Origin of the sequence: Streptomyces sp. 1331.2 (genome assembly GCF_900199205.1) — a bacterium.
In the GTDB taxonomy this organism is placed as follows: domain Bacteria; phylum Actinomycetota; class Actinomycetes; order Streptomycetales; family Streptomycetaceae; genus Kitasatospora.
This window is the reverse complement of sequence record NZ_OBMJ01000001.1, coordinates 2,865,060-2,980,024: the sequence shown is the minus strand read 5'-3', so window position 1 is coordinate 2,980,024 and position 114,965 is coordinate 2,865,060. Positions and strand designations below refer to the sequence as shown.

The following is a 114,965-nucleotide window of genomic DNA, read 5'->3' as shown; positions in this document are numbered from 1 at the left end:
CTGGGCGGCGGCTCGACCGAGTTCGTCCGCGGGACGGTCGACGTGGAGGCGGCGCGCTCGGTGGACATCGGCTGCGTGCGGCTGACCGAGCGGCACTTCGGCGGTGCCGAACTGCCGTCCGCGGAGCAGATCGCCGAGGCGCGGGCGCACGTGCGGGCCGAGCTGGACAAGGCCGAGGAGGTCGTGCCGCTGACCGGCGCGGCCACCCTGGTGGGCCTGGCCGGGACGGTCACCACGGTGTCCGCGATCGCCCAGGGCCTGCCGGGCTACGACTCGGCGGCGATCCACCACTCGCGGCTCAGCCGGGAGCAGGTCGCCGGGATCGCCGCCGAGCTGCTGGCCGCGACCCACGCCGAGCGCGCGGCCATCCCGTCGATGCACCCGGGCCGGGTGGACGTGATCGCGGCCGGCGCGCTGGAGCTGCTGGAGATCATGGAGCGGACGGGCGCCGCCGAGGTGGTCGTGAGCGAGCACGACATCCTGGACGGGATCGCCTGGGGTATTGCCCCCTGACGCTCCGCACGGCTTACCGGACCGGCCCCGGCACCCCTTCCGGGGAGCCGGGGCCGGGGCGCGCCCGGGCGCGTGCGGAAAAGTTCGTGAATTTCTTCACATGGCGATCGAGCCATTCGCCGCACCGGCCCGCCCGCTACGTCCGAATTGTGGGACCGAAGGCCCTCCCCTGACAGGGCCCACTGGATCGCAGGTCAGGGCTCGCCTGAGGTTTGAAAATCGAAATCATCTGCGGGAACCCGGGCCCTGTACGGATCGTTGCTGCTCAGCAGGGTGGTGCTCCGGCGCACGTTCGCGAGGGGGTGCACAGGGGTGTGAGCAGGCACCCGGGGGCCGGATTTGTGGCCGCGCAGTGTAGCACGGGGTGTCCATGAGCTTGTGACCGGGCTCACGAAGGCTGCTCCGGACGGTGCTGGATACTTTCCGATATGAGCACCACGGAGCGTCCTCGCATCCTCATTGTCGGCGGTGGTTACGTCGGCCTGTATGCCGCGATGCGCATCCTCAAGAAGATGCGTTACGGCGAAGCGACCGTCACGGTCGTCGACCCGCGGTCGTACATGACGTACCTGCCCTTCCTCCCCGAGGCGGCCGGCGGCAACGTCGCGCCCCGCAACCTCGTCGCGCCGCTGCGCAGCGCCCTCAAGCAGGCGGAGGTGCTGACCGGGTCCGTCACCGGCATCGACCACGCCCGCAAGGTCGCCACCATCCAGCCGGCGGCCGGCGACAGCTACGAGCTGCCCTTCGAGTACCTGGTCGTCGCGACCGGCTCGGTCTCCCGCACCTTCCCGATCCCGGGTCTGGCGGAGAACGGCATCGGCATGAAGACGGTCGAGGAGGCCATCGGCCTCCGCAACCACGTCATGGCCCAGCTCGACAAGGCCGAGTCCACCGCGGACGAGGAGGTCCGCCGCAAGGCCCTGACCTTCGTCGTCATCGGCGGTGGCTTCGCCGGCATCGAGACGATCGCCGAGATCGAGGACATGGCCCGCGACGCGGCCAAGCTGTACAAGACCGTCAGCCGCGACGACATGCGCTTCGTCGTGGTCGAGGCCGCCAACCGCATCCTCCCCGAGATGGGCCCGGACCTCGGTCTGTGGACCAAGGAGAAGCTGGAGGAGCGCAACATCGAGGTCTACATCGAGACCTCCATGGACTCCTGCGTCGACGGCCACGTCATGCTGAAGAACGGCCTGGAGATGGACGCCTCCACCATCGTGTGGACGGCCGGCGTGAAGCCGAACCCGGTGCTGTCCGAGTTCGGTCTGCCGCTGGGCCCGCGCGGCCACGTCGACACCGCGCCGACCCTCCAGGTCCAGGGCTTCGACTACGTCTGGGCCGCCGGCGACAACGCCCAGGTCCCGGACCTCGCCGCCGGCGAGGGCGCCTGGTGCCCGCCGAACGCGCAGCACGCCTGCCGTCAGGCCGTCGTCCTCGGCGACAACGTGATCTCCGGCATGCGGGGCTTCCCGCAGAAGGAGTACAAGCACAAGAACCTCGGTGCGGTGGCCGGTCTCGGCCTGCACAAGGGCGTCGCGATCCTCTTCGGCAAGTACAAGCTGAAGGGCCGTCCGGCCTGGTGGTTCCACCGCCTGTACCACGGCGCGATGGTCCCGACCTTCAACCGCAAGGTCCGGGTCTTCACCGACTGGACGCTCGCGATGTTCCTCAAGCGCGAGATGGTCGGCCTCGCCCAGATGGAGAAGCCGCAGCTGCCGATCCAGGAGGTCACTCCGCCCACCAAGCCCGTCGAGGCCGTCAAGCCGGCCGCCGACAAGGAACTCGCGAGCAAGTAAGCGACTGAGACCCCGGTGTGGGAGCGCCGGGGTATGAGTCGGAGGCCCTCCGCCCGGCAGCGTTGCCGGACCACGACCTCCGTGGTGCTCAGCCGGCCGTGCGACCGGGCGGAGTACAGCAGTAGAAGAGCCCCTGCCGGAACTCCGGCAGGGGCTCTCTCTGTGCCCGGGGCTCAGTCGGTCTTGATGCTCGACAGGATGTCCAGCCTGGACGCCCGGCGGGCCGGCCAGAGCGCGGCCACCAGGCCGACCACCCCGGCCAGGGCCAGGAACAGCGCCAGCTGGCCGTACGGCACCACGGTGGTCAGACCGGCCAGGCTGGACTTCAGGGTGCCGTTGATCGCCCAGGCGATGAAGCAGCCCAGCAGCAGGCCGATGCCGGCGCCGAACAGCGAGATCACCACGGACTCCAGACGGACCATCCGCTTGATGCCCCGGCGGTCCAGGCCGATCGCCCGCAGCATCCCGATCTCGCGCTTGCGCTCGAAGACCGACATCGCCAGCGTGTTGATCACGCCGAGGATCGCGACCAGCACGGACATCGCCAGCAGGCCGTACATCAGGTTCAGGATGAAGGTGATGGACTGGCTGAAGTCGTCGCGGACTTCCTGCTTGGACTTGACCTCGATCACCGGGTTGGCGCCGGTGGCGTCCTTGAGCGACTGCTTGAGCGCGCCGGTGGCGCCGTCCTTGCCCTTGACCAGGACGTCGGAGACGTACGGCTTGGGGTCGTGCTTGGCGATCTCGGAGTTGGCCAGGACGACCGGGCCGAGCATGCCGCCCTTCTCGTACACGCCGCCGACGGTCAGCTGACCGGTGGACTCGTCCGGGAAGGACACGGTCATCGTCGAGCCGGTGGTGACGTTGAACTTCTTGGCGACGTCCTGGTCCACCAGCAGCTGGCCCTTGCCGAGTGCGGAGGTGGAGCCGCTGGTCAGCTTGACCTCGGCGAGCTGGTCGAAGGAGTCCGCGTTCAGACCGCTGATCGCCTTGCTGGTGCCGTTGAGCTCCCAGTAGGCGGAGGTCAGCGGCGAGGAGGCGACCACCCCGGGGGCCTTGGCGATCTGCGCGGCCACCTGGTCGGACAGGTTCATGCTGTTGGCGGCCGACACGATGTAGTCGGCCTTCATCGAGCTGGTGACGGCCTTGTCGATCGCGCCGCCGACCGAGGCGCCCAGCACGGTCAGGCCGCTGACCAGGGTCAGGCCGATGGTGAGCGCGGCGGCGGTGGAAGCGGTGCGGCGCGGGTTGCGGACGGCGTTCTGCTGGGCGAGCTTGCCCGGGGTGCCGGCCAGCTTGCGCAGCACCGGGCCGACCAGGGCGATGACCGGGCGGGAGAGCAGCGGCAGCAGGACGAACACGCCGATCAGGGTCAGGAAGGCCCCGAGCGCGACCGGCATCCGGCCGCTGCCGTCGCCGGTGGAGGCGCCGAAGCCGATCAGCGCCAGACCGCCGGCGGCGAGCAGCGAACCGATCGTGTTGCGGACCACCAGGCTCTTCTGGCTGGTCGGCTGGTCACCGCTGCTCATCGCGGCCACCGGGGCGATCCGCGAGGCGCGCATGGCCGGCAGCAGGGCCGACAGCACCGTCACCAGGACGCCGACCGTGAGGGTCACGACGACGGTGGCCGGCTCGATCACCAGCGAGCTCTGCGGCATGTTCTCGTTCAGCGTGCGCATGAGGGACTGCATCCCGGCACCGATCCCGATGCCGGCGAGCAGGCCGGCCACCGCGGAGACGGCGCCGATCGCCAGCGCCTCGACCAGGACGGAACGGGTGACCTGCTTGCGGCTGGCCCCGATCGCCCGCAGCAGCGCGAGCTCCTTGGTGCGCTGGGCGACCAGCATGGTGAAGGTGTTGGCGATGATGAAGATGCCGACGAAGAGCGAGATGCCGGCGAACGCGAGCAGCACGGTGCGCAGGGTGTCGGTGCCCTTGGCGATCATGTCCTGCTCGTCGGCCTTCAGCTTGGTGCCGGTCTCGACGTCGAACTGGTGGCCCGACGGCACCTTGGGCTCGGCCTGGGCGAGCAGCGCGTCGTCGGTGGTGCCGGGCTTGGCGGTGAGCACGATGCTGCTGTAGCGGCCCGGCTCCAGCAGCAGATGCTGGGCGGTGGCCTTGTCGAACAGGGTGAGCGTGCCGCCGGTGCTCACCACCGGGTCGTCGGTGGTGAAGATGCCGGTGAGCTTCGCCTCGACCACCGGGCCGTTGGCGGCGACCCGGACGGTGTCGCCGACCTTGTAGCCCGCCTTGTCGGCGGTCCTGCGGTCGAGGGCGATCTCCTTGGCGTTCGTCGGGCCCTGGCCCTCGGCCATCGGGTAGCGCGGGTCCTTGCCGTCCTGGCCCGGGGCGAAGTTGGCCCCCTTCGCGGCCCAGAACTCGCCTATCAGGTTGCCGCCCCGGTCGGCGACACCGGTGAAGCCGCCGACCACGCCGCGCGCGTTGGCGGTGCCCGGGAGGGCGGCCAGCTGCTGGACGGTGGCGTCGGTGAGCGCGGCGGAGCCGCTCTCGCTCTTCTGCTTGGCGCTGGCGCCGGAGCCGGCCGCGCGGTCGACCACCTGGACCGAGACGTCCGAGTAGCTCTTGGAGTTGCTGTCCCGCATGGCCTTGCCGAAGGTGTCGGAGAAGACCATGGTGCCCGCCACGAAGGCGGTGCCGAGCATGACGGCGAGCGCCGTCATCAGCAGTCGGCCCTTGTGGGCCAGCACGTTGCGCAGTGCGGTGCGGTACATGGGGTGTCCTGTGGTTCGCGGAGGGGCGGCTGGGTGCTGTCGCCGGGTCAGCTGGTGCGGCCCTTGGCGTCGAAGCGGCGCATGCGGTCCAGGACGGTGTCGGCGGTGGGGGTGTGGAGTTCGTCGACGATGCGGCCGTCGGCGAGGAAGACGACGCGGTCGGCGTAGGAGGCGGCGACGGGGTCGTGGGTGACCATGACGACGGTCTGGCCGAGTTCGCGCACGGAGTTGCGCAGGAAGGAGAGGATCTCGGCGCCGGAGCGGGAGTCGAGGTTGCCGGTGGGTTCGTCGGCGAAGACGATGTCGGGCTTGCCGGCGAGGGCGCGGGCGCAGGCGACGCGTTGCTGCTGGCCGCCGGAGAGCTGGGAGGGGCGGTGGCTGAGGCGGCCGGAGAGGCCGACGGTGTCGACGACGCGGTCGAGCCAGGCCTGGTCGACCTTGCGGCCGGCGATGTCCATGGGGAGGGTGATGTTCTCCAGGGCGGTCAGGGTGGGGAGCAGGTTGAAGGCCTGGAAGACGAAGCCGATGTGGTCGCGGCGCAGTTGGGTGAGCTGCTTGTCCTTGAGGCCGACGAGTTCGGTGTCGCCGATGGTGGAGGAGCCGGAGCTGACGGTGTCGAGGCCGGCCATGCAGTGCATGAGGGTGGACTTGCCGGAGCCGGAGGGGCCCATGATGGCGGTGAACTCGCCCTGGGGGAAGGCCACGCTGACGTTGTCGAGGGCGACGACGCGGGTCTCCCCCTCCCCGTAGACCTTGTTCAGGCCGGTGGCGCGGGCGGCCGCCCGGCCGGTGCGGACGGCGGTTGCGGTCGACGTGGTCACGGGGAGCTCCTTGTGCTGGCGATCGGGGTACCTCCATGCTCCGCGACGTGATCATGCTCCGGCGTCGCTCCGCCGGACGGTTGTCGGACCACCGCTGGGTGTAGGAGCCGGGCGGGCCCTCCTCCTGCGGTATGACGGGAACCCCGAGGGGCGACCGGTTTCCGGTCGATGGCCTGAACCACTATGCTTCGTGGCCGAATCCCGAACAGTTCGTCAGATAGCAAGGAAACATGACAACTTCCGGGGCTGGGAACATGCGAAAGGGTGATCCTGGCGACTAGGCTCAGGGTGGTTTCGCGAGAGGCCCGGATGGTGGAACGCAGACACGGGCAGCTTAAAACTGCTTGGCCGCGAGGCCGTGCCGGTTCGAGTCCGGCTCCGGGCACCGGTTGGACCGGCGGGGGCGCCGACGGGCGTCCCCGCCGGGTGTCGTTCACCGGATCCTCCTCGCGGCGTATCCCGGAATTTTTGCCAAGCCATTACCCTTGTGCGTTGGGCGGTGCAGTGCCGCCACGGAGGGAATGTGCAATGAGAAGCAGCAACCCGGTCTTCTCGCGGGAGGGGTCCTTCACCCGCGACTCCGGCTACGCGGGGTTCGGCAACAACGCGCAGGCCGGGAGCCCGTACGGCGCCAACCCGTACGGCGCCAACCCCTACGCGGGGACGCAGTACGCCCAGCAGCCTTCCGCGCAGGGCCCGCTGAGCGACGAGCAGCTGTACGAGCTGTACAACGGGCCGTCGGCCGGCCCCGGGGCCACCGGGCGGATGACGCTCGACGACGTGGTCGCCCGCACCGCCATGACGCTGCTGACCCTCGTCGCCGCAGGCGCGGTGGCCTGGTTCACGCTGCCGTTCAAGAACTTCGGCTTCGCGATCGCCGCCTCACTGATCGCCCTGGTCGTCGGCCTGGTCATCCAGTTCAGGGTGAAGGTCAGCCCGGCGCTGATCCTGGTCTACGCGGCCCTGGAGGGCGTCGTCCTCGGCGCCTGGTCGCACTACCTCAACACCGTCTTCCCGGGCATCGCGATCCAGGCCGTGCTCGGCACGGCGGCGGTCTTCGGTGCGACGCTGTTCGTCTACAAGAGCGGTCGGCTCCGGGTCACTCCCCGGTTCACGCGGATCGGCTCCGCGATCGGCCTCGGCTTCGCCGTCCTGCTGCTGGTCAACTCGATCGCCTGGTGGTTCGGCGGGGGCGTCAACACCTGGTCCGGCCCGGTGGGCATCGGCGTCGGCCTGATCGGCATCGCCATCGGCGCGTTCTACCTCACGCTGGACTTCAACGAGATCGAGCAGGCCATCGCCGGGGGCGCCGCCCAGCAGGAGGCCTGGCGGGCCGCCTTCGGGCTCACCTTCTCGCTGGTCTGGATCTACTGGGAGATGCTGCGCCTGATCGCGAGCCTGCGCGGCGACGACTGATCCGACGTCCCGCCGTGAGCACTGCCGCCGGGCCCCGGAGCGACCTGCTCCGGGGCCTGGCGGCTCTTCGCCTAGGCTCGCTGCCATGCATGACGTACAGCCCCTGATCGAAGCCGTCGACGCCCTGGCGGACCGTTTCCGCTCGCTGCCGCAGAGCAAGTTGCTGGGCTCCGTGCCCGGCTACGGGTCGCGGGCGGCGGCCGCGCTGGAGCTGGCCCGGCGGCTGGCCGCGCTGGCGCTGGCGGCGGAGGGCGGGCCGGCGCGGGAGTTCCCGGACGCCGGGGCCTTCGCGGTGGGGGACCAACTGGCCGTCGCCGGGCACGAGCTGGCGGCCGGGCTCGCGGCGCTGCCCGAGGGCGCGCAGGTGTCGCTGCCGGGCGGGCCCGCGGGTGTCGCCGAGGTGCTGGCGGGCGCGGTGGCGGCGGTGCGGGAGACGGCGGCGCTCTGCGCCTGAGGCGCCCTGGGGCCGGACGCGCCGAAGGCCGGCCGGGTCGGTAACCCCTTGACCCGGTCGGCCTTCGGTGGAGCGGTGGTGAGTCGGCGTCAGATGCTGGCGACGACCCGGTCGGCGAGCACGTAGACGGCGTCCTCGTCGGTGGAGAAGGTCAGCGAGTACGAGCCGGAGAAGCGCGAGCCGCCGAGCAGTCGGACGTGCTCACCGGCACGGACCGCGTCGATCAGCCGGTAGGCGGCCTCCCGGTCGCCCGGGGCCACGCAGAGCGTGGTGCCGTCGGCGAAGGCGTACACGTCCAGGGTGCCCAGCGGGCCCGGGCGGACGTCGATCAGGGCGACGGCCTCCTCGGCGAGCGTGGCCAGCCGGGTGTCGGTCCACTCGCGGGACGGCGCCTGGCTGGGCACGAAGTCGGGGTGCGAGGGGTGGCGGCGCGGGTCGGGCGCGACGACCGGGGCCTCCTCGACGGCCGCCTCGGCGTCCAGCAGTCCGGCCTCCAGGCCGGTGGCCAGCAGGTCGGCCTCGCGGCGGGCGCGGGCGTCCTTCGTGGTCTCGCCCACCGGGTGGCCGGGACGCAGCGGCGCGCCGCCGTCGGTGCCGGGCTCGGCCGGGCCGGCGCCGTCCTCGTTGATCAGGTCCTCCAGCGCGGAGCGCAGCGCCTCGCCGAACTCCGGGTCCATCGTCCCGGCGTTGTCGGCGGCGTCCTGCGGGCCGGTGGGGCGGGGGAAGAAGAGCGGCCACTCGTCGGTGCCGGAGAACGCCCCGGTGTAGGGGGAGTCGAACAGCGGCGCGTCCTCGGCCGCGCGGGCCTCCTGCTCGGCCCAGAACGCCCGGGCCTCGGTGATCTCCCGCTCGCGGTCGGCGGCGAGCGCCTCGGTGACGGCCCGGCGTATCGCGGCCTCGTCCACGGACGTGGGCACGGCCCTGGCGGCAGCCTGGGCGTCCAGCCGACGGGAGATGCCCCGCAGGCGGAGCAGCACGGCGGCCGACACGGCGATCAGGATCAGTAGCAGGATGGTGTAGACGGCGCTCACGGAACGTACTCCTAGCGAGGAGCGGAACGGGGTTACCTCTCCACACTGCCGCATGCGGGGGTGTTGCCGCAGTGGCGAATGTCCAATTCATCCCGGACTTTCGCTCTTGTCCCCAAATTGTTAGGTAACACCGTTCTACGCAGTGGAGTTGATCCGCTCCGCAGTGTCGATTTCCGAGCCGGAAACGAACGAAAAGAGGGCCGGATCGACCTCGCGGTGTGATCCGGCCCTCAATCACGCAGTGTCACTCCAAATGGGTGGTCCAGACCCTTCGGAGACTGCGGGGGCGAGCGGTCGAGCAGACGGGCGGATCAGCTGAGGCGCTCGATGACCATCGCCATGCCCTGGCCGCCGCCGACGCACATGGTCTCCAGGCCGAACTGCTTGTCGTGCCACTGCAGGGAGTTGATCAGCGTGGTGGTGATCCGCGCGCCGGTCATGCCGAAGGGGTGGCCGACCGCGATGGCGCCGCCGTTGACGTTCAGCTTGTCCAGGTCGATGCCGAGGTCGCGGTAGGAGGGGATCACCTGGGCCGCGAAGGCCTCGTTGATCTCGACCAGGTCGATGTCGTCGATGGTCAGGCCGGCCCGCTTGAGCGCCTGCTTGGAGGCCTCGACCGGGCCGTAGCCCATGATCTCGGGGGAGAGCGCGCTGACGCCGGTGGAGACCACCCGGGCGAGCGGGGTGATGCCGAGCTCGCGGGCCTTGGTGTCCGACATGATGACCAGCGCGGCCGCACCGTCGTTCAGCGGGCAGCAGTTACCGGCGGTCACCGTGCCGTCCGGGCGGAACACCGGCTTCAGGCCCGAGACGCCCTCCACGGTGACGCCTGCGCGCGGGCCGTCGTCCTTGCTGACCACGGTGCCGTCCGGGAGCGTCACCGGGGTGATCTCGCGCTCCCAGAAGCCGGCCTTGATGGCAGCCTCGGCGAGATTCTGCGAGCGGACGCCGAACTCGTCCTGCTCGGCGCGGGTGATGCCCTTGAGCGCGGCCAGGTTCTCGGCGGTCTGGCCCATCGCGATGTAGGCGTCCGGGACCAGCCCGTCCTCGCGCGGGTCGTGCCACTCGCCGCCACCCTCTTCGGCGCGCTTGGCGGTGCGGGCCTGGGCCTCGTCGAAGAGCGGGTTCATGGTGCCCGGCATGCCGTCCGAGGTGCCGTGGATGCTGCGCGAGACGGTCTCCACACCGGCCGAGATGAAGACGTCGCCCTCGCCGGCCTTGATCGCGTGCAGCGCCATCCGCGTGGTCTGCAGCGAGGAGGAGCAGTAGCGGGTGATGGTGGCGCCGGGCAGGTAGTCCATGCCCATCTGGACGGCCACGATGCGGGCGAGGTTGTGGCCCTGCTCGCCGCCAGGCAGGCCGCAGCCCAGCATCAGGTCGTCGATCTCGCGCGGGTCGAGCTGCGGCACCTTGGCCAGGGCGGCCTGGATGATGTGGGCGGTCAGGTCGTCCGGGCGGACGTCCTTGAGCGAGCCCTTGAAGGCCCGGCCGATCGGCGAACGGGCGGCGCTGACGATGACGGCTTCGGGCATGACGGGCTCCTCGCTGGGTGACGGCGGACCTGACGTCCGGGAGGAAAGTTACCGCCTGGTAGGTCAGGCGTCACCCGCACCAGCGTGTGAGCTGGCCGACGTATTCCCGGTGGTCGGCGGGGCCTCCTGGACGGGGTGCAGCCGGGCCCCGGCGGCCCCGCCCGAGCCGGGCAGACCGATCCGCAGGCGCCGGCGCAGCAGCGCCCAGCGGTTGCCCGCGCCCTCCGCCTCCACCGCCGCGACCTCGGTGCCCTCCCGGCCGGCCGCCGCCGCGGCGGCCACCGCGACCGGCAGCACCGTCTCGCCCGGGACGGGGGCGCTCGGACGCTCCTCCTCGGGCCACAGGCCGAGCGCGGCACAGACCGAGGGCAGTACCGCCATCGAGGCGGTCGCGTAGCCCTGGGCGGAGGGGTGGTAGCGGTCGGCGGCGAACATCTCCGGGCGGGCGGCGAACTCCGGGCCCAGCAGCGAGCCGAGCGAGACCGTCCGGCCGCCCGCCTCCACCACGGCGATGGTCTGCGCGGCGGCCAGCTGCCGGCTCAGCCGGCGGGCCACCCAGCGCAGCGGCGGGCGCACCGGCTTGATCGTGCCGAGGTCCGGGCAGGTGCCGACGACCACCTGGCAGCCGTTGGCGCGCAGCGCGGCAACGGCCTCGCCGAGCTGGCGGACGGCCAGCTGGGCCGGGCTGTGCCGGGTCACGTCATTGGCCCCGATCATGATCACGGCGATGTCCGGGTGGTGCGGCAGCGCCTGCTCCAGCTGGCCGGAGAGGTCGGCGGAGCGGCCGCCGGAGCGGGCCACGTTGACCAGCCGGACGGGGCGCTCGGCCACCGAGGCCAGGCCGGCGGCGAGCAGGGCGCCCGGGGTTTCGCGCGCCCGCGCCACGCCCAGCCCGGCGCCGGTGGAGTCGCCGAGGACGGCCAGGACGAGCGGCGGCGGGTCCGCGGCGCGGTCGGCGAAGGCCTCGCCGTAGGTGCCGTCGGCCTTGGGCGGGACCGTCTCCAGGGCGCCGATGGCCTGGATGGCGAGCTTGCTCTCGGTCAGCAGCAGGCCCACCAGGCCCACGCCGAGGAGGCCGAGCCCGCCGCCGCCGTACGCCGCCGCGGTGGCGATCCGCCGGGCCACCCGGGCCCGCGAGGTCTGTGCGCCTGGCATCCGGCACCCCCTTCCCGTCCTCCTGCTGCCCCTCCCGGGGGCGTACACCCCTCCTACCCGCGCGGAGGGCGGGAGTACCTGCGGGAGTGGGCCATTGGGGGCGGGGGCGGGCCGTGGCACGGGGCTGAGGTGGGTTGTTGGCGGAGACGGACAGCGGGAGCGCTGGGGTGCGTGGCACGGCCTAGGCTTTGCAGTACCGAAAGCACTCGCATGCCCATAGACCGGGAGGACCCCCGTGCGGTACCACAACTCGATCATCGACCTGGTCGGCAATACGCCGCTCGTCAAGCTGAACAAGGTCACCGAGGGCATCAGCGCGACAGTGCTGGCGAAGGTCGAGTACTTCAACCCCGGCGGCTCGGTGAAGGACCGCATCGCGATGCGCATGATCGAGGCCGCCGAGGCCTCGGGCGCCCTCAAGCCGGGCGGCACCATCGTCGAGCCGACCTCCGGCAACACCGGTGTCGGCCTGGCGATCGTGGCCCAGCAGAAGGGCTACAAGTGCATCTTCGTCTGTCCTGACAAGGTCTCGACCGACAAGATCAACACCCTGCGCGCGTACGGCGCCGAGGTGGTCGTCTGCCCGACCGCCGTCGCCCCGGAGCACCCGGACTCGTACTACAACGTCTCCGACCGACTCGTCCGGGAGACCCCGAACGCCTGGAAGCCGGACCAGTACTCCAACCCGGACAACCCGGCCTCGCACTACTACTCCACCGGCCCGGAGCTGTGGGAGCAGACCGACGGCAAGATCACCCACTTCGTGGCGGGCGTCGGCACCGGCGGCACCATCTCCGGCACCGGCAACTACCTGAAGGAGGTCTCCGGCGGCAAGGTCAAGGTGATCGGCGCCGACCCGGAGGGCTCGGTCTACTCGGGCGGCACCGGCCGGCCGTACCTGGTCGAGGGCGTCGGCGAGGACTTCTGGCCGACCGCGTACGACCGTGGCGTCGCGGACGGGATCGTCGCCGTCTCCGACAAGGACTCGTTCCAGATGACCCGCCGCCTGGCCAAGGAGGAGGGCCTGCTGGTCGGCGGTTCCTGCGGCATGGCCGTAGTGGCCGCGCTGGAGGTCGCCAAGGAGCTCGGGCCGGACGACGTCGTGGTCGTGCTGCTGCCGGACGGCGGCCGCGGCTACCTGTCGAAGATCTTCAACGACGACTGGATGGCCGACTACGGCTTCCTGCCCTCGGCCACCGACGAGGCGCACATCGGCGAGGTGCTGGCCCGCAAGGAGTCCATCGAGCAGGGCGGCGTCCCGCAGTTCGTCCACATGCACCCGAACGAGACGGTCGCCGAGGCGGTCCGGGTGCTGCGCGAGTACGGCGTCTCGCAGATGCCGGTGGTCTCCCCCGGCGCCGGGCACCCGGACATCATGGCCGGCGAGGTGATCGGCTCGGTGGTGGAGAAGCTGCTGCTGGAGGGCATCTTCGCCAAGGAGATCGAGCTGACCGACACGCTGGACAAGGTGATGTCCAAGCCGCTGCCGGTGGTCGGCTCGGGCGAGACCGTGACCAACCTGATGACCGTGCTGGAGAAGGCCGACGCGGCCGTCGTACTGGTCGAGGGCAAGCCGCAGGGCATCGTCACCCGCCAGGACCTGCTGGGCTACCTGACCGGTCGCGCCGCGCACTGACGCACGGTCACCTTCAGCCGCCCGTGGTCGGATCCGGAGGATTCGTCCACGGGCGAAGTGGTACACCGGCGTCACCTGCCCGCAGCACGGGCTTAACACGGCTCCGGCATGGTTGTGGTCAACGGCAGGACGCCGAACGAGGCGACGGCAACCGTCCGGGAGCGGCTCCCCGGGCGAGCGCAGTCGGCTCGGGACACATCGGGTGGCCCTGACCCGGCCGCTGTGTCCTCCCTCCGCGGGGGGCGCCGTCGTCCCGCCCCTGTCCGGCTCCGGCCGGTCGACAGGGTGCGGCGGCTCCCGCGGCCGCACTGCGCCGTACGGCGCGTCCCCGTGGCTCCCGGGTGGGGGAGCCCAGGCGGGGAAACGGTGGGGCCGGTCCTTCTTCGAGGGGCCGGCCCCACCGGTGCGTCCGCCCGTCCGTTCGTTCGCGGCCCGCGCGTTTCCCGTACGCTCGCACGCATGACCAGCATTGAAACGACCGAACAGGACGCCCCGCGCTACGTCCGGGTCAAGATCGAGCTCATCGCGGAGATCACCGACGAGGGGGCGCTGAAGGCGGCCGCCCTGCAGGCGGTGTCCGACGACGAGTACCTCGACGACGAGGAGCGCGCCCAGTCCGTCGAGGCCATCGAGGTGGACCCGTCGGGTTCGCTCGCCCACTTCATCGACCCCGTCGCGCTGCTCGGCGACGTGCCCGGTGTGGAGCTCGCCTCGGCGACCTGGGAGTCGGCGCAGACCGAGTTCGACCCCGAGAGCGAGGAGTGGGACGAGTACGCGGTGGAGGAGTCCGCCGAGTGACGGCAGTGTGCCGCCAGGGCTCGTGAACGCCCGGTCTGCCAGCGGCAGGCCGGGCGTTTTGTCCCTGTTCGGCAGGAAGTTGGGTCATCTCATACGATCGCCTACCCTTCGGTGGTGGAACCGTGAACGGGCGGATTGCGTTTCTGTATCCGTAAATGCCCGGGATGATCAGCAGGGAGACGCGACGTGACGGCACGGGACGGTCAGGGGCGAGCGGCCGGGGGAAGTTGGAGCCGACGCGGTGTCCTCGCAGGACTGATCGGGGCCCCGGTCCTGCTGCTGGCGGCCTGCAACGACAACAGCGACAGCGGCAGCGGGAACGGCGGCGGATCCGGCGGCAGCGCGAGCGGCGCTCCCGGCTCCGGCGGCAGCAGCGCCCCCAGGACCTCGGCCGCCGTCATCACCGTCACCCCCGCCGACGGGGCCGCCGCCGCCAGCTTCAGCGACCCGGTCAAGGTCACCGTCAGCAACGGCACCCTGAGCAGCGTCAAGGTCGTCGACTCCACCGGCAAGGAGCTGGCCGGCCAGCTCTCCGCCGACAACACCGGCTGGACCTCGGCCGCCGCGCCGGCCAGCGGTACCAAGTACACCGTCACCGCCGTCGCCGTCGACAAGGACAAGCTGGAGGCGGACTCCAACGCCGTCTTCACCACGGCGACCCCGGCCAACACCTTCGTTGGCTACTTCACCCCCGAGGACGGCTCGACGGTCGGCGTCGGCATGCCCGTCTCGATCAACTTCAGCAAGCCGATCACCGACAAGAAGGCCGTCCAGCAGGCGATCACCGTGATAGCCGAGCCGGGCGTCGAGATCGTCGGGCACTGGTTCTCCAGCACCCGCCTCGACTTCCGGCCGCAGGAGTACTGGGCCAAGGGCACCGTCGTCACCCTCAAGCTCCGGCTCAAGGACGTCGAGGGCGCCAAGGGCGTGTACGGCACCCAGTCCAAGGACGTCCGGTTCACCGTCGGCCGGGCCCAGACCAGCGTCGCCGACCTCGCCACCAAGAAGCTCACCGTCACCACCGACGGCCAGGTCAGCGCGGTCTACAAGATCTCCGGCGGCTCCCCCGAGCACACCACCTGGGGCGGCAAGATGGTCATCTCCGAGCAGTACACGCAGACCCGGATGAACTCGCAGACCGTCAACCTGGGCAGCGAGTACGACATCGCCGACGTGCCGCACGCCCAGCGCCTCACCACCTCGGGCACCTTCATCCACGGCAACTACTGGTCCTCGGCGTCGATCTTCGGCGGCCAGAACACCAGCCACGGCTGCGTCGGCCTGCAGGACGCCAAGGGGGCGCAGGACAGCAGCACGGACGGCTACAAGTTCTACAAGTCCTCGATGGTCGGCGACGTCGTCGAGGTCGTGAACTCCGGTGACAAGACGGTCGCCCCGGACAACGGCCTGAACGGCTGGAACATGAGCTGGGCCGACTGGAAGGCCGGCAGCGCCGTCTGACCGTCCGGGGCCGGGCGGGCGGTAGGGCCGCGCCGCCCGGCCCCGAGGCCGCGGCTCAGCGCTTCGCGTAGTCCGCGAAGCCCTGCCAGTCGATGACGACGCAGCGCTCGTCGCCGAGGATCCAGGCATCGTGCCCGGGCGGGCAGACCATGTAGTCGCCGGGGCCGAACTCGGACTCCTGGCCGTCGTCCATGACGATCTTCATCCGGCCGGAGACCACGTACCCCCGGTGGGCGGCCTGGCAGCTGTCGGTCTTGGCGATCGGCTTCACGTGCTTGGACCACTGCCAGCCCGGCTCGAACACCGCCCTGCCGACCGGGCCGGAGTCCACGTCGACCAGGCGCAGTTCTCCCTTGCCCTCCTCGAACGGGCGGACTTCCTCAGGATCGTCGAAGCTCTTGCGGACGAGACCGGACATGGCGCTCTCTCCTCTCCCCGGAGGGAGGGCGGCCCGGCCGCCGGTAGGGGCCGGGCCGCTCCTGCTGGCCCTTCCAGTCTGCGCCCGGGCCCGGGAGCGGTCACCTCGGGTCGCCGGCCGGGCGGGCGGCTCGGGGCGCCGGCGCCCGCGTCAGCCCTGGGTGCGGGCGACGCCGATCGGGCAGGAGGCGCCCGTCCCACCGAGACCGCAGTAGCCGTTGGGGTTCTTGGCCTCCGACAGGTACTGCTGGTGGTACGGCTCGGCCGGGTAGAACGGGCCGGCCGGGGCAATCTCAGTGGTGATCGGGCCGTAACCGAGCGCGGTCAGGGCCGGCTGGAAGGCCTCCCGGGAGACCGCCGCCGCCTCCGCCTGGGCGGCGGAGTGGGTGTAGACGGCGGAGCGGTACTGGGTGCCCACGTCGTTGCCCTGGCGGTTGCCCTGGGTCGGGTCGTGCGCCTCCCAGAACGTCTTCAGCAGGCGCTCGTAGGAGACCACCGCCGGGTCGTACACCACCCGGACCGCCTCGGTGTGCCCGGTCAGCCCGCTGCACACCTCCTCGTACGTCGGGTTCGGGGTGTAGCCGCCCTGGTAGCCGACCAGCGTCGTCCAGACGCCGGGCAGGCGCCAGAACGTCCGCTCGGCGCCCCAGAAGCAGCCCAGCCCGAAGTCGGCCACCTCCAGGCCCTCCGGGTAGGGGCCGAGCAGCGGGTGCCCGAGGACGGTGTGCGGCGCACGCAGGTCGAAGCCGGCGGCCTCCCGGCCGGGCAGCGCCTGGTCGGCGGGAACGAGCGAGGTCTTGTGGCGGTTGAACAGCACGGCCTGCTCCAGCTGGTCGGGAAACGTGGCGCAGTGTGCAACGCGAACGGCCGCCCGCGGATTCCGGCGCCGCCCGTCCCCTTGGGGAGGGGTACGGCGCACCGGTCTCCGTGCGCCCGCACCCCCGCTCCCACCTGCGGGTTCGTCGTGAGTTCCGATTCGGGAGGGCTACCCGGCGTTCGGCCACTAGGCTCGGACCCATGACCGAGCACCAGCTTCCCCAGGGCTTCGAGACCCTCGCCATCCACGCGGGTCAGGAAGCAGACCCCCAGACCGGGGCCGTCGTCACGCCGATCTACCAGGTGTCCACCTACAAGCAGGACGGGGTGGGCGGCCTGCGGGGCGGCTACGAGTACAGCCGCAGCGCCAACCCGACCCGCACCGCGCTGGAGGAGTGCCTCGCGGCGCTCGAAGGCGGTGCCCGCGGCCTCGCCTTCGCCTCCGGCCTGGCGGCCGAGGACACCCTGCTGCGCACCATCCTCAAGCCGGGCGACCACATCGTGATCCCCAACGACGCCTACGGCGGCACCTTCCGGCTCTTCGCCAAGGTGCTGACCCGCTGGGGCGTCGAGTTCTCCGTGGCCAACACCCAGGACCTGGCCACCGTCCGCGCGGCGCTGCGCCCCAACACCCGCGCGGTGTGGGTGGAGACGCCGTCCAACCCGCTGCTGGGCATCACCGACCTCGCCGCGCTGGCCGAGATCGCGCACGGCGCCGGCGCGCTGCTGGTGGTCGACAACACCTTCGCCAGCCCGTACCTGCAGCAGCCGATCGCGCTCGGCGCGGACGCGGTCGTGCACTCCACCACCAAGTACATGGGCGGCCACTCGGACGTGGTCGGCGGTGCGCTGGTGCTGGCCGACGCGGCCCTCGGCGAGGAGGTCACGTACCACCAGAACGCGATGGGCGCCGTCTCCGGCCCGTTCGACGCCTGGCTGGTGCTGCGCGGCATCAAGACGCTGGGCGTCCGGATGGACCGGCACAGCGCCAACGCGGAGAAGATCGCCGAGCTGCTGGCGAGCCACCCCAAGGTCAGCGAGGTGCTCTACCCGGGCCTGCCCGAGCACCCCGGCCACGACATCGCCGCCAAGCAGATGAAGGCCTTCGGCGGCATGGTCTCCTTCCGGGTCGCGGGCGGCGAGGAGGCGGCCGTCGAGGTCTGCAACCGCACGCAGCTGTTCACCCTCGGTGAGTCGCTCGGCGGCGTCGAGTCGCTGATCGAGCACCCGGGCCGGATGACCCACGCCTCGGCGGCGGGCTCCCCGCTGGAGGTGCCGGCCGACCTGGTGCGCGTCTCGGTCGGCATCGAGTCGATCGACGACCTGCTGGCCGACCTCAAGCAGGCGCTGGGCTAGGGTCCGTCAGACCCTGAGGCTGTTCACTGCCCCTGCTGGTCCGCGGTGTACGACTCCATCGCGTGGTTGAAGCGGGCCAGCAGGGCGCAGAACGCGCGCTGCTCCTCCGGGGGCCAGTCGGCGACCAGGCGGCGGGTCAACTCGGCCCGGCCGTCGCGGACTTCGTCCAGCCGGCCGGCCCCGCGCGAGGTGAGGGCGAGCCGTACGGCGCGCCGGTCGGCCGGGTCCTGCACCCGGCCGACCAGCCCGGCCGCGACCAGCGGCGCGACCTGGCGGGTCACCGTGGAGGAGTCCACCCCCAGGGACTCGGCCAGTGCCTTGACGTTGGCGGGCCCGTGCCGCTCCAGCCGGTCGAGCAGCAGGTAGGCGGCCCGGTCCAGCGCCCCGACCCCACCGCCGGAGGTCCGGACCTGTTCCATGCGGCGGGCGAACACCGCGAGCTGGTACTGGAGTTGGGTGTGCACGGGGTCGGTGCGGTCGGTGGCCTGGGGCGAGGTCGTCGTCATCGCGGCTCACGATCGTCGTGCGGTGAGGGAGGCTCAGAAGCAGCAGCGTACGCGGGCACGGCGGACCCGGGAACAGGCCCGGCGTCCCGGATTGTCGGCCTGCGGCCCGGGGACGGGCCCTCTACCCTGGCGGCATGCACAACTGGCCGATCACCCTCGACGACGTCCGCGGCGCCCAGAAGATGCTCGCCGGGATCGCCCGGGTGACCCCGATGGAGGGCAGTCGGCACCTCTCCGGGCTGATCGGCGCGCCGGTGCACCTGAAGTGCGAGAACCTGCAGCGCACCGGCTCCTTCAAACTGCGCGGGGCGTACGTGCGGATCGCGGGACTCTCGCCGGTGCAACGGGCCGGCGGGGTGGTGGCGGCGAGCGCCGGGAACCACGCCCAGGGCGTGGCGCTGGCGGCCTCACTGCTGGGGGTGCGCTCGACCGTGTTCATGCCGGTCGCCGCGCCGCTGCCGAAGGTCGCGGCCACCCGCGAGTACGGCGCCGACGTACGGCTGCACGGCGCCACCGTGGACGAGGCGCTGCAGGCCGCGCAGCGCTACTCGGACGCGACCGGCGCGGTGTTCATCCACCCCTTCGACCACTGGGACGTGGTCACCGGGCAGGCGACCGTCGGGCTGGAGATCCTGGAGCAGTGCCCCGAGGTGCGCACCATCCTGGTCGGGGTGGGCGGCGGCGGGCTGCTGGCCGGGATCGCGGCGGCGGTGAAGCCGCTGCGGCCGGACGTACGGGTGATCGGGGTGCAGGCGGCCTCGGCGGCCGCGTACCCGCCCTCGCTGGCGGCCGGGCGGCCGGTGTCGCTGGAGCACTTCGCGACCATGGCCGACGGGATCATGGTCGGGCGCCCGGGGGACATCCCCTTCGAGGTGGTCAACACGCTGGCGGACGGCATCCGTACGGTCTCCGAGGACGCGCTGTCGCGGGCGCTGCTGCTCGGCCTGGAGCGGCTGAAGCTGGTGGTGGAGCCGGCCGGGGCGGCCCCGATCGCGGCGCTGCTGGAGCAGCCGGACTCCTTCGAGGGCCCGGTGGTGGCGGTGCTGTCCGGCGGGAACATCGACCCGCAGCTGATGCAGCGGGTGCTGCGGCACGGGCTGGCGGCGGCCGGGCGCTACCTGTCGCTGCGGGTGCGGCTGGCGGACAAGCCGGGCTCGCTGGCGGACCTGCTGGGCGTGCTGACCAGGCTGGACGCCAACGTGCTGGACGTGGCGCACGTGCGGATCGATCCGCGGTTGGGGCTGACCGAGGTCGAGGTGGACCTGCACCTGGAGACCAAGGGGCCGGAGCACTGCGCGGCGGTGGTCGGGGAGCTGCGGGACGCGGGGTACGTGGTCTCCGAGTAGGCGTCGGGGGAGTGGATCAGTCCTTGGGGAGTGGGCCTGCAGCCCTTGACGCGATATATCGCGTGCTGGGAGACTCGCGATACATCGCGTTCGAGTCCCGCGGGTCGAGAATCGAGTCGCCCGTGCGCCCGAAACCGGGGCAGAGTGGGACAGATCGCTCCACACGTCCGAGGAGATGAGGCAGGCCATGGCGCCAGCCATCCAAGCCGAGAACCTGGTGAAGACCTTCGGCGACGTACGAGCCCTGGACGGCGTCAGCCTCGACGTCCCCGAGGGCACGGTGCTCGGGCTGCTCGGCCCGAACGGCGCGGGGAAGACCACCACCGTGCGGGTCCTCACCACCCTGCTCCGACCCGACTCCGGCCACGCGGTGGTCGCCGGGGTCGACGTGCTCAAGAACCCCAACCAGGTCCGCAGCCTGATCGGCCTGTCCGGCCAGTACGCGGCGGTCGACGAGTACCTGACCGGCTTCGAGAACCTCACGATGGTCGGCGAGCTCTACCAGATGAGCAGCCGCGACGCGAAGGCGCGCGCGCTGGAACTGCTGGAGTGGTTCAACCTCAGCGACGCCAAGGACCGCACCGCCAAGACCTACTCCGGCGGCATGCGCCGCCGCCTGGACCTCGCCGCGGCGCTGGTCGTCCGGCCGCCGGTGATGTTCCTGGACGAGCCGACCACGGGCCTCGACCCGCGCAACCGGCTCGCGCTCTGGGAGGTCATCGAGACCCTCGTGGAGCAGGGCACCACGCTGCTGCTCACCACCCAGTACCTGGAGGAGGCCGACCGGCTCGCCCACGACATCGCCGTGGTCGACCAAGGCCGGGTCATCGCGCGCGGCACCGCCGACCAGCTCAAGGCGCAGATCGGCGGCGAGCGGATCGAGGTCGTGGTGCACGAGCCCGGCCTGGTCGCCGACGCGGTCGCCGCGCTGTCCGGCTACGCGCTGAGCGAGCCCGCGGTGGAGAAGAACACCCGGAAGATCACCCTGCCGATCAGCGGCGGCGCCCGGGTGCTCGCCGACGCGATCCGCGAACTCGACGCCCGCGGGATCGAGATCGACGACATCGGGCTGCGCCGTCCGACCCTGGACGACGTCTTCCTCACCCTCACCGGCCACGTCGCCGAGGCGGCCGAGGAGGAGGGCGGCACCGGCGCCAAGGACCGCGGCCGGGGCGGCCGGGGCCGCGGAAAGCCGGGCGGCGGCGACGCGGACGACAGCGGCGGCGGACAGGGCCCCGAGCAGCAGGCCGTCACGGCCGGAACGGAGCGCTGAGATGAGCACCGCCACCGAGCACGCCATCGGCGCCGCGATGCCGACGCCCCGCCGGGGCCTGTCCGCGACCCTGCACGACTCCTGGGTGGTCGCCAAGCGCAACCTGCGCCGGATGTCCCGGATCCCCGAGATCGTGGTCTTCGGGCTCATGCAGCCGGTCATGTTCGTGCTGCTGTTCTCGTACGTCATGGGCGGGGCGATCCGGATCCCCGGGGCGAACTCCAGCTCCCACACGTACATCCAGTTCCTGATGGCCGGCATCTTCGCCCAGACCGTCACCTTCGCCGTCGCCGGCGCCTCGGCCGGCATCGCGGAGGACATGACCAAGGGCCTGGTGGACCGCTTCCGCTCGCTGCCGATGGCCCGCTCGGCGGTGCTGGTCGGCCGCACCCTCGCCGACCTGTGCCAGACCGCGTTCACCCTGGTCGTGCTGGCGCTGGTCGCGCTGCTGGTCGGCTGGCGGATCCACGAGGGGCTGCTCAAGGCGCTCGGCGCGTTCGGCCTGCTGCTCCTGCTCGGCTACGCCTTCTCCTGGATCGGAGCGCTGATCGGGCTGTCGGTGCGCAGCCCCGAGGCGGCCACCTCGGCCGGGCTGATCTGGCTGTTCCCGCTGACCTTCGTGTCCAACGCCTTCGTGCCGGTCAGCTCGATGCCGGGCTGGCTGCAGCAGGTCGCGTACTGGAACCCGTTCAGTGCCACCGTGCAGGCCTGCCGGGTGCTGTTCGGCAACCAGGTCGGGCCGGTGGACCCGGCCTGGCCGATGCAGCACGCGGCGCTGGTGTCGGTGCTCTGGTCCGTGGTCATCACGGCGGTGTTCTCGTGGCTGTCGGTGCGCAAGTACCGCTCGTCCACGGCCTGAGGCGGTACCGCCGCCTACGCGGGAGGGCGGCCGCGGAGTCACTGACTCCGCGGCCGCCCTCGACCGTGCGGGGCCGGCTCAGCCGGCGTGCGGCACGACCTTGACGATCTTCACCATGGCCGGCTTGCCGTTCGGCAGGTCGTAGGTGGCCTCGTCGCCGATCCGCTTGCCGTCGATCGCGCGACCCAGCGGCGACTGCGGCGAGTAGACGTCCAGGTCGTCGGCGCCCGCGACCTCGCGGGAGGCCAGCAGGAACTCCATCAGGTCGTCCTCGTCGCCGTCGAAGGCGACCGTGACGACCATGCCCGGGGCCACCATGCCCGAGTCGGCCGGGGCCTCGCCGACCTTGGCGCGCTCCAGCAGCTGGGTCAGCTGGCGGATGCGCAGCTCGTACTTGCCCTGCTCCTCCTTCGCCGCGTGGTAACCGGCGTTCTCCTTGAGGTCGCCCTCCTCGCGCGCCGCCTCGATCTTCTGGGCGATCTCGATGCGCCAGGGCCCGGTCAGGTGATCCAGCTCGGCCTTGAGCTGGTCGTAGCCGGCCTGAGTGAGCCAGGTCACGTTCTCACTGGTCTGGGTCACGGGTGCTCCTCGTAGGTGCTGGGGCTGTGCTGAGGGTGTGAGTCGTCAGCAGGGTCGGTGGGTGGTGATATCGGTCTCAACTACAAAGCAACGCCCGCTCCCGTACCATCCGGTGCGGAAGGGGCGAAACCACGAGACTAACAAGTCCTGCCGACAAGCGGGAGGGGCGTTGGCGCGCCATTGACGGCGGCGTCACGCCCCGGTGTACAGAACGCGTACGGGACGCGTACAGGACGGTGCGGGGACCTCCTACGGATGCCCGCTCCCGGATCGAATATGCGCCCTACTTCGCGGGCGTGCAGCCCAGCAGTTCGGCGGTGGTACCGCGGGCCGTGGTGCGCAGGGTGACCACGGCGTCGTAGCTGTCGCCCGCCGCCGGGACGGGGAAGTCGGCCACCCCGACCACCGCGTGGTCGTCGCCCTGCGAACGGACCGTACAGGTGCCCGCCTGCCCGTCCCCCTTGCGCACGGTGAGGTGCAGCTGGACCTCGGAGTCGGAGAGCACCTGGAAGGTCGGCACCGAGCCGTTGATCTTCGTCTCGCGCAGCAGGTACGAGGTGCCCAGCCAGGCGATCAGGCCCAGGCCCAGCACGCCGCAGACCGCGCCGACCACCTTCAGGCGGCGGTCCGAGTCGCGGTCGCCGCCGCGGCCGTAGCGCCCCTCGGGAAGCGGGGTGGCGGTGGTCTCTGCAGTCATCGGACTCTGTCCTCTCCTGGGGAGGGGCCGCGCGGGTGGTGCGGGGGAATGCGACGCTCCTCCAGTCCGTCACTATAGGAGGGGCACGCCCGCGGCCGGTCCGGCGGGGGCAGGGCCCGGTCCGGTCGGCGGTTCGCGCGGGTCGGCCCCGCGGCGACGCGGCCCCGAAGTGAGCGGTTCGTACGGTGGTGGGCGACCCGGACTTCGCGGAACGCCCGAGGATGTGGAAGGAACGCAAGGCGTTGACTGAGCAGTTGCGACTGATGGCGGTGCACGCCCACCCGGACGACGAGTCCAGCAAGGGCGCGGCCACCATGGCCATGTACGTCGAACAGGGTGTGGACGTGCTGGTGGCCACCTGCACGGGGGGCGAGCGCGGGTCGGTCCTCAACCCCAAGCTCCAGGGGGACCCGTACATCGAGGAGAACATCCACGAGGTCCGGCGCAAGGAGATGGACGAGGCGCGCGCCATCCTCGGCGTCAAGCAGGCCTGGCTGGGCTTCGTGGACTCCGGGCTGCCCGAGGGTGACCCGCTGCCCCCGCTGCCGGAGGGCTGCTTCGCCCTGCAGGACGTGAAGGAGGCGGCCGAGCCGCTGGTCCGGCTGATCCGCGAGTTCAAGCCGCAGGTCATCACGACCTACGACGAGAACGGCGGCTACCCGCACCCGGACCACATCATGACCCACAAGATCACCATGCTGGCCTTCGACGCCGCGGGCGACCCGGACGCCTACCCCGAGGCCGGCGAGCCCTGGCAGCCGCTCAAGGTCTACTACAACCACGGCTTCCCGATGGGCCGCATCCGCGCCCTGCACCAGTACCTCACCGAGCACGGCCACGAGTCGCCGTACGGCGAGTGGATCGAGGGCTGGGAGAAGAGCGGCCGCAAGGAGCGGGAGATCACCACTCGGGTCCGCTGCGACGACTGGTTCGAGACCCGCGACCGCGCGCTGATCGCCCACGCCACCCAGATCGACCCGGACGGCCCGTGGTTCCGCGTCCCGCTGGAGGTCCAGCGCGAGGTGTGGCCCACCGAGGACTACGAGCTCGCCCGTACCCTGGTCGACGTGGACCTGCCGGAGGACGACCTGTTCGCCGGCCTGCGCACCCCCACCGTGGCGGCCGAGGCCGCCGACACGCGCGACTGAACCACCCCCCGATGGCCCGGCTCCCCGTGAGCCGGGCCACCATAGAGATATGAGCGCCCCCGTGAACCTCATCAGCCTCGCCGCCGACCTCGCCGTCGACGACGCCAAGGTCACCCCCGGTCTCCTCGGCTTCGTCGTCTTCGCCGCCCTCGGCGTGGCGACCTGGTTCCTGGCCAAGTCGATGAACCGGCAGTTCAAGAAGGTCGACTTCGTGGAGGAGCCGGAGGCTCCGAAGGAGTGAGTCCCCGGCCCCCGCCTCGTGCCGGTGCGCGAGGACGGGGGCACTCCGCGTGCTGTGCCCCCACTCGGCGCAGGCGGCGACGATCAGGCCCGGGCGCCGACGATCCCGGGAGGGCGCGTCATTGGTCGGTGTAGCTGAGGTCCCCCACGGTCCAGCTGCTGATGTCGGCGATGGAGATGCGGTACATGCCTCCGGTGTGCGGCAGCCCGTAGCTGCCTTGCAGGATTCGGGCGACGTGCAGGTGCAGGTGCGTCGGCCGAGCTGGGTGTGAGGTGCCATCACCGATATCGCCGGTGCCGCGGCCTGCGGGGTTCGAGAACAGTGCGGCGAACGGCTTCAAGTGGTCCGAGGCCGACAGGACTTCGGCGACCCGCTCGTGCCACAGGCTCTCCGGCGCCAGGCGCCCGGTGATGACCGCGCCCGGAACGACCACGGTCAGGGGCATCTGGTTGCTGTGCTCGGACTCCACCATCGCGGCGATCTCGACGAGCAGCGCATCAGGGTTCGACATGCCCCCAGAGGATAGTTCCAGCCGCAGCACACGCGCACGACCGCCCCCGAACGGACTCCGGCTGTGGCTCGTCGCGCGCCGACACCGGCGGGCCGTGCCGATCCCGTAGCGGTGATCGGGCGCGGGAAAATGTGATGCGGCCGAGAGAGATATCTGGCGGCCCGGTGCGGCCGCCGCCGACGTGCGCCCCGCCGGCCGTCGGCGACGGAGACGACAGGGTCCTGAGCCGGCTGCTGGCGCGCCTGGCCGAACAGGCCATCGTCGTCGACCTCATGCCCTGCGTGATGCCCTCTCGCAGCATCCGCAGGCTGCCGGCCTGGACTGCTCCGACCGTTAGTGCTCCGCCTCCGCGCGAAAACCTGCTCCGGCGAGAGTAGACATTGCTCGGTGCTCTGTGTAGTGTTCCTGGTGTTGGAAGAGCAGGACAGCAGGACGGGCAGACACGAACTGCCCGGGTGGTACAGCAGTGATGCATGAGGCGTGCAGGTCGTCAGTCCGCGGGGCCCGGTCATGGCAGGGGTCCGGCGGGGGCGGGTGACCTGCCAGGCGCGTCGGGCCCGGTTGTGCGTGGGGTCCGAGGCGGTGGCGGTCGCGCACGTGCAGGAACGCAGTACCGGCAGCACCCGGGGAGCCGGGCCTCCAGCAGTACCGGAGGTTCGCACCGCGCAGTATCAGCAGGACGGGTGCCGCCAGCAGTTCGCAGTACCCAGCAGTTCGCACGATGTACAACAGAGGAGAAGGGAAGGGTTCACCCAGCCGGATCGCCCGCCCCGGCGCACATTCACTGCCGGGCGGTCACCGCAGTACCCATCGTCATGGAACGTCATGGAAGAGGTGGTTCTCGGTCACGCATACGCGATCCCCGCATCCCGTCCATCCCCTGGGCGGTGCGGACACTACGGGCCGACCCGACGGTCGGCAGCAGTAGTGCAGTAGATGGTGAAGTGAAGCCCTACACCCCTGGGCCCCGGCGCACAGCGCGCCGGGGCCCTCGACCCGTTTCCCAGGAAGGAAGGTGCCGGTGGAACAGGCCACCCACGCCACAGACCCGAAAAAGGACCCAGTGAGCGCAGAGAGCAAGTTCGACGACGACGACTACCCCGCCTACACCATGGGCCGGGCCGCAGAGATCCTGGGCACCACGCCGGGCTTCCTCCGCAGCCTCGACGAGGCCAAACTCATCGCCCCGCAGCGCTCCGCCGGCGGTCACCGCCGCTACTCCCGCTACCAGTTGCGCATCGCCGCCCGCGCCCGCGAGATCGTCGACCAGGGCACCCCCCTCGACGCGGCGTGCCGCATCATCATCCTCGAAGACCAGCTCGAAGAGGCCCTGCGCATCAACGCCGAACTCCGGCGCGACCACCCCAGGTAGCGCCGCGCCCACGCGACCTCTTCAGGAGCGCGAAGATCGGGTCCCGGCGCCGAAGCGCCAAGGCGCACGGGTCCTGCGGCAATCCGGTGCCGGCACGGCCGGGGTCAGAGCCTGTGCATCGCGGTGTACGGCTGCGTGAGGCGTTCCTGCCGCGATCCGAAGTCGACGAGGACGGCGATGTCGCTACCGCCCTCGACACCGATGACCCGGCCGAGGCCGAACCCGTCGTGGGTGACACGGTCGCCGACGGCGAAGTGCTTGCGCGGCGCTGCCTCCGCCTGGCGCTTGAAGGGGCTGGTGGGCAAGGGGCGGCGAGGTGCTGCGTAATTTGTCATTCCGGCCAGTGTGCGCCGGAAAACTCGAAATGGATACCCTCGGAGGTCGGGCTCCCGCAGGACCGGAGGTGAAATATCCCCCCGTTTCGGGCCCCGGCCTGCTAGAGTCGTACCAGTTGCAGTAGTGGTTCCCATGAACTTTGTGTGCGCCTGCCTGTGTTGCGGGCGCATTTTTGTTCCCCCGGCTCTTCCCCGGGCGGGTTCTCCATGCGGCGTACTCGAAGTCCGCGGTCCGCGCGCTTCGGACTGCCCCTTGAAGGAGATTTTTTATGGCTAATGGCACTGTGAAGTGGTTCAACTCGGAGAAGGGCTTCGGCTTCATCGAGCAGGAGGGTGGCGGCCCCGACGTCTTCGCCCACTTCTCGAACATCCAGGCCAACGGCTTCCGTGAGCTGCTCGAGGGCCAGAAGGTCGAGTTCGACGTCACGCAGGGCCAGAAGGGCCCGCAGGCCGAGAACATTCGCCCGCTGTAGTACCGCCACGGCACCCGCCTGGCAGCGAGGGGCCCGCACTGCTTACATGCCAGTGCGGGCCCTTCGGCATCGCACGACAACACACGTCGCACGACAACGCACCCGGCCGTCCGGAACCTGTCGGTTCCGTCACCGCCGACCACTCACGCGAGACGCACGGCGCCGCTCCTGGCGCCGCGTCCTGACCACGTGACGCCGCGCATTCCGTGGTTCTCCGCTACCGCCTTGCGCGGCGAACCCCACGCGGTGGGTGATGTGCCGCACGGTTCTCCCGTCCACGCTCCACCCATCGCATCTCCCGGCCCGTTCCCTCGCGGTCTTCCGCCGTCGCCCTGCGTCGGCCGAGTCCTCCTCGTGACGCGCCGCTCCGAGGAAGGTCTCCCGCATGAACCGCTCCAGCCGTTCCCCGTATCAGAACGCCCACCGCCGCTCCTCTGGCATGAACGACCGTCAAGGGTCCACCGGTCGGGATGAGTTCACGATGCCGGCGAGCACCTCCCCGGCGCTGCCGGCCGTCACGTCCTTCGAGGGGTTGGACCTGCCCGACGCGCTGCTGTCGGTCCTGGTCCGCCAGGGCGTCACCGTGCCCTTCCCGATCCAGGCGGCGACGCTGCCGAACTCGCTCGCAGGCCGCGACGTGCTGGGGCGCGGGCAGACCGGTTCGGGCAAGACCCTCGCGTTCGGGCTCGCGGTGCTGGCCCGCACCGCCGGGCGCAAGGCCGAGCCGCGCCGCCCGCTGGCGTTGGTGCTGGTGCCGACCCGTGAGTTGGCGCAGCAGGTCACCGAGGCGCTCACTCCCTTTGCCCGTGCTCTCCGGCTGCGGATGGCGAGTGTGGTGGGCGGGATGTCGATCGGCGGGCAGGCACGGATGCTGAACCGCGGGGCGGAGGTCGTTGTGGCCACCCCGGGGCGGTTGAAGGACCTGATCCAGCGAGGCGACTGCGAACTGCACCAGGTCGGAGTCACGGTGCTGGACGAGGCCGACCAGATGGCCGACATGGGCTTCCTTCCCCAGGTCACCGAGCTTCTTGAGCAGGTCGCCGAAGACGGTCAGACGATGCTGTTCTCCGCGACCCTGGACCGCAACGTGGACCGGCTGGTGCGGCGGTTCCTCGATGACCCGGTCACGCACTCGGTGGACCCGTCGACCGCGGCTGTCAGCACGATGGAGCACCACGTGCTGGGGGTGCAGTCCTTCGACAAGGACGCCACGATCGCCCACATCGCCTCCCGCGAGGGCGGGGTGATCATGTTCATCGACACCAAGCACGGTGCGGACCGCCTGGTGGAGTACCTGCTCACGAACGGCGTGAAGGCCGCGGCCCTGCACGGCGGCAAGTCCCAGCCCCAGCGCACCCGCACCCTGGAGCAGTTTCGCTCCGGCGAGGTGACGGCGCTGATCGCGACCAACGTCGCCGCCCGCGGAATCCACGTCGACGGGCTGGACCTCGTCGTCAACCTGGACCCGCCGAGCGACCACAAGGACTACCTCCACCGGGGCGGCCGGACCGCCCGCGCCGGCGAGTCCGGGACCGTCGTGACCCTGGTGCTGCCCGCCCAGCGCCGCGAGATGGCCCGCCTGATGGCCAAGGCGGCCATCACCCCCGTGACCACCAAGGTCAGTGCGGGCGGCGAGGAGCTGGCTCGCATCACCGGCGCCCGCACCCCCACCGGCATCCCCACTGTGATCGCCGACCCCGTCGTCGAACGGCCACGGCGCAACCCCTCCGCCGGCCGGAGCCGCTACGGCCGCCCGGCCCGCACCGCCGGTACCCGCGCTGCCGCCGGTCGTGACGACCGGAGCTCTGCTGACCGCCGCCGCACCCCCGGGCGCCCCACGCTCGCCGGGTAGCAGGCGACTTCTGGTCCGCGACGAGGACTGCCACTGTGCGGGCGTGCCTGACGTCGTGAGTCGCTGCGGACATTCGGCCGCGAGGGCGGCCGAGCTCGCGGCTTTCAGACGCTCGGAGCTACCGCGCGGATGGCATAGGTGGATGCTTCCGGTCGTGGGACGATAGCGACATGAACCGACTCGCTGACGCGACGTCGCCATACCTGCTCCAGCACGCCTCCAATCCGGTGGATTGGTGGCCATGGGGAGAGGAGGCGATCAATGAAGCCAAGCGGCGGGACGTGCCCATTCTCTTGAGTGTGGGCTATGCGTCCTGCCACTTATGCTTCTGCTAATTCACTGGTGCCACGTGATGGCGCACGAGAGCTTCGAGGACGCCGGGCTCGCCGGATACCTGAACGAGCGGTTCGTCGCGGTGAAGGTCGACCGGGAGGAGCGGCCGGACGTCGACGCCGTGTACATGGAGGCCGTGCAGGCCGCCACCGGGCAGGGCGGATGGCCGATGACGGTGTTCCTCACGCCCGACAAGGAGCCGTTCTACTTCGGGACTTACTTCCCGCCGGCGCCCCGGCACGGCATGCCGTCCTTCCGCCAGGTGCTGGAGGGCGTGGACGCGGCGTGGCGGGACCGACGGCAGGAGGTCGCGGAGGTCGCCGGGCGGATCCGCGCCGACCTCGCCGAACGGGCCGCGGTCTACTCCGCCGGCGCCCACAACCCGCCCGGCGAGGCCGACCTGCACCAGGCGCTGGTGACGCTCACCCGGGAGTTCGACCAGGCCCGCGGCGGCTTCGGCGGCGCGCCCAAGTTCCCGCCGGCCATGGTGATCGAGTTCCTGCTGCGCCACCACGCGCGCACCGGCTCGCAGGCGGCGCTGGAGATGGCCGTCCGCACCGGCGAGGCGATGGCCCGCGGCGGCATCCACGACCAGCTCGGCGGCGGCTTCGCCCGGTACTCGGTGGACGCCGGCTGGGTCGTGCCGCACTTCGAGAAGATGCTGTACGACAACGCCCTGCTGCTGCGCGCCTACCTGCACCTGTGGCGGGCCACCGGCGATCAGCTCGCGCGGCGGGTCGCGCTGTCGACGGCGGACTTCCTGCTGCGCGAACTCCGCACCCCCGAAGGCGCGTTCGCCTCCGCGCTGGACGCCGACAGCCTGGACGAGGAGACCGGAACCTCCGTCGAGGGGGCGTACTACGTCTGGGAGCCCGGGCAGTTGGTCGACCTGCTCGGCCCCGCCGACGCGGCCACCGCCGCCCGACTGTTCTCGGTGACGGCGGACGGGACGTTCGAGCACGGCACCTCCGTCCTCCAACTCCTGGCCGAGCCGGGAGAGTCCACCGGAGCCTTCGCAGAGGCATTCGCGGAGTACGAGGCGATCCGGGCCCGGATGCTCGACGCCCGGGCGGCCCGGCCCGCGCCCGCGCGGGACGACAAGGTCGTCGCCGCCTGGAACGGCCTCGCCATCGCCGCGCTCGCCGAGACCGGCGCCCTGCTGGAGCGCCCCGACCTGGTCGAGGCCGCCGAGCGCGCCGCCGACCTGCTGCTCGCCGTCCACCTCACCCCCGACGGCCGGCTGCTGCGCACCTCCCGGGACGGCCGGGCCGGTGCCAACGCGGGCGTCCTGGAGGACTACGCGGACACCGCTGAGGGCTTCCTCGCGCTGTACGCCGTCACCGGCGCCGCGGAGTGGCTGCAGCTCGCCGGCGGCCTGCTCGACACCGTCCTCAAGCACTTCACCGACGAGGCCTCCGGCGCGCTCTACGACACCGCCGACGACGCCGAGAAACTGATCCGCCGCCCGCAGGACCCGACCGACAACGCCACCCCGTCCGGTTGGACGGCCGCCGCCGGCGCGCTGCTCACGTACGCCGCGTACACCGGCTCCGACCGGCACCGGACGGCCGCCGAACGGGCCCTCGGCGTGGTCGGCGCGCTCGCCGGGCGGGCGCCGCGGTTCATCGGCTGGGGCCTCGCCGTCGCCGAGGCGCTGCTCGACGGGCCGCGCGAGGTCGCCGTGGTCGGCCCGGCCGACGACCCGGCCACCGCGGCGCTGCGGCGGGCCGCGCTGCTCGGGACGGCGCCGGGGGCGGTCATCGCGGTGGGCGAGCCGGGCTCCGGGACGGACGCCGAGGTGCCGCTGCTGGCGGACCGGCCGCTGGTCGGCGGGGCGCCGGCGGCGTACGTGTGCCGGCACTTCGCCTGCGACGCGCCGACCACCGACGCGGCGGCGTTGGCGGAGCGGCTGGGCGTGGCGGTCGAGTAGCGGGGGGCCGAGCGACCGGGGAGCGGGAGCGGGGAGCCGGAAGGGGTGCGAACAATCGTTGGCGGGTGTGGGCCGGCCGGGGCGAACATGGGCCATGACCTGGACTTTCAGCACCTCCCTCGACGATTTCCGGGACGGTGGTCCGGTCGGCGGCGCCTTCCTGCAGACGCCCCCGTTCGACCCCCGGCTCTCCTTCATGCCGGAGGACGCGGCGGCCGAGCTGGCGGTCGAACTGGCCGCCGCCGGGCCCGGGTTCACCACTGTGACCGGGGTCGGCGCCGCGGCGGACACGGTCCGCGCCTTCGCCGCGGCCTGGACGGCCGCCACCGGCACCGAGCAGTCCGTGCGGGTCGACGAACGGCTGTACCGACTCGGCGAGTTGACCGACCCGCCGCGGCCGCCCGCGGGCCGTCACCGACTGGCCGGACCGGCCGACCGTGACCTGGCGATCCGCTGGTACCGGGAGTTCGGCGCCGAGGCGAAGGTCGAACTGCCGAACGTGCCAAGGGCGGTGGACGAGCGGATCGCCGCCGGCGGACTCCACCTGTGGGAGGACGAGGGCCGCCCGGTCGCCCTCGCCGCCAGCACCCCGGTGCTCGCCGGGATGTCCCGCATCGGCCTGGTCTACACGCCCACCGACCGCCGGGGTCGCGGCTACGGCAGCGCCGTCACGGCCGCCGCCTCCGCCTACGTCCTCACCCAGGGAGCAGAGGAGGTGCTGCTGTACACCGACCTCTCCAACCCGACCAGCAACTCGATCTACCAGCAGATCGGGTACCTGCCGGTGGAGGACTGCCTGATCGTGGACTTCCGGGCGCGGTAGGGGACTTACGCGTCCTTGGTGGGATGGACGCCGATCACCTTCGTCCGGAACGGGTCGCTGACGCCCGTCGCGGTGGGCGCCCCAGGCAGGTGGTCGGCGTTCACGTAGGTCTGGGCGCAGGTGATCAGGTTGCCGCCGGCAGTCTTCATGTCGCCGGAGAGCCCGTCCAGCAGCGTCTTCCAGGCGGTGCTGCACCCCTGCAGCGCCACCCCGCTCTGCCAACCCGCCAGGCTCCCGGCGGCCTTGTCGCTGGGCTCCGCCAACTTGGCGGTCTCGTCCGGGACTTTCCCGGCCACCGTCAGCGCGTTGTTCCCGGCGGCCGTCAACTCGCCCGGTTTGACGGTGAATCCGTTGCCGTCCGCCATGGTGTCCCCCCGGAGTCGCTGTGGCAGTCGTGGGCTATGGTAGCGGTGAGTACTGGGGGGAGCACTCATGGCTGATCCGGATCAGAAGTTAGCAGGGAACCGTCTCGCCCTGGCGAGCCTGAAGAACGCCAAACCGGAGGACCTGCACGCGGCGGGCGACGCCTACGACGCGCTGCACAAGGCGTACGCGCAGCACACCGCCGACTGGAAGAGCGGAACCACCGACCGGGTCCACGCCTCCGGTTGGAGCGGACCGGCCGCCGATGCCGCCATTCCCTCGCTGGACGCGACGACCACCCAACTGCACGCCGCCGACATCGAACTGGCCACCGTCGGCCAGACCCTGCGGGACTACGCCGACCTCTTCGGCCTCGCCCAGTCGAAGCTCCGGCAGGCCCTCACCGACGCAGCGGCGAAGGGCCTGACCGTCAGCGACACCGGCGCGGTGAGCTGGCCCGCGCCGACCGGCCCGGTGGACGCGAGCTGGGAGGCGAAGCAGAAGACGGCGGCCGAGGACATCGCCACGCGGATCGGCGCCGCCCTCACCGAGGCGGGGACGGCCGACCAGGCACTGGCCGCGCTGCTCAGGGGCTTCGCCCAGCACGCCACCGGAAAGTCGGGCCTGACCCTCGCGGTCGCCGAGGCCGACCAGAAGGCGGCGAACGGGCCGAACTCGCCGTACCTGAGGGACATGCCGGCGGCGGGGGCGCCGCCGACGGAGGTCAACCGCTGGTGGAACGGCCTCGACCCGGCGGGCCGGCAGTGGTTCATCGACCACCACCCGGAGAAGGTCGGGAACCTGGACGGCATCCCGGCGGAGGTGCGGGACCAGGTCAACCGGGCGTACCTGGAGAAGCGGATCCACGACCTCGACAACCTGGGGCGTCCTCGCACGAAGGATGAGGAGGCGGAGTACAAGAAGCTCGAACCCATTCGGGAACGTCTGAAGCAGGACTCCGAGGCGACGGACGGCCGTCCGCACACCTACCTGATCGGCATCGGCGCCGAAGGCCAGGGCCGCGCGATCCTGTCCTTCGGCAACCCTGACACCGCCACCGACATTTCGTCCTACGTGCCCGGAATCACCACGACCCCCGACTCGCTCGGTATGGCGAAGCCGGGAACCACGCCCGGGACCAACGAGGCGGAGAACGCGTTGAACGTCTGGCGCGAGGCCAACAAGAAGGTCAAACCCGGCGGATCGGTGGCGTCCATCATCTGGCTCGGTTACGACCCGCCGGACATCGACGTCACGGCGACGACGCCCGAGCGGGCGCTCAAGGGAGCACCCGACTACGCGAGGTTCGTCACCGGGCTCCGGGCGGCCAACACGAGCGGCCAGTGCCCGCACATCACCTCGATCGGGCACAGTTACGGCTCGCTCCTCGTCGGACAGGCCACGAAGATGGCCGCCCACCAGGGGAACTACACGCTGCCGGACGACGTGGTGATCATCGGCAGTCCCGGTGTGGGCGTGAAGCACGCCGCGGACCTGGGCATGCCCGCCGGCCATGTGTGGGCGGGCGCGGCCGCCAACGACCCGGTCACCCAGCTCCCCTCGCCGAAGACCCAGTTGGCGCCCTGGCCCTTCGGCGGACTGATCGGAGCCGACCCGCACGACCTCTGGTACGGGAGGGATCCGGCAAGCGACTCCTTCGGGGCGAAGCGCTTCACCGTCGACGGCTGGAGCAAGTCGGGGAGCTGGGTGGACTTCGGGATGCACACCAAGTACCTGGCTCCGGAGACCGGCGGCCCCTCGCTGGGCAACATCGCCGCCATCATCTCGGGCAGGCCCGACGACGTCCACGTGACGGAGGGCCGATGACGGCCCGCTGGAAGGTGATCGGTTCGATCGTGCTGTCGTTCGTCGTCCTGGTGTCTGTCGGTGCGGTGTTGTTCTCCAACGGATACGGGCCGTTGGCACTGGCCGACAGACCGGGCCGACTGGGCACGAGCGAGGCGAAGAGCCGGATCGACCGAGTCCTGCGCGCCACCATGGACGGGATCTCACCTTCACTCGCCTATGCGGGGGCCGACTTCGAGGTGATGAGGAAGCACGATCTCTGGGACGGCGAGCCGAGCATGCGATCGGACGTCACCGAGATCGTCACCGCGCGGACCGTGGTGTCGCGGGCGAAGCTGCCGCATCTGATGGATCAGGTGACCGAAACCTGGAAGGCCTTGGGGAGCCGAGTTGTCGATCGCTCGGACCCCGCCGGTGAGATCCAGGCCCTGGACGGGATCGGGCACGTGGGCGGGGAGACGCTCCTGACGCTCTACGCGAAAGCGCAGCAGGATTCGACCTACCTGGTGAACATCAGGGCAGAAGTCTCCAATGTGCTGTACCAGCCGGCCCACGAGTACGAGCCCGTGTCCCCGCTCGCCAGGACACCGCGCGACGCCAGGGGCTACGTGATCACCGACCCGGTGACCGATCCGTACTGGTCGCACTGACCCCCTCACTCCCAGTCCCACCGGATCCCCAGGATGCACGGCTGCAGCGCTGTGGCGACCAGGTGGACGCAGTGGTGGCCGTCCAGGGTCAACTCCTCGGTTTCGTACGGTTCTTCGCCCGGTGAGTGGAGGGCGAAGCGGTGGCAGCGGACGGGGAGGGCGGCGGGGTGGAAGGTGACCTGGAGGACGTACTGGCCGGCGCCGGAGTGGAACCCGCGGACGTACTCGCAGCTGGGGTCGGGGGAGGGGGCGTCGTCGAAGCCGTAGCCGAGCAGGTGGGTGTCGCCGGCGCGGAGGCGGCGGTCGAGGAGGAGTTCGGCGGCGAGCAGGTGGTGAGCCTGGTCGCGGCGGATGCGGCCGGGGCGGCAGTTCTCCTCGGCGCGGACGCCGACCGTGGTGATGTCGCTGCCCGGGTCGCCCTGGTAGAGGGCGAGGTAGCGGTCGATGCCGTCGCGGTGGGCGCGCAGGGCGTGTTGGGAGTCGCGGCGGGTGAGTTGGCGGTCGGGGCCGATGCGGATGCGTTCGATGTGGGTGACGGTGTGCAGGCCGGTGTCCCGTGGGCCGGCGAGGGCGGTGAGCAGGTCGTCGACGGCGGTGGCCGGTGAGATGAGGTCGCGGTAGGGGCGTACGGGCGGGCCGGCCGGGGTGGTGTCGGCGGCGCGGCGGGGGCCGAGCAGCCGGGTGAGGGAGTGCTCGGGCAGGTCGAGGACGTCTTCGAGGGCGGCGACGGCGCGCAGGGATTCGGGGCGTTCGGGGCGGCGGCGGCCCTGCTGCCAGTAACTGAGGCTGGTGAGACCGACGTTGACGCCGCGCAGGGCGAGGTGGCGGCGGATCCGGTGCAGCGCGAGGCCGCGGGCGCTGATGGCGGTGCGCAGGGCGAGGTGGAACGGGCCGGTGCGCAGGGCGGCGGCGAGGTCGGGGTGGTCGCTGCGTTGGATGGCGGCCTCCTCGGAGGGGAAAGCGGGCTGACCGGCTTTTGACCGTGAATATTCACATCAGAGTGGCGGTTTGTCACCGTCCGGGCCGTGGTGCGCGGGGGTTTCCGGGGCCTCGTTCACACCGGATCGCGACCGTTCACACCTGAACCTGGGCTTCCGCCAAGCCCGTTGACCGGTCTCGGGTGAGGCGCGATGCTCGGGGCGCGATCCGGACCGCACCCCCACACAGCACTCACTGCACTTGTGCAAGGAGGCAATTCCCCCATGCAAGTTCCACGGATACGGCTGCGCCGTGCGGTCTCGGTGCTCGCCCTCGGCGTGCTGGGCCCGGCGCTCACCGCCGCGGTGGCGGCGCCCGCGGTTGCCACCCCCACGCAGGACCGGGCCCCCCACCAGGTCCGCCAGGCCGCCGCTCCCGGGAGCACGGCCGATCTGGCCGGCACCTTCAAGAAGCTCAACATCACCATGCAGCAGCAACAGCAGACGAACTGGTGCTGGGCGGCGAGCGGGAACACCATCGCGACCTGGTTCGGCTACAGCTACAGCCAGAACCAGTTCTGCAACGCGGCGTTCGGCCGCTCGACCAACTCCAGCTGCCCCAACAGCCAGGCCACGCTGGCCGACGTGCAGAACGGGCTGAGCTGGGTCGGCATCAACCCGGGCTCCTACGTCACGGGTTATCTGCGCTACACCACCGTTCAGACCGAGGTGGACGCCAACCGGCCGATGGAGACCCGCATCCAGTGGAGCTCCGGCGGCGGGCACATGCACGTCCTCTACGGCTACGACGCCGGCAACAACTGGGTCTACTGGGGTGACCCGTGGCCGTCCAACTACCGCTACAACTGGGCGGATTACTGGTACTACGTGAACAACGACACGTTCTCGTGGACCCACTCCCTGTACCGGATCGGCGCGTGAGGGGCGACCATGACCGAGCTCAGTAGTCTCCGTCGGGCCGCCGCCGGCGCCCTGCTCACCGCCGGCCTCGCGCTGGTGCTCGCCCCGGCCGCGCACGCCGACGCTCCGGCCGCGCAGCCCGACGCGCAGGCTCCGGCGGCCGCCGCCCCGGCCCCGCTGCCCGCCGCCGAACTGGACCAGGCTCGCAGCGCGGTCCAGGATCCGGCCGTCCTCGACAAGGTCGGCCACTTCTTCGCCCGCAAGGGCGTCCCACCGACCCAGCAGCTGACCATCGGTGCCGCCGAGGAGGCGCGGGCGGCGAGCGCGTCGGCGCCGCGGCTGGCCGGTGACACGGTGCCGGTGTACGTGCTGGACGCGGGCTTCGTGGCCGGGACGCCGGGTGCTCCGGTGGCGAAGGCCGAGTTCACCGCCAGCAAGGTGGTCGCGGCGGACGGGCAGACCGCCTCGGTCTGGACGGTCCGGCAGGGCGAGGCCTGGCGGGTGGTCAACATCGCCTCGGGCGGCGACGAGAGCGACTACGCGGCGAAGGCGGCGGACAGCGGCGGCGGTACCGCCTTCCGCGAGCCGCAGGTCAACGCCTGGTACGTGCTGCGCGACGGCCGGGTGCTGCCGCTGGACGACGAGGCCCGGCGTTCGGTGGGCGCGGGCGGGGTGTCGCTGGCCGCGTACCAGCAGTTGGTGCACCAGCGGTACGGGGACAAGCTGCCCGGGTCGGCGTACGACCGGGCGGGCAAGGGCGGCGGCTACCAGGTGGACGCCGCCCAGGTGGACGCCGCCGCGCAGCCGGTGGCCGCAGCGGAACCGGCGGCGGGCGGCGGATCGGTGCTGCCGGCCGTGACGGCGGCCGCGGCCCTGGGGGCCACCGCGCTGGTGGGCGCGGGCGCCGTCCTGCGGCGGAGGACGGGCGTCCGCCGCGGGTGAAGGGGGAGCGGGGTCCGGCCGGCCGGACCCCGCTGCCTGTCCGTCGGGGCCTGGGGCTCAGACGCCGGTCTCAGAGTCCGGTCTCAGACCCAAGTCTCAGACGCCGGCGAAGCCGCTCTCCAGCAGGCCGAAGGTGTGGTCGACCAGGTCCGCGATGGACTCCCGCCCCCCGGCGGCAGCCCACTGCAGGAGGGCTTCGGCGGTGGCCGCGGCGATGACGGCGGAGGTGACCCGCATGTCGTACGTGGGCTCCTCGACGCCGGCCCGCCGGGTGAGCACGGCGAGGAACAGCTCCTGCGGGTTGTTGCCGGCGCGATGGAGTCCGGCGCGCAGCGCGGGGACCTCGGTGACCAGCCGCATCCGGGTGAACAGCTCCTCGCGCTCATGCTGGAGCAGTTCGCGGACCAGGCTGGTCATGGCCTCCCGGCAGGAGGTCAGGAAGGGTTCGTCGGCGGGCCGCTCCAGCAGGGCGGCGACCATCGCCGGATCGTACTCGTCGGAGAGGACCAGGTCCTCCTTGGTCGCGAAGTAGCGGAAGAAGGTGGAGGGGGAGACCTCGGCGGCGGCGGCGATCTGCTCCACGGTGGTGTTCTCGTAGCCCTGCTCGGAGAACAGCCGGTACGCCTCGCGGCGGATGCTCTGGCGGGTCTTCAGCTTCTTGCGCTCGCGCAGCGACAGCGGCGCCTCCAGTTTCGCCTGGACCGGGTTGGTCGAGGCGTCCGGGAGGGCCGCGGTCGGCTGCTGGGGAGTCATGCGTCCGATTATCCGCGATCCCCGGTGGCGGTTTGGGGATCGCCCGGCATCCGGGCCGCGACCAGCACCGCCGAGACCACCGCGACCAGGCCGGCGACCAGCAGGACCAGCCCCATGCCGTGCGTGTACGCGGCGTGCGCGGAGGCGCTGAGGGCGGTCGCGTCCCCGGCTCCGCCCCCGGCCGCGTCCCCGCTTCCGGCCCGGGCGACGGCGTCGGCGGCGATCACCGACTCCCCGGCCCGCTGCGCGGCCCCGGCCGGCAGCCCGCCGGTGTCCAGCGCGCCGCGGTACGCGCCGGACAGCAGGCTGCCGAAGGCGGCGATGCCGAGCGCGCCGCCGACCTGCCGCAAGGTCTGCAGCAGTCCGGAGCCGACCCCGGCCCGGGCCTGGGGCAGGGTGGCCAGCGCGCAGGCCTGGGCGGTGATCAGCGCCAGCCCCATGCCGCCGCCGAGCACGGTGAGCCAGACCGCGGCCCGCCCGTAGCCGTCGCCGACGCCGGTACGGCTGCCGACCAGCAGGGCGGCGGCGAGCAGGGCGAGGCCGAGGGCGATCACCGTACGGGCGCCGAGTCGGCCGACCAGCGGGTCGGTGAGCCTGGCGGCGACGATCAGCCCGAGCATCATCGGCATCAGCCGCAGCCCGCTGCCGAGCGCGTCGGCGCCGAGCACGCTCTGGAAGTAGGGCGGCAGGACGAAGAAGGCGCCGAACATGACGAAGGAGATCAGCGTCGCCGCGACGGAGGCCCAGCGGAAGGTCGGGTCGGCGAGCAGGGCGAGGTCGAGCATCGGATCGCGCTCTCGTCGGCTGCGCAGCACCAGGACGGTGAGTGCGAGCAGCGAGCCGGCCAGGGTGGCGAGCACCAGCGGGTCGGTCCAGCCCCGGTCGGCGCCTTCGATGATGCCGTAGGTGAGCGCGCTCAGTCCGGTGGCGGCGAGGGCGGTGGCGAGCAGGTCGATCCGGGGCACGGCCGGGTTGCGGCTCTCCGGCAGCAGCAGGACGCAGGCGACGATGCCGATCGCGGTGAGCGGGATGTTGATCGCGAAGATCGAACCCCACCAGAAGTGCCGGAGCAGGAGGCCGCCGATCAGTGGCCCGAGTGGGGCGCCGACGGAGAGCGCGGCGGCCAGGACGGCGGTGGCGCGGCGCTGTTCGGCGGGCGGGAAGAGGCCGGGGATCACCGCCAGGGACATCGGCATCACCAGTGCGCCGGCCAGGCCCATTCCGGCGCGGGCGGCGATCAGGGTGGTGGGGGAGCCGGTGAGCATGCCGACGGCGGACGCGAGGCCGAACAGGGCGAGGCCGACGGTGAGGGTGTGGCGGCGGCCGAAACGGTCGCCGAACAGTCCGGCGGGGAGCATCGCGGCGGCGAAGACCACGGTGTAGGCGTCGACGATCCACTGCTGTTGGCCGGTGTCGGCCGGTAACTGCGCGGCCAGGGTGGGCAGGGCGACGTTGAGGATCGTCATGTCGAAGCTGATCACCAGGACGCTCAGCGCGACGGCGACCAGGGCGAGCCAGCTGCGCCGGTCGGCGGCTCGGGTGGCGGTGCCGGTGATGGGCATGGTTGGCCTCCAGGAGGGCTCCAGCGAAAGTCTCTCTCAAATGAGAGTAACTATCAAAAGATGGATGCCGTCAATACGCTGGACCGCTCCCGAGTTGTTACGCTCCGTGATGTGTCCTGGAAGTGCTGTTTGCGCACGAGGAATTGACGCAACGTTGATCTGTCGTTCGCCGCCCGGAGGCGGCGGGGAGTGACTGTCGGTAGATACCATGTGGCAATCGGTCAGTGCTGGCCGACGCGTGCCGAGAGCGGAGAAGGGGTGGGGCGGCAGGAGCCGACCACGAGCCCGGCACCGGGAAAGGGGAGCCGAAGTGGCCGACACGGACGACACGCACGACAGCAAGGCGAAGGCCCAGGTGTGGGGCGCGGTGGTGGTGGTGGCCTCCGCGCTGGCCGTGGTCGCGGCCTATCTGATCAATGGCGCCCCGCTGGTCCTGGTGGTCGCCGGAGTCCAGACCGTGCTGCTGATGGTGTACGTCGGCCGCCGCTGGCGTGCGCAGCACGGCCGTCCGACCCGGTCCGGGCACCGTCCGCGCCGGGGCATCCCGGACGCCGCGCACTGCGAGCGCTGCCGCCGGGCCCGCGAGGCGCTGGACGCCCGGCAGGCGCGCCCCGACTCCGCCCCGCAGCCGGAGCCCGGCGCGGGCGACCGCTCGCCGTACCCGCGCCGCCCGCAGGTCCGGGCGCCGTACGAGCGTCCCTGGACGGCCGAACGGGCGGCCGCCCGGTTCGTGGACCGTTCGACCGCCCGTCGTGGTGCGCCGGGTTCAGCCGGCCGTGCTGTACGCCACCAGTGAGACGCCGACGTACTGGACGATGAACGCCCCGAGGGTGAAGGCGTGGAATACCTCGTGGAAGCCGAACCAGCGCGGTGAGGGGTTGGGTCGCTTGAGCCCGTACACCACGCCGCCGATGCTGTAGAGCACTCCGCCGACGATCATCAGCACCAGGACGGCGACGCCGCCGGTGCGCAGGAAGTCCGGCAGGAAGAACGCGGCGGCCCAGCCCAGGGCGAGGTACACCGGTGTGTACAGCCAGCGCGGCGCGCCGACCCAGAAGACCCGGAACGCTATCCCGGCGAGCGCGCCGCCCCAGACCGCCCAGAGCAGCAGCTGCTGGTTCGCGCCCTTGAGCAGCAGCAACGTGAACGGCGTGTAGGTGCCCGCGATGATCAGGAAGATGTTCGCGTGGTCCAGCCGGCGCAGCACGGCGTCGCCGCGCGGGCCCCAGGTGAAGCGGTGGTACACCGCGCTGACCCCGAACAGCAGCCAGGCGCTGACCGAGTAGATCGCGCAGGCGATCTTGGCGGGCGTGGAGTCGGCCAGGCAGATCAGCACGATCCCGGCGGCCACCGTGGCGGGGAACATCGCGGCGTGCAGCCAGCCGCGCCACTTCGGCTTGCTCTCCCTGTTCTCGGCAGGGCCGTCGTTCTCGGCGGGGCCGTCCGCGAGGCTCTCGGCGAGCGCAGCAGCAGTCATGCGCAGCATGCTACCGGCTACCTACGGGTCCGTAGGTTACCGGTGCGTACGGAAGTGGTGCTCATCACTCTTGGACGTTTTGGAGCATTTGAAGTGTGGCGCCGCGCACTCCGGCCCGGATGTCGGCGGCCTATTACCCGCCAGTAATCATACTTACTGTCGTAAAAGATGCGTCAATTTCGACGCTTCGCCGCGTTCCGGGCTTGAGCCCGGGGCTACGCTGCAAGCACCCTCAGACCCCCGCGACGCCATCTCCTCGCCGAGATGGTGTGAAACGGAGCGATCGTGTCGTACGAGATCTCTGCTCTCAGCGCATCCGCGCCCACCCGCCACAAGCAGCTGCTCGCTTGGGTGAGCGAGATCGCCGAGCTCACCCAGCCGGACCGCATCGAGTGGTGCGACGGTTCCGACGAGGAGTACCAGCGCCTCGCGGACCTGCTGGTGGATCAGGGCACCTTCAAGAAGCTCAACGAGGAGAAGCGCCCCAACTCCTACTACGCCGCCTCGGACCCGACGGACGTGGCACGCGTGGAGGACCGCACCTACATCTGCTCCGAGCAGGAGAAGGACGCCGGCCCGACCAACAACTGGAAGGCCCCCGCCGAGATGCGCGAGGTCTTCCAGGGCGAGCAGGGCCTGTTCCGCGGCGCGATGAAGGGCCGCACGATGTACGTCGTGCCCTTCTCGATGGGCCCGGTCGGCTCCCCGCTGGCCGCATACGGCGTCGAGATCACCGACTCCGCCTACGTTGCCGTGTCGATGCGCGTGATGACCCGCATGGGCCAGGCCGTGCTCGACCAGCTCGGCGAGGACGGCGACTTCGTCAAGGCCGTCCACACCGTCGGCGCCCCGCTCGCCGAGGGCGAGGCGGACGTGCCGTGGCCGTGCAACAGCACCAAGTACATCTCGCACTTCCCGGAGACCAAGGAGATCTGGTCCTTCGGCTCGGGCTACGGCGGCAACGCCCTGCTCGGCAAGAAGTGCTACGCGCTGCGCATCGCCTCGACCATGGCCCGCGACGAGGGCTGGCTGGCCGAGCACATGCTCATCCTGAAGCTCACCCCGCCGTCCGGCGAGGCCAAGTACGTCGCGGCCGCCTTCCCGTCGGCCTGCGGCAAGACCAACCTGGCCATGCTCCAGCCGACCGTCCCGGGCTGGAAGGTCGAGACGATCGGCGACGACATCGCCTGGATGCGCTTCGGCGCCGACGGCCGCCTGTACGCCATCAACCCTGAGGCCGGCTTCTTCGGCGTCGCGCCCGGCACCGGCGTGGACACCAACGCCAACGCCATCGAAACCCTCTGGGGCAACACGGTCTTCACCAACGTCGCGCTCACCGACGACGGCGACGTGTGGTGGGAGGGCCTCACCGAGGAGCCCCCGGCGCACCTGACCGACTGGCGCGGCAACGACTGGACCCCCGAGTCCGGCACCCCCGCCGCCCACCCGAACGCCCGCTTCGCCGTCCCGGCCGCGCAGTGCCCGACCATCGCCCCCGAGTGGGAGGACCCGGCGGGCGTGCCGATCTCGGCGATCCTGTTCGGCGGCCGCCGCGCCACCGCCGTCCCGCTGGTGACCGAGTCCTTCGACTGGCAGCACGGTGTCTTCCTCGGCGCCAACATCGCCTCCGAGAAGACCGCCGCCGCCGAGGGCACCGTCGGCGAGCTGCGCCGCGACCCGTTCGCGATGCTGCCGTTCTGCGGCTACAACATGGGCGACTACTTCGCCCACTGGCTGAAGGTCGGCGCCCAGGCGGACGCCGCCAAGCTGCCGAAGATCTACTACGTCAACTGGTTCCGCAAGAACGCCGAGGGCAAGTTCGTCTGGCCCGGCTACGGCGAGAACAGCCGCGTGCTCAAGTGGATCGTCGAGCGCCTGGAGGGCACCGGCGAGGGCGTCGAGACCCCGATCGGCGTGCTGCCGACCGTCGACGGCTTCGACCTCGGCGACCTGAAGCTGTCCCAGGAGGACCTCGACCTGCTCTTCACCGTGGACGCCGACATCTGGCGCCAGGAGGCCGCCCTCGTGCCGGCCCACCTGGAGACCTTCGGGGACCACACCCCGAAGGAGCTGTGGGACGAGTACCGGAGCCTGGTCGCGCGCCTCGGCTGAGCCTGAGCCTCAGCGAGCGAGAGGCGGTCGCGCGGCACGAACCGAGCGCCCCGCCGAGCGACAGGACGGCCGGAGTTCCGCCGGACGATCTTTCCCCGACCAAGGAGATCGTCCGGACCGGGACTCCGGCCGTAGTGCTTCACCCCGTGGAATGCCGTCGTGCTGCACCCCGGGGAGGGGTCACGGCTGCGCGTAGCCCCCAGGAACTCGCCGATGCGGGTCACGGCGTCGGTGATCTCCTCGGCGCGCGGCAGGGTGACCAGCCGGAAGTGGTCCGGCTCGGGCCAGTTGAAGCCGGTGCCCTGGACCAACAGGATGCGCTGGGAGCGCAGCAGGTCGAGGACCATCTGCGCGTCGTCCTTGATCTTGTGGACCTTGGGGTCCAGCCGCGGGAACGCGTACAGCGCGCCCTTGGGCTTGACGCAGCTGACGCCCGGGATCTGGTTCAGCAGCTCGTACGCGGCGTCGCGGGAGGCGAGCAGCCGGCCGCCGGGCAGCACCAGGTCGCGGATCGACTGCCGGCCGCCGAGCGCCGCGGCCACCGCGTGCTGGGCGGGCATGTTGGCGCACAGCCGCATCGAGGCGAGCACGGTCAGGCCCTCGATGTAGCTGCGGGCCCGCTGCCGGTCGCCGGACAGCACCATCCAGCCGGAGCGGAAGCCCGCGACGCGGTACGCCTTGGACAGTCCGTTGAAGGTGACGCAGAAGAGGTCCGGGGCGAGGGTGGCCAGCGGGACGTGCTCGGCGTCGTCGTAGAGGATCTTGTCGTAGATCTCGTCGGCGTAGATCACCAGCTTGTGCCGGCGGGCGATCTCGACGATGCCCTCCAGTACCGGGCGCGGGTAGACCGCGCCGGTCGGGTTGTTCGGGTTGATCACCACGATGGCCCTGGTCCGGTCGGTGACCTTGGCCTCGATGTCGGCGAGGTCCGGGTACCACTCGGACTGCTCGTCGCAGCGGTAGTGCACCGCGGTGCCGCCGGCCAGCGAGACCGAGGCGGTCCACAGCGGGTAGTCCGGGGCCGGGACGAGCACCTCGTCGCCGTCGTCCAGCAGGGCGGTCATCGCCAGCTGGATCAGTTCGGAGACGCCGTTGCCGAGGAAGACGTCGTCGACGGAGAGGCCGTGCAGCCCGCGGTCCTCGTAGTGCATGACCACCGCGCGGCGGGCGGAGAGCAGGCCCTTGGAGTCGCCGTACCCGTGCGCGCTCGCGAGGTTGCGCAGGATGTCCTGGAGGATCTCCGGGGGCGCGTCGAAGCCGAAGGTGGCCGGGTTGCCGGTGTTGAGCTTGAGGATGCGGTGGCCCTGTTCCTCCAGCCGCATCGCCTCCTCCAACACCGGGCCGCGGATGTCGTAGCAGACGTTGGCGAGCTTGCTGGACTGGATGACCTGCATGCCTGCCTACTTTAGGGGTACGACGGGCCCCGCGTCGGGTGTCCTGCGGCGCGGGTGAAAGCGCCCGGAGCAGCCCCCTTCGATCGGCAGGCGGGGGCATTCGGCTGCCTTTCAAACCGGCGGCCGGATGTCCGGAATGCTCCTGTACACGAGGAATGCGGGCTCGATGGTGTGCGGAACGAGACGGACGGCACACCGGCGGGCGGGCCGGGCGCGGGAGGATGTGGCCGGTGCGTCGGATCGAGGAGGGGGTGTGCCGGTGGTACCGGTCGTGGCCGCGGCGGTGCTGGTCGGTCTCCTGGCGGCTCCGCCGTTGCGCGGGCTGATCGCCTACTTCGCCGTGCCCGAGGGCGAACCCTGGTGCGGGGCCTGCCCGTTGTGCGGGCGTGCGGTGCGGCTGCTGCCGCCGAGCGGGCGCTGTCCGGGCTGCCGGGGGCGGCTGGGCGCGGGCGCCGGGACGGTGGAGGCGGTCGCGGCGGCGGTCGCGGCCGGGGTGGCGTACGCGGCGGACGGGTCGGTCGCCGGGGCGCTGGGCTGGGCGGGCGCGCTCGGGGTGGCGCTCGGCTTCGTGGACGGGCGGGTGCGCCGGCTGCCGCACCGGCTGAACCTCTCGCTGCTCGCCGGTGTGGCCGCACTGCTGGCGGTGGCGGCGCTGGCCGAGGGGCGCCCCGGGGTGCTGCTGCGCTGCCTGCTGGCCGCGCTGGCGGTCGGGGCGGTGCTCGAACTTGCCGTCTGGGCCCGGGCGTTGGGGCCCGGGGACTCCCCGCTCGGGGGCGCGCTGGGCGGACTGCTGGGCTGGTACGGCTGGTCGGTGGTGCTCGGCGGGCTGTTCGCCGCGGTGGTGCTCGCCGGGCTGTGGGCGGTGCTGCGGGCCGCCGCCGCCCTGCTCCGCCGGCGCCCGGTGCGCGGACTCGACGTCCCGGTGGGCCCGTTCCTGCTGCTCGGGGCGCTCACCGCGGTGCTGGCGAGGTAGCGGGCGGGCGCAACGGCGGGCAGTCGCAGCGGCGGACGCAGGCAACGGCGGGCAGTCGCAGCGGCGGACGTGCGCAACGGCGGACGGGGCCCGTCGTGCCGGAGGCGGTACGACGCGCCCCGCCGTCGGCGCGCGGGCCCCACCCTCAAGGAGCGGCGCGCCGAAGGGGGTTGAGGCCTCAGGGCATCTTGTGGACGAACGGGCCGACCGCGTTGGAGAACGCGTTGCCGTTGTTGGCGTCCCAGTTGGTCGACCAGGTCATCGCGCCGCGGATGGTGGGCCACTTGGCCGGCGGGACGAAGCTGCCGCAGTTGGTGCCGGTGGCCAGGCAGTCCAGCGCGTTGTTCACCACGGTCGGCGAGACGTAACCGCCTCCCGCCGCCTTGGCCGAGGCCGGCACGCCGATGCCGACCTGGTCGGGCCGCAGACCGCCCTGGATGTGGGTGCAGACCTGCGAGGTGATGAAGTCGACGGTGCCCTGGTTGTAGACCTTGCCGTCGCAGCCGTTCATTCCGCCCGAGTTGTAGAACTGGGTGTTGACGACGGTCAGGATGTCCTTGGTCTTCAGCGCCAGTTGGAAGTAGGCGCCGGCGGTGCTGTACATCCCGATGGTCTCGGGCGCCATGGTCAGCACGAAGCCGGAGCCGACCTTGGCCTGCAGGGCGTGCAGCGCGTCGCCGAGCGGACCGGCCTGGACGCCGTTCTCCAGGTCGACGTCGACGCCGTCGAAGCCGTAGTCCTTGATGATCGCGTAGGCGCTGTTGGCGAAGTTGGCGCCGGCCGTGGCGTCCCCGACGGTGATCGCGCCGTTCTGGCCGCCGATGGAGAGGACGACCTTCTTGCCGGCCGCCTGCTTGGCCTTGATGTCGGCGCGGAACTGGGCGTCGGTGTAGCCGCCGAGGGCCTTGGACAGGCCCGGGTCCAGGGTGAAGCTGATTGCGCCGGTCTGGGTCGGCACGGCGTCGGCGAAGGAGACCGCGATGATGTCGTACGCGCTCTGGACGTCGCTCAGCCGCTGCGGGGTCGAGCCGTTGTCGAAGTTCTGCCAGTAGCCGGTGACCACGTGCGCGGGCAGGCCGGTGGCCGGCGGGGTGGTGGAGGTCGGGGTGGCCGTGGGGGTCGGCGTCGCGGTCTGGGTGGGCGTCGTGGTGGGCGTCGCCGTCGGGGTCGCGGTGGCCGTCGCGGTGGGCGACGGGGTGCCGGTGCCGCCGGGCCCGATCAGTGCGACGTCGTCGGCGAGGTAGGCGCCCTGGCCGTACCAGCCGTGCAGGTAGACGGTGACGCTGGTGGCGTTCGCCCCGGTGGTGAAGGTGGTGGACAGCTGGTTCCAGCCGGTCTGGTTCGACCAGGTGGACGGGTCGGTGCCGCCGGTGCCGCGCGCACCGAGGTAGACGTACGGGCCCTGGACCCACGCGCTCAGCGTGTAGCTGGTGTTGGGCAGCACGCTGATGGTCTGGGAGCACTCGGCGGTGTCGCCGGCGCCCGGGGTGGCCTGCAGCGCGCCGGTGCCGGAGTGGACCGGCGAGGAGACGGCGGCCGCGGCGCCGGTACAGCTCCAGCCGCCCAGCCCGCCGTCGAAGCCGCCGTTGGTGACGAGGTTGCCGACCGCCGCGTCGGCGCCGCCGGCGAAGAGGGCGAGGCCGGTGCCGGCCAGGGCGAGGGCGGTGGCCCCGGCCGCGACGGCCGGGAGGGGGCTGCGCCGGCGCTTGTGGGAGGGCTGGTTCAGCGTACGGGCCATGGGGCGACGCTCCTGGGGAAGGAGCGGCCGCCGCGGTGGGGGGCGCGGCGGCCGCGTGTGGGGGAGGGGAGGTCCGTGAGAAGCCGGTGGGGGTGGGACCGGAGAGAATCGTTCCGTCCCGGATCAAAAGCTGGACTAGACCATTGCTGGTCGTCAAGCATCGGACGAACGGCTTACGGTTCCGTTAAGGATTCGGAGACCGTTCCGTGTCCGCACCGCCGACTCCCGTGTCCGCCCCGCCGACTCCCCGTCCGGCCGCCGGGCGGCGCCCCTGCGACCCCCGACACGCCCGTCGCGACAGACTTCGTACAGGACCGTGACCAGACCGCTACCTGCTGCTTTACCGTGCGCCTGCGCGCCGGAGTAGGCTGCGCCGGGGTGGTGACGCACCAGCTGAACGAGCACGGAGGGGTCCGGGAACCATGGGTCTGCGCGATGTCGCCGAACGGACGCCGGGGCTGCGCACCCTGCTGGGCGGGATGTACGGGCTCTACGGCCGCCGGGTCGAGGTCCACCTCGCCCGCACCCCGCACCACATCGGCGTGATCCTGGACGGCAACCGCCGCTGGGCCAAGGCCGCCGGCGGCTCCACCGCGTACGGACACCAGCGCGGCGCCGACAAGATCAGCGAGTTCCTCGGCTGGTGCGACGAGACCCACGTCAAGGTCGTCACCCTCTGGATGCTCTCCACCGACAACCTGGACCGCCCGGCCGACGAGCTCGTCCCGCTGCTCGGCATCATCGAGGACGCCGTCACCGGCCTGGCCGCCGCCCGCCGCTGGAAGGTCCACCCGGTCGGCGCGCTGGACCTGCTCCCGCAGCACACCGCCGACGTGCTCAAGCGCGCGGCCGAGGAGACCGCCGACATCGACGGCATCACCGTCAACGTCGCCGTCGGCTACGGCGGCCGGCACGAGATCGCCGACGCCGTCCGCTCGCTGCTCCAGGAGCAGGCCGGCCGCGGCACCTCGATCGAGGAGCTGGCCGAGATCCTCACCGTCGAGCACATCGCCGAGCACCTCTACACCCGCAACCAGCCCGACCCGGACCTGATCATCCGCACCTCGGGCGAGCAGCGGCTCTCCGGCTTCCTGCTCTGGCAGAGCGCGCACAGCGAGTTCTACTTCTGCGAGGCGTACTGGCCGGCCTTCCGCAAGGTCGACTTCCTGCGCGCCCTGCGCGCCTTCGAGCAGCGGAACCGGCGCCTGGGCCTGTAGGACCCTGCATTCCGCGGACCCCGGGACCGGCCGAGCCGGTGAAGTGACCGCCGTAGGGCTGGAGTACCCGGAGCCCCCGCGAGGCCAAACGTTCACCGGCAATGATCCGTCAGTTCTCCGGGAGCGCGAATGCACCGCCCCCCGCCTGGGAATACTCCGATCAGACCGGCCCCGAGGCCACCGGGGCAGCGGGGGCCGGCTTGCCGCGGATGACGCAGGGTCATCCGCTCTGGAGGCCTAGTGGTCAGTTCCAAGAGCCGCCGGACACCAGACCGGCGCACGTACGTTCTCGACACCAGCGTGCTCCTGGCGGACCCGCTCGCCATGACCCGATTCGAGGAGCACGAGGTCGTCCTCCCGGTGGTGGTGGTCACCGAGCTGGAGGCCAAGCGGCACCACCCGGAGCTGGGCTACTTCGCCCGCCAGGCGCTGCGCCTGCTCGACGACTACCGCATCCGGTACGGCCGGCTCGACGAGCCGATCCCGGTCGGCGAGCTCGGCGGCACCATCCGGGTCGAGCTCAACCACTCCGACGTGTCGATACTGCCGGCCGGCTACCGCGCCGGTGGCGAGGCGGACACCCGGATCCTGGCGGTCGCCCGCAACCTGCAGGCCGAGGGGTACGACGTCACCGTCGTGTCCAAGGACCTCCCGCTGCGGATCAAGGCCAGCTCGGTGGGCCTGCTCGCCGAGGAGTACCGGGCGGAGCTCGCGATCACCTCCGGCTGGACGGGCATGTCCGAACTGCACGTCGCCGCCGACCGGGTGGACGCGCTGTTCGCGGCCGGCCACGAGGCCGCGGTGGAGGTCGAGGGGGCGGACGAGCTGCCGGTCCACACCGGACTGGTGCTCAGCTCGGAGCGCGGCCGAGCACTCGGGCGGGTCACCGGCGACGGGCGGGTCCGGCTGGTGCGCGGCGAGCGCGAGGCGTTCGGCCTGCGCGGGCGCAGCGCCGAGCAGCGGGTGGCGCTGGACCTGCTGCTCGACCCGGACATCGGCATCGTCTCGATGGGCGGCCGGGCCGGTACGGGCAAGTCGGCGCTGGCGCTGTGCGCGGGTCTGGAGGCGGTGCTGGAGCGGAGGCAGCACCGCAAGGTGATGGTCTTCCGGCCGCTGTACGCGGTCGGCGGACAGGAGCTCGGCTACCTGCCGGGCTCCGAGGCGGAGAAGATGGGCCCCTGGGCGCAGGCGGTCTTCGACACCCTCTCGGCCGTCACCACGCCGGACGTGATCGAGGAGGTCATCTCCCGGGGGATGCTGGAGGTGCTGCCGCTGACCCACATCCGGGGGCGCTCGCTGCACGACGCCTTCGTGATCGTGGACGAGGCGCAGTCGCTGGAGCGGAACGTCCTGCTGACGGTGCTCTCCCGGATCGGCCAGGGATCGCGGGTGGTGCTCACCCACGACGTGGCGCAGCGGGACAACCTCCGGGTGGGCCGCTACGACGGTGTGGTGGCGGTGGTGGAGAAGCTGAAGGGGCATCCGCTGTTCGCGCACATCACGCTCACGCGCTCGGAGCGTTCGCCGATCGCGGCGCTGGTCACGGAGATGCTGGAGGACATCCACCCGTGATCCGTCCCTGACCGGGACATAGTCGGACAATGCGGTCAACTCGTGACCTGGGGCCCGTTCCTGACGGAGCGGGCCCCACCCGTTTCATCACATCGAGTGCTTTCTGTCCGGAGAACTCCCGTGCGGTGAATGTGACATGCGCCACGCGGGCGGGAATTGCGTCGACAGTGCCCGGTGCGGCATGGTGAGGGTTCTGTCAGGCCCCGCGTACGGCGCGGCAGGGCTTCCGGACCCCGGAAGTCAGGCCCGGAAGGTCCGCCAACTCCCGTCGGTGGACGCACAATTGAAAACCGATGAGCCGTACGCCGCCCGATTCCAACGCCCGGTCGCCTCACCTCGGCCGGACGCCGGGCCAGCACCTCCCGTGACCAGAGCACCGTGCGGAGGTCCGTGCCAAGGGGCATGTTGCGCCCGCACGGTCACGCGTGGGCGATGCTGGAAGGAATCCATGTGACTCGGATCTCGGTCCGGGGAGTCGCCGTGGCCTCCGCCACCGCCGTCACCGCTGTCGGTGCCGTCGTGGGCATGGCCTCGGGCAGCGAGGGCAAGACGACGCAGACGGTCGACGTCGCCGGCGCGACCCTGCTTGCAGAAGTCCCCTCCGGCGCCCAGGCGCAGGTCGTCAGCGACAACATCGGTCAGCAGGCGACCGCGCAGCAGGCCTCGGCCGACGCTGCCGCCAAGGCCGCCGCCGAGCAGAAGGCCGCCGAGGAGGCCGCGCGCCAGAAGGCCGCCGCGGACGCCCAGGCGAAGGCCGACGCCCAGGCCAAGGCCGACGCCGACGCCAAGGCTGCCGATGACGCGCGCAAGGCCACCGAGGCCGCCAACCGGTCCAAGGCCCGTTCGGCGATGACCGCGGTCGACGACAGCACCCCGCCCGTCTCGGTCAGCCCCGGTTCCGTCCAGGACCTCGCCCGGCAGATCGTCGGCAGCGACGCCCAGTTCCAGTGCTTCAGCCAGATCGTGAAGCGCGAGAGCGGCTGGGACTACACGGCGACCAACAAGAGCTCCGGCGCGTACGGCCTGGTCCAGGCGCTGCCCGGAAGCAAGATGGCCTCCGCGGGCGCCGACTGGCGCACCAACCCGGCCACCCAGATCAAGTGGGGCCTCAGCTACATGAACAGCCGCTACGGCAGCCCCTGTGGCGCGTGGTCGTTCTGGCAGGCCCACAACTGGTACTAGGAGCGGGTGCCGCTCCGGCGGCGCACTCCGCGCACGGCCCCCGGCCGCTCGCCCCTCTCGGGCGGGTGGGCCGGGGGCCGTCGTGCTTCCCGGGGCGCTCGGGGTGCCGGGGTGCTCGGGGCGCCGCTTCGGCCGCCGTTCGGGGTGTCGCACGGGGCGTCGCTCGGCTTCGTTCGGGCCGACGTTCGGCGGGGTGGGCCCGCGCCGCCCGGGCTGCGCTGACCAGTGCGCTCTCGGGCGGTGCGGCCCCGGTTGCGGACGCGGGGCGCAGGAAGGGGTCCTGGATGCTTCCCGCACCGGCCGGTCCGCCGGCGGATGGCTCTGGGGGTGACTCCGGAGACGACTCGGGCGGCGACTCCGGAGAGGGCTCGGGGTCTCGTCCCGAGTCCTCCCCTGCGAGGTACGTCCGAAACCATAGGGATCATTGCTATTTGTCCCATTTCCCGAGGTGGGTTGTTCGAGCCGAACCCACCGGCGGTCGGACTCCCCGCACCCCCGCCGGGTAGCGTCATCCCTGACGGCCGCGGCAGGAGCCCGCGGCGTACCGCCGGGCACGGCGGGTCGGGCCGGGGAGCGGTGGTAGCGAGGATGGCGCGGGGCGGAAAGGCCTTCAAGGCCGTGGCCAAGGGCATGGCCGTGGTGGCGAGCGCGGCCGCCGTGATCGAACGGCGCCGGCGTGCCGCGATGGCGGCCGACCCGCACGAACTCGCCGTCCCCCTGCTCGCCGACGGGCACGTGCCGGCACTCGCCGAGGCACCCGGCCCGGTCCCGGTCCCGCGGACCGACCCGGGTCCGGCGCCGGTGGCACCGACCGGCTCCCCGGCGGCCGCGGCTCCCGTCTCCGCCGGGGCCCCCGCGCCCGCCGCGCACGCCCCGGCCGTACCCGCGGTCCCCGCCGCGCACCCGGGGCTCGGGCGGGAGTACCACCCCGGGCGGCCCGCCACCCCCGCCGAGGCGGTGCCGTGGGGGCTTCGGGTGGCCGCCGAGTCGACCTGGCGGCTGCTGCTGCTCGGCGCCGCGCTCTACGTCGTCTTCTACGTGGTCGACATGCTGCGGCTGGTCGCCTTCTCGGTGCTGGCCTCGCTGCTGATCACCGCGCTGCTGGAGCCCTCGGTGTCCTGGCTGCGCCGGCACCGGGCGCCGCGCTCGCTGGCGGCGGGCGGGGTGTTCCTGAGCGGCCTGGCCGGAATCGGGCTGGTCGGCTGGTTCGTGGTCTGGCAGGTGACCACCAACCTGACCGACGTCACCAACCAGGTCAAGACCGGTGTGAACCAGCTGAAGGACTGGCTGGTCACCGGACCGCTGCACCTGACCCAGCAGCAGATCACCGACTTCGCCAACCAGATCACCAAGGCGATCACCACCAACACCGACCAGCTGACCTCGGCCTCGATCACCGGCGCGCAGATCGCCGTCGAGATCCTGACCGCGGTGCTGATGACCTTCTTCACCACCTTCTTCTTCCTCTACGACGGCGAGCGGATCTGGAACTGGGCGCTGCGCGGGCTGCCCCGGCACTCCCGCTTCGCGATGGCCGGCGCCGGCCCGAAGGCCTGGGCCACGCTCACCGCGTACGTGCGCGGCACCGTCTGCGTGGCCTTCATCGACGCGGTCTGCATCGGGATCGGCATCGACCTGCTCGGGGTGCCGCTGGCGATGCCGCTGGCCGTGATCATCTTCCTGGGCGCCTTCGTCCCGCTGGTCGGCGCGCTGGTCACCGGCACCGTCGCGGTGCTGATCGCGCTGGTCACCCAGGGGCCGTGGACGGCGCTGATGGTGCTGGTGGTGTTGGTCGCGGTGATGCAGGTCGAGAGCCACATCCTGCAGCCGCTGATCCTCGGCCGGGCCGTCCGGGTGCACCCGCTGGGCGTGGTCCTCGGCGTCGCGGCCGGCGGCATCATCGGCGGCATCGGCGGTGCGGTCGTCGCCGTCCCGCTGATCGCCGTCACCAACACCGTGATCACCCACCTGCGCCGCCGCAACGAGGCCGGCCAGGCCGTCTTCACAGCGCTGGAGGCCGCCCGCGAAGCGGCCGAGCGCACGGCGGCCGGCCACTCGGCGGGCCAGGTTGATCCGTCGGCTCCGGCCGCTCAGGCCGCTCAGGCCTCCTCGGCCGCGGAATAGCGGAGGGCGGACGGCGCGGGTGGGCCGCCGCGTCGACCGGGGCCGGTGTCAGTCGCGGCGCCCGGCCGCCCCGGTGATCCGGCTGCCCTGGCCGCTGACGATCCGTCCGATGTTGTCGACCGAGGTGCGGTCGTCGTGCGGGCCGTCGTCCCAGTAGGCCGAGTGCGCGGTGAAGTCGGGAGACCCGCCGTCCACGGCGAAGCGGCGGGCGCCGAAGTCGGCCCCGGCCGGGTCCGCGGTGTACCAGCCGAGGTGGGAGATGTGGTCCCAGGAGGCGGCGCCGACATAGGTGTGGTCGGCCCCGACCGAGAACTCCGAGGCGTGGGAGGCCCCGGTACCGGGGCTGCCGACGAGGATGACGTCGTCGGCCGCGATTCCGGCCGGCTTCTGCGCGGCGAGGCCGACCAGGAGGGAGCCGAAGCTGTGCCCCTGGGCCGTGACGTGGGCCGGCGTGCCCTGGTGGGTGACGCGCTGCCCTTCGAGGAACCTGCGGTAGGCGTCGACGCCGCCCCGGGCGCGGCTCGGATCGCCGGCTTCCACGAAGGCGAGCGGCGCTTCGTAGCCCAGCCAGGCGATGGACGCCGTGCTGCGCGTGGGGTCGGCGCGCCTGGCCGCGTCGTACACGGCCTTCGCCCGGTCCGCGTCACCGCCGCCGATGCGTTGCAGCCTGGTGTCCAGGCCGCCGACCAGCGAGGTGACGTCGTCGGCGGTGTCGGGATCGCCGAAGGAGAGGATGCCGCGGCCCTGCCCCTTCGCTCCGATGCCGAGCAGGAGGACGGGTGGCTCCGTTCCGTCCGTGTCCCGCAGGCGCCGGGCGATGCTCCGGAACCCGGCGAGCTTGAGGTCGCCGTACGGATCGGGGCCGCCCTTCTCGTACGCGGCGATGAGCCTCGGCAGGAGGATCCGGTTGGCCCGGTCCCGGGCGAGGGCGGGGATGCCGTCGCGGTTGCCGACCAGGTCGGGGTGTTCCTCGATCAGCCACTGCTGTCTGTCGGCGGGTAGTGCGGTCCACCAGGCGTTGACCTCGGCGGGTGCGGCGTCCTCCCCGGGCACGCCGCCGAGCAGCAGGTTCTCCGGGAGGAGGCCGGGGTCGAGCCGGTCGGTGGTGGCCGTGACCGGGTCGAGCCCGCTGCCGTCGCGGGCCCGTCCGGTGTAGTGCCGGAGCCGGGCGGAGAGGGCCTGGTCGACGGCCTCGGCCTCGGTCAGCGCGGTCGCGATGCGGCCGGCCAACTGCCGGGCGGTGCGCTCGCAGCTCCGCTCGTACTCGGTGTCGTCCCGGTCGGCGTGGCTGCCGGCCGGCCAGGAGACGGAGCCGCGCTCGTCGACGGACATCCCTTCCGTCCGGACGTCGGCCAGCGCCTTGCGCAGCGCGGACTGGGCGAGGACCAACGCGTCGGCGCCGACCCGGATCGACCGTCCGATCTGCCGGAGCTCGGTCCGGGCGGCCTTCAGTTCGCCGGTGCTGCGGTGCAGCGCCGGGCGGGCCAGGTCGGCGGAGGGCCCCGACCAGCCGGAGTCGGCGATGCGGCCGTCGACGCCGTCGCGCCAACGCTCCTGGAGCCGGCCCACCGCGCGGTGGGCCGTGTCGTAGGCGTCGGCCGCGGCGTACAGGTGGGTGAGGTCGGTGTCGCGCAGGGTGGCGAGGTCCATCCGGTCGGCCCCTAACCGAAGTGCAGGACGAAGTTCTGCTGCTGCTGTGCGGTCGGGGCGTCGGTGCGGGTGTCCGGTCCGAACGCCGAGTCGATCCGCTGGTCGGCGCTCGCGTAGCCGAGGCCGCTGTCGACGAGGCCCTGGCCCTGCCGCGCCAGGGTGGTGTGCAGGTCGGTCAGCAGGGTGTGCCAGGCGCCGGTACAGGCGTCGAGGGCGGCGCCGCAGCGGAGTCCGGTGAGTCCGGCCGTGGACTGGTGCGTGGTCTCGGCCAGCGCCTTGAGGTCTCCGGGGAGCTCGCCCGCCGTCTCGATGGCGGTGCTCGCGGTCTGCTGGAGTTCGTTCGGGGCGACCTGGAAGCCTCCGCCGTTCTCCGGGTGGTCGGACATCCGGGTTCTCCTCCGGACCTGCATCGTGCACGGATCGCCTTGCACAGTAGCGGAGTTGAGCGCGCCGGGGGCGGGAAAACGCCGACGGTCCCCCTCCTGGGCTGGAGGGGGACCGTCGGGGGTGGTGCCGGGTGCGTCAGGCGGTGACGGCGGCCAGGGCGGCCTCGGAGTCGAGGACGCCGGCCACGGCCTGCAGGACGGCGGCGATCTTCATCGAGGCCTGCACGGCCTCGCGCTCGACGCCGGCCTTGCGCAGGACGGCCTCGTGCGAGTCGAGGCACTGGCCGCAGCCGTTGATGGCCGAGACCGCGAAGCACCAGAGCTCGAAGTCGACCTTCTCGACGCCCGGGGTGCCGATGATGTTCATCCGCAGACCGGCCCGCATCGTGCTGTACTCCTTGTCGGAGAGCAGGTGCAGCGTCCGGTAGTAGACGTTGTTCATCCCCATGATCGCGGCCGCGCCCTTGGCGGCGGTGTACGCCTCGGGGGAGAGGTTGGCCTTGGCCTCGGGCTCCAGCTCGCGCAGCAGACCGGGGCTGCGGGTGGCCATCGCGCAGGACAGCACGGTGCCCCAGAGCTGCTGGGCGGGGAGGTCGGAGTTGCCGATGACCGAGCCCAGGTTGAGCTTGAGGTCCTTGGCGTAGTCCGGGAGGGCGGCCTTCAGGTCGTCGAGGGCCATGGGTCAGCCCGCCAGCAGGGCCTGGGCGTCGAGGGTGTCCTCGCCCTTGGTCCAGTTGCACGGGCACAGCTCGTCGGTCTGCAGGGCGTCCAGCACCCGCAGGACCTCCTTGGGGTTACGGCCGACGGAGCCGGCGGTGACCATGACGAACTGGATCTCGTTGTTCGGGTCGACGATGAAGACGGCGCGCTGGGCGGTGCCGTCCTCGGCCTCGACGCCGCAGGCGCGCATCAGGTCGTGCTTGACGTCGGCCAGCATCGGGAAGGGCAGGTCGCGCAGGTCCTTGTGGTCCTTGCGCCAGGCGTGGTGCACGAACTCGGAGTCGCCGGAGACGCCGAGGATCTGGGCGTCGCGGTCGGCGAACTCGTCGTTCAGCTTGCCGAACGCGGCGATCTCGGTCGGGCAGACGAAGGTGAAGTCCATCGGCCAGAAGAAGACGATCTTCCACTTGCCCTCGTAGGACTTGTGGTTGATGTCAGCGAAGGCGCTCGCCGCCTCCAGGTCGACACAGGCCTTGAGGTCGAACTCGGGGAACTTGTCACCGATCGTGAGCACGTGCGCTTCTCCTGAAGTGAGATGAGGGGAGCTTTGTCCGGATTCCGGACACCCAGCACAATTCCACATCGTGGACTGATCGGAGAAATAGCTAGACTGGATGTATCTGATCGGAGATAGCTATCAGTACTGAATTTCCCACGTCGCGGCCGCGCTCCCGCAAGGCCGCCGCCGCCAGGAACGACCTGACTGTGGCGAGTGCCACACCGGGTTCCACGACGAGTTCCACGCCGAGTGCCACACGCAGTCCGCGCACCCCGACCGTCGCCCAGCTGCGGGCCTTCGTCGCGGTGGCCGAACACCGGCACTTTCGGGAGGCCGCCGCCGCCAGCGGGACCAGCCAGCCGGCGCTCTCCGGAGCCGTCGCGGCGCTGGAGGACTCGCTGGGCGCACAGCTGGTCGAGCGTACGACGCGCAAGGTGATTGTCACCCCTCTGGGGGAGCGCGTGCACCAGCACGCCCGCCGGGTGCTCGCCTCCCTGCAGGCCCTGACCGAGGAGGTCGAGGCCGCCCGCCGCCCGTTCACCGGGCCGCTGCACCTCGGCGTCATCCCGACCGTCGCGCCCTACCTGCTGCCCACCGTGCTGCGGCTGGTCCGCGACCGCTTCCCGGAGCTGGAGCTGCACGTCCACGAGGAGCGCACCCCCTCGCTGCTGGAGGGGCTGGCCGCCGGGCGCCTGGACGTCCTGCTGCTGGCGCTGCCGGCCGGCGGGTCCGCGCCGACCGTGGACATCCCGCTGTTCGACGAGGACTTCGTGCTGGTCACGCCGCCCGACCATCCGCTCGCCGGGCGGATCGACGTGCCGCGCGACGTGCTGCTCGACCTGGACGTGCTGCTGCTGGAGGAGGGCCACTGCCTGCGCGACCAGGCGCTGGACATCTGCCGCGAGGTCGGCACCGACCCGGCGGGCTCGACCACCCGGGCGGCCGGACTGTCCACCCTGGTCCAGCTGGTCGCCGGCGGGCTGGGGGTGACCCTGCTGCCCGCCACCGCGCTGGACGTCGAGGCCGGGCGCGCCGACCGGCTGGCCGCCGTCCGCTTCGCCGATCCGGCGCCCGGCCGTCGGATCGGACTGGCCGTCCGCCCGGGCTCGGCCCGCGGCGCCGAGTACGAGCGCTTCGCGGGCGCGCTGCGCGAGGTGCTGGCGGAGCTGCCGGTCCGGATCGTGGGGTCCTGACCGGACGGGGTTGGGACTCGGGCCCGGCAGGGCTCAGGCCCGGGCCGGCTCCCCGTGCCAGCCCGCCTCGGGGCGGGTGGCCGGGGCGCCCAGACAGAGCCCGACCGTCGTCGCGACCAGCAGGTCCAGCGCCCGCAGGGTGTCCGCCTCGGGCCGGTCGCCGGTGCCGCGTAGGGAGAGGTGGCGGACCGTCAGTCCGTCGAAGCCGCTGAGGAAGTGGACGGCGATCTCGCGGGCGGGCAGGGCCAGGGCCAGTCCGTGGGTGGCCGCGAGGGCGGTGAGCATCTCGGCGGCGGTGCCCTCGATCTCGCGCTGGAGCCCGAGCATGATCTCCTGCACGTCCGGGTCGCGCATCGCCAGCACCCCGAACTCGCTGAGCAGCACGCAGCGCCCCTCCTCGCCGGTGGTGGCGTCCCAGAGCGCATGCACCAGGGTGCGGACCTGTTCCCCGAAGGGGCCGTCGCCGGGGGAGGCGGCGCGCACCTGGCCGATGGCCTCGGCGGTCAGCTGCTCCACCACGGCCCGGTAGAGGTCCTTCTTGGTGCCGAAGGTGTAGTGCACCGTCGCCTGGGCCACGCCCAGCTCGGCCGCGATCGCGCGGGTGCTGCCGGCCGCGACCCCCTCCCTGGCCATCAGGTCGAGTGCGGCCTGGACCAGTTGCGGGCGGCGTTCGGAGGCGGGGACATGAGCCATCCAGCCAGGGTATCGCCACGGTCGGGGAACCGTGTCGAGCGATCCGGTCGGTCGATCTTGTCGAGTGATTCGGTCGACCAACTTTGTCACCCGACAAACTTGAGCGTACGGTGGAACGCGACCCGCCCCGACTGACAGTCGGCCGACATCCGATCGACAGCCGACCGACTCCACGACCGCATCCCTGACCGACCCCGAGGACCGCCCCATGGCCACGTACCTGTACCGACTGGGCCGCTACTGCTTCCGCCGGCGGCGTGCCGTCCTGGCCGTCTGGATCGCCGTGCTGATCGCGATCGGCGGGGCCGCGGGCGCCTTCGCCGGCAAGACCAGCGACGAGTTCAAGGTGCCCGGTACCGAGGCGCAGGCGACCCTGGACCGGATCAAGGACACCTTCCCGGCGCAGGGCCACGGCTCCGCCCAGGTCGTCTTCGCCGCCGGCGGCCCCGGCGGAATCGCCTCACCCGAGGCGGCCAAGGCGGTCGGCGAGGCCGTCGGCCGGATCGCCCACGTCCCCGGCGTGGCCGCGGTGCCCGACCCGTACGCCACCGGTGCGGTCTCGCCGGACCAGCGGGTCGCGATCGCCCTGGTCTCCTTCGACCACAAGCTCGCCGAGGTCACCGACCAGCAGCGCGAGGCGGTCAAGGCGGCCGCCGAACCGGCCCGGGCGGCCGGGGTGGACGTGGCCTTCGGCGGCGACGCCTACAACAGGTTCGCCCAGATCGAAGGCGGCTCCGAGTCGATCGGCCTGCTGGTGGCCGGGGTGGTGCTGGTGATCACCCTGGGCACGCTGGTCGCGGCCGGGCTGCCGCTGCTGACCGCACTGGTCGGCGTCGGCGTGTCGATGGCCGGACTGCTGGCGCTCACCGGCTCGTTCCAGATCATCACCACCGCGCCGGTGCTGGCCCTGATGGTCGGCCTCGCCGTCGGCATCGACTACGCGCTGTTCATCCTGTTCCGCCACCGTCGCCACCTGGACGAGGGCCTGGAGCCGGAGGAGGCGGCCGCCCGGGCCACCGCCACCGCCGGCAGCGCCGTCGTCTTCGCCGGCCTGACCGTGGTCGTCGCCCTCGCCGGGCTCGCCGTCGCGGGCGTCCCGTTCCTCACCGTGATGGGCCTGGCCGCCTCCGGCGCCGTCGTGGTGGCCGTCCTGGTCGCGATCACGCTGCTGCCCGCGGTGCTGGGCTTCGTCGGCCGCGCCATCGACCGGCTGCCGGTCTGGAAGCGGGCGCTGCGCACCAGCGGCAGGACCACCATGGGTGAGCGCTGGGCGCGCTTCGTGGTCCGCCGCCCGCTGCCCGTCCTGCTCGTCGGCCTGGCCGGCCTCGGCACCCTGGCGGTGCCCGCGGCGAGCCTGGACCTCGGCCTGCCGGGCGGCGGCTCGCAGGCCGTCGGGACGGACGCGCGCACGGCGTACGACCTGGTCAGCGACGGTTTCGGGCCGGGCTTCAACGCGCCGCTGGTGGTCGTCGTGGACGCCCACGGCGCGCCGCTGCCCGCGCAGGCGGTGCAGGGCGTGGCCGGCAAGCTGCAGACCCTGAAGGGCGTCCGGACGCTGCTGCCGCCGCAGGTCGACGAGGCCGGCCGGACCGCCCTGGTGCCGGTCATCCCGCAGACCGGCCCGGACCACCCGGACACCAGGGCGCTGGTCGACGAGATCCGCGACCAGCGCGCGGAGTTGAAGGCGGCGACCGGCGCCGACATCGCCGTCACCGGCACTACGGCCGCCAACATCGACGTCTCCGCCAAGCTCGGCCAGGCCCTGCCGCCGTTCGTCGCGGTGATCGTCGGCATCGCACTGGTGCTGCTCGCGCTGGCGTTCCGCTCGGTGCTGGTGCCGCTCAAGGCGGTGCTGGGCTTCCTGCTCAGCATCGGGGCCTCGCTCGGCGCAGTGGTCGCGGTCTACCAGTGGGGCTGGCTGGACGGCCTGATCGACGTGCCGAAGGTCGGCCCGGTGGTCAGCTTCGTGCCGATCCTGCTGATCGGGGTGCTGTTCGGGCTGGCGATGGACTACGAGCTGTTCCTGGTCTCCGGGATGAAGGAGCAGTACGTGCACGGCAAGGCGCCGCGCGAGGCGGTCGTGGGCGGGGTCAAGGGCGGTGCCCGGGTGGTGACGGCGGCCGCACTGATCATGGTCTCGGTGTTCGGCGCCTTCGTCTTCGGCCACGACCCGATCGTCCAGCCGATCGGCTTCGCCCTCGCGGTGGGCGTGCTGGTGGACGCCTTCGTGGTGCGGATGGCGCTGGTGCCGGCCGCGATGGCGCTGTTCGGCAAGGCGGCCTGGTGGTTCCCGAAGCCGCTGGAGAAGGTCGTGCCGAAGGTGGACATGGAGGGCGAGCAGCTGATCGCGCGGTTGGAGGAGGAACCCGCCAAGGAGCCGGTCGCGGTCTGACCCCCGCTGGGCGTCCGGTGGCACTCGTTCCGCCGGGCGCCTGCCCGGCTGTCGGTGGGCGCTCCCCCTCAGCTGACGACGGGCAGCCGCTGCTCGAACCAGACCACCTTGCCGGTGCCCAGTCGGGTCGCTCCCCAGCGCTCCGCGCACCGGGCCACTATCTGCAGCCCGCGCCCGCGTTCGTCCTCCGGCCCGGTACGGCGCGGGCGCGGCAGCAGCGGGCTGTCGTCGCCGACCTCGCAGCGCAGCCGGGTCGTGCGCACCAGGCTGAGGGTGATCGGCCGGGTCGCGTGCTGGACGGCGTTGGTCACCAGCTCGCTGACCATCAGCTCGGTGGACTCGATGAGTTCGTCCAGCCCCCAGCGGCGCAGCGTGTGCGCGGCCAGCCGGCGGGCCCGGCCCGGCGTCTCGTTGCGCGGCTGCAGGTACCAGTGCGCGACGTCCCCGGCCGGGATGCCGTCGAAGCAGGCGCCGAGCAGGGCGATGTCGTCGCCGCGGTCGCCGGGCGGCAGGATCCGCAGCGCCTCCTGGCACAGCTGCTCGGGGGACTGCCAGCGGGCGGCGGCGATCCGGGCGCGCAGCACTTCCAGTCCGTCGCTGATCGGGCGGCTGCGGGTCTCCACCAGCCCGTCGGTGAACAGCAGCAGCGCCGAGCCGGGCGGCGCCGGCAGCTCCACCGAGTTGAAGTCCACCCCGCCGACCCCGATCGGCGCCCCGGAGTCCAGCTCCACCAGCTCGGCCGTCCCGTCCGGGCCGACCAGTACCGGCGGGACGTGCCCGGCGTTGGCCAGCACCACCCGGTTGGCGATCGGGTCGTAGACCGCGTACACGCAGGTGGCCAGGTGCTGTTCGCGCCCGAGCCGCTGGGCCTGCTCGTCCAGGTGGTAGAGCACCTCGTGCGGCGGCAGGTCGAGGGCGGCCAAGGTCTGGGCGCTGGTGCGCAGTTGGCCCATGATGGCGGCCGAGGTGAGCGAGTGGCCCATCACGTCGCCGACGATCAGGGCGACCCGGTTGCCGGGCAGCGGGACGGCGTCGTACCAGTCGCCGCCGACCTGGGCGCCGCGCTCACCGGGCAGGTAGCGCTGGGCGAGCCGGACGCCGTGCGGCTGGGGCAGGCGCAACGGCAGCATGCTGCGCTGGAGTTCGTTGGCTATCTCCCACTCGCGGGCGTACCGCAGGGCGGTGTCCACGGCCAGCCCGGCCTGGGTGGCGAGGTGCGCGGCGGTCGCGGTGTCCGCGGCGTCGAAGACCGGGCGGCCGCTGCGTTCAGGAGGGCGGCGGATCAGCACCAGCAGCCCGAGGACGGCCTTGCGGCCGCGCAGCGGCAGGGCGAGGACGGAGGTGCCGGGGGCCAGCCGGGCCACCCCGCGGGTGCCGTACAGCTCGCGCAGCAGCACCTCGGTGCGCTCGGCGGCGGGGGTGCCGAGGACGGCCGCCTCGGCGGGGCGGCGGCTCAGCAGGGCGTGCGCGAGCGCCCCGCCGCGGGTCACCGGGGTGGCCGGGCCGCTGTCGGCGGTCGAGCGGGCGCCGTAGCGGGAGCGTCGCCGGTCGTCGAAGCCGCCCGGGCGGCCGCGGCGGCCGATCCGGGTGCCGGTGCTGTGGTGGATCCGCAGCTCCTCCGGGAAGCCGGGCTCGCGTTCGACGTTGGGCAGCGGGTCCCGCAGGTGGATCACGGCGGCGTCGGCCAGCGCCGGGACCAGCACCCGGCCGATGTTGCGCAGCGTCGCGGCCAGGTCGAGGGCGCTGTTGATCCGCCGGGTCGCCGAGTCGAGGTAGGCGAGCCGGTCCGCCACGTCGACGCGCTCCGGCCGTACGGTCGGCGGCTTCGCCGGTGCGTGCGCCCGGGCCGGGACCTGGCGGCGCTGGCCCGGGACGGCGGGCGGCTGCTCCGCCTCGGTCTTGAGCTGGTCGCGCACGGCTGCCTGTCCTGGATTCGGTGTGGTCGGTGAGCTGTTGTGGTCGGTGAGCTGTTCTGTTGCGAGGGCCGTGCGGACGACCCGTTGCGGAGGCCGTGGCTCCGGCCCGGTTGTCGGTGCTCCTTCAGCCGACGCGTCGACAGCACAGGAACAGCTGTTCCTCCGGCGGCAGCGTGGTACTGGCCGGCGCGTACGGATGCCCCGAGCACTCCTCGACGGCGAAACCGGACGCAACCAGGACCCGCTCCAGATCCTCCCTCAGATACCCACTGATCCGCAGCTCTCTGCCAAGGAACGGAAGCGGAACGTGATCCAGGTCCGCCTCGACCATGCCGAGCGCCAGCAGGCCGCCCGGCCGCAGGAGTTCGCGCAGCCGCCCGAGGACGGTCGGGACCTCGTCCTGCGGCAGCAGGATCAACGAGAAGAACGCGGTGACGGCGGCGAAGGTGCCGTGGCCCTCCGGCCCGAGCGCGGGGGCGTTCCAGACCCGATCGGCGCGCGAGGTGGCCAGATCGTACAGGTCGATCCGATGGAACACCGGCGGAAAGTCGCCGGGGACGGAGGTCTCACGGGCCAGGCCGAGCATCACGTCGGAGAGGTCCACGGCGGTCACCCGCAACCCGCCCCGGACGAGCTGGCGGACGGTCGGCTCGCCCGTGCCGCAGCCCACGTCCAGCACCCGGGCGCCGGGTTCGAGCCCGGCGAGCAGCCGCCGACCGCAGGCCAGCTGCCCGTCCTTGGCGGGGAAGGCCTCGCCGTACCCGGCCCCGATGGTGTCGAAGGCGACCGCCTGCAGGGCCCGGGCCGCGCGGCGCCGGCGTACCTCGGGCTCGTCGTCCCCGGCGTCCTCGCCGACGGGGAACGCATCGGATATCCGTCCGGTCGTCACGTTGAGGGCACCCTTCCACCCGTGGCCTCCGGTCGGCTCCGCGGCGGCCCCTGGGCCGCAGCCGGTGGCGGTGCGTCACGCTCCCCGCATCACACCGACGGACCGCACCCGACGCGTTTCCGGCAGACACTCGTGTGCGTACTGGCATCTGAGAATATGCGTGATCACTGCGTCGTGGGGTCCCTTTCCGGCCAACTCGTCGTGCTTGGGGCATTGTGGCCGGGGTTGCGGAAGCACGACGGTGCGGGCCGGGGTGGTGCGGCGGGCCCCGCACGCCGCACGGCGCGCCGGGGTGGCGCCGCTGACCTGCGGTTTTCCCACTCTGCAGGCTGACTATCCGACGTTTATCAAACGTCAATCGGCCCGGTGCACAGTGGAGTCCAGCGCCGGGGAAGCGTTGAGGGCGCTCCCGCAGCCGGGGGGCTGCGGGAGCGCCGACGCGGATCGGGGGAGGCCCTCCGAGGGGGGAACGACGGAGGCCTTACGGCGCGGGGGGAGAGAAGGGCTCGGTGTGCTGCTGTCGGGAGATGAGGTCCGCCACGGGGGAGGCCTCTGGCACACCGAGCCGCGTGAAGATCGCGTGCGCCTCCTGGAGACAGGCGAGCCCGCGAGCCGGCTGCGCCAGGGCGAGCAACACCTCGCCCAGCGCGGCGTTGGCAAGGCCCTGGCAGTAGGCGGAGTCCAGCTCCTGGGCGATCGCCAGCGACGCGCCCGCCGCCTCGGCGGCCTCGGCAGGCTGCCCGGCGACCAGCAGGGCGGAGGCGAGCCGGGCCAGGGTGTAGCCCTCCCACAGGAGGTTCCGCTGCGACTGGTACAGCCCGTGCGCCTCCCGCAGGTGCGGGACGGCCTCGGCGCCGGAGAGCACCACGCCGAGCTGGTAGAGCGTCTGCGCGAGCAGCGGGCCGTTCTTGGACTCGCGCGCGGCGGCCACGCCGTCGCCGGCCGACTTGATCGCCGTCTCCGTCATGCCGAGCCGGTGCTGCGCCCGGGCCATGTTGCTGACCACCCGCGCCTCGGCCGTCGGTGAGCCGACGGCCTGGCTGGTGGCACGGGCCTGTTCGTAGAACGACAGGGCCTCGGCCGGACGGTTGCCGACGTTCAGCATCACGCCCAGCATGTTGGCCGTGGCCACGAGCAGGACGGTCGGGTCGTCCGGCGCCTGGTGGCCCAGGCTCCGACGGAAGGACTGTTCGGCGCCCTGGAAGTCGCTGGTGACGGACTGCAGGGTGCCGCGGGCGAAGTGCACTCGGGCGAGCGCGGCCGAGTCGTCACGACGATGCGCGTCCGCACCGATGGCCTCCAGGGTCCGGAGCGCTCGGGGGCCGCGGGTCGGGTCCGGGTCGATGCTGATCAGGTAGTTCAACAGGTCGACGGCTGCGCGCTGCAGGGTGCCGGGGCCGCTCGCGGCGGCCTCGACGGTGCTGAGCAACAGGCCGCCCTCGGTGCGCAGCCAGTCCTGTGCGGCGTGACTCGTGGGCAGGCCGAGTCCCGGCGACGCGAGTGCGGTCAGCTGTTCGAGTACGGGTTCGTCCGGCTCGATCACCTGGGCCGCGTTTCGCACGGTCGGGATCAGCAGTTCGAGGAGCCGGAGCACCGCCTGCTCCTGCTCACCGGTGTCTCCCATCCGCTCGTTCTGCCGCTGGGCGTAGAGGCGGAGCAGGTCGTGGTAGCGGTAACGGCCCGGGGCGAAGCACTCCAGCATGTTCGCCTCGACCAGGGCCTCGGCGAGGTCCTCGGCGGTGTACTCGTCCACGCCGAGCAGCGCCGCGGCGGCCGCCAGCGGGACGTCGGGGGAGTCGATCAGGGCGAGGAATCGAAAGGCGCGGGCCTCGGGCTCGGACAGCTGTCCGTAGCCGAGGCCGATGGTGGTCTCCACGGCGAGGTTGCCGAGCTGGAGTTCGTCCAGCCGCCGGCGCTGGTCTGCTAACCGACTGGCCAGGTCGGAGACGCTCCAGCGCGGGCGGCTGGCCAGCCGGGCGGCGGCGATGCGGACGGCGAGCGGGAGGAAACCGCAGGCGGTGACCACCTTCATGGCGGCCTCGGGCTCGGCGGCGACCCGCTGCTCGCCGACGATGGCCGAGAACAGCGCGAGCGCCTCGTCCGGGGTCAGCTCCTCGACGTCGAACAGCTGGGCACCGGGGATACCGGCCAGCCGGGAGCGGCTGGTGGCGAGTACGGCGCAGCCGGAGACACCGGGGATGAGCGGCCGGATCTGGTCGGCGTCACGCGCGTTGTCGAGCAGGATCAGCATGCGGCGGCTGGCGAGCAGCGAGCGGTAGAGGGCGGCGCGCTGTTCCAGCGAGTCGGGGGTCTCGGTGACTCCGAGCGCGTGCAGGAAATCGCCCAGGACGACCACCGGGTCGGCGGGCGAGGTGCCGGCTCCGCGCAGGTCGACGTACAGCTGGCCGTCCGGGAACTCGGCGCGGACGCGGTGGGCGACGTGCACCGCGAGGGTGGTCTTGCCGACCCCGCCGATGCCGGCCAGCGAGGTCACGACCACGGCCTGACCGGTGGCGTTCATCAGAACCGCCGAGAGGTCGCTCGCCAGTTCCGAGCGCCCGCTGAAGTCGGACACATCGGCGGGGAGTTGGGCCGGAGCGTGAGGTGCGGCCGGGCCGTCCTCGCGGACGGCGGGGGCGGGGACGACCGGGACGGCGAGCGCCGGGTCGGCCGCGAGGATGCGGGTGTGCATCGCGGACAGGCCCGCGCCCGGTTCGACCCCGAGCTCCTCGATCAGCAGCTTGCGGGTGTCGGTGTAGACGCCGAGTGCCTCGGCCTGGCGTCCGCAGCGGTACAGCGCCAGCATCAGCAGTTCGCGCAGGCGCTCGCGCAGCGGGTATTCGGTCGTCAGGTTGTTGAGCTCGCCGACGATCTCGGCGTGCAGGCCGATGTCGAGCGCGGCGGCGCACCGCTCCTCGGCGGCGGCCGCCTGTCGCTCGGCCAGTCGCAGCCGCTGGGCGTCGGCGTAAGGTCCGGGGATGCCGGTGAGCGGGCGGCCGCTGAACAGGTCCAGCGCCTGTACCAGCAGCCGGTGCGCCTCGTGCTTGTCGCCCGCGGTGCGGGCGGCCGCGGCCTCGGTGGAGAGCCGTTCGAAGACCGACAGGTCGAGGGCCTCGCCCGGGATGCGCAGCGCGTACCCGTCGGCCACCGAGACCAGCAGCTCGGCGGGTCTGCGGACCTCGCGGCGGGGCTCGATGACGGAGCGCAGGCGGGAGACGTAGGTGCGGAGTGCGGCCACGGCCTGGGCCGGGGGCCGCTCGCCCCAGAGTGCGTCGACGAGGTCCTGGGTGGTGACCGGGCGTCCGGAGTGCAGCAGGAGGGTGGTCAGAACGGCCTGTTGCTGGGGGGAACCGAGGGAGAGCGGCCTGCCGTCGAGCCAGGCCTGGACCGGACCGAGGACTTGGAAGCGCAGCGCAGGGGTCTGCGGCGTCTCCCGAAACTGCATGAAGTCCCCCGATGGCCTGTGGTGTCGATTCCGTGAAGGGCGCTCGGCGGTCCGCCGTGGTGGTTCAGCTTAGGCGGACGCCCGACTCTGCCGGACGGCGCCGCAAGCCGCACGATGTTTATCGGACATTTAATCAACCCTACGATACTGTCCCCGCGCCCGCGCCACAGAGGCCGGGCTGGACACAATTGATGACCGAAAGGCGGCCGCCCAATGGCCAACGACCAGAGCGAGACCCCGGTGCAGTCGGCGCCCGAGAACGCGGCGCAGACCGGCACCCCGGCCGCCGCTGTGGAGGCGGGCAAGGCGGTGGAGGGCGCGGTGACCGCGTCCCCGAACCCGACCGAGTACACCGCGCCGACCGACGCGGAGAAGGACGCTTTCGAGAACGGCCCGTTCGGTGACGAGGGCCGGCACATCGAGGAGCCCGACGAGCCGGCCACCGGCACGCATGGCGGCCCGTACCGGCCGGAGAACGCGATCGGCGGCAACCCGTAAGCCGTTGTGGCCGAGTGCCCCCGCGCCCCCGTCCGGGCGCGGGGGCGCCGTCGGTTGTGGGCGCGCCAATTCCCCGTCGGTGGAAGCCTGGTGGCCGAAACGCGCGCGCAGTGCACTCATGGTGACCGGCGATATCCGTAACGTGCCCGGCGGCGGGTGCGGGGCGTTCCGGAATTCCGGATTCACCGGTCGGATTGACGGGGTCGGAATGCTGCAGTTTGCGTGCTTTTTGCCGCGATTAGCGCGGAAGATCGTATTCGGCTGATTCGCGTGGCCGCGGAACGGGCGAGACGTCGTGCGGTTCGACGGCCCATTCGCGGCCGCCCCCTCGGGGCGGAGGTAGAGCTCGCCGCCGATCGTGTCCATGTAGATGCCGGTGCGTCCGGTCCTCCGGTCGAGGACGAGTTCACCCACGTGCGGCCGGTAGGCCGGGGTGTTGCGCTGTCGGATGGTCACCGCTGTGCTCCTCGCTCCGGTAGGCGACTGGCCAGCATCTCTAGAGAAGCTAAAATCTCTAGAGATGTCAACGGTCGTATCTGCTTACCGGCGGCCGGAGGCACGCCTACGATTTGTCCGAGGGAGAGGGAGCGGCGATGACCGGCAGCAGTGGCGACAAACAGCCCAAGTACCAGCGGATCGCCGACGCGCTGAAGGCGGCCATCGACACCGGCCGGTACCGCGCGGGTGACCGCCTGCCCGGCGAGAACGACCTCATGGACGAGTACGGCGTCGCCCGGATGACCGCCCGCCAGGCGCTGGGCGTGCTGCAGAGCGAGGGCATCGCCGAGGCGCGCCGCGGCGCCGGGGTGTTCGTGCGGGACTTCCGGCCGCTGCGCCGTCGCGGCATCCAGCGGCTGGCGCAGGGCCAGTGGGGCTCCGGTCGGTCGATATGGTCGGCGGACATCGACAACCGCACCCTGGTGGTCGACCAGGTCTCCGTCGCCGAGCGGGCCGCGCCCGACCACGTGTCCCGGGTGCTCGGGGTGGACCCCGGCGCCCCGATGTGCGTACGGCACCGCCGCTTCGTCCTGGACGGCAAGCCGGTGCTGCTCTCGACCTCGTACCTGCCCGCGGGCCTGGTGGCCGGCACCGCCATCACCCGCGAGGACACCGGCCCCGGCGGCACCTACGCCCGGCTGGCCGAGATCGGCGCCAAGCCCGTCCACTTCCGCGAGGAGGTCCGCTCCCGGATGCCCAGCACGGAGGAGTCCACCCGCCTGGAGCTGTCCGCCGGCACCCCGGTGATCCTGATCTGCCGCACCGCCTTCGCCGACGAGGGCCAGGTCGTGGAACTCAACGAGATGATCCTGGACGCGGCCTCCTACGTCCTGGAGTACGACTTCGACGCCTGAGCCGCGCTGACCCGTCGATCATTCGGAGGATCGGTACCGAATCTCCGGTATCAGAGGCCACACCGGCACGAAACCGCCCCGGCCGCAGGGGCGACCGGGGCGGTTCAGGGGCGCGCGGAGGTGCACTCCTTCGGGCTACTCCTTGGAGCGGACGCGGAGGTTGGTGATCAGCGGGCCCTCGGTGGTCTCGCGGAAGAAGTCGTTGCCCTTGTCGTCCACCACGATGAACGCCGGGAAGTCCTCGACCTCGATGCGCCAGACGGCCTCCATGCCGAGTTCGGCGTACTCCAGGACCTCGACCTTCTTGATGCAGTCCTGGGCGAGGCGGGCCGCCGGGCCGCCGATGGAGCCGAGGTAGAAGCCGCCGTGCTGGGCGCAGGCGTCGGTGACCTGCTTGCTGCGGTTGCCCTTGGCGAGCATGACCATCGAGCCGCCGGCCGCCTGGAACTGGTCGACGTAGGAATCCATCCGGCCGGCCGTGGTCGGGCCGAAGGAGCCGGAGGCGTAGCCCTCGGGGGTCTTGGCCGGGCCCGCGTAGTAGACCGGGTGGTCCTGGAGGTACTTGGGCATGCCCTCGCCGGCGTCCAGGCGCTCCTTGATCTTGGCGTGGGCGATGTCGCGGGCGACGACCAGGGTGCCGGTGAGGGAGAGGCGGGTCTTCACCGGGTACTTGGAGAGTTCGGCGCGGATCGCGGACATCGGCTGGTCGAGGTCGACCCGCACCACGTCGTCGTCCAGGTGCTCGTCGGTGGTCTCCGGCAGGTACTTGGCCGGGTCGGTCTCCAGCTGCTCCAGGAAGACGCCCTCGGCGGTGATCTTGCCGAGCGCCTGGCGGTCGGCGGAGCAGGAGACGGCCATGGCGACCGGCAGCGAGGCGCCGTGCCGCGGCAGGCGCACCACGCGCACGTCGTGGCAGAAGTACTTGCCGCCGAACTGGGCGCCGATGCCGATCTTCTGGGTCAGCTCGGTGACCTTGGCCTCCAGCTCCAGGTCGCGGAAGCCGTGGCCGGTCTTGGCGTTGCCGGAGGTCGGCAGGTTGTCCAGGTAGTGCGCCGAGGCGTACTTGGCGGTCTTGAGCGCGAACTCGGCGCTGGTGCCGCCGATCACGATGGCCAGGTGGTACGGCGGGCAGGCCGCGGTGCCGAGCGAGCGGATCTTCTGCTCCAGGAACGAGAGCATGCTCGCCTCGTTCAGGATGGCCTTGGTCTCCTGGTACAGGTACGACTTGTTGGCGGAGCCGCCGCCCTTGGCCATGAAGAGGAACTTGTACGCGTCGCCGTCGGTGGCGTACAGCTCGATCTGGGCCGGCAGGTTGTTGCCGGTGTTCTTCTCGTCCCAGGTGGTCACCGGGGCCATCTGGGAGTAGCGCAGGTTGAGCTTGGTGTACGCGTCGTACACGCCGCGGGCGATGGCGGACTCGTCGCCGCCCTGGGTGAGCACGTTCTGGCCGCGCTTGCCCATGACGATCGCGGTGCCGGTGTCCTGGCACATCGGGAGGATGCCGCCGGCCGAGATGTTGACGTTCTTCAGCAGGTCGAGCGCGACGAAGCGGTCGTTGGGGCTGGCCTCCGGGTCGTCCAGGATGCGGCGCAGCTGGGCGAGGTGGGCGGGGCGCAGGTAGTGCGAGATGTCGTGCATCGCCTCGGCCGTGAGCAGCCGCAGCGCCTCGGGCTCGACCTGGAGGAAGGTCCGGCCGCCGGCCTCGAAGGTGGAGACACCCTCGGAGGTCAGCTTGCGGTACGGGGTCGGGTCAGCGCCCAGGGGGAGCAGGTCGCTGTACTCGAAGTCTGGCGTGGGAGCCATCGGGGCGGTCCTTAGGTGTCCAGTGGTCCGGCTGCGTCGGCGAAGCACCATCCAGGGTAGGACCCGGGCGCGGGCGGCATGCGGACAGGGCAGCCTTGCGTGACGGGGCTCACTCGGGCAGGAGTGCGAGCGGCTAGGCTGGGCCCCGTGGACAACTCGCCGTCGCACGACGATCCGGGGCAGCCGCCGGTGCCGGCGCCCGTACCGATGACCAAATCCGAGGCCGAGCCCAAGCCCCACCTCACGCCCGAACCCAAGCCGGACCCCGCGCCCGGGGCCGCGTCGTCGCACGCCCCGGTGGCGCAGGCGGAGATGCGGGTCTCGGACGCCGATCGCGAGCGGGTCGCGGAACTGCTGCGGGACGCCTACGCCGAGGGCCGGCTGGACGCGGACGAGCACGCGGAGCGGATCGAGGCCGCGTACGCCGCCAAGACCTTCGGCGAACTGGCGCCGCTGACCAGGGACCTGCCGGCCCGCCCGCTCTCCTTCGAGAAGCAGCCGCTGGGCGCGGCGGCCCCCGCTGCGCCGCCGCAGCCGCCCGCGCGCCAGGAGTCGCCCTCGGTGGTGGCGATCTTCGGCGGTGCGTCCCGCAAGGGCCGCTGGCGGGTGGGTTCGCACCTGAAGGCCTTCGCCGCGTTCGGCGGGGTGGAGATCGACCTGAGCGACGCCGTGTTCGAGTCTCCCGAGGTGGAGATCGTGGTCATGGCGATGTTCGGCGGGGTCGAGGTCCGGGTGCCGGAGAACGTCAGCCTGCACGGCGGCGGGCTCGGCCTGTTCGGCGGTTTCGACGTTCGGGAGCAGACCGCGGCGGACCCGTACGCTCCGGTTGTCCGGGTCAAGGGCCTTGCGCTGTTCGGTGGTTGCACCGCCAAGCCGCGCCAGGGCAAGAAGATCAAGGAGTGGGTGCGGCGCCAACTCGGCACCGAGTAGCAGCCGTTGACCTGCCCAGCGCCCGGCCGTGGATCAACTCCCGGTCTGGCGCTCGGCGTTGTGCCCGGTGCACTCCGTAGTCGATTGCGTGCAGTGTGCATGAATCGCGGCCGGACGGGGTAGTTCCTTCCGCACATCGCTTCTTGTGCGGCTGCGCACCGGAGGCGGCCCAACGGCCGTTCCGGAGGGTTCGACAGCGGGGGCTCGCAGCCGGGCAGGGGAGCGAGGTTCCCCCGTGTCCGAGAGCCTCGTCAGGAGTACGGCCGTGCTGCATCCGATCGAGTCCCGCACCACTTCGCCCGTCGCTGCCGCGCAGTTGCTGGAGCGCCGCACCGGCGTCAGTCCGCAGCCGCAGCCCCCCGGCGGCCCGGCGGGTGCCGCCGCGGGCGAGGACAACCCCTGGCACACCGGTGCGGCCTGCCGACGGGACGAGGTGGGTTTGTTCTTCGCGCCCTCCAAGGAACCGACCGCGGCCCGGCTGTCCCGCGAGGAGCAGGCCAAGCGGGTCTGTGCGCGCTGCCCGGTGCTGCTGGAGTGCCGCGAGCATGCGCTGGCGCAGCCGGAGCCGTACGGGGTCTGGGGCGGGCTGACGGCCGCCGAGCGGCGGGTGGTGCTGGCCCGGCGCCGCCGCCGGGACGGGGAGCTGCGCGAGGCGGCCCGGGTGCCGGCGGCCGCGCGGGCCCGGATAGCCGGGTGACGGCCGGCCGAAGACCCCGGCGCCGCGGACCGGGCGCCCGAAGGCCCGGGTCCGGACGCGCGGCGGCCCCGGCGGAGGGGGATTCCGCCGGGGCCGCCGCGCGCTGTTCCGTGGGAGCACGTTCTCCGAGAACGCCCTGGCCGGGTGCGTCAGTTGGCGCGGTCGAAGTCGATCGCGCTGTACGCCCGCAGCTTCGAGAGCTTGTGGGTGGAGTTGATCTCGCGGATCGTGCCGCTCTTGGAGCGCATCACCAGCGAGCTGGTGGTGGCGGTCTCCGAGCGGTAGTGCACCCCGCGCAGCAGCTCGCCGTCGGTGATGCCGGTGGCGACGAAGAACACGTTCTCGCCGCTGACCAGGTCGTCGGTGGTGAGCACCCGGTCCAGGTCGTGGCCGGCGTCGAGGGCCTTCTGCCGCTCGGCGTCGTCCTTGGGCCACAGCCGGCCCTGGATCACGCCGCCCATGCACTTCATCGCGCAGGCCGCGATGATGCCCTCCGGGGTGCCGCCGATGCCCATCAGCAGGTCGACGCCGGTGCCCTCGCGGGCGGCCATGATCGCGCCGGCCACGTCGCCGTCGGAGATGAACTTGATCCGGGCGCCCGCCTCGCGGATCTCCCGGACCAGGCCGTCGTGGCGCGGGCGGTCGAGCACGACGACGGTGACGTCCTCGACGGCGCTGCCCTTGGCCTTGGCGACCCGGCGGATGTTGACGGCCGCCGGGGCGGTGATGTCGACGAACTCGGCGGCCTCGGGGCCGGCCACCAGCTTGTCCATGTAGAACACGGCGCTGGGGTCGAACATGGTGCCGCGGTCGGCGACGGCGAGCACGGCCACGGCGTTGTTCATGCCCTTGGCCGTGAGGGTGGTGCCGTCCACCGGGTCCACCGCGACGTCGCACTCGGCGCCGGTGCCGTCGCCGACCCGCTCGCCGTTGTAGAGCATCGGGGCTTCGTCCTTCTCGCCCTCGCCGATGACGACCACGCCGTTCATCGACACGGTCGAGACGAGGGTGCGCATCGCCTTCACGGCTGCGCCGTCTGCGCCGTTCTTGTCGCCACGTCCGACCCACCGGCCGGCGGCCATCGCGGCCGCCTCGGTGACCCGGACGAGTTCGAGCGCGAGGTTCCGGTCCGGAGCCTCGGGCGCGACCTCCAGGGCACTGGGAAGGTGGTGCGGGTACTGCGTGGTCATCGTCGTTACCTCTCTGTACGCGACGGCCAGTGAGCGCCCGACTACTGCCAGGTCGAACGCCGTGGTGAGGGTTCTGCGATCGTATCTGCCCACGAGATGACTGTCTGTGGCGCGGGTCGCCCCAGCGGTGCGATAAGCATCGTTTCGCCCGGTTCACCCGTCCGTGGACACCCCGGGTGGCCGGGCCGGGATGTGGATGAGTCACCATGTGGGGGTGGCTGCAGAGAGCAAGGGCATGAGGGGCCGCCAGACCGTACGGGACATGGTCCTGTCGATGCTGGCGGTCGGTTTCGTCGTCTGGGTCGGGTACCTGTTCCTCCCGCACGACGCCGACAGCGACCCGGTGCACGTGGTCGAGTTCAAGGTGGCGGCGGCCACCGCCAAGCGCGCCGCGCCGTACCCGCTGCTCGCTCCGGAGGGGCTGCCCGACAAGTGGCGGGCCACCTCCGTCAGCTACCGGCCGGCCGACCAGAACAACGGCAAGGGCAACGCCTGGCACCTGGGCTTCGTGACGCCGTCGGGCCAGTACGCGGCGGTCGAGCAGAGCGACGCACCGCGCGACTCGCTGCTGTCCGACAAGGTCGCGGGCGGGCAGCCGGACGGCACCTCCGAGGTGGCCGGCCGCACCTGGGACCGGGTGCAGGGCGAGAAGGCCCGCGCGCTGACCGCGCCGACCGGCTCCGGGACCACCCTGCTCACCGGCACCGCCTCCTACGAGGAGCTGGCCGAGCTGGCCCAGGCGCTCAAGTAGCGCCAGGCCCAGGCGCTCAAGTAGCGCCGGGCCCGGGCGCTCAAGTGGCGCCAGGCCCGGGGAACGCGAACGCCAGAGGGCCCCGCACCGGACGAACCGGTGCGGGGCCCTCTGCTGCGGGCTGTGGCGCGGGGGCGTCAGACCGTGGTGACGACCTCGTCGTACGCCAGGCGCGGCGAACGCGGGAACCAGGCGTCCTCGCCCGGCTTGCCGATGTTGACCACGGCCAGCACCGAGTGGTCGCCGTCGGCGAAGAACTCCTTGTTGATGCCCTCGGCGTCGAAGCCGGTCATCGGGCCGGCGGCCAGGCCGGCGGCGCGCACGCCGATGAGGAAGTAGGCGGCCTGCAGGGCGCCGTTCAGCGCGGCCGACTGCTCGCGGACCGGGCGCTCCGAGAAGAACACGTCCTTGGCCTGCGGGAAGTGCGGGAACTGGGTCGGCAGCTCCTCGTGGAACTCGTTGTCCGCGGCCAGGATGGCGACCAGCGGGGCGGCGGCGGTCTTCGCCTTGTTGCCGTCCGCCAGGTGCTGGACGAGGCGCTCGCGGCCCTCGGCCGAGCGGACCAGCACGACGCGCAGCGGCTGCGCGTTGAAGGCGGTCGGGCCGTACTTGACCAGGTCGTAGATGGCCTGGACCTGCTCCTCGCTGACCGGCTCGTCGGTGAAGGTGTTCGCGGTGCGGGCCTCGCGGAACAGCAGGTCCTGGGCGGCGGCGTCGAGAGCCAGGGCGTCGGTGGTCATGCTTCTGCACCTCATGCGGGAGGGGGTTCGTCGGTGTGACCGGCCGTGGCCGATCACCTGCTCCAACATAGGTGAATATTCAACGATTCCCCAAGGGAATGTGACCCGCATCACTTGCCCCATCGGCCTCACTCGCCGCCGGGCACCCCGCCCTCCTCGGCGGCCAGCGCGGCGTCCAGCCGGGCCCGGGCGCCGTCCAGCCAGCGCTGGCACACCTTCGCCAGCTGCTCGCCGCGCTCCCACAGGGCCAGCGACTCCTCCAGCGACGTCCCGCCGTTCTCCAGCTGCCGGACGACGTCCAGCAGCGCGTCCCGGGCGTGCTCGTAGCCCAGTGCGTCGTCCGGGCCCGGTGCCGCCGCGTCCTGCTGCTCCTGCTGCTCTGCCATGCGTGCCAGCGTAGGGGGTGGGACCGACAGCCGGCCCGGCCGTCCGCCGGACAGCCCAGGGCCTGCCCTAGTCGACGGTGACGTCGAAGCCGCCGCCCGCCACCCTGGCGTGCAGCCCCTCGCCGGACGCGGCCTGTGCCGGGTCGGTCACCACCGTGCCGTCCGCCCGCTGGAGCACCGCGTAGCCGCGTTCCAGGGTAGCCGCCGGGGAGAGCGCGACCACCCGGGCCAGGGTGTGCCCGAGGTCGCTCTGCGCGTGGTCCAGCCGGTGCCGCAGGGTGCGCCGGGCCCGCTCCAGCAGGCCCTCCACCTCCTGCCCGCGGCCGTCCAGCATCCGGTGCGGAGCGGCCAGCGAGGGGCGGCTGCGCAGCCCGTCCAGCCCGTGCTGCTCGCGCTCGACCCGGCCCAGCACGTGCCGGCGGGCGCGGTCGCGCAGCTGGTGGACCTTGGCCAGCTCCTCGCCGACGTCCGGAACCACCCGTTTGGCGGCATCGGTCGGGGTGGAGGCGCGAAGGTCGGCGACGAAGTCCAGCAGCGGCTGGTCCGGCTCGTGCCCGATCGCGCTGACCACCGGCGTACGGGCGGCCGCGACCAGCCGCACCAGCCCCTCGTCCGAGAACGGCAGCAGGTCCTCCACGCTGCCGCCGCCGCGGGCCACGATGATCACGTCCACCTCGGGGTGCTCGTCCAGCTCCCGCACGGCCGCGCTCACCCGCTCCACCGCGCTGACCCCCTGCACCGGGACGTTGCGCACCTCGAAGCGGACGGCCGGCCAGCGCCGCCGGGCGTTCTCCAGCACGTCCCGCTCGGCCGCCGAGCCGCGCCCGGTGACCAGCCCGACGCACTGCGGCAGGAACGGCAGCGGCTTCTTGCGCTCGGCCGCGAACAGGCCCTCCCCGGCGAGCCGCCGCTTCAGCTGCTCCAGCCGGGCCAGCAGCTCGCCCAGCCCGACCGGCCGGATCTCGGAGGCGCGCATCGACAGCTGCCCGCGCGCCGCGTACCACTCCGGCTTGGCGTGCACGACGACCCGTGCGCCCTCCTGCACCACCTCCGCGACCTGGTCGAACACCGAGCGGAAGCAGGTCACCGTGAGTGACACGTCGGCCTGCGGGTCGCGCAGGGTCAGGAACACCACGCCCGCCCCGGGGCGACGGCTGAGCTGGGTGATCTGTCCCTCCACCCACACCGCGCCGAGCCGGTCGATCCAGCCGCCGATCAGCGCGGAGACCTTGCCGACCGGGAGCGGTGCTTCGGGGGAGCTGGTGTTGGCCATGCGTACGAGGCTAGCGGCGCGGGCCGACACCGCCGGCGCCCGAACCGTGCGAGCCGCCCGGGCCGGTCGAACCGGTGGAGCCCTGGACGCCGAGCACCACCAGGCCGACCGCCAGCCAGGTGAGCCCGACGAGCTGAGCGGTGGTCGAGGCCTCGTAGACCACCGCACCGATCACCGCGATCCCCAGCGCCGGGACGACCAGGTGCCGCAAGCGGTCCCGCGAGCCGTGCCGCACCGTGTACCAGCCGATCACCGAGGCGTGCAGCAGCGCGAAGGCGGTCAGCGCGCCCACGTTCACCACCGAGGTCAGCTGGTCGAGACCGTCGTCCCGGTTCGCCGCCCAGACCGCCGCCGCCATGGTGATCACCGCGGCCGCCAGCAGCGCCCGGCGCGGCACCGCGCTGGCCGGGTCGACCGTGCCGAGGACGCGCGGCAGCCGCCCGTCCCGGCTCATCGCGAAGACCAGCCGCCCGGCCGCCGCCTGCCCGGCCAGGGCCGCGAAGGCCGCGCCGATCGCCTTGCCGGCCGCGACCAGCACGTGCAGCCAGTGCCCGACCCCGCTCTCCACGGTGTCGTAGAAGGCCGAGCCCTGCGCCGCCGGGTCGGCGGCCAACTGCTGCGGGCTCATCGGTTCCAGCACCGCCGCCAGGTAGGTCTGGGCGACGAACAGCACCCCGGCCAGGGCCAGGCACCAGAGCACCGCCCGGGCCACCGCCGCCGAGGCGCCGACCGTCTCCTCCACGAAGGTGGCGATCGCGTCGAAGCCCAGGTAGGAGAGCACCGCGACGGACACCGCCGAGACCACCGCGGTCAGCGAGAAGTCGCCGACGGCGGTGAACGGGGTGTCCCAGCCGCGCCGGGCGCCGTCCTGGGCGAGCGCCACCACGGTCGCCGCCATGAACGCCAGCAGCACCGCGATCTCCATCGCGAGCACCGCGAAGCCGACCACCGCCGCCGTCCGCACCCCGACCAGGTTGAGCGCGGTGGTCACCACGACCGCGATCGCCGTCCACAGCCAGCGCGAGACGCCCGGCACCAGGGAGTGCAGCGCGATCCCGGAGAACAGGTAGGCCACCGCCGGGATCAGCAGGTAGTCCAGCATCGCCATCCAGCCCGCGATGAACCCGGGGCCCTCGCCCAGCCCGGCCCGTGCGTAGGCGAACACCGATCCGGTCTGCGGCACCGCGCGCACCATCTGGGCGTACGAGAAGGCGGTCAAGCCCATCGCCACCGTGGCCGCCAGGTAGACGGTGGCGACCGCGCCGTGGCTCTTGGCGTCCAGCACGCCGAACACGCCGACCGGGGCCATCGGGGCGATGAACAGCAGTCCGTAGACCATCAGATCGCGGACGCCCAGGCTGCGGCGCAGGCCGCTCGGCGTCGCCTGCTCGTTCACAGGGCTCATAGGCACCACATTTGAGCACTCGCGACCGGGTCTGCACGGAACATGCCCGCCGTCGGCGCGGCTCCCCTCCGCGGGCGGCGCGGTTCCCCATCGCCCGTACGATGGAGCCATGTCCAACACCGCGCAGCGCCGTGTCCTGCTCGCCGCCCCCCGGGGCTACTGCGCGGGAGTCGACCGCGCCGTGATCGCCGTGGAGAAGGCCCTGGAGCAGTACGGGGCCCCCGTCTACGTCCGCAAGCAGATCGTCCACAACAAGTACGTGGTGCAGACCCTGGAGAAGAAGGGCGCGATCTTCGTCGACGAGACGGAGGAGGTGCCCGAGGGCTCGATCGTGGTCTTCTCCGCGCACGGCGTCGCCCCGTCCGTCCACGACGAGGCGCGGGCCGGCAAGCTCGCCACCATCGACGCCACCTGCCCGCTGGTCACCAAGGTGCACAAGGAGGCCGTGCGCTTCGCCGACGAGGGCTTCGACATCCTGCTGGTGGGCCACGAGGGCCACGAGGAGGTCATCGGCACCATGGGCGAGGCCCCGGACCGGATCCACCTGGTGGACGGTGCCGAGGACGTCGCCAACGTGAAGGTCCGGGACGAGTCCAAGGTCGTCTGGCTGTCCCAGACCACGCTGTCGGTGGACGAGACCATGGCCACCGTCGGCGAGCTGAAGAACCGCTTCCCGGCGCTGGTCAGCCCGCCCAGCGACGACATCTGCTACGCGACCCAGAACCGCCAGGTCGCGGTCAAGCAGCTGGCCCCCGAGACCGACCTGCTGATCGTGGTCGGCTCCAAGAACTCCTCCAACTCGGTCCGCCTGGTCGAGGTCGGCCTGGAGTACGGCGCCAAGGCCGCCCACCTGGTGGACTTCGCCGAGGAGATCCGCGAGGAGTGGCTGGAGGGCGTCACCACCGTCGGCCTGACCAGCGGCGCCTCGGTGCCGGAGATCCTGGTCGACGGCGTGCTCGAATTCCTGGCCGCGCGCGGCTACGACACGGTCGAGACCGTCAAGACCGCCGAGGAGCACCTGATCTTCTCGCTGCCCAAGGAACTGCGCCGTGACCTGCGCGCCGAGGCGGCCGGCAAGCTCTGACACCTCCGGAGAGCCCGGTGCCCCCGCGGGGTGCCGGGCTCTCCGGCGTTTCACCGCCCTGCTCGCCGCCGGCCGGCGTTTCGCTCTCCGCTGTGCGGGCCCGTGCGCCCTCTCGTAGTTTTGTGCACAGGCTGTGGACAAGCGGGTCCGCGGGCGGACGGCGGAGGGCGGACGTGATGACGGCGGTATTCGGCGTGGACATCGGCGGCTCGGGGATCAAGGGCGCGCCGGTCGACCTCGCCCGGGGCGCGCTCACCGAGGAGCGCCACAAGGTGCTCACCCCGCAGCCGTCCGCCCCCGAGGCCGTGGTCGCCGCCGTCCGCGAGGTGGTCCGCCACTTCGACCACCGCGGGCCGGTCGGGCTGACCTTCCCCGGCGTGGTGGTCGGTGGCCGGACCAGGACCGCGGCCAATGTGGACAAGGGCTGGATCGGCCTGGACGCCGAGGGCCTGTTCCGCGAGGCACTGGACCTGCCCGCGACCGTCCTCAACGACGCGGACGCCGCCGGGCTCGCCGAGATGACCCACGGCGCCGGGCGGGGCCGGCGGGGCGTCGTCCTGGTGCTCACCTTCGGCACCGGCATCGGCAGCGCGCTCTTCACCGACGGTGCGCTGGTGCCCAACACCGAGCTGGGCCACCTGGAGCTGCGCGGCAAGGACGCCGAGCGCCGGGCCTCCTCGGCCGCCAAGGAGCGGCACGGGCTGGACTGGGAGCAGTGGGCCGGGCGGGTCGACGAGTACCTGGACCTGGTGGAGATGCTCTTCTCGCCGCAGCTGATCGTGATCGGCGGCGGGGTGAGCCGCAAGCACGAGAAGTTCCTGCCGCTGCTGAAGGACCGCGACGCGCAGGTGGTGCCGGCGGAGCTGCGCAACGACGCGGGCATCGTCGGTGCCGCCATGGCGGCGGCCCGGGCGGCGGGCTGACCTGCGGGTCCCGGCCCCGGTGCTCCCGGTGCTCCCGGTGTCCCGCGCTCCCGGTGGCCGCGGCAGTCAGCGGGAGCGCTGGATCCGGCGCTGGGCGATGAAGCGGGCGAGCACGATCAGCGCGGCGAGCCCGGTGCCGGTGAACAGCCAGCCGGCCCGCAGCGCCAGCCCGGTCGCCAGCGAGACCACCTGGGCGGTGACGCCCGAGGAGCCGACCGGGGCGAGCAGCACCAGCGCCAGGGCGAAGGCGATCGGCCCGCTGATCGGCGCGGCCAGCAGGTCGACGTAGCGGACCCGGACGGCCAGCTGGAAGCAGACCACCAGGTAGCCGAGGCCGAACAGCCAGCCCAGGCCGTCGAAGAGCAGCCGGTCCACGCCCGCCACCGCGAGCGTGGCCAGGACGGCGACGACGCCGGTGCCGACGGCCGTCAGCCGGGTCGGCCGGCCGGTCCGTCGCCGCCCGTACAGCTGTGCGTCGCCGCGCCCGCGCAGCGGCAGGCGCAACCGGGGGGCGGCCGGTCGGGCGGGGGGCGGCCCGGCCACCGGGCGCAGCCGGGAGGCGGGGGCTCCGTCGGCCCCGGGAGCCCGGCCTGGACCGGGGACGGCGGCTGCGGCCGCGCCGTTCGGCGGACGGCGTCTGGGCCCTGGCGGCTGGGTACGGATGCTCTGCTCCACCCGCCCAACGTACGGTCCGATCATCGCCACACTGTGTAATGGACCGTTCAGGTCTTGTCCCGTGTCTCCGGGCGGCGTACTCATGTGATCGTCGCTCGGGTGGGCTGACCTGCTCGTCGACCGAGGCGTGAGGCTCCGCGGACGCTGCCCGTAGACTTGGGGGTCGGCCCGCACGGTGCCGACCCAACTCCTCCAAGCCCCGGGACTGCGCTTCATGTCGCTCACGATCGGAATCGTCGGCCTGCCGAACGTCGGCAAGTCGACCCTGTTCAACGCCCTGACCAAGAACGACGTGCTGGCGGCCAACTACCCGTTCGCCACCATCGAGCCGAACGTCGGTGTGGTCGGCGTCCCGGACGCGCGGCTGGCCAAGCTCGCCGAGATCTTCGGCTCCCAGCGCATCCTCCCGGCCACCGTCGACTTCGTCGACATCGCCGGCATCGTGCGCGGCGCCAGCGAGGGCGAGGGCCTGGGCAACAAGTTCCTCGCCAACATCCGCGAGTCGGACGCGATCTGCCAGGTCGTGCGCGCCTTCACCGACCCGGACGTGGTGCACGTGGACGGCAAGGTGTCGCCCAAGGACGACATCGAGACCATCCACACCGAGCTGATCCTCGCCGACCTCCAGACCATCGAGAAGGTCCTGCCGCGGCTCCAGAAGGAGGCGCGCCTCAAGAAGGACACCGCGCCCGTGCTGGCCGCCGCCGAGGCCGCCCAGGCGATCCTGGAGACCGGCAAGACCCTCTTCGAGGCCGGCTTCGACACCTCCCCGATCCGCGACCTCCACCTGCTGACCGCCAAGCCCTTCCTCTACGTCTTCAACGTGGACGAGGCCGAGCTGGCCGACGAGGACTTCAAGAACGCCCAGCGCGAGCTGGTCGCCCCGGCCGAGGCGATCTTCCTCAACGCCAAGATCGAGTCCGAGCTCATCGAGCTGGACGACGCCGAGGCCCTGGAGCTCCTCCAGTCCATGGGCCAGGAGGAGCCCGGCCTCGCCACCCTCGCCCGTGTCGGTTTCGACACCCTCGGCCTGCAGACCTACCTGACGGCCGGCCCCAAGGAGACCCGGGCCTGGACCATCAAGAAGGGCGCCACCGCCCCCGAGGCCGCCGGAGTCATCCACACCGACTTCCAGAAGGGCTTCATCAAGGCCGAGGTGATCTCCTTCGACGACCTGGTCGAGACCGGCTCCATCGCCGAGGCCCGCAGCAAGGGCAAGGCCCGCATCGAGGGCAAGGACTACGTCATGCACGACGGCGACGTGGTGGAGTTCCGCTTCAACGTGTGAGCCGGCCCCACGGAGAACCGTCCGCCCCGCACCGAGCGGGCCGGGCGGTTCCCCGTTTCCGGCGGCGGTGCCGGAGGGGTCGAGCTCAGCCGAGCAGGTGGGCGTTGACCGCGCGGGCCTCGTCGGCGAGTTCGGGCAGCTCCACGACCTCGACGCCGGCCGCCTCCAGCAGGGCCGTGCCCTGGCAGTCGGTGACGAAGAGGTCCGGCTCGCGCCAGGCGACCACCACGCGTGGCACCCCCGCGGCGATGAGCAGGCGGGCGCACGGCACCGGCCGCGAGGCGCGCTGTCCGCAGGGCTCCAGCGAGCTGTAGACGGTCGCCCCGTGCAGCCGGGGGTCGCCGGCCGGGAGCTTGGCCAGGGCCGCCTCCTCGGCGTGGTCGTGCGCGTCCGTCTCCCGGCTGTACCCCTCGGCCAGCACCTCGCCGTCGGCGCCGACGATCACCGCGCCGACCGAGAAGGCCGTCCCGGACGGCGGGCAGCGGCGGGAGAGCTCGACGGCCCGGCGCAGGTGGTCGAGGTCGGTGGCGGCGGGGCGGTTCACGGCGCGGACTCCTTCGGGGCGTACCTGAGCAGGACGACGTCGCCCACGGTACGTGCCTCCAGCAGCCGCATCCGCCGGGCCGGCCCGCCCGGGAACGCGGCCGGGCGGACGAACCGGGGCGCCTCGGCCTGGCCGACCAGCAGCGGGGCGACGGCCAGCTGCAGCTCGTCCGCCAGGCCCCGGGCCAGGAACTGGGTGTGCACGCCCCCGCCGCCCTCGACCATCAGCCGGCGCACACCGCGCGCGCCCAGGTCGTCCAGCACTGCGCCGAGGTCCACCGTGTCACCGAGCGCGACCACCTCGGCCAGCCCGCCCAGCCGGGGGCGCAGCACCGCCGCCCCGGCGTCCGTGGTGTAGGCGAGCTTTGTGCCGCCGGTGTGCCAGAAGCGCAGTCCGGCGTCGAGGTCGCCGCTCATACTGAGCGTCACCTTCAGCGGGTACTCGGGCCGGCCGGCCGCCAGCCGGGCGGCCCGGCGCGCGGGGTCGTTCACCAGCAGGCGCGGGTTGTCGGCGCGCAGGGTGTTGCCGCCGACCAGGACCGCGTCGGCGGCCGCGCGCTCCTCGTCCACCCGGTCGAAGTCGGCGGCGTTGGAGAGCAGCAGCCGGTCGGGGGAGGCGTCGTCGAGGTGGCCGTCGAGCGACACCGCGGCGCTCAGCAGGACGAAGGGGCGCTGGCCGGGCATGGGCGGGGACCGTTCTCTCGGGGGCGCCTCCACGGTACGGCGGCCGGGTGCCGCCCGACCCCCGGTCGATCACGATGTGAGACAGAACTTCTCGGGATGCGGGACGAAGAGTAGCGTCGGCGGCGTCGAGGAGCACGGAAAGCCGACCACGCGCCAGGGGGATCCCATGTCCGCACCGCAGCCCGCCGCCGTCTACACCCACGGCCACCAGGAGGCCGTCCTGCGCTCGCACCGCTCCCGGACCGCCGCCGACTCGGCCGCCTACCTGCTGCCCGAACTGCGGCCCGGGCAGACCGTGTTGGACATCGGCTGCGGGCCCGGCACGATCACCGCCGACCTGGCCGAGCTGGTCGGCCCCGAGGGGCGGGTGGTGGCCGTGGACACCTCCGCCGAGGTGCTGCAGCAGGCCGCGGAGTACGTCGCCGGGCGGCCCGGGCCGGCCGCCGAGGTCGTGTTCGAGCAGGCGGACGTCCACCGACTGCCGTACCGGGACGGCGAGTTCGACGTCGTGCACGCCCACCAAGTTCTGCAGCACGTGGCCGATCCGGTGACCGCGTTGCGCGAGATGCGGCGGGTGACGGCCCCCGGCGGCGTGGTCGCGGCGCGCGACGTCGACTACGCCTCGATGACCTGGTTCCCGGAAGTGCCCGCGCTGGAGCGCTGGTTGGAGCTGTACCGGCGGACCGCCCGCGCCAACGGCGGCGAGCCGGACGCCGGCCGACGGCTGCTGTCCTGGGCCCGGGCGGCCGGCTTCGCCGAGGTCACCGCGAGCGCCACCACCTGGACGTACGCGACGCCCGAGCAGCGCGCCTGGTGGGGCGGGATGTGGGCGGACCGGGTGACCGGCACCGCGCTGGGCCGCGCGGTGGTCGAGCGGGGGTACGCGGAGCCGGAGGAGCCGGAGCGGATCGCGGCCGGCTGGCGGGAGTGGAGCACCGCGGGGGACGGCTGGTTCTCGATGCTGCACGGCGAGATCCTGGCCCGCGGCTGAGCGGGCGCAGGGGCGGTTGAAGGGGGCCCGGACGGCGGCGGGCAGGCGTTCGAAAAGATCGGGTAAAGTCGCGCGACCGTTCACACCGGGCCCGTTCGGGTCCGAGCCATGGTGCCGAACGCCGAGCCGATACCCGTCCGGCGGGTTGGGGGAGTCCACGTGTCCGAGCCTCAGTCCGAGCTGCCCGCCCCGGTGGGAACCGAGCCCGCGCGGACGGGTGCGGACGCCGGTGCGGACACCTCCGGAGGCACCGGGGTGACGGTTCCGGCGGCGGAGCTGGACCCCCGGGTGGACTTCCGCAAGGAGCACGACGAGCCCGCGCAGTCCGCCGGGCCCGCCGAGCCCGAGCCCGCCCTGCCCGCCGACCCCTGGGCCGCCCCCGCCGGGCCCACCCCCGCGAACCCGCAGGCCGTGCCCCCGCACGCCGTCCCTCCGTCGGCCGCCCCGCCCCAGCCGCCGCACCCGCTGCCGGCCGGCGGCTGGGCCTCCGTCCCGCCCTCCGCGCACTCCGGCTTCCAGCCCGGCCCCCAGCCCGGCCACCCGTACGCCCCGCCCCTCGCCCCGGCGCCGGCCCCCACCAACGGCTTCGCGGTCGGCTCCCTGGTGACCGGTCTGGTCCTGGTGGCACCACTGGCCCTGCTGTTCGGCATCGTGGCGCTGGTCCAGATCAACCGTCGCCGGGAGCGCGGCTTCGGGATGGCGGTGACCGGCGTGGTGCTCGGCACCATCGGCACGGTACTGCTCGCCCTGCTCCTGGGCGCGGGGGACTTCAGCTCCGCACACCCGGGGCGGTTCGGCCAGCCCCCGAAGCAGCCGGCCGGCTCCGTGCACTGGTCGGCCCTCAAGGCCGGCGACTGCTACAGCTCCCCCGAGGGCGGCTCGGTGACCGGGGACGGCGGCGACGAGACGGTGTACTGGGTGCGCCGGGTGCCCTGCGCCGACCCGCACCACGGCGAGGTGGCCGGCACCGTCAAGCTCCCCGGGAGCAGCGGCCCCTACCCGGGCGAGGACGAGGTCCGCGAGTCGGCCGGCCGGCTCTGCCGCAAGGTGCTGGACGACTACGCGCTGGACCAGTGGGCCGTCCCGGACGGCATGGACGACGTCTACCTCTACCCGACCGCGCGCAACTGGGCGGCCGGCGAACGGTACGTCACCTGCGCCTTCGAGGACAGCGACGACCAGCACCGGGGGTCGGTGCACACCGACAGGTCCGGCCTGACCGCGCCCCAGCTGGCCTACCTGGAGGCGGTCCGGGGCTTCGACGACGTCTACCTGGGCCAGCCGAAGAAGGACGTCTCCGTCGCGGAGACCGAGTACCGGGACTGGGCCCGCCGGATGGCCACCGCCTCCCGCACCGAGGCCGCCCTGCTCGGTTCGCCGACGGCGGGCTGGCCGGTCGACGTCCAGCCGAAGATCTCCAAGCTGGTCGAGGCGCAGTCGCAGGCGGCCGTCGCCTGGGACGCCGCGGCCTCCGGTGGCGATCTGGCGGGCGACGTCCGCCGGGCCAAGGCGCTGGTGGCCAAGACGGTGCCGATGAACGTGGAGATCCGCCGCGCACTGGGCCTGTCCACCGGAGAGCAGGCACCCGACCTGCGGGTCTGAGCCGCCGCGGCCGCGGTTACCAGCCGTTAACCGCGCCCGTACCTGCCGGTAGCGCGCCGCGCATAGCCTCGCGGGCGTGCCCCCCGGCTCGACCCCCACGCGAGCCGGGGGCACCACGACGGTCGTCGGTGCCCCGGGGAGCGCCGGGTACCCTCCCGCCATGGGCACCTATCGGGTGATGCGACAGGACGACAACGGAAACCGCTTCCTGGTCGCCAAGGGCCTGGACCGGGCCGAGGCGCAGCGGCTGGCCGCCGAGTTCGAGGCCCGCGGCCACAAGCAGCTGTACTGGGTCGAGGAGGACGGCCCGGCCCGGGCCGCCGAGTCGGCCGGAACCGGGGACGGCGCACCCCGGAACGCCTGAGGCCATAGGGTCGGGGCCATGGACGCCACCCCCGCCACCCCCGCCGCCCACTCCACCGGGCAGGCCGCCGAGCAGGCTGCAGCGCCGGCCGCCGGCAGCCACGCCGCGCCCCGGATCGTGGTCGGCGGTGCGCTGGTCCGGGACGGCCGGGTACTCGCCGCCCGGCGCAGCTCCCCGGAGGCGGTGGCCGGGCGGTGGGAGTTCCCGGGCGGGAAGGCCGAGCCCGGCGAGACCGAGGCGCAGGCGCTGGAGCGCGAACTGCTGGAGGAGCTGGGCGTACGGGCGCGGGCGCTGTCCCGGCTGCCCGGCGCGTGGGCCGTGCGCCCCGGCTTGGAGCTGCGCTTCTGGGCCGCCGAACTGCTGGCCGGCGAGCCGCGCGCGCTGGAGGACCACGACGCCCTGCGCTGGCTGGGCCCGGACGAGCTGGACGCCGTCGACTGGATCGACCACGACCGGGACGTGCTGCCGCACGTGGCCCGGCTGCTCACGGTCGGCGACGAAGCGGCCGCCGGGCCGTCCACGGCCGGCGACGCGCAGTCCGCCGGGTAGGTCAATCGGACAAGACGACCCGGCGACCGGGATAGCCTGGGTTCTGCTGGGTATGTCACTTTTCGGCACTATTCGTCACCATCGGTGAGCCGCTCCCCAGCCGGCGAAGCCGATCCCGACCAGAGCCGGAGGCCCCGTCGGTGTCGAGTACCGGGAACGGCGGCGGGGGAGAGCGGCGGGCAGGCACCGCGGGGAGCGCCGCCGCCCGCGCCCGGCTGCGCCGCGCCGCCCGGCCGGCCGCCCCCCTTCCGCCGTCCGGCCGCCGCCGGGGCACCGTCTCCGCCCCCGAGGCCACCCGTCCCGCCCAGCCGGCGCCGACCCTCGCCCTGCCCGAGCCGGGCGCGCAGAGCGGCAGCGGCCTGCGCAGCCGCCCCGGCCGGCCGTTCCCCGGCGGGCCCGGCGACGCCCCGAACGACCTCGGCGCCCCGCCCGAGGGCAGCCTGCTCGACATGCTCAAGGTCGCCATCGCGATCCTGGACACCGCGGGCCGGGTGGTGCTCTGGAGCCCGGCCGCCGAGGAACTGCTCGGCTGGCCGAACGAGCTGCTGGTCGGCCGCCGGATCGACGAGCTGATCCCCGACCGCGAGCAGGTCGCCCGGATCCGCGCCGCGATCCAGGACGCCCTGCGGCACGGCCGCTGGGCCGGCTCCGCCGAACTGCGCGACCGGGACGGCGTGCCGGTCGCGGTGGACACCCGGATCTCCCTCCTGGTGGACGGCGACGGCACTCCGTTCCTGCAGGTCAACATGGCCGAGGCGGCCGCGGTACGGGCCGTCGAGCGCGATCTGGCGGTGCGCGACGCGCTGTTCGAGCAGTCCCCGCTGGGCATCGCCATCCTGGACACCGATCTGCGCTACACCGCCGTCAACCAGACCCTCGCCGAGATGAACGGCGTCGCCCCGGACGACCACGTCGGCCGCACCACCGGCGAGACCCTGCCGGAGCGGGCCGCCGACGAGATCACCGCCATCCAGCGCCAGGTGCTGGCCACCGGCGAGCCGGTCATCGACGTCACCCTGGCCTCGCCGGTCACCACCCGGGCCGGCTACCGGTCGATCTCCTACAGCCGGATGACTGACCGCTCCGGCCGGGTGCTGGGCATCTCCGGCACGGTGATGGACGTGACCGAGCGTTACCGGGCCGTCGCCAAGGTCGAGCACGCCCGGCGCCGGCTCTCGCTGCTCAACGAGTTCGGCTCCCGGGTCGGTGACCTGCTGGACGCCTCCCGGATCGCCCAGGAGCTCGCCAGCTCGGTGGTCCCCCGGCTCACCGACCACTCGGCGGTGATCCTGCTCCAGGCCGTCGCGCACGGTGACGACCTCCCCCGACACGGCCACGACCGGCGCACCTCGCTGCTCCAGCTCGGCACCGCCTCCGTCCAGGACGGCCCCGAGGTCGACGTGATGCTGCGCCGCGGCGCCCGGATCACCTTCGCCGAGGACTCCGCCTGCGGCCGGGTCCTGCGCACCGGCGTGCCCGAACTGCTCTCCGGCGCCGACCAGCTGGACGACGTCACCTACCCCGGCGACCCCAAGATGCAGGCCGCCCACGACCTCGGCGTGCACTCGATGCTGGTCGTCCCGCTGCGCGCCCGCGGCATCGTGATCGGCCTGCTGCTGGTCAGCCGGGCCGGCTACCGGGAGGGCTTCGACCGGGACGACCTGGCCTTCACCGTCGAACTGGCCGACCGGGCCGGCAGCTCGCTGGACAACGCCCGCCTCTACGCCCGCGAGCGCACCGCCGCGCTCACCCTCCAGCGCACCCTGCTCCCGCAGCAGGTCCCGCAGCCCACCGGCGTCGAGGTCGCCTACCGGTACGTGCCCGGCAGCAGCGGCACCGAGGTCGGCGGCGACTGGTTCGACGTCATCCCGCTGCCCGGCGACCGCACCGCCCTGGTGGTCGGCGACGTCATGGGCCACGGCCTGCGGGCCGCCGCCACCATGGGCCGGCTGCGCACCGCGGTCCGGGTGCTCGCCGCCCTCGACCTGCCGCCGGACGTCCTGTTGCGACACGTCCACGAGCTGGCCGACGACCTCGCCCAGGGCCCGGACGAGGCACTGCTCGCGACCTGCGTCTACGCGGTCTTCGACCCGGCGACGGCCCGGCTGACCGTCGCCAAGGCCGGGCACATCCCGCCGGTGCTGGTGGTGCCGGGCGAGGAGGTCCAGGAGCCGACCCGCACCGGTGGCCCCCTGCCCGGCGGCGCCGGCCGGATCCTCGACCTGCCCTCCGGCGCCCCGCTCGGCGTGGGCGGCGTCCCGTTCGAATCGGTCGAACTGAAGATCCCCGAGGGCAGTCTGCTCGTCCTGTGCACCGACGGCCTGGTCGAGTCCCGCGACAAGGACCTGGACGTCGGCCTCGGCCGGCTGATCACCGTCCTCCAGGGGCCGCACGCCTCGATCCAGGCCGCCTGCGAGGCGGTGCTCGACACCATGGAACAGGGCCGCGAGCCGGACGACGTCGCGCTGCTGCTGGCCCGGCTCGGCCACGGCCAGGCCGGCACCCCGACGGCTGGCTGGACCCTGCCGGCCGAGCCCACCGCCGTCTCCCGGGCCCGCCGGCTGGTCCGCGCCACGCTCGCCGAGTGGGGCGTCGAGGCACTCACCGACACCGCCGAACTGCTGGTCAGCGAGCTGGTCACGAACGCCGTCCGGTACGCCAGCGCCCCGATCGGGGTACGGCTGACGCTCGGTGAGACGCTGCTGGTCGAGATCTCCGACCCGTTGCCCGACCCGCCCCGGGAGCGGCACGCGGCCGAGGCGGACGAGGGCGGCCGGGGCCTGGAACTGGTCCGCCGGCTGGCCCTGGGCTGGGGCGCCCGGGCCGAGGGGATCGGCAAGGTGGTCTGGTTCGAGCAGGCGCTGCCGGGTAATGAGCCCGACGAGCCGTGAGGCGAAGAGGACCGGACGAAACAGCAGGAGAGCGGTGCCGCATATGCCATCGGGGGCCAGGGGGGAGCGCGCGCTCCGGCAGGGGGCGCGAGCGTGGCATTGTGGTTGCGCGGGCGGTAGGACAAAAACCTTCGCCCGATCTGATGTTGTGATGTTGAGGGCGTGTGAACGGACCCCTCGATGATGAATACTCGGTCTTCTCGACATCCGGACGGTCGCGGGTTGGAGGGGTCGGTCCGTTGAACAGCACTCCGGCGCGGAACGCGCCGAGCAGCAGCGGTCATGCCGCCGTACCCGGGCAGGCCGGTTCCCTGCACCTGCCCGTACCGGCGGCCCCATCGGACGGCGCCACCGCGCGCCGCGGCGGCCACCCCGCCGCCGAGGCCCGGTCCTGGGGCGCCGGAGACCCGGGCTCGATCTACGACTACATCCGGGTCGCCACCTTCGCGATCGGCCCCGACGGCCGGATCAGCCAGTGGAGCGAGCGCGCCGCCGACTTCTTCGGCGTCCCCGCCGCGGAGGCCGTCGGCGCCGACCCGATCGCCACCTTCGTCCCCCGCGAGCTCTGGCAGCGCGGCCGGGCCCGGCTGGAACGAACCCTGGCCGGCGAGGAATGGGTCGGCACCACCCCCTACCGGGACGCCGACGGCAGCGAAGGCCTCGCCGAGCTCTACCTGATGCCCGACAGCGCCCTGCCCACCGCCGGCGCCACCTGCCTGGCCGTCGACCTCGGACGGCTGCGCCGGATCGAGACCGACCTCGCCGCCTCCGAGGCCGTCTTCGGGCAGACGCCCACCGGCTTCGTGCTCTTCGACGACCGGCTGCGGCTGCAGCGGGTCAACGACGCCTTCGCCTCCGGGATGGGCCTGGTCCCCACCGACCTGGAAGGCCTCACCGCGCACGACCTCTTCCCGCCGTCCGAGGCCGACCGGCTCACCGCCGCCCTGCGCAAGGTCCTCGCCACCGGCGAGCCCGTCTTCGACCTGCGCTTCCACGGCGCCGTCCCCACCCGCGAGGGCAACCGGCTCTGGGCCGTCTCGCTGTACCGCCTCAACGGCGCCGCCGGACAGCCGACCGGCGTGGCCGGACAGGTCTCCGACGTCACCAGCCGGCACGTCGCCGAGCGCGAGGCCGACGGCGTGCGCCGCAACCTCGCCCTGCTCAACGAGGCCAGCGCGCACATCGGCTCCACGCTCGACCTGGAGACCACCGCCAAGGAACTGCTGGACGTCGTCGTCCCGCCGTTCTGCGACCTCGCCACCGTCGACCTCTACACCGCGCTGCTCTCCGGCGAGACCGTCCCCAGCGCCGGCCGGCTCGGCGACACCGTGCTCACCGACGGCAGCGGCGAACTGCGCCGGGTCGCCGTCTCCAGCGTGCTCGGCGGCGCCTCCTCGGTGCTCGGCTCCGTCACCGGCCTGCCCATCGCCGAGGCCGGCGGCACCCTTTGTTACCCGCGCCGCTCCCCGCACGCCCGGGCCCTGCGCACCGGTCGCAGCGTCGTCCCCGAGCCCGGGCGCGACCCGCTGCTGCGCTCCACCCTGATCGTCCCGCTGGTCGCCCGCGACCAGGTGCTCGGCCTCGTCCAGCTCTCCCGCGCCATCGGCAGCGAGCCCTTCGACGCCCGCGACGTCGCGATCGCCGAGGAACTCGTCGCCCGCGCCGCCGTCTGCATCGACAACGCCCGGCTCTACCGCCGCGAGCACGAGCGCGCGCTGATCCTCCAGCGCAGCCTGCTGCCCCCGGGCAACCCGGCCGCCAGCGGCCTGGAGATCGCCTGCCGCTACCTGCCCAGCAACAACAACACCGAGGTCGGCGGCGACTGGTTCGACGTCATCCCGCTGCCCGGCAACCGCACCGCGCTGGTCATCGGCGACGTGATGGGCCGCGGCCTGCGCGCCGCCGTCGCCATGGGCCAACTGCGCACCGCCGTCCGCACCCTGGCCATGCTCGACCTCGAACCGGGCGAGGTGCTCACCGCGCTCGACGAGATCGCCCGCGGCCTCGGCGACGACTCCGTACCGGTCGGCCCGCCCACCCCGTACGGGCGGCTCACCTCGACCGCCGACGAGGAGGCCCGCGAGGTCTACCTGGCGACCTGCGTCTACGCGGTCTACGACGCCGTCAGCCGCCGCTGCTGGATCGCCAACGCCGGACACCTGCCGCCCGTCCTGCTCAGCCCCGGCGATGGCGCCCGGATGCTCGACGTGCCGCCCGGGTTGCCGCTCGGCGTCGGCGGCGAGCCCTTCGAGGAGGTCGAGGTCGAACTCCCCGACGGCGCCGTCCTCGGCCTCTACACCGACGGGCTGGTGGAGAGCCGCAAGCACCAGCTGGACGAGGGCCTGCGGGCCTTCCGCACGGCGCTCTCCGTCGAGGGCAAGGGCCTGGAGGACCTCTGCGACCACGTGCTCGGGGAGCTCAACCCGCACCACGGCGAGGACGACATCGCCCTGCTGATGGCCAAGGTGCACGCCTTCCCCGAGGACGCCGTCGGCAACTGGCACCTGCCGCCCGAGCCCACCTCCGTCGCCAAGGCGCGTGAGCTGGCCTGCAGCTGGCTGCTGTCCCGGGGGCTGGACGAGCTGGTCGACACCACCGAGCTGCTGGTCAGCGAACTGGTCACCAACGCGCTCAAGCACGGGCGGGGTGAGATCCGGCTGCGGCTGCTGCGCGAGCGCGGCCTGGTCTGCGAGGTCTGGGACGACGGTTACGCGCAGCCCCGGCAGCGGAGGGCCCAGGAGACCGACGAGGGCGGACGCGGCCTGCAGCTGGTCAGCCTGCTGGCCGAGCGCTGGGGCAGCCGGCGCACCCCGAAGGGCAAGATCGTCTGGTTCGAGCTGGCGCTGTAGCGGTTTCGGCCGGACCGGGTCGCGCGGATTGGGCCGGACGGGTGCAGTCGCCTCCGGCCCGCCGTGTCGGCGCGGGCGGGGCCGGACGGGCGGCGTTCGATGGCCGCCATGCGCGTCCGCCAGCTCACCACCGCAGCCGCCGCGCTGCTGCTCGCCGCCGGCCTCGGCGGCTGCTCCGAGGACCCGGCCCCCGCCCGGACCCCCGCCCCCGCGCCGGTCCGGGCCGACCCCCCCGTCAGCACCGGGGACGTCCGGCCCGCCGAACGTGCCGCCGTCGCGGACGGCGGCACGCTGCGCTGGGCGGTGGACGGCGTCCCGGCCACCCTCAACGTCCACCAGGACGCGGCGACCGCCGACTCGGCGCTGATCGCCCACGCGCTGTACCCCTCGCTGTTCCGGCCCGACGAGCACGGCCGGCTCGTCCCCGACCCGGACTACCTGGCCGGCGCCGAATCCACCCCGCCCGGGCAGCAGCCGCAGGTGGTCACCTACCGGCTCAACCCGCACGCCGTCTGGAGCGACGGCACCCCGCTGTCGGCCGCCGACTTCGCCGCCCAGCGGGCTGCGCTCTCCGGCCTCGACCCGGCCTACCGGGGCGGGCATCCGGCCGGGTACGACACCATCGACTCCGTCGCCCAGGGCGCCGACCCGCACCAGGTGCGGGTCACCTTCCGGCGGCCGTACGCCGAATGGCGCTCGCTGTTCGGGCCGCTCTACCCGGCTGCCGAGACCGCCACGCCGGGCGCCTTCAACCGGGCGCTGACCGGTGTCGGCCACCCGAGCGCCGGGCCGTACATCCTCTCCCGGTACGACGCCGAGGGCGGGCGGGTCACCGTGGCGCGCAACCCGCTCTGGTGGGGCGACCTGCCCAAGGCCGACCGGATCGACTTCCTCGCCACTCCGGCCGAGCGGCGGCTGGACGCGCTCGACCAGGACCGGCTGGACATCGCCCCGCTCACCGCCGCCGTCGACCGGGCGGAGCCGGCGCCCGCCGCGGCGGGTACTCCGCTCCCATCGGTTCCGCCCGCGGCAGCTCCGCCCGCGGCCGCGCCCGAGGCGGCGGCGACGGCGCTGCGGCGGGCCGACTCGCTGCCCGGCGTCACCGTGCACCGGGCCGCCGCCGCCTCGCTCACCCAGCTCACCGTCAACGCCGCCCACGCCCCGCTCACCGACCCGGCGCTGCGGCGCGCCCTCGCCCGGGCCGTCGACCGGCGGCGGATCGCCGACGCCGCACTCACCCCGCTCGGCCTGCCCGCCGCGCCGCTGGGCAGCCACCTGTTCGCCGGGGACCAGGACGGCTACCGGGACAACAGCGAGGCGGCCGGCCCGGCGGACGCCGCCCGAATGCTCGACGAGGCGGGCTGGAAGCGGCCCCCGGGCGGGGGCACCCGTACCAAGGACGGGAAGCCACTCGCCCTCACCCTGCTCGTCCCGGCCGGCTCGGCCACCGCCAAACGCACCGCCGACGCCCTCACCGCGGTCCTCGCGGACTCCGGGATCGCCGTGAAGCCGGTGGCCGCGCCCGCCGAGACCTTCGTCCGGGACCACCTCGCCGCCGGCGACTACGATCTCGCCCTCTTCTCCTGGCCCGCCGGCCCCAGCCCGGCGAGCGAACAGCGCCCCGCCTACGCCAAGCCCCGACCCGACCCGGACGGCGCACTCGACCCCGGCACCAACTACGGCCGCAGCGGCACCGAGGAGATCGACCGCCTGTTCGACCGCGCCGCCGCCGAACTGGACCCGGCCGCCCGGCTGGACCTGCTGCAGGAGGCGGACGTCCGGATCTGGCAGCTCGGCCACTCCGTCCCGCTCTACCAGCGCCCCGACCTGGTCGGAGTCCGCACCGGCATCGACGGCGCCGGAGCCTTCGGCTACGGCTGGCCGCACTTCCAGGACATCGGCCGCCGTCGCTGAGGGCGGGTCCGGGGAACCGCGTCGGATCACGAACGGGAGGGTGCCGGTGCGGGGCCGGTGGGTGAAGGGGGTGTGACCCAGCTGTGATCTTGATCCCGCCCGACCTGCTGGTTTCAGCCCACCTGGGCGGTTCCCCGTACGATAGGAGGAAGCCGCGGCATGTCCATATGCCCGGCGGGTGGACCGGTAGTAGCAGGCGGAACGGGCGGCGGCGATCACAGGGATCGCAAGTGCGCGTCACGCAGCCGGGCGCCGCAACCCACGATTCCGGGAGAATCCGCAAGGCATGCCCACGCGCAACGACATCCGTAACGTCGCCATCGTCGCCCACGTCGACCACGGCAAGACCACGCTGGTCGACGCCATGCTCAAGCAGGCCGGCGCCTTCGCCGCCCACCAGCAGCTCGACGACCGCATGATGGACTCGAACGACCTGGAGCGCGAGAAGGGCATCACCATTCTCGCGAAGAACACCGCGGTCAAGTACCACCCGAAGGATGGTGGCGCGCCGATCACCATCAACATCATCGACACCCCGGGCCACGCCGACTTCGGTGGTGAGGTCGAGCGCGGTCTGTCGATGGTGGACGCGGTCGTCCTGCTGGTCGACGCCTCCGAGGGCCCGCTGCCGCAGACCCGCTTCGTGCTGCGCAAGGCGCTGAGCGCGCGGCTGCCCGTCATCCTCTGCATCAACAAGACGGACCGCCCGGACTCCCGGATCGACGAGGTCATCAACGAGACCTACGACCTGTTCCTGGACCTGGACGCGGACGAGGACCAGATCGAGTTCCCGATCGTCTACGCCTGCGCCCGTGACGGCGTCGCCTCGCTGACCAAGCCGGAGAACGGCACCGTTCCCGCGGACAGCACCAACCTGGAGCCGTTCTTCTCCACCCTGCTGGAGCACGTCCCGGCCCCCAGCTACGACGAGGACGCCCCGCTGCAGGCGCACGTCACCAACCTGGACGCCGACAACTTCCTCGGCCGCATCGCGCTGCTGCGCGTCGAGCAGGGCGAGCTGCGCAAGGGCCAGACCGTGGCCTGGATCAAGCGCGACGGCTCGATCCAGAACGTCCGCATCTCCGAGCTGCTGATGACCGAGGCGCTCACCCGCAAGCCGGCCGAGGTGGCGGGCCCCGGTGACATCTGCGCCGTCGCCGGCATCTCCGACATCATGATCGGCGAGACCCTGGCCGACCCGGAGAACCCGATCGCGCTGCCGCTGATCACGGTGGACGAGCCGGCCATCTCGATGACCATCGGCACCAACACCTCGCCGCTGGTCGGCCGTGGCGGCTCCGGCAAGGGCGCGGACGCCAAGTCCGGCGCCAAGGTCGACCGCAAGGTCACCGCCCGCCAGGTGAAGGACCGCCTGGACCGCGAGCTGATCGGTAACGTCTCGCTGCGCGTGCTGGACACCGAGCGTCCGGACGCCTGGGAGGTGCAGGGCCGCGGTGAGCTGGCGCTGGCCATCCTGATCGAGACCATGCGCCGCGAAGGCTTCGAGCTGACCGTCGGCAAGCCGCAGGTCGTCACCAAGGAGGTCAACGGCAAGACCCACGAGCCGGTCGAGCGCCTCACGGTCGACGTGCCGGAGGAGCACATGGGCGCCGTCACGCAGCTCATGGGCATCCGCAAGGGCCGGATGGACAACATGTCCAACCACGGCTCGGGCTGGGTCCGGATGGAGTTCGTCGTGCCGTCCCGCGGTCTGATCGGCTTCCGGACCGAGTTCCTCACCAACACCCGCGGCACCGGCATCGCGCACTCGATCCACGAGGGCCACGAGCCGTGGTTCGGCACCCTGACCACCCGCAACAACGGCTCGCTGGTCGCCGACCGCGCCGGCGTGGTGACCGCCTTCGCGATGACCAACCTGCAGGAGCGCGGCGTGCTCTTCTGCGAGCCGGGCACCGAGGTGTACGAGGGCATGATCGTCGGCGAGAACTCGCGCTCCGACGACATGGACGTGAACATCACCAAGGAGAAGAAGCTCACCAACATGCGGTCCTCGAACGCCGACGTGGCCGAGTCGATCGTCCCGCCGCGCAAGCTCTCGCTGGAGCAGTCGCTGGAGTTCTGCCGCGAGGACGAGTGCATCGAGGTGACCCCGGAGACGGTTCGCATCCGTAAGGTCGTGCTGGACCAGAAGGACCGCGGACGTACTGCCTCGCGTGCCAAGAAGGCATGATCCGGACGCACTGAACGGCCTTTGGCCGGAATGATTCGCCCCCCTTTCCGATGGAGAGGGGGGCGAACTTTTTCAACTACTCCAAGTTGTCGGGGCCGCTATTAACGGAATAGCGCTCATCACACCCGAGTGTCCGCTGAGCGGACGTGACAGTTCGTCATCCGTGACGACTGTCCGTTTGGTGCCTGTCTGGCTATGTCTCAAATGTCCGGTTTTCGAAACTTACCGACTGTTCATGTGACCTAATTGAGATCGTCACTGGTCACTTTCGTGTCCGTGCGTGACGGATAGTGGGTGCAGTCAGGCTCGGGTCAAGGGTTAACGCGCAGGGGTGCGCGCCGAAACCACGAGCGCGGACGGCACAGCGGGCCCGGTGACAAACCGTTCCGCGGTGCTCTCCTCGTTGCAACGTCGAATTCAGGAGGCACACCGATGCGTGGTGGGAGCCAGGCCAAGTGGGTTGTCGCAGCTGTTGCGGTCGCCCTTGCCGCGACTGCTTGTAGCAGCAGCAGCGACACCTCCAGCGGGGGCAGCTCCGATGGTGCCGTCAACGCCCAGGGCATCTTCAGCTACCAGAGCGGGGAGCCGCAGAACCCGCTCCAGCCGGCCAACGCCAACGAGACCATCGGTGGCCGTGTCATCAAGAACCTCTTCCGGGGCCTTGTCGACTACGACCCCGCGACCGGTGCGCTGCGCAACCAGGTGGCCGAGAAGATCGAGACCACCGATGCCCAGCACTTCACCGTCACGCTGAAGTCCGGCTGGACCTTCCACGACGGAACCCCGGTCACCTCCAACTCCTTCGTGAAGGCGTGGAACTGGTCGGCCAACGTCAAGAACAACCAGATCAACTCCTCCTGGTTCTCCGACATCGTCGGCTACGACGCCGTCCACCCGGAGAAGGGCGACCCGACCGCCACCGAGATGACCGGTCTGAAGGTCGTCGACGACACCCACTTCACCATCGAGCTGACCAGCCCGGTCTCGTACTTCACGTACAAGCTCGGCTACTCGGCGTTCTCCCCGCTGCCCGAGGGCTTCTTCGCGGACCCGAAGGGCTACGGCGAGAAGCCGGTCGGCAACGGCCCCTACAAGTTCGTCTCGTGGGAGCACAACAAGGCCATCACGGTCCAGGCGTTCGACAAGTACGCGGGCACCGACAAGCCGAAGAACGGTGGCATCGTCTTCCGCAACTACGCCACCGGCGAGGCTGCGTACAAGGACCTGATGTCCGACACCGTGGACGTCCTGGACCAGGTCGACTCGACCGACCTGCCGAAGTTCAAGGACGACCTGGGCAAGCGCGCCGTCGACCAGCCGCAGGGCGCCATCCAGAACATCTCGTTCGCGCTGTACAACGCGGACTGGTCCTCCCTGGACAAGGACAAGGCCGCCAAGATCCGCCAGGGCATCTCGATGGCGATCGACCGCGACACCATCACCAAGACCGTCCTGAACGGCAACCGCCAGCCCGCCGACGCGTTCGTGGCGCCCGGCGTCATGGGCTACAAGGCCGGCACCTGCGGCGACGCCTGCAAGTTCGACCCGGCCAAGGCCAAGCAGCTGATCCAGGAGGGCGGCGGCGTCCCCGGCGGCAAGCTCAGCATCATGTACAACTCCGACGGCAGCCACAAGGAGTGGGTGGACGCGGTCTGCAACTCGATCCGGCAGAGCACCGGCGTCGAGTGCCTCGGTGACCCGAAGCCGGACTTCAAGACCGTCCGCAACCTGGTCACCAAGCAGCAGGTCCCGAGCATGATGCGGACCGGCTGGCAGCAGGACTACCCGCTGAACGCCAACTTCCTGCGTGACGTCTACGGCACCGGTGCGTCCTCCAACGACTCGCACTACTCCAGCCCGGAGTTCGACAAGCTGGCGCAGCAGGCCGACGCCGCGACCACGGTCGAGAAGACCGCCGAGCTGTACCAGCAGGCTGAGGCCGTTCTGGCCAAGGACATGCCGTCCATCCCGCTCTGGTACTACAAGACCAGCTCGGGCTACTCCAACAAGGTCCAGAACGTGAAGTTCGACTCCTTCGGCGACCCGGTCTTCACCGACGTCGAGGTCAAGAAGTAATCGGTCGGCACCGCCTGACCCAGTGCCAACGGCCGGTGCCTGTCCCATCCCCACAAGGGCGGGGACCGGTACCGGCCGTTGGCACGCCGACTTATCTCTTGCCGGGTTGACGGGCCCGGCAGAGCCATACATGGAGGCACGATGGGGCGCTTTGTCGCGAGGCGACTGCTCCAGATGATCCCGGTCTTCCTCGGAACGACCTTGCTCATCTTTGTGATGGTGCACGCGCTGCCGGGCGACCCGGTGGCAGCGTTGTGGGGCGAGAAGGCGCCGGACCCGGCCCAGCTCGCCGCCCGGAGGCACCAGCTGGGCTTGGACAAACCCATGCTCCAGCAGTACTTCGACTACATGAGCGGCATGTTCACCGGGGACTTCGGCAAGACCCTGTCCGGGCGGCCCGTGCTCGACGTGATCACCGAAGCACTGCCGGTCACCATCCGGCTGGCGCTGTTCGCGTTCGCCATCGAGATCGTGCTGGGTGTCGGCGTCGGCCTGTTCGCCGGTCTGCGCCGCGGCAAGGCGTTCGACAAGGGCGCCCTGGTCATCACCCTGCTGCTGATCTCGATCCCGGTCCCGGTGCTGGGCTTCATCTTCCAGACGATCTTCGCGGACGATCTGAAGTGGGTCACGCCGACCGTCCAGAACTCCGACGACATCACGCAGCTGGTGCTGCCGGCCTTCGTGCTCGGCTCGCTGTCGCTGGCCTACGTCGCGCGTCTCACCCGTACCTCCATAGCCGAGAACATCAAGGCCGACTACGTGCGCACCGCGGTGGCCAAGGGCCTGCCGCGCCGCAAGGTGATCACCACTCACCTGCTGCGCAACTCGCTGATCCCGGTCGTCACCTTCCTGGGCACCGACCTCGGCGCCCTCATGGGCGGCGCGATCGTGACCGAGGGCATCTTCAACGTCAAGGGCGTCGGCAACGCGCTCTACCACGCGATCAACCTGAAGGAGGGCTCGACGGTCTCCGGCTTCGTGGCCTTCCTGGTGATCGTGTACCTGGCCGCCGGCCTGATCGTCGACCTGCTTTACGCGGTCCTGGACCCGAGGATCCGTTATGCCTGACCTGACCGAGAAGAAGACCGCCGGGGACATCCCGGCGCAGCGCACCGGGACGAGCGCGGTGCAGAAGCCGGAGAAGGCCCGCAGCCTCGGCTCCGACGCCTGGCACGACCTGCGCCGCAAGCCGATCTTCGTGATCTCCGCGCTGCTGATCCTGCTGCTGGTGGTCATCGCGATCGCGCCGGGCCTGTTCACCTCGGTGGACCCGCGCGCCGGTGACCTGCGCAACCACTACCTGACGAAGCCGAACTACAGCCACTTCTTCCAGCCGGACTGGTTCGGCTACGACCTCCAGGGGCGCAGCATCTACGCCCGCGTCCTGTACGGCGCCCGCGCGTCGGTGGTGGTCGGCATCTGCGTGACCCTCGGTGTGACCATCCTCGGTGGCATCGCCGGCATGGTCGCCGGTTACTTCGGCGGCTGGGTCGACACGATCATCTCCCGCGTCACCGACATCTTCTTCGGCATCCCGCTGCTGCTCGGCTCGCTGGTGATCCTGAACGCCTTCACCTCGCGCACCATCTGGAGCGTGGTCTTCGCGCTCGTCGCCCTGGGCTGGACCCAGATGACCCGTGTCATGCGCGGCTCGGTGATCACGGTCAAGCAGGCGGACTTCGTGACGGCCGCCAAGGCGCTGGGCGCCGGCACCGGCCGGATCATGTTCCGTCACATCCTGCCGAACGCGATCGCTCCGGTGATCGTCGTCGCCACCATCGCGCTCGGCGGCTACATCGCCACCGAGGCGACGCTGAGCTTCCTCGGCATCGGTCTGCAGGACCCGACCATCTCCTGGGGCATCGACATCAACTCGGCCCAGAAGGTGATCCGTACGGCGCCGTTCGCCCTGTTCTTCCCCGCCGGCATGCTGAGCCTGACCGTGCTGGCCTTCATCATGCTCGGCGACGCGGTGCGCGACGCCCTCGACCCGAAGCTCCGCTGAGAGAAGAGGTGACGACCCGATGACCACCGTGATCGAGAACGACCAGAAAAACGACCGTCTCGAAGTTGGCACCCCTCTCCTGGAGGTGAAGGACCTCCACGTGGAGTTCCACACCCGGGACGGGATCGCCAAGGCCGTGAACGGCGTCAACTACTCCGTCGCGGCCGGCGAGACCCTCGCCGTGCTCGGCGAGTCCGGCTCCGGCAAGTCCGTGACGGCACAGACCATCATGGGCATCCTGGACATGCCCCCGGGCAAGGTGACCCAGGGCCAGATCCTGTACCGCGGCCAGGACATGCTCACGATGAGCAACGAGGACCGGCGCAAGATCCGCGGCCGGAAGATCGCGATGATCTTCCAGGACGCGCTGTCCGCGCTCAACCCCGTGCTCAGCGTCGGCCACCAGCTCGGCGAGATGTACCGGGTGCACGAGGGTGCCTCCAAGGCCGTGGCCAAGGCCAAGGCCATCGAGCTGATGGACCGGGTGCGCATCCCCGCTGCCAAGCAGCGCGTGAACGACTACCCGCACCAGTTCTCCGGCGGCATGCGCCAGCGCATCATGATCGCCATGGCGCTGTCCCTGCAGCCCGACCTGATCATCGCGGACGAGCCCACCACCGCCCTGGACGTGACCGTCCAGGCCCAGGTGATGGACCTGCTCGCCGAGCTGCAGGCCGAGTACAACATGGGCCTGATCCTGATCACCCACGACCTCGGCGTGGTCGCCGACGTCGCGGACAAGATCGCCGTGATGTACGCCGGCCGGATCGTCGAGACGGCCCCGGTGCACGACCTGTACGCGAACCCCGCGCACCCGTACACCAAGGGCCTGCTCCGCTCCATCCCGCGCCTGGACCAGAAGGGCCAGGAGCTGTACGCGATCAAGGGCCTGCCCCCGAACCTGCTGAAGGTTCCGGCCGGCTGCGCGTTCAACCCCCGCTGCGACGTCGCCACCGACCTGTGCCGCACCGAGATCCCGGTGCTGCACCACGTGACGGACAAGGACGGCAAGGAGCTCACCGGCCGCCGCAGCGCGTGCCACCTCTGGAAGGAGACCCTCCATGGCTGAGAACATCCTGGAGGTCAAGGACCTGGTCAAGCACTACCCGCTGACCCAGGGCATCCTCTTCAAGAAGCAGGTCGGCGCGGTCAAGGCGGTTGACGGCATCTCGTTCGACCTGAAGAAGGGCGAGACGCTCGGCATCGTCGGCGAGTCCGGCTGTGGCAAGTCCACGCTGGCCAAGGTGCTGATGAACCTGGAGCGGCCCACCTCCGGCCAGGTGCTGTTCAAGGGCGAGGACATCTCCCAGCTGTCCGGTGCGGCCCTCAAGGCCGTCCGCCGGAACATCCAGATGGTGTTCCAGGACCCGTACACCTCGCTCAACCCGCGCATGACGGTCGGCGACATCATCGGTGAGCCGTTCGAGATCCACCCGGAGGTGGCGCCGAAGGGCGACCGCCGCAAGGCCGTCCAGGACCTGCTGGACGTCGTGGGTCTGAACCCGGAGTACATCAACCGGTACCCGCACCAGTTCTCCGGCGGCCAGCGCCAGCGCATCGGCATCGCCCGCGGTCTCGCGCTCAAGCCCGAGATCATCATCTGCGACGAGCCGGTCTCCGCTCTGGACGTGTCCGTCCAGGCGCAGGTGATCAACCTGCTGGAGCAGCTGCAGGGCGACTTCGGGCTCTCCTACATGTTCATCGCGCACGACCTCTCCATCGTCCGGCACATCTCCGACCGCGTCGGCGTGATGTACCTGGGCAAGATGGTCGAGATCGGCTCCGACGAGGAGATCTACGAGAACGCCACCCACCCGTACACCCAGGCGCTGCTCTCCGCGGTGCCGGTGCCGGACCCGACGGCGCGCGAGTCGCGGGACCGGATCGTGCTCACCGGGGACATCCCGTCGCCGGCCAACCCGCCGTCCGGCTGCCGTTTCCGCACCCGTTGCTGGAAGGCGCAGGACCGCTGCGCCGAGGAGATCCCGCTGCTCGCGGTCCCCTCGGTGCTGGAGGGCCCGGCCGCGCACGACTCGGCCTGCCACTTCCCCGAGGTCCGGGAGCAGGCTGCCGCCTGATCCCCACTCTCCCCGGAAGGGCCCGTGGCTTCGCCGCCACGGGCCCTTCCGTCGTTCGGGCGGTCGGGCGGTCGGGCGGTCGGGCGGTCGGGCGCTGCGTCAACTCCGCAGCAGGTCACCGCACCCATCCGGGTGCACCCGACTCGCGCCGTCGCCGGGGCGCGCTTCTCATGGGGTGTGATGCGACACACACCTTGAGGAGGGACCTCCATGCCCGTAGCTGCCCGTGCTCGCCTGGTCCTCGCCGCTGCGACGTCCGTGGTCCTGGTGGCCACCGGGTGCAGCAGCAGCGGCGGTGGAGGGGGCGGTGGGTCGTCGGACGCCACCAAGAGCTTCAGCTACCAGAGCAACGAGCCGCAGAACCCGCTGCAGCCCGCCAACGCGAACGAGGTCGGCGGCGGTCGCATCATCCAGAACCTCTTCAAGGGGCTGGTCGACTACGACCCGAGCAACGCCAAGATCCGGATGCAGGTCGCGGACAAGATCGACACCACTGACTCGCAGACCTTCACCGTCACGCTGAAGGACGGCTGGAAGTTCCACGACGGCACCCCGGTGCACGCCAAGAACTTCGTCAACGCCTGGAACTGGGGCGCCAACCCCGCCAACAGCCAGATCAACAGCTCCTGGTTCTCGGACATCGAGGGCTACCAGGACATCCACCCGACCTCCGGCAAGCCCACCACGGACAAGATGTCCGGCCTGACCGTCACCGACGACCTGCACTTCACGATCAAGCTGAGCCACAAGGTCTCGTACTTCGAGTACAAGCTCGGCTACATCGCCTTCTCGCCGCTGCCGGACGGCTTCTTCAACGACCCGAACGGGTACGGGCAGAAGCCGGTGGGCAACGGCCCGTACCAGTTCGTCAGTTGGTCGCACAACAGCCAGGTGGTCACCAAGGCCTTCCCGGACTACCAGGGCGTGGACAAGCCGAAGAACGGCGGCATCGTCTTCAAGATGTACACCACGTCCGAGGCCGCCTACGCCGACCTGCAGTCCAACAACCTGGACGTGATGGACCAGGTGCCGCCCTCCGCGCTGGCGACGTACAAGAACGACCTCGGCGATCGGGCGGTGGACGCCCCGCAGGGTGCCATCCAGAACATCGGCTTCACGCTCTACCAGGCCGACTGGTCCTCCCCGGACAAGGCCAAGGTGCGCCAGGGCCTGTCGATGGCGATCGACCGCAACACCATCTCCAAGACGGTGCTGCAGGGCTCCCGCAAGCCGGCCACCGCCTGGGTGGCCGAGGGCGTCGAGGGCTACAAGGACGGCGCCTGCGGGGACTTCTGCACGTTCGACGCGGCCAAGGCCAAGCAGCTGATCCAGGAGGGCGGCGGCGTCCCCGGCAACAAGCTGCTGATCACCTACAACGCGGACGGCGGCCACAAGGAGTGGGTCGACGCGGTCTGCAACTCGATCCGGCAGAGCACCGGGGTCGACTGCCTGGGCGACCCCAAGCCCGACTTCAAGACCGCGCGGGCAGCGATCACCGGGCACCAGCTCAACGGCGCCTTCCGCACCGGCTGGGTGCAGGACTACCCGCTGAACGCCAACTTCCTGGCCGACGTGTACCGCACCGGCGCCGCCTCCAACGACTTCGGGTACAGCAACCCGCAGTTCGACGACGCCGCCACCAAGGCCGACGAGGCGCCCAGCGTCGCCGACACCGTGTCCGGCTACCAGCAGGCCGAGGCCGTGCTGCCGAGCGGGATGCCGGCCATCCCGCTCTGGTACTACCGGACCAACTCGGGCTACTCGACCAAGGTGCAGAACGTGAAGTTCGACTCCTTCGGAAACCCGGCCTGGACCCAGGTCGAGGTCAAGGGCTGATCCCCGGGCCCAGGCCCTGATCCCTTCGCGCCGGCCCCGCCCTCCCCGCACGGAGGGCGGGGCGCGGTCTCCCGGCCGACCGGCCCGGCCGGTCGACCCCCTAGGAAGGAGGCTCGGATGGGCAGTTACGTGCTGCGGCGGGTGCTGCAGATGATCCCGGTGTTCTTCGGCACCACGCTGCTGATCTTCCTGATGGTCTACTCGCTGCCCGGCGACCCGGTCGCGGCGCTGTTCGGCGAGAAGGCCGCCGACCCGGCCGTGGTGGCCAGCATCAAGCACACGTACTACCTGGACCAGCCGATCTGGAAGCAGTACCTGCACTACATGGGGAACCTCTTCCAGGGGGACTTCGGAACCAGCTTCACGGGCCGTCCGGTCTCCGAGATCATGGCGGACGCCTTCCCGGTCACCATCCGGCTGGCGCTGATGGCCTTCGTCTTCGAGATGGTCCTGGGCCTCGCCCTCGGCGTGGTCTCCGGGCTGCGGCGCGGCAGCATCCCGGACACCCTGGTGCTGATCCTGACCCTGGTGGTGATCTCGATCCCGGTCTTCGTGCTGGCCTACATCGCACAGACGGTGTTCGCCACCAACCTGGGCTGGGTCACGCCGACCGTCCAGGACAGCTACGACCTCTCCCAGCTCGTGCTGCCGGCCGTCGTCCTGGGCTCGCTCTCGCTGGCGTACGTCGCCCGGCTCACCCGGACGTCCATCGGCGAGAACCTGCGGGCCGACTACATCCGCACCGCCGTCGCCAAGGGCCTGCCCCGACGGACCATCATCACCCGCCACCTGCTGCGCAACTCGCTGATCCCGGTGGTCACCTTCCTCGGCACCGACCTCGGTGCGCTTATGGGCGGGGCGATCGTCACCGAGGGCATCTTCAACGTGCAGGGCATCGGCAACGTCCTGTACCGGGCGATCAACCACAAGGAAGGCCCCACCGTGGTCGGCATCGTGACCGTGCTGGTGATCGTCTACCTGGTCGCCAGCCTGCTCGTCGACCTGCTCTACGCGGTCCTGGACCCGAGGATCCGCTATGCCTGACATCCACGACGAGGACTCGTACGAACCGCACCCCAAGCCCGGCGTCTCCCGCCTCGACTACGCAGGGGAGCAGGGCATGGCGGTCGAGCAGGAGACCCTGGTCGAACGCGACGCGGTGAAGCGGGAGGAGGCCCGCAGCCTCTGGGGCGACGCCTGGCGGGACCTGCGCCGGCGGCCCATCTTCCTGATCTCCGCGGTGCTGATCCTGCTGCTGGTGCTGATGGCGATCTTCCCCTGGGCGTTCACCGACGCCGACCCGCGCAAGGCCGACCTGGTCAACGACTACCTGAAGCGGCCGGACTGGGGCGACGTCTTCGGGGCCGGCTGGTTCGGCTACGACGCGCAGGGCCGGTCCATCTACGCCCGGGTGATCTACGGCGCCCGCGCCTCGATCACCGTCGGCATCTTCGTGACCGCCGCCGTCACCGTGCTCGGCGGGCTGACCGGGATGGTCGCCGGCTACTTCGGCGGCGCCGTCGACGCGGTGATCTCCCGGATCATCGACATCTTCTTCGGCATCCCGCTGCTGCTCGGCGCGCTGGTGATGCTGAACGCCTTCTCCACCCGCACGGTGTGGAGCGTGGTCATCGCCCTGGGCGTGCTCGGCTGGACCCAGATCGCCCGGGTGATGCGCGGCGCGGTGCTGACCGTCAAACAGGCCGACTACGTGGTGGCCGGGCGGGCGCTCGGCGCCGGGACGGGCCGGCTGATGTTCCGGCACATCCTGCCGAACGCGATCGCCCCGGTGATCGTCGTCGCCACCATCGCGCTCGGCGGCTACATCGCCACCGAGGCGACGCTGAGCTTCCTCGGCATCGGTCTGCAGGACCCGACCATCTCCTGGGGCATCGACATCTCCTCCGCCCAGAAGGTCATCCGGACGGCGCCCTACGTGCTGTTCTTCCCTGCGGCGGCGCTGTCCGTCACCGTGCTGGCCTTCATCATGCTGGGCGACGCGGTGCGCGACGCCCTCGATCCGAAGCTTCGCTGAGCGAGGGGAGCGCATCGTGAGTACAGCGATGGACACCACCGGGAGCGAACGAGAGGCGCCCTACCAGGGGCCGCTGCTCGACGTACGGGACCTGCACGTCGAGTTCGTCACCCGGGACGGCGTCGCGAAGGCCGTCAACGGCGTCGACTACAGCGTCCGGGCGGGCGAGACCCTGGCGGTGCTGGGCGAGTCCGGCTCCGGCAAGTCGGTGACGGCGCAGGCGATCATGGGCATCCTCGACATGCCGCCGGCCCGGATCCCGGGCGGCGAGATCCGCTTCCGGGGCCGGGACATGCTCAGGATGAGCAAGGACGAGCGGCGGAAGATCCGCGGCCAGAAGATCGCGATGATCTTCCAGGACGCGCTGTCCGCGCTCAACCCGGTGCTCAGCGTCGGCTTCCAGCTGGGCGAGATGTTCCGGGCCCACCACGGCGTCTCCCGCGCGGAGGCGAAGGAGAAGGCCGTCGAGCTGATGGACCGGGTGCGCATCCCGGCCGCCAAGCAGCGGGTGGACGACTATCCGCACCAGTTCTCCGGCGGCATGCGTCAGCGCATCATGATCGCGATGGCATTGGCGCTGGAGCCGGACCTGATCATCGCGGACGAGCCGACCACCGCGCTGGACGTGACGGTGCAGGCCCAGGTGATGGACCTGCTGGCCGACCTGCAGTCCGAGTTCAACATGGGCCTGATCCTGATCACCCACGACCTGGGCGTGGTCGCGGACGTCGCGGACAAGATCGCGGTGATGTACGCGGGCCGGATCGTGGAGACCGCGCCCGTGCACGAGCTGTACGCGCGGCCCGCGCACCCGTACACCAGGGGCCTGCTGGACTCCATCCCGCGGCTGGACCAGAAGGGCCAGGAGCTCTACGCGATCAAGGGCCTGCCGCCCAACCTGCTGCGGATCCCCGCGGGCTGCGCCTTCAACCCGCGCTGCCCGCGGGCGCAGGACATCTGCCGGACCGACGTGCCGGAGCTGTTCCCGGTCAGCGAGGACGACGGGACACCGGTGGAGGGGCGCGGCAGTGCCTGCTTCTTCTGGAAGGAGACCCTCCATGACCGCTGACGGGGCCAGTACGCCGGGGGCGGGGGTGCCGGGAGAGAGGGGACCGGAGGGGGCGGCGCCGGCGCCGGAGGAGGCCGCCTTCGCGCAGGAGGTGCCGCGCGGCGAGCCGATCCTGGAGGTCCGCGACCTGGTCAAGCACTTCCCGCTGACCCAGGGCGTCCTGTTGAAGAAGCAGGTCGGCGCGGTCAAGGCGGTCGACGGCGTCAGCTTCGACCTGATGCAGGGCGAGACGCTCGGCATCGTCGGCGAGTCCGGCTGCGGGAAGTCCACGCTGGCCAAGGTCCTGATGAACCTGGAGCCGGCCACCGGGGGATCCGTCCGGTACAAGGGGGAGGAGATCTCCCGGCTCTCGGGAGCGGCGCTGAAGGCCGTCCGCCGCAACATCCAGATGGTGTTCCAGGACCCGTACACCTCGCTGAATCCGCGGATGACCGTCGGCGACATCATCGGTGAGCCGTTCGAGATCCACCCGGAGGTGGCGCCGAAGGGCGACCGCCGCAAGGCCGTCCAGGACCTGCTGGACGTGGTCGGGCTCAACCCGGAGTACATCAACCGGTACCCGCACCAGTTCTCCGGCGGCCAGCGCCAGCGCATCGGCATCGCACGGGGGTTGACGCTCAAGCCGGAGATCATCATCTGCGACGAGCCGGTCTCGGCGCTGGACGTGTCGGTGCAGGCGCAGGTGATCAACCTGCTGGAGCAGCTGCAGGGCGACTTCAACCTGTCGTACATGTTCATCGCGCACGACCTCTCGATCGTCCGGCACATCTCGGACCGGGTCGGTGTGATGTACCTGGGCAGGATGGTCGAGATCGGCAGCGACGCGGAGATCTACGACCACGCGACGCACCCGTACACCCAGGCGCTGCTCTCGGCGGTGCCGGTGCCGGACCCGACGGCGCGCGAGTCGCGGGACCGGATCGTGCTCACCGGGGACGTGCCCTCGCCGGCCAACCCGCCGTCCGGCTGCCGCTTCCGCACCCGCTGCTGGAAGGCGCAGCAGCGGTGCGAGGACGAGGTGCCGCTGCTCGCCTCGCCGTCCTGGCTTCGCGGGGCGGCGTTCCATGACTCGGCGTGTCACTTCGCGGCGGAGCGCGGGAACGGGCACAGCGCGGCGGAGCGCGAGAACGAGCAGGGCGCGGACTGAGGGTTCCGCTTCGAGGGCGCGTCCACTGTCCGGTGGACGCGCCCTCGGCGTTCGGTCGGCCCGTCGGGCCCGTGATGGAAAAGAGATCTGCCGCAGGCTCGCCAAGTGCGGCCCGGTCCTTGATAGTTGCTCTGCGCCTATCGGTGGTCGCTGCTGCGATGAGGAGGGCTGCTCACATGGACGCGGTGGAGGTGATCGGCGGCGGACGGGGGAGCCTGACGCCCGGGGCCCCGTTGCTGGAGGTCGAGGATCTGCACGTGGAGTTCCATACCCGGGACGGCGTCGCCAAGGCCGTCAACGGGGTGAGCTACGCGGTGTCGGCCGGCGAGACGTTGGCGGTGCTGGGGGAGTCGGGGTCGGGCAAGTCGGTGACGGCGCAGGCGATCATGGGCATCCTGGACATGCCGCCGGGGCGGATCACCTCGGGGCGGATCCTGTTCCGCGGCGAGGACCTGCTGACCATGGGCGCCGGCGCCCGGCGGGCCGTCCGGGGCCGGCGGATCGCGATGATCTTCCAGGACGCGCTGTCCGCGCTCAACCCGGTGCTCAGCGTCGGCTTCCAGCTGGGCGAGATGTTCCGGGTGCACCACGGCGTCTCCCGCGCGGAGGCGAAGGAGAAGGCCGTCGAGCTGATGGACCGGGTGCGCATCCCGGCCGCCCGGCGGCGGGTGCACGACTACCCGCACCAGTTCTCGGGCGGCATGCGCCAGCGCATCATGATCGCGATGGCGCTGGCGCTGGAGCCGGACCTGATCATCGCGGACGAGCCGACCACCGCGCTGGACGTGACGGTGCAGGCCCAGGTGATGGACCTGCTGGCCGACCTGCAGTCCGAGTTCAACATGGGCCTCATCCTGATCACCCACGACCTGGGCGTGGTCGCGGACGTCGCCGACAGGATCGCGGTGATGTACGCGGGCCGGATCGTGGAGACCGCGCCCGTGCACGAGCTGTACGCGCGTCCGGCGCACCCGTACACCAGGGGCTTGCTGGACTCCATCCCGCGGCTGGACCAGAAGGGCCGGAACCTGCACGCCATCCAGGGCCTGCCGCCGAGCCTGCTGCGGATCCCGGAGGGCTGCGCCTTCAACCCCCGCTGCGACCGGGCGCAGGACCGCTGCCGTGCCGAACTCCCACCGCTGGTCCCGGTGACGGGGGAGCACGGGGAGGAGCTGGCGGGCCGGCGCAGTGCCTGCCACTACTGGCGCGAGACGCTGCACGGCTGAGCCGGGCCGGCGGCCTACTTCACGAAGCCGACGTTCTCCCAGACGATGTCGGACAGGCCCTGCGCGCCGATGTTGGCGAGGTCGGCGCGGGCGCCGTAAAGCTGCGGGCGCTGGTAGAGCGGCAGGACGCCGGCCACCTTCCAGAGCTCGCCGTCGGCCTGGTTGACCGCCTCGGAGACGGTGGCCGCGTCGGTCGCGGCGGCGGCCCGGTCGAGTGCGGCGTCGGCCGCCGGGCTGCCCGCGCCGACGTGGTTGGTGCCGCCGTTCTGGACGAAGTTGGCGCGGCTGCCGCTGGCCGGGAAGGGGGTGCCGATCAGCGAGTAGGCGGTGAGGTCGAAGTCGCCGCGGTTGACGTACTTGTCGAAGAACTCGTTGGCGGGGGCGCTCGCCGTGGTGACCTTGATCCCGACGTCCTTGAGCATCCGGGTGGTGTCGGCGGCCTCGTTCTGGGCCTGGGTGACGCCGGCCGGGATGATCATCCGCAGGTTCAGCTCGCGGCCGTCCTTCTTCCGTACGTCGCCGCCGTCCGTCTTCCAGCCGGCCGCGTCCAGCTTGCGGGCGGCCTCGGCGGGGTCGTAGCGGGCCAGGCCCAGGGAGTTGTCGCGGTAGCCGTTCTGATTGGTGACCAGCAGGTGGTTGTTGAGCGGGACGACGGGCCAGTCCAGGCCGTTGAGGTCGGCGCGGATGAGGGCGTCCCGGTTGATGGCCTGGAAGACGGCCTGGCGTACGGTCGCGTCGCTCAGCGCGGGGGTGCGGGCGTTCAGGGTGAGCTGCCGGAAGTCCGGGCCGCCGGCGCGGCGCACGACGGCGCCCTTGACGTTCCGGATGGTCTGGTAACCGGCCACGTCGGGGCCGTTGTTGACGAGGTCGAGCTGTCCCTTGGCGAAGGCGGCGGGCATCGCGTCGGGGAGCATCGCGTGGAAGACGATCCTGTCCAGCACGGGCTTGTCGCCCCACCAGGCGGGGTCGGCGACCAGGGTGACGGTCTGTGCGGCACGGTCCAGCTGTTCGACCTTGAACGGGCCTGCGGTGACCGGGATCGCGTCCAGGTAGGAGGAGTTGAACAGCTCCGGGGTGGAGATCCGGGAGGCCGGCAGCAGCGGGGCGTTGCCGGCGCCGTTGAACATCGACTGCCACTCGGAGAACGGCCGGTCGAAGGTCATCACGGCCTGGAAGTCGTCCTTGCCGCGCTCGACCGCCGAGACCAGCTCGAAGCCGGTGCTGCTGGAAGGCTTGTAGGCCGGGTCCTTGCCGTTCAGGGCGCGCCAGTTGGCCTCGATGTCGCGCCAGGTGATCGGGGTGCCGTCGGACCAGTGGGCCTTCGGGTTGAGCGTCCAGGTGACCACCTGCCGGCCGTCCCTGAGCTCGGAGTGGGCCTCCTGCAGGTAGGCGGGGTTGACGGTCTGGGTGCCGGCCGCGTCCGAGCGGAAGAAGGTCGGCAGCAGCGGCTTGGTGACGGCGATGGTCGAGGACTCGCTGCCGTCGGTGTGGATCGGCGACCACTGGCGGGAGAACTGGGTGATCGCCAGGTTGAGGGTGCCGCCCTGGCGCAGCTGGGCGCGGTCGTGGGGGTTGATGTCGATCGAGGTGAGCTTGGGCGACGCGGGCGCGGACGGCAGTGCGTCGCTGCCGCCGCCCTGGCCGGCTGCGCAGGAGCAGAGCGCCAGCGAGAGGGTGAGCGCGGTGAGGCCGGCGAGCAGGGCCGTCCCGTGGTGCTGGAGGCGGCGGCCCATCGACGTGCTCCCCGAGGTGGATGTGGCGGAAGGTGTGGCGTCACATCTTGCTGACCGGCAGGGCAGTTGTCGAGGGGCGGGCCCGGATGCGGACCCGCCCCCGTGACGAGGGCCCCCGATGACGGGGGCTCCGGTGCGTCAGACCGTGAACTTGAAGGTGCGGTCCTTGTCGCCGGTCTTGTCGAGGACGGAGGTGATGCCGTCCGCGACGTCCTGCGGAGCGATCGGGACGAGCTGGCCGTTCTTCTTGACCTTCACCTTGTCGAACACGTTGCCCAGCTGGGAGGCGAGCGCGTCGAGGTCCCACTTGGGCACGATCTTGCCGGAGGCGTCCGGGACGAGCGTGAGCACCTTGGCGGCGGTCTTCGGGCCGAAGTCCCAGGACTTGGTGCCGGCCACGACGTGCACCTTGCCGGCGGCCACCTGCTTGCCGAGGCTGTCGGCGGCGGCCTGGAGGGCCTGGGTGGAGACCTTCGGCTGGGCGGCCGTGACGGCGAGGGCGATCGGCTGGTCGGGCTTGCCGGCCGCGCGGTCGCGGTAGGCCTGCTCGATCACGTCCAGGGCGCTCGCCGAGTCCACCGCCTGGCCGGCCCGGCCGGGGACGACGATCGGCTCGCCGTTGGGGTCGCCGAACCTGACGTAACCCTCCTGCAGGCCCTGGCCGGAGCCGGCGGCCAGCGTGTCCAGGGCGGCCTTGAGCTTGGCCCGGTCGACCTTGACGTCCGGCGCGACGGCCTTGCTGCCGCCCTTGAGCGACTTGAACACGTCGACCGGGTTGTAGCTGTGCTGGGCCAGGCCGTCCACGGTGCCGGTGGTGTCGAAGCCCAGCCCGGCCACGGTCGGGTCGAGGTCCACGGTCTGGTCGCCGATCTTCAGCTTGAGCGGCTGCTGGCCGGCCTTGCCGACCGACTCGTCCAGGGTGTGGATCGCCTGGTCACGGCTGTTGCCGCCGATGTCGGTGCCGAGCACCACGGTGCCCTTGGGGACGTCGGACTGGTTGAGCATCAGGCCGGTGCCGTACGCGGCGGCGCCGAGGAACAGCACGGCGCCGATGCCGTAGACGCCCAGCTTGACCAGCTTCTTGCCGCCGCCGCGCTTGGCCTTGCCCTTGCCCTTGGCGGGCGCGGGCTCGGCCTTGGCGGGCGCCGGGGCGGGTACGGGCGAGGCGGCGGACGGACCGCCGTGGGCGGGCTCGGGCCGGGGCCCGGTGCCCGGGGCGGGCAGCGGGGTGACCTCGGTGGCCTCCGGGTCGCGGCCGGGCTGCGGGGGGCGGCCGGGCTGCTGGGCGGTGCCGGGCGCGCCCGGGAAGAGCGCGCCGGGTCCCGCCGGGCCGGCCGGGCCGTCCTGGCCGGGGCCGGCCGGGCGCTGGGTGGCGAACGGGTCGGCGCCGGTCGGGGCCGAGGCGAACAGGCCCGGCTGCTGACGGCCGTCGGCACCGTTCGGGGCGCCGTTGCGCGGAGGGCCGGATATCCCGGCGGGCGGCGGGGCGTCCTCGCGGATCGGCTTGAAGCCGTCGACCGAGGTGTCCTCCGGGCCGGGCTCGGGGCCCGGGCCGCCCTGCGGGCGCGGGCCGTTCGGCTGGAAGCCGTTCTGCGGGCCGCCCTGCTGCGGGCCGCCCTGCGGGGAGCCGTTGGGCCGGGCGCCGTTCGGCCGCGGGCGGTTCGGCAGCTGCCGGCTCTGCTGGGGGCGGCCGCCGCGCGGGCCGCGGGTGCCGGCGTCGGGGCCGGGGGTCGGGGCGAACGGGTCGGCGACCGGGGCGAAGGGGTCGGCGGCGGGCGCGAACGGGGCGGCGGCCTCGTAGACGCCCGGTTCCTCGGCCGGGGCGTCGGCGCGGCGCGGCTCGGCGGGCGTCGGGGCGGTCCGGTTCGGCGACTTGCCCTGCGCGGGCACCGGACGGCCGTTGGGCGCGCCGTCGGTACGGGCGGCGCCGCTCGCGCCCTGACGGGCAGCCTGCGGCCGGGGCGCGGCGGCGGTGCCGGACGCGGCCGGGCCCTCCGGTGCGCTCGGGGCGCCGGACGGCACGGCGGCGGGGGCGGGCTCGGTGGGCTGGGCCTTCTTCTGCCGCGGCCGGAACCAGGCGCCGGTGGACTCGGACTCGGAGGTCGCCGCCGGGATCGCCGGGATCTCCCACTCCGGCGGCAGGTTCGGCGGGGTGGCCGAGCGGTCGCCGCCCTCCATCACGCCGAGGACAGGCGAGGCCGGCGCGGAGCGGTGCCGCGGCCCGCCCTGCTCGGCGGCGGCCTGGGCCTCCTCGGCCGGGGCGTCCTCGTTCTTGACGGTGCTGCGGACGACGACCGGCGGGATCGGGCGCGAGCCGGGGATGTTGATCCGGACCCGGGTGGTCAGGGTGGTCTCGGTCTTCGGGCCGTCGTCCTCGCCGCCCGACGCGGCACCCTGGCCGGCGCCGGCCGAGGCCCGGTCGCCGCCGGGCAGCCCCGGTGTGCCGTAGGGCGGGGTGCCCGACGGGTAGGCGTCCGGGCCCGTGCGCC

At 72.0% G+C, this 114,965-nt stretch carries 92 protein-coding genes, 1 tRNA gene and 3 pseudogenes (2 of these 96 cut by a window edge); 59 read left to right on the top strand and 37 right to left on the bottom strand.

Annotated elements, in window-relative coordinates; genetic code table 11:
* Both CRP52_RS12530 and CRP52_RS12525 read left to right on the top strand, forming a co-directional pair.
* A protein-coding gene (locus tag CRP52_RS12530; RefSeq protein ID WP_097236474.1) for a Ppx/GppA phosphatase family protein crosses the window boundary here: on the top strand, nt 1–513 show its 3' portion. It extends 423 nt beyond the left edge of the window; 513 of the gene's 936 nt are visible here — the last part of the coding sequence; its start codon lies off the left edge, out of view; the stop codon is at nt 511–513.
* Between the two features lie 428 nt (nt 514–941).
* Entirely contained in the window at nt 942–2,309 is a 1,368-nt protein-coding gene (locus CRP52_RS12525) for an NAD(P)/FAD-dependent oxidoreductase (protein ID WP_097236473.1), read from the top strand.
* A gap of 173 nt (nt 2,310–2,482) precedes the next feature.
* Here the strand turns inward: CRP52_RS12525 and CRP52_RS12520 are convergent, their stop codons facing one another.
* A complete protein-coding gene (locus CRP52_RS12520) occupies nt 2,483–5,041 on the bottom strand; it encodes an ABC transporter permease (RefSeq protein ID WP_097236472.1) in 2,559 nt (852 codons plus the stop codon).
* A gap of 47 nt (nt 5,042–5,088) precedes the next feature.
* Nucleotides 5,089–5,862, bottom strand: a complete 774-nt coding sequence (locus CRP52_RS12515) for an ABC transporter ATP-binding protein (protein WP_097236471.1) — start codon at nt 5,860–5,862, stop codon at nt 5,089–5,091.
* Nucleotides 5,863–6,165: 303 nt separating this feature from the next.
* Here CRP52_RS12515 and CRP52_RS12510 point away from each other — a divergent pair.
* From CRP52_RS12510 to CRP52_RS12500, 3 genes are all read left to right on the top strand, one after another.
* Nucleotides 6,166–6,247: transfer RNA gene (locus CRP52_RS12510), tRNA-Leu, on the top strand.
* Nucleotides 6,248–6,390: 143 nt separating this feature from the next.
* On the top strand, nt 6,391–7,278 hold the full coding sequence (locus CRP52_RS12505; protein WP_097236470.1) for a Bax inhibitor-1/YccA family protein: 888 nt from the start codon (nt 6,391–6,393) through the stop codon (nt 7,276–7,278).
* Nucleotides 7,279–7,363: 85 nt separating this feature from the next.
* Nucleotides 7,364–7,732 carry a hypothetical protein gene (locus CRP52_RS12500; protein ID WP_097236469.1) on the top strand — a complete coding sequence of 123 codons (369 nt, stop codon included), beginning with the start codon at nt 7,364–7,366 and terminating at the stop codon, nt 7,730–7,732.
* 89 nt (nt 7,733–7,821) lie between these two features.
* Here CRP52_RS12500 and CRP52_RS36945 read toward each other — a convergent pair whose 3' ends face one another.
* From CRP52_RS36945 to CRP52_RS12485, 3 genes are all read right to left on the bottom strand, one after another.
* The gene (locus tag CRP52_RS36945) at nt 7,822–8,763 is read right to left on the bottom strand and encodes a hypothetical protein (RefSeq protein ID WP_101948180.1); all 942 of its coding nucleotides are present in this window, start codon (nt 8,761–8,763) and stop codon (nt 7,822–7,824) included.
* A 311-nt stretch (nt 8,764–9,074) separates the two neighbouring features.
* Nucleotides 9,075–10,295 (bottom strand): acetyl-CoA C-acetyltransferase, encoded by a 1,221-nt coding sequence (locus CRP52_RS12490; RefSeq protein WP_097236468.1) that lies wholly within the window; start codon nt 10,293–10,295, stop codon nt 9,075–9,077.
* A 63-nt stretch (nt 10,296–10,358) separates the two neighbouring features.
* Nucleotides 10,359–11,450, bottom strand: a complete 1,092-nt coding sequence (locus CRP52_RS12485; protein WP_097236467.1) for an SGNH/GDSL hydrolase family protein — start codon at nt 11,448–11,450, stop codon at nt 10,359–10,361.
* Nucleotides 11,451–11,685: 235 nt separating this feature from the next.
* Here CRP52_RS12485 and CRP52_RS12480 point away from each other — a divergent pair, with 235 nt between their 5' ends.
* From CRP52_RS12480 to CRP52_RS12470, 3 genes are all read left to right on the top strand, one after another.
* Complete coding sequence (locus CRP52_RS12480; protein WP_097236466.1) at nt 11,686–13,086, top strand: cystathionine beta-synthase; 1,401 nt, start codon at nt 11,686–11,688, stop codon at nt 13,084–13,086.
* A 459-nt stretch (nt 13,087–13,545) separates the two neighbouring features.
* Nucleotides 13,546–13,884 carry a hypothetical protein gene (locus tag CRP52_RS12475; RefSeq protein ID WP_097236465.1) on the top strand — a complete coding sequence of 113 codons (339 nt, stop codon included), beginning with the start codon at nt 13,546–13,548 and terminating at the stop codon, nt 13,882–13,884.
* Nucleotides 13,885–14,070: 186 nt separating this feature from the next.
* Nucleotides 14,071–15,345, top strand: coding sequence for a L,D-transpeptidase (locus CRP52_RS12470; RefSeq protein WP_257032437.1), 1,275 nt, complete (start codon nt 14,071–14,073; stop codon nt 15,343–15,345).
* Between the two features lie 55 nt (nt 15,346–15,400).
* On the opposite strand, the gene CRP52_RS12465 is transcribed toward CRP52_RS12470, so the two are convergent.
* Both CRP52_RS12465 and msrA read right to left on the bottom strand, forming a co-directional pair.
* Nucleotides 15,401–15,763: a cupin domain-containing protein gene (locus CRP52_RS12465; protein ID WP_097236464.1), complete on the bottom strand. Its 363-nt coding sequence runs from the start codon at nt 15,761–15,763 to the stop codon at nt 15,401–15,403.
* Between the two features lie 150 nt (nt 15,764–15,913).
* Nucleotides 15,914–16,579 (bottom strand): peptide-methionine (S)-S-oxide reductase MsrA, encoded by a 666-nt coding sequence (msrA, locus tag CRP52_RS12460; RefSeq protein ID WP_097236463.1) that lies wholly within the window; start codon nt 16,577–16,579, stop codon nt 15,914–15,916.
* 200 nt (nt 16,580–16,779) lie between these two features.
* Between msrA and CRP52_RS12455 the strand changes: the two genes are divergently transcribed.
* Nucleotides 16,780–17,934, top strand: a complete 1,155-nt coding sequence (locus tag CRP52_RS12455; protein WP_097236462.1) for a cystathionine gamma-synthase — start codon at nt 16,780–16,782, stop codon at nt 17,932–17,934.
* 23 nt (nt 17,935–17,957) lie between these two features.
* On the opposite strand, the gene CRP52_RS12450 is transcribed toward CRP52_RS12455, so the two are convergent.
* Nucleotides 17,958–18,440, bottom strand: coding sequence for a MarR family winged helix-turn-helix transcriptional regulator (locus CRP52_RS12450; protein WP_097236461.1), 483 nt, complete (start codon nt 18,438–18,440; stop codon nt 17,958–17,960).
* 134 nt (nt 18,441–18,574) lie between these two features.
* Here CRP52_RS12450 and ilvA point away from each other — a divergent pair, with 134 nt between their 5' ends.
* From ilvA to CRP52_RS12435, 3 genes are all read left to right on the top strand, one after another.
* The gene (ilvA, locus tag CRP52_RS12445) at nt 18,575–19,786 is read left to right on the top strand and encodes a threonine ammonia-lyase (protein WP_097236460.1); all 1,212 of its coding nucleotides are present in this window, start codon (nt 18,575–18,577) and stop codon (nt 19,784–19,786) included.
* A gap of 187 nt (nt 19,787–19,973) precedes the next feature.
* Entirely contained in the window at nt 19,974–21,059 is a 1,086-nt protein-coding gene (locus tag CRP52_RS12440) for an ATP-binding cassette domain-containing protein (protein ID WP_097236459.1), read from the top strand.
* A gap of 1 nt (nt 21,060) precedes the next feature.
* Entirely contained in the window at nt 21,061–21,918 is an 858-nt protein-coding gene (locus CRP52_RS12435; RefSeq protein WP_097236458.1) for an ABC transporter permease, read from the top strand.
* A gap of 78 nt (nt 21,919–21,996) precedes the next feature.
* On the opposite strand, the gene greA is transcribed toward CRP52_RS12435, so the two are convergent.
* Both greA and CRP52_RS12425 read right to left on the bottom strand, forming a co-directional pair.
* Entirely contained in the window at nt 21,997–22,497 is a 501-nt protein-coding gene (gene greA / locus CRP52_RS12430) for a transcription elongation factor GreA (protein ID WP_097236457.1), read from the bottom strand.
* A gap of 283 nt (nt 22,498–22,780) precedes the next feature.
* A complete protein-coding gene (locus CRP52_RS12425; protein ID WP_097236456.1) occupies nt 22,781–23,194 on the bottom strand; it encodes a DUF4307 domain-containing protein in 414 nt (137 codons plus the stop codon).
* A 242-nt stretch (nt 23,195–23,436) separates the two neighbouring features.
* Between CRP52_RS12425 and mca the strand changes: the two genes are divergently transcribed.
* Nucleotides 23,437–24,342 carry a mycothiol conjugate amidase Mca gene (gene mca, locus CRP52_RS12420; RefSeq protein WP_097240038.1) on the top strand — a complete coding sequence of 302 codons (906 nt, stop codon included), beginning with the start codon at nt 23,437–23,439 and terminating at the stop codon, nt 24,340–24,342.
* A gap of 49 nt (nt 24,343–24,391) precedes the next feature.
* A complete protein-coding gene (locus CRP52_RS12415; RefSeq protein WP_097236455.1) occupies nt 24,392–24,583 on the top strand; it encodes a hypothetical protein in 192 nt (63 codons plus the stop codon).
* A 118-nt stretch (nt 24,584–24,701) separates the two neighbouring features.
* Here the strand turns inward: CRP52_RS12415 and CRP52_RS12410 are convergent, their stop codons facing one another.
* Nucleotides 24,702–25,094 (bottom strand): hypothetical protein, encoded by a 393-nt coding sequence (locus CRP52_RS12410; RefSeq protein WP_097236454.1) that lies wholly within the window; start codon nt 25,092–25,094, stop codon nt 24,702–24,704.
* Nucleotides 25,095–26,205: 1,111 nt separating this feature from the next.
* Between CRP52_RS12410 and CRP52_RS12405 the strand changes: the two genes are divergently transcribed.
* Nucleotides 26,206–26,466, top strand: a complete 261-nt coding sequence (locus CRP52_RS12405; RefSeq protein WP_097240037.1) for a helix-turn-helix domain-containing protein — start codon at nt 26,206–26,208, stop codon at nt 26,464–26,466.
* Between the two features lie 104 nt (nt 26,467–26,570).
* Here CRP52_RS12405 and CRP52_RS12400 read toward each other — a convergent pair whose 3' ends face one another.
* Nucleotides 26,571–26,801: a hypothetical protein gene (locus CRP52_RS12400; RefSeq protein ID WP_097236453.1), complete on the bottom strand. Its 231-nt coding sequence runs from the start codon at nt 26,799–26,801 to the stop codon at nt 26,571–26,573.
* Nucleotides 26,802–27,070: 269 nt separating this feature from the next.
* Between CRP52_RS12400 and CRP52_RS12395 the strand changes: the two genes are divergently transcribed.
* The 4 genes and pseudogenes from CRP52_RS12395 to CRP52_RS12380 all read left to right on the top strand — a co-directional run bounded on the left by CRP52_RS12395 (nt 27,071) and on the right by CRP52_RS12380 (nt 32,212).
* Nucleotides 27,071–27,274 carry a cold-shock protein gene (locus CRP52_RS12395; protein ID WP_097236452.1) on the top strand — a complete coding sequence of 68 codons (204 nt, stop codon included), beginning with the start codon at nt 27,071–27,073 and terminating at the stop codon, nt 27,272–27,274.
* A 385-nt stretch (nt 27,275–27,659) separates the two neighbouring features.
* A complete protein-coding gene (locus CRP52_RS12390) occupies nt 27,660–29,126 on the top strand; it encodes a DEAD/DEAH box helicase (RefSeq protein ID WP_097236451.1) in 1,467 nt (488 codons plus the stop codon).
* A 170-nt stretch (nt 29,127–29,296) separates the two neighbouring features.
* Nucleotides 29,297–31,389, top strand: a pseudogene (locus CRP52_RS12385) (thioredoxin domain-containing protein).
* A 94-nt stretch (nt 31,390–31,483) separates the two neighbouring features.
* Nucleotides 31,484–32,212 (top strand): GNAT family N-acetyltransferase, encoded by a 729-nt coding sequence (locus CRP52_RS12380; RefSeq protein WP_097236450.1) that lies wholly within the window; start codon nt 31,484–31,486, stop codon nt 32,210–32,212.
* Nucleotides 32,213–32,217: 5 nt separating this feature from the next.
* Here CRP52_RS12380 and CRP52_RS12375 read toward each other — a convergent pair whose 3' ends face one another.
* Nucleotides 32,218–32,577, bottom strand: coding sequence for a hypothetical protein (locus tag CRP52_RS12375; protein ID WP_097236449.1), 360 nt, complete (start codon nt 32,575–32,577; stop codon nt 32,218–32,220).
* 67 nt (nt 32,578–32,644) lie between these two features.
* On the opposite strand from CRP52_RS12375, the gene CRP52_RS12370 reads away from it, so the two are divergent.
* Nucleotides 32,645–34,402 (top strand): alpha/beta hydrolase, encoded by a 1,758-nt coding sequence (locus tag CRP52_RS12370; protein ID WP_097236448.1) that lies wholly within the window; start codon nt 32,645–32,647, stop codon nt 34,400–34,402.
* The gene (locus tag CRP52_RS12365) at nt 34,399–35,031 is read left to right on the top strand and encodes a hypothetical protein (RefSeq protein ID WP_097236447.1); all 633 of its coding nucleotides are present in this window, start codon (nt 34,399–34,401) and stop codon (nt 35,029–35,031) included. Before CRP52_RS12370 ends, CRP52_RS12365 begins: the two co-directional genes overlap by 4 nt.
* Before the next feature lie 5 nt (nt 35,032–35,036).
* On the opposite strand, the gene CRP52_RS39475 is transcribed toward CRP52_RS12365, so the two are convergent.
* Entirely contained in the window at nt 35,037–35,969 is a 933-nt protein-coding gene (locus CRP52_RS39475) for a hypothetical protein (RefSeq protein ID WP_097236446.1), read from the bottom strand.
* A gap of 264 nt (nt 35,970–36,233) precedes the next feature.
* Between CRP52_RS39475 and CRP52_RS12355 the strand changes: the two genes are divergently transcribed.
* Nucleotides 36,234–36,890 carry a papain-like cysteine protease family protein gene (locus tag CRP52_RS12355; RefSeq protein WP_097236445.1) on the top strand — a complete coding sequence of 219 codons (657 nt, stop codon included), beginning with the start codon at nt 36,234–36,236 and terminating at the stop codon, nt 36,888–36,890.
* A gap of 9 nt (nt 36,891–36,899) precedes the next feature.
* Nucleotides 36,900–37,811, top strand: a complete 912-nt coding sequence (locus CRP52_RS12350; RefSeq protein WP_097236444.1) for a hypothetical protein — start codon at nt 36,900–36,902, stop codon at nt 37,809–37,811.
* A 96-nt stretch (nt 37,812–37,907) separates the two neighbouring features.
* On the opposite strand, the gene CRP52_RS12345 is transcribed toward CRP52_RS12350, so the two are convergent.
* Nucleotides 37,908–38,564: a TetR family transcriptional regulator gene (locus tag CRP52_RS12345; RefSeq protein WP_097236443.1), complete on the bottom strand. Its 657-nt coding sequence runs from the start codon at nt 38,562–38,564 to the stop codon at nt 37,908–37,910.
* 8 nt (nt 38,565–38,572) lie between these two features.
* On the bottom strand, nt 38,573–40,126 hold the full coding sequence (locus CRP52_RS12340; protein WP_097236442.1) for an MFS transporter: 1,554 nt from the start codon (nt 40,124–40,126) through the stop codon (nt 38,573–38,575).
* Between the two features lie 310 nt (nt 40,127–40,436).
* On the opposite strand from CRP52_RS12340, the gene CRP52_RS12335 reads away from it, so the two are divergent.
* Nucleotides 40,437–40,922, top strand: a complete 486-nt coding sequence (locus tag CRP52_RS12335; RefSeq protein WP_097236441.1) for a hypothetical protein — start codon at nt 40,437–40,439, stop codon at nt 40,920–40,922.
* Here CRP52_RS12335 and trhA read toward each other — a convergent pair.
* Nucleotides 40,893–41,603, bottom strand: coding sequence for a PAQR family membrane homeostasis protein TrhA (gene trhA / locus CRP52_RS12330; protein WP_097240036.1), 711 nt, complete (start codon nt 41,601–41,603; stop codon nt 40,893–40,895). The genes CRP52_RS12335 and trhA overlap by 30 nt on opposite strands.
* A gap of 285 nt (nt 41,604–41,888) precedes the next feature.
* Between trhA and CRP52_RS12325 the strand changes: the two genes are divergently transcribed.
* Nucleotides 41,889–43,715 carry a phosphoenolpyruvate carboxykinase (GTP) gene (locus CRP52_RS12325; RefSeq protein WP_097236440.1) on the top strand — a complete coding sequence of 609 codons (1,827 nt, stop codon included), beginning with the start codon at nt 41,889–41,891 and terminating at the stop codon, nt 43,713–43,715.
* A 180-nt stretch (nt 43,716–43,895) separates the two neighbouring features.
* Here the strand turns inward: CRP52_RS12325 and CRP52_RS12320 are convergent.
* Nucleotides 43,896–45,109, bottom strand: a pseudogene (locus CRP52_RS12320) (pyridoxal phosphate-dependent aminotransferase).
* 253 nt (nt 45,110–45,362) lie between these two features.
* Between CRP52_RS12320 and CRP52_RS12315 the strand changes: the two are divergent.
* Entirely contained in the window at nt 45,363–46,082 is a 720-nt protein-coding gene (locus CRP52_RS12315; protein WP_097236439.1) for a prepilin peptidase, read from the top strand.
* A gap of 178 nt (nt 46,083–46,260) precedes the next feature.
* Here CRP52_RS12315 and CRP52_RS12310 read toward each other — a convergent pair whose 3' ends face one another.
* Entirely contained in the window at nt 46,261–47,820 is a 1,560-nt protein-coding gene (locus CRP52_RS12310; protein ID WP_097236438.1) for a chitinase, read from the bottom strand.
* A 422-nt stretch (nt 47,821–48,242) separates the two neighbouring features.
* Here CRP52_RS12310 and CRP52_RS12305 point away from each other — a divergent pair, with 422 nt between their 5' ends.
* The 4 genes from CRP52_RS12305 to CRP52_RS12290 all read left to right on the top strand — a co-directional run bounded on the left by CRP52_RS12305 (nt 48,243) and on the right by CRP52_RS12290 (nt 53,915).
* Nucleotides 48,243–49,037: an isoprenyl transferase gene (locus tag CRP52_RS12305; protein WP_179852772.1), complete on the top strand. Its 795-nt coding sequence runs from the start codon at nt 48,243–48,245 to the stop codon at nt 49,035–49,037.
* Between the two features lie 240 nt (nt 49,038–49,277).
* Nucleotides 49,278–50,609: a PhoH family protein gene (locus tag CRP52_RS12300; RefSeq protein ID WP_097236437.1), complete on the top strand. Its 1,332-nt coding sequence runs from the start codon at nt 49,278–49,280 to the stop codon at nt 50,607–50,609.
* Nucleotides 50,610–51,059: 450 nt separating this feature from the next.
* Nucleotides 51,060–51,791, top strand: coding sequence for a transglycosylase SLT domain-containing protein (locus CRP52_RS12295; protein WP_097236436.1), 732 nt, complete (start codon nt 51,060–51,062; stop codon nt 51,789–51,791).
* Between the two features lie 588 nt (nt 51,792–52,379).
* Nucleotides 52,380–53,915, top strand: coding sequence for an AI-2E family transporter (locus CRP52_RS12290; protein ID WP_097236435.1), 1,536 nt, complete (start codon nt 52,380–52,382; stop codon nt 53,913–53,915).
* A gap of 48 nt (nt 53,916–53,963) precedes the next feature.
* Here the strand turns inward: CRP52_RS12290 and CRP52_RS12285 are convergent, their stop codons facing one another.
* From CRP52_RS12285 to CRP52_RS12270, 4 genes are all read right to left on the bottom strand, one after another.
* Nucleotides 53,964–55,565, bottom strand: coding sequence for an alpha/beta hydrolase (locus CRP52_RS12285; RefSeq protein ID WP_097236434.1), 1,602 nt, complete (start codon nt 55,563–55,565; stop codon nt 53,964–53,966).
* An 11-nt stretch (nt 55,566–55,576) separates the two neighbouring features.
* Entirely contained in the window at nt 55,577–55,951 is a 375-nt protein-coding gene (locus CRP52_RS12280; RefSeq protein ID WP_097236433.1) for a hypothetical protein, read from the bottom strand.
* Between the two features lie 136 nt (nt 55,952–56,087).
* Nucleotides 56,088–56,630, bottom strand: a complete 543-nt coding sequence (locus tag CRP52_RS12275; protein WP_097236432.1) for an alkyl hydroperoxide reductase — start codon at nt 56,628–56,630, stop codon at nt 56,088–56,090.
* A gap of 3 nt (nt 56,631–56,633) precedes the next feature.
* Nucleotides 56,634–57,185 carry a peroxiredoxin gene (locus CRP52_RS12270; RefSeq protein ID WP_097236431.1) on the bottom strand — a complete coding sequence of 184 codons (552 nt, stop codon included), beginning with the start codon at nt 57,183–57,185 and terminating at the stop codon, nt 56,634–56,636.
* A gap of 191 nt (nt 57,186–57,376) precedes the next feature.
* On the opposite strand from CRP52_RS12270, the gene CRP52_RS12265 reads away from it, so the two are divergent.
* Nucleotides 57,377–58,363, top strand: coding sequence for a LysR substrate-binding domain-containing protein (locus CRP52_RS12265; RefSeq protein WP_257032434.1), 987 nt, complete (start codon nt 57,377–57,379; stop codon nt 58,361–58,363).
* Nucleotides 58,364–58,396: 33 nt separating this feature from the next.
* Here the strand turns inward: CRP52_RS12265 and CRP52_RS12260 are convergent, their stop codons facing one another.
* The gene (locus tag CRP52_RS12260) at nt 58,397–59,056 is read right to left on the bottom strand and encodes a TetR/AcrR family transcriptional regulator (protein ID WP_097236429.1); all 660 of its coding nucleotides are present in this window, start codon (nt 59,054–59,056) and stop codon (nt 58,397–58,399) included.
* A 208-nt stretch (nt 59,057–59,264) separates the two neighbouring features.
* Here CRP52_RS12260 and CRP52_RS12255 point away from each other — a divergent pair, with 208 nt between their 5' ends.
* Entirely contained in the window at nt 59,265–61,448 is a 2,184-nt protein-coding gene (locus tag CRP52_RS12255) for an MMPL family transporter (protein ID WP_097236428.1), read from the top strand.
* A 68-nt stretch (nt 61,449–61,516) separates the two neighbouring features.
* On the opposite strand, the gene CRP52_RS40460 is transcribed toward CRP52_RS12255, so the two are convergent.
* The 3 genes from CRP52_RS40460 to CRP52_RS12240 form a co-directional block, all read right to left on the bottom strand.
* Nucleotides 61,517–63,364, bottom strand: coding sequence for an ATP-binding SpoIIE family protein phosphatase (locus tag CRP52_RS40460; RefSeq protein ID WP_179852770.1), 1,848 nt, complete (start codon nt 63,362–63,364; stop codon nt 61,517–61,519).
* A gap of 124 nt (nt 63,365–63,488) precedes the next feature.
* A complete protein-coding gene (locus CRP52_RS12245; protein WP_257032433.1) occupies nt 63,489–64,253 on the bottom strand; it encodes a class I SAM-dependent methyltransferase in 765 nt (254 codons plus the stop codon).
* A 481-nt stretch (nt 64,254–64,734) separates the two neighbouring features.
* Entirely contained in the window at nt 64,735–67,698 is a 2,964-nt protein-coding gene (locus CRP52_RS12240; RefSeq protein ID WP_097236427.1) for an AfsR/SARP family transcriptional regulator, read from the bottom strand.
* A 213-nt stretch (nt 67,699–67,911) separates the two neighbouring features.
* On the opposite strand from CRP52_RS12240, the gene CRP52_RS12235 reads away from it, so the two are divergent.
* A complete protein-coding gene (locus tag CRP52_RS12235; protein ID WP_097236426.1) occupies nt 67,912–68,196 on the top strand; it encodes a hypothetical protein in 285 nt (94 codons plus the stop codon).
* Nucleotides 68,197–68,789: 593 nt separating this feature from the next.
* Nucleotides 68,790–69,548: a GntR family transcriptional regulator gene (locus CRP52_RS12230; RefSeq protein WP_097236425.1), complete on the top strand. Its 759-nt coding sequence runs from the start codon at nt 68,790–68,792 to the stop codon at nt 69,546–69,548.
* Nucleotides 69,549–69,683: 135 nt separating this feature from the next.
* Here CRP52_RS12230 and CRP52_RS12225 read toward each other — a convergent pair whose 3' ends face one another.
* Entirely contained in the window at nt 69,684–71,351 is a 1,668-nt protein-coding gene (locus tag CRP52_RS12225; RefSeq protein ID WP_097236424.1) for a fumarate hydratase, read from the bottom strand.
* A 147-nt stretch (nt 71,352–71,498) separates the two neighbouring features.
* Here CRP52_RS12225 and CRP52_RS12220 point away from each other — a divergent pair, with 147 nt between their 5' ends.
* Nucleotides 71,499–72,281 (top strand): DUF1707 SHOCT-like domain-containing protein, encoded by a 783-nt coding sequence (locus tag CRP52_RS12220; protein WP_257032432.1) that lies wholly within the window; start codon nt 71,499–71,501, stop codon nt 72,279–72,281.
* A gap of 319 nt (nt 72,282–72,600) precedes the next feature.
* Nucleotides 72,601–72,978, top strand: a complete 378-nt coding sequence (locus CRP52_RS40455) for a WhiB family transcriptional regulator (protein ID WP_097240032.1) — start codon at nt 72,601–72,603, stop codon at nt 72,976–72,978.
* Nucleotides 72,979–73,127: 149 nt separating this feature from the next.
* Here the strand turns inward: CRP52_RS40455 and glpX are convergent, their stop codons facing one another.
* Nucleotides 73,128–74,168, bottom strand: a complete 1,041-nt coding sequence (gene glpX, locus CRP52_RS12210) for a class II fructose-bisphosphatase (RefSeq protein ID WP_030055344.1) — start codon at nt 74,166–74,168, stop codon at nt 73,128–73,130.
* Nucleotides 74,169–74,382: 214 nt separating this feature from the next.
* Here glpX and CRP52_RS12205 point away from each other — a divergent pair, with 214 nt between their 5' ends.
* Nucleotides 74,383–74,919 (top strand): DUF4245 domain-containing protein, encoded by a 537-nt coding sequence (locus tag CRP52_RS12205; protein ID WP_257032431.1) that lies wholly within the window; start codon nt 74,383–74,385, stop codon nt 74,917–74,919.
* Between the two features lie 137 nt (nt 74,920–75,056).
* Here the strand turns inward: CRP52_RS12205 and CRP52_RS12200 are convergent, their stop codons facing one another.
* The 4 genes from CRP52_RS12200 to CRP52_RS12185 all read right to left on the bottom strand — a co-directional run bounded on the left by CRP52_RS12200 (nt 75,057) and on the right by CRP52_RS12185 (nt 78,723).
* Complete coding sequence (locus tag CRP52_RS12200; protein ID WP_097236422.1) at nt 75,057–75,659, bottom strand: malonic semialdehyde reductase; 603 nt, start codon at nt 75,657–75,659, stop codon at nt 75,057–75,059.
* A gap of 128 nt (nt 75,660–75,787) precedes the next feature.
* A complete protein-coding gene (locus tag CRP52_RS12195) occupies nt 75,788–76,045 on the bottom strand; it encodes an exodeoxyribonuclease VII small subunit (RefSeq protein WP_097236421.1) in 258 nt (85 codons plus the stop codon).
* Nucleotides 76,046–76,112: 67 nt separating this feature from the next.
* A complete protein-coding gene (gene xseA / locus CRP52_RS12190; protein WP_097236420.1) occupies nt 76,113–77,318 on the bottom strand; it encodes an exodeoxyribonuclease VII large subunit in 1,206 nt (401 codons plus the stop codon).
* Nucleotides 77,319–77,328: 10 nt separating this feature from the next.
* A complete protein-coding gene (locus CRP52_RS12185; protein ID WP_097236419.1) occupies nt 77,329–78,723 on the bottom strand; it encodes an APC family permease in 1,395 nt (464 codons plus the stop codon).
* 109 nt (nt 78,724–78,832) lie between these two features.
* Between CRP52_RS12185 and CRP52_RS12180 the strand changes: the two genes are divergently transcribed.
* Nucleotides 78,833–79,807, top strand: coding sequence for a 4-hydroxy-3-methylbut-2-enyl diphosphate reductase (locus tag CRP52_RS12180; protein WP_097236418.1), 975 nt, complete (start codon nt 78,833–78,835; stop codon nt 79,805–79,807).
* A 176-nt stretch (nt 79,808–79,983) separates the two neighbouring features.
* A complete protein-coding gene (gene ppgK / locus CRP52_RS12175; protein ID WP_097236417.1) occupies nt 79,984–80,730 on the top strand; it encodes a polyphosphate--glucose phosphotransferase in 747 nt (248 codons plus the stop codon).
* A 66-nt stretch (nt 80,731–80,796) separates the two neighbouring features.
* On the opposite strand, the gene CRP52_RS37600 is transcribed toward ppgK, so the two are convergent.
* A complete protein-coding gene (locus CRP52_RS37600; RefSeq protein WP_097236416.1) occupies nt 80,797–81,273 on the bottom strand; it encodes a DUF6542 domain-containing protein in 477 nt (158 codons plus the stop codon).
* Nucleotides 81,274–81,619: 346 nt separating this feature from the next.
* On the opposite strand from CRP52_RS37600, the gene ychF reads away from it, so the two are divergent.
* On the top strand, nt 81,620–82,693 hold the full coding sequence (gene ychF, locus CRP52_RS12165; RefSeq protein WP_097236415.1) for a redox-regulated ATPase YchF: 1,074 nt from the start codon (nt 81,620–81,622) through the stop codon (nt 82,691–82,693).
* An 85-nt stretch (nt 82,694–82,778) separates the two neighbouring features.
* On the opposite strand, the pseudogene CRP52_RS39465 reads toward ychF, so the two are convergent.
* Nucleotides 82,779–83,920: pseudogene (locus CRP52_RS39465) on the bottom strand (dihydrofolate reductase family protein).
* A gap of 166 nt (nt 83,921–84,086) precedes the next feature.
* On the opposite strand from CRP52_RS39465, the gene CRP52_RS12150 reads away from it, so the two are divergent.
* The 19 genes from CRP52_RS12150 to CRP52_RS12060 all read left to right on the top strand — a co-directional run bounded on the left by CRP52_RS12150 (nt 84,087) and on the right by CRP52_RS12060 (nt 110,743).
* The gene (locus CRP52_RS12150; protein ID WP_097236412.1) at nt 84,087–84,911 is read left to right on the top strand and encodes a methyltransferase domain-containing protein; all 825 of its coding nucleotides are present in this window, start codon (nt 84,087–84,089) and stop codon (nt 84,909–84,911) included.
* 159 nt (nt 84,912–85,070) lie between these two features.
* Entirely contained in the window at nt 85,071–86,513 is a 1,443-nt protein-coding gene (locus CRP52_RS12145) for a DUF4190 domain-containing protein (RefSeq protein WP_097236411.1), read from the top strand.
* Between the two features lie 160 nt (nt 86,514–86,673).
* Nucleotides 86,674–86,877, top strand: a complete 204-nt coding sequence (locus tag CRP52_RS12140; protein WP_097236410.1) for a hypothetical protein — start codon at nt 86,674–86,676, stop codon at nt 86,875–86,877.
* Nucleotides 86,878–86,895: 18 nt separating this feature from the next.
* Entirely contained in the window at nt 86,896–87,426 is a 531-nt protein-coding gene (locus CRP52_RS12135) for an NUDIX domain-containing protein (protein ID WP_097236409.1), read from the top strand.
* 140 nt (nt 87,427–87,566) lie between these two features.
* Nucleotides 87,567–90,317 carry a SpoIIE family protein phosphatase gene (locus CRP52_RS12130; protein WP_097236408.1) on the top strand — a complete coding sequence of 917 codons (2,751 nt, stop codon included), beginning with the start codon at nt 87,567–87,569 and terminating at the stop codon, nt 90,315–90,317.
* Nucleotides 90,318–90,556: 239 nt separating this feature from the next.
* Nucleotides 90,557–93,166, top strand: coding sequence for a SpoIIE family protein phosphatase (locus CRP52_RS12125; protein ID WP_373560484.1), 2,610 nt, complete (start codon nt 90,557–90,559; stop codon nt 93,164–93,166).
* A 108-nt stretch (nt 93,167–93,274) separates the two neighbouring features.
* Entirely contained in the window at nt 93,275–95,080 is a 1,806-nt protein-coding gene (locus CRP52_RS12120; RefSeq protein ID WP_179852769.1) for an ABC transporter family substrate-binding protein, read from the top strand.
* Nucleotides 95,081–95,366: 286 nt separating this feature from the next.
* Complete coding sequence (gene typA / locus CRP52_RS12115) at nt 95,367–97,271, top strand: translational GTPase TypA (protein ID WP_097236406.1); 1,905 nt, start codon at nt 95,367–95,369, stop codon at nt 97,269–97,271.
* A gap of 432 nt (nt 97,272–97,703) precedes the next feature.
* Nucleotides 97,704–99,347, top strand: coding sequence for a peptide ABC transporter substrate-binding protein (locus CRP52_RS12110; RefSeq protein ID WP_097236405.1), 1,644 nt, complete (start codon nt 97,704–97,706; stop codon nt 99,345–99,347).
* Between the two features lie 141 nt (nt 99,348–99,488).
* Nucleotides 99,489–100,415, top strand: coding sequence for an ABC transporter permease (locus CRP52_RS12105; protein ID WP_097236404.1), 927 nt, complete (start codon nt 99,489–99,491; stop codon nt 100,413–100,415).
* Nucleotides 100,408–101,352 (top strand): ABC transporter permease, encoded by a 945-nt coding sequence (locus CRP52_RS12100; RefSeq protein WP_097236403.1) that lies wholly within the window; start codon nt 100,408–100,410, stop codon nt 101,350–101,352. Before CRP52_RS12105 ends, CRP52_RS12100 begins: the two co-directional genes overlap by 8 nt.
* Before the next feature lie 19 nt (nt 101,353–101,371).
* Nucleotides 101,372–102,421 (top strand): ABC transporter ATP-binding protein, encoded by a 1,050-nt coding sequence (locus CRP52_RS12095; protein WP_097236402.1) that lies wholly within the window; start codon nt 101,372–101,374, stop codon nt 102,419–102,421.
* A complete protein-coding gene (locus tag CRP52_RS12090) occupies nt 102,414–103,430 on the top strand; it encodes an ABC transporter ATP-binding protein (protein WP_097236401.1) in 1,017 nt (338 codons plus the stop codon). The genes CRP52_RS12095 and CRP52_RS12090 overlap by 8 nt, the downstream gene beginning before the upstream one ends.
* A gap of 210 nt (nt 103,431–103,640) precedes the next feature.
* The gene (locus tag CRP52_RS12085; RefSeq protein ID WP_097236400.1) at nt 103,641–105,266 is read left to right on the top strand and encodes a peptide ABC transporter substrate-binding protein; all 1,626 of its coding nucleotides are present in this window, start codon (nt 103,641–103,643) and stop codon (nt 105,264–105,266) included.
* A 117-nt stretch (nt 105,267–105,383) separates the two neighbouring features.
* Nucleotides 105,384–106,310, top strand: coding sequence for an ABC transporter permease (locus tag CRP52_RS12080; protein ID WP_097236399.1), 927 nt, complete (start codon nt 105,384–105,386; stop codon nt 106,308–106,310).
* A gap of 76 nt (nt 106,311–106,386) precedes the next feature.
* The gene (locus CRP52_RS12075; protein WP_097240030.1) at nt 106,387–107,301 is read left to right on the top strand and encodes an ABC transporter permease; all 915 of its coding nucleotides are present in this window, start codon (nt 106,387–106,389) and stop codon (nt 107,299–107,301) included.
* A 28-nt stretch (nt 107,302–107,329) separates the two neighbouring features.
* On the top strand, nt 107,330–108,370 hold the full coding sequence (locus CRP52_RS12070; RefSeq protein ID WP_097236398.1) for an ABC transporter ATP-binding protein: 1,041 nt from the start codon (nt 107,330–107,332) through the stop codon (nt 108,368–108,370).
* Nucleotides 108,360–109,517, top strand: a complete 1,158-nt coding sequence (locus CRP52_RS12065) for an ABC transporter ATP-binding protein (RefSeq protein ID WP_257032430.1) — start codon at nt 108,360–108,362, stop codon at nt 109,515–109,517. The genes CRP52_RS12070 and CRP52_RS12065 overlap by 11 nt, the downstream gene beginning before the upstream one ends.
* A 176-nt stretch (nt 109,518–109,693) precedes the next feature.
* Nucleotides 109,694–110,743 carry an ABC transporter ATP-binding protein gene (locus CRP52_RS12060; protein WP_097236397.1) on the top strand — a complete coding sequence of 350 codons (1,050 nt, stop codon included), beginning with the start codon at nt 109,694–109,696 and terminating at the stop codon, nt 110,741–110,743.
* 14 nt (nt 110,744–110,757) lie between these two features.
* On the opposite strand, the gene CRP52_RS12055 is transcribed toward CRP52_RS12060, so the two are convergent.
* Nucleotides 110,758–112,476 (bottom strand): ABC transporter family substrate-binding protein, encoded by a 1,719-nt coding sequence (locus CRP52_RS12055; protein WP_097236396.1) that lies wholly within the window; start codon nt 112,474–112,476, stop codon nt 110,758–110,760.
* 138 nt (nt 112,477–112,614) lie between these two features.
* Nucleotides 112,615–114,965, bottom strand: the 3' portion of a protein-coding gene (locus CRP52_RS40450; protein ID WP_179852767.1) for a hypothetical protein. Its footprint extends 40 nt past the window's final position; 2,351 of the gene's 2,391 nt are visible here — the last part of the coding sequence; its start codon lies beyond the right edge, outside the window — the gene reads right to left on this strand; the stop codon is at nt 112,615–112,617.

Bases quoted from the DNA above. Each gene is read 5' to 3' on its own strand.
- CRP52_RS12525 (WP_097236473.1), top strand. From the start codon at position 942: ATGAGCACCACGGAGCGTCCTCGCATCCTCATTGTCGGCGGTGGTTAC.
- CRP52_RS12520 (WP_097236472.1), bottom strand. From the start codon at position 5,041: ATGTACCGCACCGCACTGCGCAACGTGCTGGCCCACAAGGGCCGACTG.
- CRP52_RS12505 (WP_097236470.1), top strand. From the start codon at position 6,391: ATGAGAAGCAGCAACCCGGTCTTCTCGCGGGAGGGGTCCTTCACCCGC.
- CRP52_RS12500 (WP_097236469.1), top strand. From the start codon at position 7,364: ATGCATGACGTACAGCCCCTGATCGAAGCCGTCGACGCCCTGGCGGAC.
- CRP52_RS12490 (WP_097236468.1), bottom strand. From the start codon at position 10,295: ATGCCCGAAGCCGTCATCGTCAGCGCCGCCCGTTCGCCGATCGGCCGG.
- CRP52_RS12485 (WP_097236467.1), bottom strand. From the start codon at position 11,450: ATGCCAGGCGCACAGACCTCGCGGGCCCGGGTGGCCCGGCGGATCGCC.
- CRP52_RS12475 (WP_097236465.1), top strand. From the start codon at position 13,546: ATGACCAGCATTGAAACGACCGAACAGGACGCCCCGCGCTACGTCCGG.
- CRP52_RS12465 (WP_097236464.1), bottom strand. From the start codon at position 15,763: ATGTCCGGTCTCGTCCGCAAGAGCTTCGACGATCCTGAGGAAGTCCGC.
- CRP52_RS12455 (WP_097236462.1), top strand. From the start codon at position 16,780: ATGACCGAGCACCAGCTTCCCCAGGGCTTCGAGACCCTCGCCATCCAC.
- CRP52_RS12450 (WP_097236461.1), bottom strand. From the start codon at position 18,440: ATGACGACGACCTCGCCCCAGGCCACCGACCGCACCGACCCCGTGCAC.
- ilvA (WP_097236460.1), top strand. From the start codon at position 18,575: ATGCACAACTGGCCGATCACCCTCGACGACGTCCGCGGCGCCCAGAAG.
- CRP52_RS12440 (WP_097236459.1), top strand. From the start codon at position 19,974: ATGGCGCCAGCCATCCAAGCCGAGAACCTGGTGAAGACCTTCGGCGAC.
- CRP52_RS12435 (WP_097236458.1), top strand. From the start codon at position 21,061: ATGAGCACCGCCACCGAGCACGCCATCGGCGCCGCGATGCCGACGCCC.
- CRP52_RS12425 (WP_097236456.1), bottom strand. From the start codon at position 23,194: ATGACTGCAGAGACCACCGCCACCCCGCTTCCCGAGGGGCGCTACGGC.
- CRP52_RS12415 (WP_097236455.1), top strand. From the start codon at position 24,392: ATGAGCGCCCCCGTGAACCTCATCAGCCTCGCCGCCGACCTCGCCGTC.
- CRP52_RS12410 (WP_097236454.1), bottom strand. From the start codon at position 25,094: ATGTCGAACCCTGATGCGCTGCTCGTCGAGATCGCCGCGATGGTGGAG.
- CRP52_RS12405 (WP_097240037.1), top strand. From the start codon at position 26,206: ATGGGCCGGGCCGCAGAGATCCTGGGCACCACGCCGGGCTTCCTCCGC.
- CRP52_RS12400 (WP_097236453.1), bottom strand. From the start codon at position 26,801: ATGACAAATTACGCAGCACCTCGCCGCCCCTTGCCCACCAGCCCCTTC.
- CRP52_RS12395 (WP_097236452.1), top strand. From the start codon at position 27,071: ATGGCTAATGGCACTGTGAAGTGGTTCAACTCGGAGAAGGGCTTCGGC.
- CRP52_RS12390 (WP_097236451.1), top strand. From the start codon at position 27,660: ATGAACCGCTCCAGCCGTTCCCCGTATCAGAACGCCCACCGCCGCTCC.
- CRP52_RS12380 (WP_097236450.1), top strand. From the start codon at position 31,484: ATGACCTGGACTTTCAGCACCTCCCTCGACGATTTCCGGGACGGTGGT.
- CRP52_RS12375 (WP_097236449.1), bottom strand. From the start codon at position 32,577: ATGGCGGACGGCAACGGATTCACCGTCAAACCGGGCGAGTTGACGGCC.
- CRP52_RS12370 (WP_097236448.1), top strand. From the start codon at position 32,645: ATGGCTGATCCGGATCAGAAGTTAGCAGGGAACCGTCTCGCCCTGGCG.
- CRP52_RS12365 (WP_097236447.1), top strand. From the start codon at position 34,399: ATGACGGCCCGCTGGAAGGTGATCGGTTCGATCGTGCTGTCGTTCGTC.
- CRP52_RS12355 (WP_097236445.1), top strand. From the start codon at position 36,234: ATGCAAGTTCCACGGATACGGCTGCGCCGTGCGGTCTCGGTGCTCGCC.
- CRP52_RS12350 (WP_097236444.1), top strand. From the start codon at position 36,900: ATGACCGAGCTCAGTAGTCTCCGTCGGGCCGCCGCCGGCGCCCTGCTC.
- CRP52_RS12345 (WP_097236443.1), bottom strand. From the start codon at position 38,564: ATGACTCCCCAGCAGCCGACCGCGGCCCTCCCGGACGCCTCGACCAAC.
- CRP52_RS12340 (WP_097236442.1), bottom strand. From the start codon at position 40,126: ATGCCCATCACCGGCACCGCCACCCGAGCCGCCGACCGGCGCAGCTGG.
- trhA (WP_097240036.1), bottom strand. From the start codon at position 41,603: ATGACTGCTGCTGCGCTCGCCGAGAGCCTCGCGGACGGCCCCGCCGAG.
- CRP52_RS12310 (WP_097236438.1), bottom strand. From the start codon at position 47,820: ATGGCCCGTACGCTGAACCAGCCCTCCCACAAGCGCCGGCGCAGCCCC.
- CRP52_RS12305 (WP_179852772.1), top strand. From the start codon at position 48,243: ATGGGTCTGCGCGATGTCGCCGAACGGACGCCGGGGCTGCGCACCCTG.
- CRP52_RS12290 (WP_097236435.1), top strand. From the start codon at position 52,380: ATGGCGCGGGGCGGAAAGGCCTTCAAGGCCGTGGCCAAGGGCATGGCC.
- CRP52_RS12285 (WP_097236434.1), bottom strand. From the start codon at position 55,565: ATGGACCTCGCCACCCTGCGCGACACCGACCTCACCCACCTGTACGCC.
- CRP52_RS12280 (WP_097236433.1), bottom strand. From the start codon at position 55,951: ATGTCCGACCACCCGGAGAACGGCGGAGGCTTCCAGGTCGCCCCGAAC.
- CRP52_RS12275 (WP_097236432.1), bottom strand. From the start codon at position 56,630: ATGGCCCTCGACGACCTGAAGGCCGCCCTCCCGGACTACGCCAAGGAC.
- CRP52_RS12260 (WP_097236429.1), bottom strand. From the start codon at position 59,056: ATGGCTCATGTCCCCGCCTCCGAACGCCGCCCGCAACTGGTCCAGGCC.
- CRP52_RS12255 (WP_097236428.1), top strand. From the start codon at position 59,265: ATGGCCACGTACCTGTACCGACTGGGCCGCTACTGCTTCCGCCGGCGG.
- CRP52_RS12240 (WP_097236427.1), bottom strand. From the start codon at position 67,698: ATGCAGTTTCGGGAGACGCCGCAGACCCCTGCGCTGCGCTTCCAAGTC.
- CRP52_RS12235 (WP_097236426.1), top strand. From the start codon at position 67,912: ATGGCCAACGACCAGAGCGAGACCCCGGTGCAGTCGGCGCCCGAGAAC.
- CRP52_RS12230 (WP_097236425.1), top strand. From the start codon at position 68,790: ATGACCGGCAGCAGTGGCGACAAACAGCCCAAGTACCAGCGGATCGCC.
- CRP52_RS12225 (WP_097236424.1), bottom strand. From the start codon at position 71,351: ATGGCTCCCACGCCAGACTTCGAGTACAGCGACCTGCTCCCCCTGGGC.
- glpX (WP_030055344.1), bottom strand. From the start codon at position 74,168: ATGACCACGCAGTACCCGCACCACCTTCCCAGTGCCCTGGAGGTCGCG.
- CRP52_RS12200 (WP_097236422.1), bottom strand. From the start codon at position 75,659: ATGACCACCGACGCCCTGGCTCTCGACGCCGCCGCCCAGGACCTGCTG.
- CRP52_RS12195 (WP_097236421.1), bottom strand. From the start codon at position 76,045: ATGGCAGAGCAGCAGGAGCAGCAGGACGCGGCGGCACCGGGCCCGGAC.
- xseA (WP_097236420.1), bottom strand. From the start codon at position 77,318: ATGGCCAACACCAGCTCCCCCGAAGCACCGCTCCCGGTCGGCAAGGTC.
- CRP52_RS12185 (WP_097236419.1), bottom strand. From the start codon at position 78,723: ATGAGCCCTGTGAACGAGCAGGCGACGCCGAGCGGCCTGCGCCGCAGC.
- CRP52_RS12180 (WP_097236418.1), top strand. From the start codon at position 78,833: ATGTCCAACACCGCGCAGCGCCGTGTCCTGCTCGCCGCCCCCCGGGGC.
- ppgK (WP_097236417.1), top strand. From the start codon at position 79,984: ATGACGGCGGTATTCGGCGTGGACATCGGCGGCTCGGGGATCAAGGGC.
- ychF (WP_097236415.1), top strand. From the start codon at position 81,620: ATGTCGCTCACGATCGGAATCGTCGGCCTGCCGAACGTCGGCAAGTCG.
- CRP52_RS12150 (WP_097236412.1), top strand. From the start codon at position 84,087: ATGTCCGCACCGCAGCCCGCCGCCGTCTACACCCACGGCCACCAGGAG.
- CRP52_RS12140 (WP_097236410.1), top strand. From the start codon at position 86,674: ATGGGCACCTATCGGGTGATGCGACAGGACGACAACGGAAACCGCTTC.
- CRP52_RS12135 (WP_097236409.1), top strand. From the start codon at position 86,896: ATGGACGCCACCCCCGCCACCCCCGCCGCCCACTCCACCGGGCAGGCC.
- CRP52_RS12120 (WP_179852769.1), top strand. From the start codon at position 93,275: ATGCGCGTCCGCCAGCTCACCACCGCAGCCGCCGCGCTGCTGCTCGCC.
- typA (WP_097236406.1), top strand. From the start codon at position 95,367: ATGCCCACGCGCAACGACATCCGTAACGTCGCCATCGTCGCCCACGTC.
- CRP52_RS12110 (WP_097236405.1), top strand. From the start codon at position 97,704: ATGCGTGGTGGGAGCCAGGCCAAGTGGGTTGTCGCAGCTGTTGCGGTC.
- CRP52_RS12105 (WP_097236404.1), top strand. From the start codon at position 99,489: ATGGGGCGCTTTGTCGCGAGGCGACTGCTCCAGATGATCCCGGTCTTC.
- CRP52_RS12100 (WP_097236403.1), top strand. From the start codon at position 100,408: ATGCCTGACCTGACCGAGAAGAAGACCGCCGGGGACATCCCGGCGCAG.
- CRP52_RS12095 (WP_097236402.1), top strand. From the start codon at position 101,372: ATGACCACCGTGATCGAGAACGACCAGAAAAACGACCGTCTCGAAGTT.
- CRP52_RS12090 (WP_097236401.1), top strand. From the start codon at position 102,414: ATGGCTGAGAACATCCTGGAGGTCAAGGACCTGGTCAAGCACTACCCG.
- CRP52_RS12085 (WP_097236400.1), top strand. From the start codon at position 103,641: ATGCCCGTAGCTGCCCGTGCTCGCCTGGTCCTCGCCGCTGCGACGTCC.
- CRP52_RS12080 (WP_097236399.1), top strand. From the start codon at position 105,384: ATGGGCAGTTACGTGCTGCGGCGGGTGCTGCAGATGATCCCGGTGTTC.
- CRP52_RS12075 (WP_097240030.1), top strand. From the start codon at position 106,387: ATGGCGGTCGAGCAGGAGACCCTGGTCGAACGCGACGCGGTGAAGCGG.
- CRP52_RS12070 (WP_097236398.1), top strand. From the start codon at position 107,330: ATGGACACCACCGGGAGCGAACGAGAGGCGCCCTACCAGGGGCCGCTG.
- CRP52_RS12065 (WP_257032430.1), top strand. From the start codon at position 108,360: ATGACCGCTGACGGGGCCAGTACGCCGGGGGCGGGGGTGCCGGGAGAG.
- CRP52_RS12060 (WP_097236397.1), top strand. From the start codon at position 109,694: ATGGACGCGGTGGAGGTGATCGGCGGCGGACGGGGGAGCCTGACGCCC.
- CRP52_RS12055 (WP_097236396.1), bottom strand. From the start codon at position 112,476: ATGGGCCGCCGCCTCCAGCACCACGGGACGGCCCTGCTCGCCGGCCTC.